General features: G+C 58.9%; 110 protein-coding genes (2 of these 110 only partly in view). 41 read left to right on the top strand and 69 right to left on the bottom strand.

Annotation, left to right across the window (positions count from 1 at the left end):
• Nucleotides 1-43, top strand: partial view of a molybdenum cofactor guanylyltransferase MobA gene (gene mobA, locus C8K66_RS05255; protein ID WP_057003719.1) — the 3' end only. It extends 560 nt beyond the left edge of the window; only the last 43 of its 603 coding nucleotides appear in the window; its start codon lies beyond the left edge, outside the window; the stop codon is at nt 41-43.
• 79 nt (nt 44-122) lie between these two features.
• Nucleotides 123-344, top strand: coding sequence for a YgdI/YgdR family lipoprotein (locus C8K66_RS05250; RefSeq protein WP_017849428.1), 222 nt, complete (start codon nt 123-125; stop codon nt 342-344).
• Between the two features lie 54 nt (nt 345-398).
• On the opposite strand, the gene C8K66_RS05245 is transcribed toward C8K66_RS05250, so the two are convergent.
• The 3 genes from C8K66_RS05245 to C8K66_RS05235 all read right to left on the bottom strand — a co-directional run bounded on the left by C8K66_RS05245 (nt 399) and on the right by C8K66_RS05235 (nt 2,007).
• Nucleotides 399-1,289, bottom strand: a complete 891-nt coding sequence (locus C8K66_RS05245; protein ID WP_046384224.1) for a pseudouridine synthase — start codon at nt 1,287-1,289, stop codon at nt 399-401.
• Nucleotides 1,290-1,360: 71 nt separating this feature from the next.
• A complete protein-coding gene (locus tag C8K66_RS05240; RefSeq protein ID WP_017529348.1) occupies nt 1,361-1,696 on the bottom strand; it encodes a hypothetical protein in 336 nt (111 codons plus the stop codon).
• Between the two features lie 74 nt (nt 1,697-1,770).
• On the bottom strand, nt 1,771-2,007 hold the full coding sequence (locus C8K66_RS05235) for a glutaredoxin family protein (protein ID WP_046384225.1): 237 nt from the start codon (nt 2,005-2,007) through the stop codon (nt 1,771-1,773).
• A 152-nt stretch (nt 2,008-2,159) separates the two neighbouring features.
• Here C8K66_RS05235 and C8K66_RS05230 point away from each other — a divergent pair, with 152 nt between their 5' ends.
• Nucleotides 2,160-3,890, top strand: a complete 1,731-nt coding sequence (locus C8K66_RS05230) for a monovalent cation:proton antiporter-2 (CPA2) family protein (protein WP_026140340.1) — start codon at nt 2,160-2,162, stop codon at nt 3,888-3,890.
• On the opposite strand, the gene C8K66_RS05225 is transcribed toward C8K66_RS05230, so the two are convergent.
• A complete protein-coding gene (locus tag C8K66_RS05225; protein ID WP_026140339.1) occupies nt 3,877-5,085 on the bottom strand; it encodes an ammonium transporter in 1,209 nt (402 codons plus the stop codon). The genes C8K66_RS05230 and C8K66_RS05225 overlap by 14 nt on opposite strands.
• Nucleotides 5,086-5,431: 346 nt before the next feature.
• Between C8K66_RS05225 and C8K66_RS05220 the strand changes: the two genes are divergently transcribed.
• The 8 genes from C8K66_RS05220 (at nt 5,432) to C8K66_RS05185 (ending at nt 14,219) form a co-directional block, all read left to right on the top strand.
• On the top strand, nt 5,432-5,746 hold the full coding sequence (locus C8K66_RS05220; protein WP_017849423.1) for a YqjD family protein: 315 nt from the start codon (nt 5,432-5,434) through the stop codon (nt 5,744-5,746).
• A gap of 4 nt (nt 5,747-5,750) precedes the next feature.
• A complete protein-coding gene (locus C8K66_RS05215; protein WP_017849422.1) occupies nt 5,751-6,140 on the top strand; it encodes a phage holin family protein in 390 nt (129 codons plus the stop codon).
• Nucleotides 6,137-6,478, top strand: a complete 342-nt coding sequence (locus C8K66_RS05210; RefSeq protein ID WP_017849421.1) for a hypothetical protein — start codon at nt 6,137-6,139, stop codon at nt 6,476-6,478. Before C8K66_RS05215 ends, C8K66_RS05210 begins: the two co-directional genes overlap by 4 nt.
• Before the next feature lie 92 nt (nt 6,479-6,570).
• Nucleotides 6,571-7,734 (top strand): EAL domain-containing protein, encoded by a 1,164-nt coding sequence (locus C8K66_RS05205; protein WP_108524405.1) that lies wholly within the window; start codon nt 6,571-6,573, stop codon nt 7,732-7,734.
• A gap of 71 nt (nt 7,735-7,805) precedes the next feature.
• Nucleotides 7,806-9,137 (top strand): deoxyguanosinetriphosphate triphosphohydrolase, encoded by a 1,332-nt coding sequence (locus C8K66_RS05200; protein ID WP_017849419.1) that lies wholly within the window; start codon nt 7,806-7,808, stop codon nt 9,135-9,137.
• A 172-nt stretch (nt 9,138-9,309) separates the two neighbouring features.
• Nucleotides 9,310-9,696, top strand: coding sequence for a response regulator (locus C8K66_RS05195; RefSeq protein ID WP_017849418.1), 387 nt, complete (start codon nt 9,310-9,312; stop codon nt 9,694-9,696).
• Between the two features lie 255 nt (nt 9,697-9,951).
• Complete coding sequence (locus C8K66_RS05190; RefSeq protein WP_017849417.1) at nt 9,952-10,575, top strand: response regulator transcription factor; 624 nt, start codon at nt 9,952-9,954, stop codon at nt 10,573-10,575.
• Nucleotides 10,576-10,583: 8 nt separating this feature from the next.
• Nucleotides 10,584-14,219, top strand: a complete 3,636-nt coding sequence (locus C8K66_RS05185) for a transporter substrate-binding domain-containing protein (RefSeq protein ID WP_082643796.1) — start codon at nt 10,584-10,586, stop codon at nt 14,217-14,219.
• A 39-nt stretch (nt 14,220-14,258) separates the two neighbouring features.
• Here C8K66_RS05185 and C8K66_RS05180 read toward each other — a convergent pair whose 3' ends face one another.
• Both C8K66_RS05180 and C8K66_RS05175 read right to left on the bottom strand, forming a co-directional pair.
• Nucleotides 14,259-14,741: a GAF domain-containing protein gene (locus C8K66_RS05180; RefSeq protein ID WP_017849415.1), complete on the bottom strand. Its 483-nt coding sequence runs from the start codon at nt 14,739-14,741 to the stop codon at nt 14,259-14,261.
• Nucleotides 14,738-15,628, bottom strand: a complete 891-nt coding sequence (locus tag C8K66_RS05175; protein ID WP_026140337.1) for an ATP-binding protein — start codon at nt 15,626-15,628, stop codon at nt 14,738-14,740. Before C8K66_RS05175 ends, C8K66_RS05180 begins: the two co-directional genes overlap by 4 nt.
• A gap of 169 nt (nt 15,629-15,797) precedes the next feature.
• On the opposite strand from C8K66_RS05175, the gene C8K66_RS05170 reads away from it, so the two are divergent.
• Nucleotides 15,798-18,107, top strand: a complete 2,310-nt coding sequence (locus C8K66_RS05170; RefSeq protein ID WP_108524404.1) for a response regulator — start codon at nt 15,798-15,800, stop codon at nt 18,105-18,107.
• Here C8K66_RS05170 and C8K66_RS05165 read toward each other — a convergent pair.
• From C8K66_RS05165 to msrB, 3 genes are all read right to left on the bottom strand, one after another.
• Entirely contained in the window at nt 18,088-18,552 is a 465-nt protein-coding gene (locus tag C8K66_RS05165) for a MarR family winged helix-turn-helix transcriptional regulator (protein ID WP_046384229.1), read from the bottom strand. The genes C8K66_RS05170 and C8K66_RS05165 overlap by 20 nt on opposite strands.
• A complete protein-coding gene (locus tag C8K66_RS05160) occupies nt 18,549-19,034 on the bottom strand; it encodes a glutathione peroxidase (protein ID WP_017849411.1) in 486 nt (161 codons plus the stop codon). Before C8K66_RS05160 ends, C8K66_RS05165 begins: the two co-directional genes overlap by 4 nt.
• Before the next feature lie 127 nt (nt 19,035-19,161).
• Nucleotides 19,162-19,554 carry a peptide-methionine (R)-S-oxide reductase MsrB gene (msrB, locus tag C8K66_RS05155; RefSeq protein ID WP_108524403.1) on the bottom strand — a complete coding sequence of 131 codons (393 nt, stop codon included), beginning with the start codon at nt 19,552-19,554 and terminating at the stop codon, nt 19,162-19,164.
• A gap of 202 nt (nt 19,555-19,756) precedes the next feature.
• Between msrB and C8K66_RS05150 the strand changes: the two genes are divergently transcribed.
• Nucleotides 19,757-20,968 carry a pyridoxal phosphate-dependent aminotransferase gene (locus C8K66_RS05150; protein WP_017849409.1) on the top strand — a complete coding sequence of 404 codons (1,212 nt, stop codon included), beginning with the start codon at nt 19,757-19,759 and terminating at the stop codon, nt 20,966-20,968.
• A 304-nt stretch (nt 20,969-21,272) separates the two neighbouring features.
• Nucleotides 21,273-22,160, top strand: coding sequence for a protease HtpX (htpX, locus tag C8K66_RS05145; protein WP_017849408.1), 888 nt, complete (start codon nt 21,273-21,275; stop codon nt 22,158-22,160).
• A 71-nt stretch (nt 22,161-22,231) separates the two neighbouring features.
• Here the strand turns inward: htpX and C8K66_RS05140 are convergent, their stop codons facing one another.
• On the bottom strand, nt 22,232-22,888 hold the full coding sequence (locus C8K66_RS05140) for a thiopurine S-methyltransferase (RefSeq protein ID WP_108524402.1): 657 nt from the start codon (nt 22,886-22,888) through the stop codon (nt 22,232-22,234).
• 102 nt (nt 22,889-22,990) lie between these two features.
• On the opposite strand from C8K66_RS05140, the gene C8K66_RS05135 reads away from it, so the two are divergent.
• The gene (locus C8K66_RS05135; RefSeq protein WP_026140336.1) at nt 22,991-23,758 is read left to right on the top strand and encodes a class III extradiol ring-cleavage dioxygenase; all 768 of its coding nucleotides are present in this window, start codon (nt 22,991-22,993) and stop codon (nt 23,756-23,758) included.
• A gap of 189 nt (nt 23,759-23,947) precedes the next feature.
• On the opposite strand, the gene C8K66_RS31180 is transcribed toward C8K66_RS05135, so the two are convergent.
• Nucleotides 23,948-24,943, bottom strand: coding sequence for a hypothetical protein (locus C8K66_RS31180; RefSeq protein ID WP_256590904.1), 996 nt, complete (start codon nt 24,941-24,943; stop codon nt 23,948-23,950).
• A gap of 368 nt (nt 24,944-25,311) precedes the next feature.
• Nucleotides 25,312-26,985, bottom strand: coding sequence for a DEAD/DEAH box helicase (locus tag C8K66_RS05125; protein WP_017849506.1), 1,674 nt, complete (start codon nt 26,983-26,985; stop codon nt 25,312-25,314).
• A 423-nt stretch (nt 26,986-27,408) separates the two neighbouring features.
• On the opposite strand from C8K66_RS05125, the gene C8K66_RS05120 reads away from it, so the two are divergent.
• Nucleotides 27,409-28,200, top strand: a complete 792-nt coding sequence (locus C8K66_RS05120; RefSeq protein WP_108524401.1) for a crotonase/enoyl-CoA hydratase family protein — start codon at nt 27,409-27,411, stop codon at nt 28,198-28,200.
• 117 nt (nt 28,201-28,317) lie between these two features.
• On the opposite strand, the gene C8K66_RS05115 is transcribed toward C8K66_RS05120, so the two are convergent.
• Nucleotides 28,318-29,073, bottom strand: coding sequence for a spermidine synthase (locus C8K66_RS05115; RefSeq protein ID WP_017849508.1), 756 nt, complete (start codon nt 29,071-29,073; stop codon nt 28,318-28,320).
• 125 nt (nt 29,074-29,198) lie between these two features.
• Between C8K66_RS05115 and C8K66_RS05110 the strand changes: the two genes are divergently transcribed.
• Nucleotides 29,199-30,545: a class II 3-deoxy-7-phosphoheptulonate synthase gene (locus tag C8K66_RS05110; RefSeq protein ID WP_017849509.1), complete on the top strand. Its 1,347-nt coding sequence runs from the start codon at nt 29,199-29,201 to the stop codon at nt 30,543-30,545.
• A 102-nt stretch (nt 30,546-30,647) separates the two neighbouring features.
• Here the strand turns inward: C8K66_RS05110 and C8K66_RS05105 are convergent, their stop codons facing one another.
• Together C8K66_RS05105 and C8K66_RS05100 are read right to left on the bottom strand one after the other, a co-directional pair.
• Nucleotides 30,648-31,871 carry a winged helix-turn-helix domain-containing protein gene (locus tag C8K66_RS05105; protein WP_108524400.1) on the bottom strand — a complete coding sequence of 408 codons (1,224 nt, stop codon included), beginning with the start codon at nt 31,869-31,871 and terminating at the stop codon, nt 30,648-30,650.
• A gap of 45 nt (nt 31,872-31,916) precedes the next feature.
• On the bottom strand, nt 31,917-32,123 hold the full coding sequence (locus C8K66_RS05100) for a DUF1127 domain-containing protein (RefSeq protein ID WP_164887030.1): 207 nt from the start codon (nt 32,121-32,123) through the stop codon (nt 31,917-31,919).
• 70 nt (nt 32,124-32,193) lie between these two features.
• On the opposite strand from C8K66_RS05100, the gene C8K66_RS05095 reads away from it, so the two are divergent.
• Nucleotides 32,194-33,075: a LysR family transcriptional regulator gene (locus C8K66_RS05095; protein ID WP_032805034.1), complete on the top strand. Its 882-nt coding sequence runs from the start codon at nt 32,194-32,196 to the stop codon at nt 33,073-33,075.
• Here the strand turns inward: C8K66_RS05095 and C8K66_RS05090 are convergent.
• A complete protein-coding gene (locus tag C8K66_RS05090; RefSeq protein ID WP_108524459.1) occupies nt 33,065-33,814 on the bottom strand; it encodes a sulfite exporter TauE/SafE family protein in 750 nt (249 codons plus the stop codon). The genes C8K66_RS05095 and C8K66_RS05090 overlap by 11 nt on opposite strands.
• A gap of 108 nt (nt 33,815-33,922) precedes the next feature.
• Between C8K66_RS05090 and C8K66_RS05085 the strand changes: the two genes are divergently transcribed.
• The 3 genes from C8K66_RS05085 to C8K66_RS05075 all read left to right on the top strand — a co-directional run bounded on the left by C8K66_RS05085 (nt 33,923) and on the right by C8K66_RS05075 (nt 36,002).
• The gene (locus C8K66_RS05085) at nt 33,923-34,873 is read left to right on the top strand and encodes a LysR family transcriptional regulator (protein WP_046384239.1); all 951 of its coding nucleotides are present in this window, start codon (nt 33,923-33,925) and stop codon (nt 34,871-34,873) included.
• Between the two features lie 80 nt (nt 34,874-34,953).
• Complete coding sequence (locus C8K66_RS05080) at nt 34,954-35,406, top strand: MarR family winged helix-turn-helix transcriptional regulator (RefSeq protein WP_026140352.1); 453 nt, start codon at nt 34,954-34,956, stop codon at nt 35,404-35,406.
• A gap of 176 nt (nt 35,407-35,582) precedes the next feature.
• Complete coding sequence (locus tag C8K66_RS05075; RefSeq protein WP_010211852.1) at nt 35,583-36,002, top strand: organic hydroperoxide resistance protein; 420 nt, start codon at nt 35,583-35,585, stop codon at nt 36,000-36,002.
• A 151-nt stretch (nt 36,003-36,153) separates the two neighbouring features.
• Here C8K66_RS05075 and C8K66_RS05070 read toward each other — a convergent pair whose 3' ends face one another.
• Together C8K66_RS05070 and earP are read right to left on the bottom strand one after the other, a co-directional pair.
• Nucleotides 36,154-36,726 carry an elongation factor P gene (locus C8K66_RS05070; protein ID WP_079443153.1) on the bottom strand — a complete coding sequence of 191 codons (573 nt, stop codon included), beginning with the start codon at nt 36,724-36,726 and terminating at the stop codon, nt 36,154-36,156.
• 49 nt (nt 36,727-36,775) lie between these two features.
• On the bottom strand, nt 36,776-37,909 hold the full coding sequence (earP, locus tag C8K66_RS05065; RefSeq protein WP_057003729.1) for an elongation factor P maturation arginine rhamnosyltransferase EarP: 1,134 nt from the start codon (nt 37,907-37,909) through the stop codon (nt 36,776-36,778).
• Between the two features lie 132 nt (nt 37,910-38,041).
• On the opposite strand from earP, the gene C8K66_RS05060 reads away from it, so the two are divergent.
• Together C8K66_RS05060 and C8K66_RS05055 are read left to right on the top strand one after the other, a co-directional pair.
• Nucleotides 38,042-38,410: a hypothetical protein gene (locus tag C8K66_RS05060; protein ID WP_017849518.1), complete on the top strand. Its 369-nt coding sequence runs from the start codon at nt 38,042-38,044 to the stop codon at nt 38,408-38,410.
• 12 nt (nt 38,411-38,422) lie between these two features.
• Entirely contained in the window at nt 38,423-38,911 is a 489-nt protein-coding gene (locus C8K66_RS05055; RefSeq protein WP_046384241.1) for a GreA/GreB family elongation factor, read from the top strand.
• A 6-nt stretch (nt 38,912-38,917) separates the two neighbouring features.
• Here C8K66_RS05055 and cysB read toward each other — a convergent pair whose 3' ends face one another.
• The 5 genes from cysB to C8K66_RS05030 form a co-directional block, all read right to left on the bottom strand.
• Nucleotides 38,918-39,892 carry an HTH-type transcriptional regulator CysB gene (gene cysB, locus C8K66_RS05050; protein WP_017849520.1) on the bottom strand — a complete coding sequence of 325 codons (975 nt, stop codon included), beginning with the start codon at nt 39,890-39,892 and terminating at the stop codon, nt 38,918-38,920.
• Nucleotides 39,893-39,996: 104 nt separating this feature from the next.
• The gene (locus C8K66_RS05045; RefSeq protein ID WP_108524398.1) at nt 39,997-40,497 is read right to left on the bottom strand and encodes a universal stress protein; all 501 of its coding nucleotides are present in this window, start codon (nt 40,495-40,497) and stop codon (nt 39,997-39,999) included.
• Nucleotides 40,498-40,567: 70 nt separating this feature from the next.
• Nucleotides 40,568-41,485: a 5'-nucleotidase gene (locus C8K66_RS05040; RefSeq protein WP_046384243.1), complete on the bottom strand. Its 918-nt coding sequence runs from the start codon at nt 41,483-41,485 to the stop codon at nt 40,568-40,570.
• A gap of 15 nt (nt 41,486-41,500) precedes the next feature.
• Nucleotides 41,501-42,454: a putative 2-dehydropantoate 2-reductase gene (locus C8K66_RS05035; protein WP_046384244.1), complete on the bottom strand. Its 954-nt coding sequence runs from the start codon at nt 42,452-42,454 to the stop codon at nt 41,501-41,503.
• Nucleotides 42,451-42,837 (bottom strand): hypothetical protein, encoded by a 387-nt coding sequence (locus C8K66_RS05030; protein ID WP_017849524.1) that lies wholly within the window; start codon nt 42,835-42,837, stop codon nt 42,451-42,453. The genes C8K66_RS05035 and C8K66_RS05030 overlap by 4 nt, the downstream gene beginning before the upstream one ends.
• Between C8K66_RS05030 and C8K66_RS05025 the strand changes: the two genes are divergently transcribed.
• Nucleotides 42,836-43,270 (top strand): PilZ domain-containing protein, encoded by a 435-nt coding sequence (locus tag C8K66_RS05025; RefSeq protein ID WP_017849525.1) that lies wholly within the window; start codon nt 42,836-42,838, stop codon nt 43,268-43,270. The two genes, C8K66_RS05030 and C8K66_RS05025, sit on opposite strands and share 2 nt — an antisense overlap.
• Nucleotides 43,271-43,401: 131 nt before the next feature.
• Nucleotides 43,402-44,478, top strand: coding sequence for a 3-deoxy-7-phosphoheptulonate synthase (locus C8K66_RS05020; protein ID WP_017849526.1), 1,077 nt, complete (start codon nt 43,402-43,404; stop codon nt 44,476-44,478).
• 70 nt (nt 44,479-44,548) lie between these two features.
• On the opposite strand, the gene C8K66_RS05015 is transcribed toward C8K66_RS05020, so the two are convergent.
• The gene (locus C8K66_RS05015; RefSeq protein WP_003189869.1) at nt 44,549-44,830 is read right to left on the bottom strand and encodes a GNAT family N-acetyltransferase; all 282 of its coding nucleotides are present in this window, start codon (nt 44,828-44,830) and stop codon (nt 44,549-44,551) included.
• A 612-nt stretch (nt 44,831-45,442) separates the two neighbouring features.
• Here C8K66_RS05015 and oprI point away from each other — a divergent pair.
• Nucleotides 45,443-45,694: an outer membrane lipoprotei OprI gene (gene oprI / locus C8K66_RS05010; protein WP_003172710.1), complete on the top strand. Its 252-nt coding sequence runs from the start codon at nt 45,443-45,445 to the stop codon at nt 45,692-45,694.
• 134 nt (nt 45,695-45,828) lie between these two features.
• Here the strand turns inward: oprI and C8K66_RS05005 are convergent, their stop codons facing one another.
• The 3 genes from C8K66_RS05005 to C8K66_RS04995 all read right to left on the bottom strand — a co-directional run bounded on the left by C8K66_RS05005 (nt 45,829) and on the right by C8K66_RS04995 (nt 47,841).
• Nucleotides 45,829-46,797 carry a L,D-transpeptidase family protein gene (locus tag C8K66_RS05005; protein WP_017849528.1) on the bottom strand — a complete coding sequence of 323 codons (969 nt, stop codon included), beginning with the start codon at nt 46,795-46,797 and terminating at the stop codon, nt 45,829-45,831.
• 86 nt (nt 46,798-46,883) lie between these two features.
• Nucleotides 46,884-47,177, bottom strand: coding sequence for a hypothetical protein (locus C8K66_RS05000; RefSeq protein ID WP_017849529.1), 294 nt, complete (start codon nt 47,175-47,177; stop codon nt 46,884-46,886).
• A 58-nt stretch (nt 47,178-47,235) separates the two neighbouring features.
• Complete coding sequence (locus tag C8K66_RS04995) at nt 47,236-47,841, bottom strand: arylesterase (protein WP_026140353.1); 606 nt, start codon at nt 47,839-47,841, stop codon at nt 47,236-47,238.
• 10 nt (nt 47,842-47,851) lie between these two features.
• Here C8K66_RS04995 and C8K66_RS04990 point away from each other — a divergent pair, with 10 nt between their 5' ends.
• Both C8K66_RS04990 and C8K66_RS04985 read left to right on the top strand, forming a co-directional pair.
• Nucleotides 47,852-48,535 (top strand): ABC transporter ATP-binding protein, encoded by a 684-nt coding sequence (locus C8K66_RS04990; protein ID WP_017849531.1) that lies wholly within the window; start codon nt 47,852-47,854, stop codon nt 48,533-48,535.
• Nucleotides 48,535-51,045: an ABC transporter permease gene (locus C8K66_RS04985; RefSeq protein ID WP_057003731.1), complete on the top strand. Its 2,511-nt coding sequence runs from the start codon at nt 48,535-48,537 to the stop codon at nt 51,043-51,045. Before C8K66_RS04990 ends, C8K66_RS04985 begins: the two co-directional genes overlap by 1 nt.
• A 43-nt stretch (nt 51,046-51,088) precedes the next feature.
• Here the strand turns inward: C8K66_RS04985 and greB are convergent, their stop codons facing one another.
• Both greB and C8K66_RS04975 read right to left on the bottom strand, forming a co-directional pair.
• The gene (gene greB / locus C8K66_RS04980) at nt 51,089-51,562 is read right to left on the bottom strand and encodes a transcription elongation factor GreB (RefSeq protein WP_026140354.1); all 474 of its coding nucleotides are present in this window, start codon (nt 51,560-51,562) and stop codon (nt 51,089-51,091) included.
• A gap of 126 nt (nt 51,563-51,688) precedes the next feature.
• Nucleotides 51,689-52,852 (bottom strand): hypothetical protein, encoded by a 1,164-nt coding sequence (locus C8K66_RS04975; protein ID WP_108524397.1) that lies wholly within the window; start codon nt 52,850-52,852, stop codon nt 51,689-51,691.
• Between the two features lie 257 nt (nt 52,853-53,109).
• On the opposite strand from C8K66_RS04975, the gene C8K66_RS04970 reads away from it, so the two are divergent.
• From C8K66_RS04970 to C8K66_RS04960, 3 genes are read left to right on the top strand one after another with little or no spacing between them, the layout of a single operon-like run.
• Complete coding sequence (locus C8K66_RS04970) at nt 53,110-54,036, top strand: ABC transporter ATP-binding protein (protein ID WP_057003733.1); 927 nt, start codon at nt 53,110-53,112, stop codon at nt 54,034-54,036.
• Nucleotides 54,033-54,758 (top strand): ABC-2 transporter permease, encoded by a 726-nt coding sequence (locus tag C8K66_RS04965; protein WP_046384248.1) that lies wholly within the window; start codon nt 54,033-54,035, stop codon nt 54,756-54,758. Before C8K66_RS04970 ends, C8K66_RS04965 begins: the two co-directional genes overlap by 4 nt.
• Nucleotides 54,759-54,773: 15 nt before the next feature.
• Complete coding sequence (locus C8K66_RS04960) at nt 54,774-56,462, top strand: Gldg family protein (RefSeq protein ID WP_057003734.1); 1,689 nt, start codon at nt 54,774-54,776, stop codon at nt 56,460-56,462.
• 4 nt (nt 56,463-56,466) lie between these two features.
• On the opposite strand, the gene C8K66_RS04955 is transcribed toward C8K66_RS04960, so the two are convergent.
• The 3 genes from C8K66_RS04955 to C8K66_RS04945 form a co-directional block, all read right to left on the bottom strand.
• Complete coding sequence (locus tag C8K66_RS04955) at nt 56,467-56,775, bottom strand: hypothetical protein (RefSeq protein ID WP_017848810.1); 309 nt, start codon at nt 56,773-56,775, stop codon at nt 56,467-56,469.
• Between the two features lie 260 nt (nt 56,776-57,035).
• Entirely contained in the window at nt 57,036-57,470 is a 435-nt protein-coding gene (locus tag C8K66_RS04950) for a DoxX family protein (protein ID WP_017848811.1), read from the bottom strand.
• Between the two features lie 103 nt (nt 57,471-57,573).
• On the bottom strand, nt 57,574-59,001 hold the full coding sequence (locus tag C8K66_RS04945) for a transglycosylase SLT domain-containing protein (protein ID WP_057003735.1): 1,428 nt from the start codon (nt 58,999-59,001) through the stop codon (nt 57,574-57,576).
• A gap of 236 nt (nt 59,002-59,237) precedes the next feature.
• Here C8K66_RS04945 and C8K66_RS04940 point away from each other — a divergent pair, with 236 nt between their 5' ends.
• The 3 genes from C8K66_RS04940 (at nt 59,238) to C8K66_RS04930 (ending at nt 62,096) form a co-directional block, all read left to right on the top strand.
• The gene (locus C8K66_RS04940) at nt 59,238-60,044 is read left to right on the top strand and encodes a TatD family hydrolase (RefSeq protein WP_046483457.1); all 807 of its coding nucleotides are present in this window, start codon (nt 59,238-59,240) and stop codon (nt 60,042-60,044) included.
• A 98-nt stretch (nt 60,045-60,142) separates the two neighbouring features.
• Nucleotides 60,143-61,624 carry a methyl-accepting chemotaxis protein gene (locus C8K66_RS04935; protein WP_046483459.1) on the top strand — a complete coding sequence of 494 codons (1,482 nt, stop codon included), beginning with the start codon at nt 60,143-60,145 and terminating at the stop codon, nt 61,622-61,624.
• 109 nt (nt 61,625-61,733) lie between these two features.
• Nucleotides 61,734-62,096, top strand: a complete 363-nt coding sequence (locus tag C8K66_RS04930) for an Mpo1-like protein (protein ID WP_108524396.1) — start codon at nt 61,734-61,736, stop codon at nt 62,094-62,096.
• A 3-nt stretch (nt 62,097-62,099) separates the two neighbouring features.
• On the opposite strand, the gene C8K66_RS04925 is transcribed toward C8K66_RS04930, so the two are convergent.
• From C8K66_RS04925 to C8K66_RS04915, 3 genes are all read right to left on the bottom strand, one after another.
• Nucleotides 62,100-62,897, bottom strand: coding sequence for an acyl-CoA thioesterase II (locus tag C8K66_RS04925; protein ID WP_108524395.1), 798 nt, complete (start codon nt 62,895-62,897; stop codon nt 62,100-62,102).
• A gap of 90 nt (nt 62,898-62,987) precedes the next feature.
• Nucleotides 62,988-63,749: a CHAD domain-containing protein gene (locus C8K66_RS04920; protein WP_108524394.1), complete on the bottom strand. Its 762-nt coding sequence runs from the start codon at nt 63,747-63,749 to the stop codon at nt 62,988-62,990.
• An 82-nt stretch (nt 63,750-63,831) separates the two neighbouring features.
• The gene (locus C8K66_RS04915; RefSeq protein WP_017848818.1) at nt 63,832-64,110 is read right to left on the bottom strand and encodes a hypothetical protein; all 279 of its coding nucleotides are present in this window, start codon (nt 64,108-64,110) and stop codon (nt 63,832-63,834) included.
• 217 nt (nt 64,111-64,327) lie between these two features.
• Here C8K66_RS04915 and C8K66_RS04910 point away from each other — a divergent pair, with 217 nt between their 5' ends.
• The gene (locus C8K66_RS04910) at nt 64,328-65,365 is read left to right on the top strand and encodes a patatin-like phospholipase family protein (RefSeq protein ID WP_017848819.1); all 1,038 of its coding nucleotides are present in this window, start codon (nt 64,328-64,330) and stop codon (nt 65,363-65,365) included.
• 146 nt (nt 65,366-65,511) lie between these two features.
• On the opposite strand, the gene C8K66_RS04905 is transcribed toward C8K66_RS04910, so the two are convergent.
• The 6 genes from C8K66_RS04905 to kdpF all read right to left on the bottom strand — a co-directional run bounded on the left by C8K66_RS04905 (nt 65,512) and on the right by kdpF (nt 73,472).
• Nucleotides 65,512-66,201 carry a response regulator gene (locus C8K66_RS04905; protein ID WP_057003785.1) on the bottom strand — a complete coding sequence of 230 codons (690 nt, stop codon included), beginning with the start codon at nt 66,199-66,201 and terminating at the stop codon, nt 65,512-65,514.
• 37 nt (nt 66,202-66,238) lie between these two features.
• Entirely contained in the window at nt 66,239-68,890 is a 2,652-nt protein-coding gene (locus C8K66_RS04900; RefSeq protein WP_057003736.1) for a sensor histidine kinase KdpD, read from the bottom strand.
• A gap of 106 nt (nt 68,891-68,996) precedes the next feature.
• Nucleotides 68,997-69,542 carry a potassium-transporting ATPase subunit KdpC gene (gene kdpC / locus C8K66_RS04895; RefSeq protein ID WP_057003786.1) on the bottom strand — a complete coding sequence of 182 codons (546 nt, stop codon included), beginning with the start codon at nt 69,540-69,542 and terminating at the stop codon, nt 68,997-68,999.
• Nucleotides 69,543-69,609: 67 nt separating this feature from the next.
• Nucleotides 69,610-71,667: a potassium-transporting ATPase subunit KdpB gene (gene kdpB, locus C8K66_RS04890; RefSeq protein ID WP_177030661.1), complete on the bottom strand. Its 2,058-nt coding sequence runs from the start codon at nt 71,665-71,667 to the stop codon at nt 69,610-69,612.
• 11 nt (nt 71,668-71,678) lie between these two features.
• A complete protein-coding gene (kdpA, locus tag C8K66_RS04885) occupies nt 71,679-73,373 on the bottom strand; it encodes a potassium-transporting ATPase subunit KdpA (RefSeq protein ID WP_057003737.1) in 1,695 nt (564 codons plus the stop codon).
• 9 nt (nt 73,374-73,382) lie between these two features.
• Entirely contained in the window at nt 73,383-73,472 is a 90-nt protein-coding gene (gene kdpF / locus C8K66_RS04880; protein WP_003218754.1) for a K(+)-transporting ATPase subunit F, read from the bottom strand.
• 412 nt (nt 73,473-73,884) lie between these two features.
• On the opposite strand from kdpF, the gene eat reads away from it, so the two are divergent.
• On the top strand, nt 73,885-75,249 hold the full coding sequence (gene eat, locus C8K66_RS04875; RefSeq protein ID WP_057003738.1) for an ethanolamine permease: 1,365 nt from the start codon (nt 73,885-73,887) through the stop codon (nt 75,247-75,249).
• Between the two features lie 109 nt (nt 75,250-75,358).
• Nucleotides 75,359-75,526 carry a DUF2897 family protein gene (locus tag C8K66_RS04870; protein WP_079443146.1) on the top strand — a complete coding sequence of 56 codons (168 nt, stop codon included), beginning with the start codon at nt 75,359-75,361 and terminating at the stop codon, nt 75,524-75,526.
• Between the two features lie 57 nt (nt 75,527-75,583).
• On the opposite strand, the gene C8K66_RS04865 is transcribed toward C8K66_RS04870, so the two are convergent.
• From C8K66_RS04865 to C8K66_RS04855, 3 genes are all read right to left on the bottom strand, one after another.
• Nucleotides 75,584-76,432 carry a DUF1989 domain-containing protein gene (locus C8K66_RS04865; RefSeq protein ID WP_108524392.1) on the bottom strand — a complete coding sequence of 283 codons (849 nt, stop codon included), beginning with the start codon at nt 76,430-76,432 and terminating at the stop codon, nt 75,584-75,586.
• Between the two features lie 15 nt (nt 76,433-76,447).
• Nucleotides 76,448-77,092 carry a GntR family transcriptional regulator gene (locus C8K66_RS04860; protein ID WP_108524391.1) on the bottom strand — a complete coding sequence of 215 codons (645 nt, stop codon included), beginning with the start codon at nt 77,090-77,092 and terminating at the stop codon, nt 76,448-76,450.
• A 178-nt stretch (nt 77,093-77,270) separates the two neighbouring features.
• A complete protein-coding gene (locus tag C8K66_RS04855; RefSeq protein ID WP_102617950.1) occupies nt 77,271-77,603 on the bottom strand; it encodes a ComEA family DNA-binding protein in 333 nt (110 codons plus the stop codon).
• Nucleotides 77,604-77,976: 373 nt separating this feature from the next.
• Between C8K66_RS04855 and C8K66_RS04850 the strand changes: the two genes are divergently transcribed.
• From C8K66_RS04850 to C8K66_RS04840, 3 genes are all read left to right on the top strand, one after another.
• A complete protein-coding gene (locus C8K66_RS04850) occupies nt 77,977-78,465 on the top strand; it encodes an acyltransferase (protein ID WP_108524390.1) in 489 nt (162 codons plus the stop codon).
• Nucleotides 78,466-78,992: 527 nt separating this feature from the next.
• Entirely contained in the window at nt 78,993-79,649 is a 657-nt protein-coding gene (locus tag C8K66_RS04845) for an acetyltransferase (RefSeq protein ID WP_108524389.1), read from the top strand.
• A 15-nt stretch (nt 79,650-79,664) separates the two neighbouring features.
• On the top strand, nt 79,665-80,519 hold the full coding sequence (locus C8K66_RS04840) for a 3-hydroxyacyl-CoA dehydrogenase family protein (protein ID WP_178087543.1): 855 nt from the start codon (nt 79,665-79,667) through the stop codon (nt 80,517-80,519).
• Nucleotides 80,520-80,588: 69 nt separating this feature from the next.
• On the opposite strand, the gene C8K66_RS04835 is transcribed toward C8K66_RS04840, so the two are convergent.
• The 25 genes from C8K66_RS04835 to mtnA form a co-directional block, all read right to left on the bottom strand.
• The gene (locus C8K66_RS04835; RefSeq protein WP_108524457.1) at nt 80,589-82,583 is read right to left on the bottom strand and encodes a nucleoside-diphosphate sugar epimerase/dehydratase; all 1,995 of its coding nucleotides are present in this window, start codon (nt 82,581-82,583) and stop codon (nt 80,589-80,591) included.
• A 72-nt stretch (nt 82,584-82,655) separates the two neighbouring features.
• Nucleotides 82,656-83,834, bottom strand: a complete 1,179-nt coding sequence (locus C8K66_RS04830; RefSeq protein ID WP_108524388.1) for a DegT/DnrJ/EryC1/StrS aminotransferase family protein — start codon at nt 83,832-83,834, stop codon at nt 82,656-82,658.
• 76 nt (nt 83,835-83,910) lie between these two features.
• Nucleotides 83,911-84,513: a sugar transferase gene (locus C8K66_RS04825; RefSeq protein WP_108524387.1), complete on the bottom strand. Its 603-nt coding sequence runs from the start codon at nt 84,511-84,513 to the stop codon at nt 83,911-83,913.
• A gap of 103 nt (nt 84,514-84,616) precedes the next feature.
• Complete coding sequence (locus C8K66_RS04820; RefSeq protein WP_108524386.1) at nt 84,617-85,744, bottom strand: glycosyltransferase family 4 protein; 1,128 nt, start codon at nt 85,742-85,744, stop codon at nt 84,617-84,619.
• 1 nt (nt 85,745) lies between these two features.
• Entirely contained in the window at nt 85,746-87,698 is a 1,953-nt protein-coding gene (gene asnB / locus C8K66_RS04815; protein WP_108524385.1) for an asparagine synthase (glutamine-hydrolyzing), read from the bottom strand.
• Nucleotides 87,699-87,807: 109 nt separating this feature from the next.
• A complete protein-coding gene (locus C8K66_RS04810) occupies nt 87,808-88,785 on the bottom strand; it encodes a glycosyltransferase family 4 protein (RefSeq protein ID WP_256590902.1) in 978 nt (325 codons plus the stop codon).
• A gap of 146 nt (nt 88,786-88,931) precedes the next feature.
• Nucleotides 88,932-90,050 (bottom strand): oligosaccharide repeat unit polymerase, encoded by a 1,119-nt coding sequence (locus tag C8K66_RS04805; RefSeq protein WP_132849939.1) that lies wholly within the window; start codon nt 90,048-90,050, stop codon nt 88,932-88,934.
• Nucleotides 90,051-90,112: 62 nt separating this feature from the next.
• Nucleotides 90,113-91,024: a glycosyltransferase family A protein gene (locus C8K66_RS04800; protein WP_108524382.1), complete on the bottom strand. Its 912-nt coding sequence runs from the start codon at nt 91,022-91,024 to the stop codon at nt 90,113-90,115.
• 25 nt (nt 91,025-91,049) lie between these two features.
• Nucleotides 91,050-92,300 (bottom strand): O-antigen translocase, encoded by a 1,251-nt coding sequence (locus C8K66_RS04795; protein ID WP_108524381.1) that lies wholly within the window; start codon nt 92,298-92,300, stop codon nt 91,050-91,052.
• A gap of 2 nt (nt 92,301-92,302) precedes the next feature.
• On the bottom strand, nt 92,303-93,427 hold the full coding sequence (locus C8K66_RS04790) for a DegT/DnrJ/EryC1/StrS aminotransferase family protein (protein ID WP_108524380.1): 1,125 nt from the start codon (nt 93,425-93,427) through the stop codon (nt 92,303-92,305).
• A 145-nt stretch (nt 93,428-93,572) separates the two neighbouring features.
• Nucleotides 93,573-93,977 carry an FdtA/QdtA family cupin domain-containing protein gene (locus C8K66_RS04785; protein WP_108524379.1) on the bottom strand — a complete coding sequence of 135 codons (405 nt, stop codon included), beginning with the start codon at nt 93,975-93,977 and terminating at the stop codon, nt 93,573-93,575.
• A 47-nt stretch (nt 93,978-94,024) separates the two neighbouring features.
• Nucleotides 94,025-95,050, bottom strand: a complete 1,026-nt coding sequence (locus C8K66_RS04780) for an NAD-dependent epimerase/dehydratase family protein (protein ID WP_108524378.1) — start codon at nt 95,048-95,050, stop codon at nt 94,025-94,027.
• A 64-nt stretch (nt 95,051-95,114) separates the two neighbouring features.
• Nucleotides 95,115-96,392 carry a Vi polysaccharide biosynthesis UDP-N-acetylglucosamine C-6 dehydrogenase TviB gene (gene tviB, locus C8K66_RS04775; protein WP_108524377.1) on the bottom strand — a complete coding sequence of 426 codons (1,278 nt, stop codon included), beginning with the start codon at nt 96,390-96,392 and terminating at the stop codon, nt 95,115-95,117.
• 1,085 nt (nt 96,393-97,477) lie between these two features.
• Nucleotides 97,478-98,800, bottom strand: coding sequence for a GNVR domain-containing protein (locus C8K66_RS04770; RefSeq protein WP_108524376.1), 1,323 nt, complete (start codon nt 98,798-98,800; stop codon nt 97,478-97,480).
• Between the two features lie 426 nt (nt 98,801-99,226).
• Nucleotides 99,227-99,469, bottom strand: coding sequence for a LapA family protein (locus C8K66_RS04765; RefSeq protein WP_108524375.1), 243 nt, complete (start codon nt 99,467-99,469; stop codon nt 99,227-99,229).
• Between the two features lie 24 nt (nt 99,470-99,493).
• Entirely contained in the window at nt 99,494-99,790 is a 297-nt protein-coding gene (gene ihfB, locus C8K66_RS04760) for an integration host factor subunit beta (protein ID WP_017848846.1), read from the bottom strand.
• A 131-nt stretch (nt 99,791-99,921) separates the two neighbouring features.
• The gene (locus tag C8K66_RS04755; protein WP_057003755.1) at nt 99,922-100,206 is read right to left on the bottom strand and encodes a hypothetical protein; all 285 of its coding nucleotides are present in this window, start codon (nt 100,204-100,206) and stop codon (nt 99,922-99,924) included.
• Between the two features lie 162 nt (nt 100,207-100,368).
• Entirely contained in the window at nt 100,369-102,063 is a 1,695-nt protein-coding gene (gene rpsA, locus C8K66_RS04750) for a 30S ribosomal protein S1 (protein WP_003218806.1), read from the bottom strand.
• Nucleotides 102,064-102,182: 119 nt separating this feature from the next.
• On the bottom strand, nt 102,183-102,872 hold the full coding sequence (cmk, locus tag C8K66_RS04745) for a (d)CMP kinase (protein ID WP_017848848.1): 690 nt from the start codon (nt 102,870-102,872) through the stop codon (nt 102,183-102,185).
• Entirely contained in the window at nt 102,869-105,079 is a 2,211-nt protein-coding gene (locus tag C8K66_RS04740; RefSeq protein WP_232591863.1) for a bifunctional prephenate dehydrogenase/3-phosphoshikimate 1-carboxyvinyltransferase, read from the bottom strand. The genes cmk and C8K66_RS04740 overlap by 4 nt, the downstream gene beginning before the upstream one ends.
• Nucleotides 105,080-105,107: 28 nt before the next feature.
• Nucleotides 105,108-106,220, bottom strand: a complete 1,113-nt coding sequence (gene hisC, locus C8K66_RS04735) for a histidinol-phosphate transaminase (protein WP_017848850.1) — start codon at nt 106,218-106,220, stop codon at nt 105,108-105,110.
• Between the two features lie 9 nt (nt 106,221-106,229).
• Nucleotides 106,230-107,324: a prephenate dehydratase gene (pheA, locus tag C8K66_RS04730; RefSeq protein ID WP_017848851.1), complete on the bottom strand. Its 1,095-nt coding sequence runs from the start codon at nt 107,322-107,324 to the stop codon at nt 106,230-106,232.
• Nucleotides 107,324-108,409, bottom strand: coding sequence for a 3-phosphoserine/phosphohydroxythreonine transaminase (gene serC / locus C8K66_RS04725; RefSeq protein ID WP_026140261.1), 1,086 nt, complete (start codon nt 108,407-108,409; stop codon nt 107,324-107,326). Before serC ends, pheA begins: the two co-directional genes overlap by 1 nt.
• A 237-nt stretch (nt 108,410-108,646) precedes the next feature.
• Nucleotides 108,647-111,301, bottom strand: coding sequence for a DNA gyrase subunit A (gene gyrA, locus C8K66_RS04720; protein ID WP_017848853.1), 2,655 nt, complete (start codon nt 111,299-111,301; stop codon nt 108,647-108,649).
• 423 nt (nt 111,302-111,724) lie between these two features.
• Nucleotides 111,725-112,801 carry an S-methyl-5-thioribose-1-phosphate isomerase gene (gene mtnA, locus C8K66_RS04715; protein WP_057003757.1) on the bottom strand — a complete coding sequence of 359 codons (1,077 nt, stop codon included), beginning with the start codon at nt 112,799-112,801 and terminating at the stop codon, nt 111,725-111,727.
• A 109-nt stretch (nt 112,802-112,910) separates the two neighbouring features.
• On the opposite strand from mtnA, the gene C8K66_RS04710 reads away from it, so the two are divergent.
• Nucleotides 112,911-114,073: the 5' portion of a TRZ/ATZ family hydrolase gene (locus tag C8K66_RS04710; protein WP_046384283.1), read on the top strand. Its footprint extends 169 nt past the window's final position; the window shows 1,163 of its 1,332 coding nt (coding positions 1-1,163); it begins with the start codon at nt 112,911-112,913; the stop codon falls past the right edge of the window.

Below are 114,073 nucleotides of genomic sequence, written 5' to 3'. Positions count from 1 at the left end.
CACGCCTGCGCTGTTACACACCAGGCCCGACGTGTCAGAATGAACCCCGCACAAGGAACTTTGTCGACGCGCCACGCGTCACACAGTCAGCAATCAAAAAGAATTTTCTTGGAGACACACTCATGACTCAACGGACCATCGCCGCTTTCATGCTTGCACTGGGCCTCGCTACCCTTGCCGGTTGCGCCTCGCCGACAGTGATCACCCTGAATGACGGTCGCGAAATCCAGGCTGTCGATACCCCGAAATACAATGAAGATACGGGTTTCTACGAATTCGAACAGCTTGACGGCAAGCGCACCCGCATCAACAAGGATCAAGTGCGTACCGTTAAAGACCTGTAAGCCGCAACGCTTGCATACAAGGCCCGCCTCGCGCGGGCCTTGTCGTTTCTGCGGTTACCAGTCGAGCGTGATCTGGCTGCGGAAACTGCGTTCTGCACCCGTGACCGGATCGATAAAACGCACCCCCTGGGCGAGCAGCTTCAAGGGATTGGCGTAGTCGTCCACGGCATCCTTGATCACCTCGGGGTAGAACGGGTCATTGCAAATGCTCGCGCCGAGCGCCGTCATGTGTACACGCAACTGGTGCTTCTTGCCGGTCACAGGGAACAGCCCATAGCGCCATAAGTCGCCGTGGGTTTCGCGCACTTCCACGGCCGTTTCGGTGTTGCTGGCGCCCGGCCCTTCCTGCATGCGAAAGAACGGCTCGCCATCCACCAGACGGCTTTTGTGGACCAGCGGGAAGGTCAGGTTCGGCAAGGCAGGGGCGATAGCCTCGTAGAACTTGTCGATTTGACGCGTGGGAAACAACTGCTGATAGGCCGAGCGGCTTTGCGGGTTGGCCGAGAACAGCACCAGCCCCGCCGTATGCCGGTCGATACGGTGCAGGGGCACCAGGGACGGGTTGTCCAGGCGGCGGATCAGGCGGCGCAACAGGGTTTGCTCGACGTACTCACCCGCCGGGGTGACGGGCAGAAAGTGTGGTTTGTCCGCCACCACCAGGTGTTCGTCGGCGTACAGGATGGTTTCCTGCACCGGGATGACTTTTTCGTTCGGCACTTCGCGGAAGTAGTAGATGCACAGGCCTTCCTTGTAGGCCAGGTCCAGGCGGATCGGGCTACCCTGCAGATCCAGCACCCGGCCACGGGCGATGCGGTCCAGCCACTGCGTGCGGCCGATCGCCGGGAAATGCTCGCACAGGCAGTCGAGCACCGTCGCCCAAGGGCCAGGCGGCAAGTACAGGGTGCTGGCTTGATGCTGGGACGCGGAAAAACCGGAAGTGGACATGCAGATGCTCGAAGCCTGGGAAACAGGCCGGCATTATCCCGCATGGAGCGGGATTGAGCCTAGGGCGGATCTCAGGCCTTGGCCAATTGCGCCCGCAGGATCGGCGAAGCACTGGCGGCCTCGGTAAATTCCTTGAGCCAGCGCAGCACGTCCACCGCTTCCCAACGGCCCGGATCATATAGCGCGTACAGCAAGCCCTGGTAACCCACCACATCCAACTGCTTGTGATAACCGGCGCGTTGGAACAGCGCTTCGATCTCGGCAAAGCAGGTATTGAAATGCACTTTGTTAAACGGCGTCTTGCCTTCCGTGACCAGGCCGTCGAGGCGCAGCTCGTTCACCGCATCGCGCACGACGTCGGCGGACATGCGATTAACGCTGCTTTTCAGTTGTTCAACATTCACCACGGGCGTTCCCTCTATTCAATCGCTGTACAAACATACAGTAACCCAATATTGAGAAAGCTGCCATCGCCCAAGCGCTAGAATAGGAAGGCCACCACCTGCTCCGTGTCGAACGGCCACCCCAGTTCAGCCCCGGTATCCACCCGGCGCAGCACCGGAATCGTTAGGCCATAGGCTTCAAACAAGGCTTCGGAATCGGCGATATCCACCAGCTCAACCAGCAACCCATGTTCGACCAACGGCATGATTTCTGCTTCGGCGAGCTCACACAGATGGCAACCCGAAGTAGTGAACAACTGGCATTCAGGAGGCATGACGACAGGACCTGATCAGGGATAGGCGCCCATTTTAGGCCGACTCTATAGCGCTGGCGAGCCGATAAACCCTGACCCAGATCACCATGCCCTATAACTGATTCAGCGATTCTCGCGGCTTTTTGTCCGCTCGCCCTGCAACGGAGACGTTTGTGTTCGCCAACCTGCTGATCATTCTGGCCTCATCCCTGGTGGTGATTGCGCTGTTTCGCCGGCTGCAATTGCCGCCCGTGCTGGGCTACCTGTGCGTGGGCCTGGCCGTGGGGCCGACCGCCCTCGACTGGGTGAATGACAGCGAAAACCTGCCCGACCTCGCCGAGCTGGGCGTGGTATTCCTGCTGTTTTCCCTTGGCCTGGAGTTCTCCCTGAGCAAGATGTTCGCCCTGCGCCACGTGGTATTTGGCCTGGGCAGCTTGCAAGTGCTGGGCTGCGGGTTGCTGCTGGGAGGCCTGTTGATGGCCTTTGGCGTGTCGCCGAACATCGCCTTGATGCTCGGTGCGGGGCTGGCGTTGTCGTCCACGGCCATTGTCAGCAAAGAGCTGAGCAGCCTCGGGGAAATCTTCAGCAGCCACGGCCAGAACGCGATTGGCGTGCTGCTGTTCCAGGATGTAGTGGCGGTGTTGCTGCTGACCCTGGTGCCGGTGTTCGCCGGTGGCAGCGAGCAGGCCTGGTACTGGGCACTGCCGTTGACGCTGGCCAAGACATTGTTGTTGTTCGTCGGCCTGTTGCTCGCCAGCCGCTGGTTATTGCCGCGTCTGTTCCATGAAGTCGCCGCCTCCCATTCGGCCGAGCTGTTTGTGCTGCTGGCGCTGGTGATCGTGTTGCTGACCGCCTGGCTCACTCACTTGCTGGGCCTCTCCCCGGCGCTTGGTGCGTTCCTGGCCGGCATGCTGCTGGGGGAAAGCCATTACCGGCATCAGATCGAGGCGGATATCCGGCCGTTTCGCGACATTCTGCTGGGGCTGTTTTTCGTCAGCATCGGCATGCTCATCGACCTGCAACTGTTCATCAGCCACAGCCTGCTGATCCTCGGCCTGACCTTCACGCTGATGCTGACCAAGGGCTGCGTGGTCGCGGCGCTGGTCAAACTGCGCGGCAGCGACCGCGAAACCGCCTGGCGCAGCGGCCTGGCCCTGGCCCAGGGCGGCGAGTTCTGTTTTGCGCTGATGGCGCAGATGCAACAGAGCCGGCTGATTCCGGATGAGTTCAACGGCTTGCTGCTGGCCGCCACCTTCTGCTCGATGCTGCTGACCCCGCTTTTGCTGCGCGCGGCACCGGGCATTGCCCTGCGCCTGCACCGTAAACCCAACCAGCAGGTGCAACTCGAAGCCATCACCGCGCTCAACGCCGAGTTACGCGACCATGCGGTGATCTGCGGCTATGGCCGCGTCGGGCAATCCATCGGGCGCTTTCTGCACCACGAAAAACAGGCGTTTATCGCCCTGGATGACAACCCGGAACGGGTGCAGGAAGCCGCCACCGAAGACAACAGCGTGCATTACGGCGACTGCCGCCGTGGCGCCCTGCTCAGCGCGGTCGGCCTGGAGCGGGCGCGGCTGGTGGTGATCGCCGTGGATAACACCGAAGTCGCCCTGCTGGTGCTGAAGGAAGCCCGCCGGATCAACGCCGACGTACCGATCCTGGTACGCACCCGCGACGACAGCCAATTAGCCGAACTGAAAGCCGCGGGCGCCAGCGAAGTGGTGCCCGAGCTGCTGGAGTCGAGCCTGATGCTCGCCTCCCACGCCCTGATCCTGCTGGGCCTGCCGGACCAGCAGGTGCAAGCGCGGGTCGATGAGGTGCGGCATAACCGCTACCGTCTGCTGCACGGCTTCTACCCGCGGGCGGCCCCTGACGAAGAGGCGCCGATCAATCCTGACTGATCGCACCGATCTTGTGGATCGACAGGTCCGCGCCGTAGTACTCCTCTTCCTGGCTCAGGCGCAGCCCGTGTACGCGCTTGATCACGCCATACACCAGCAGGCCGCCGGCAAACGCCACCAGCACACCCAACGCGGTGCCGATCAATTGGCTGATCAGGCTGACCCCGCCCAACCCGCCAAGGGCGGTCTGGCCGAAGATGCCGCAGGCAATGCCACCCCACACGCCACACAGGCCATGCAACGGCCAGACACCCAGCACATCGTCGATCTTCCAGCGATCCTGGGCGGCGATGAAGCACCACACAAACAAGCCACCGGCGACAACCCCCGTGACCAATGCGCCCACCGGATGCATCAGGTCGGAACCGGCACAAATCGCCACCAGCCCGGCCAGCGGGCCGTTGTGCAGGAAGCCGGGGTCATTGCGGCCAATCACCAGCGCCGCAACCGTACCGCCGACCATGGCCATCAGCGAGTTGACCGCCACCAGGCCGCTGACGCCGTTCAGGGTTTGTGCGCTCATCACGTTAAAGCCGAACCAGCCGACAATCAGAATCCAGGAGCCCAGCGCCAGGAACGGGATGCTCGACGGCGCAAACGCGACCAGGCGCCCTTCGCGATAACGCCCGTTGCGCGGCCCGAGCAACAGCACCGCCGCCAACGCCAGCCAGCCGCCCATGGCATGCACCACCACGGAACCGGCGAAGTCATGGAAGCTGGCACCGAAGGTCGCGAGCAACCAGGCCTGCACGCCGAAATTGCCGTTCCACACCATGCCTTCGAAAAACGGGTAGATAAACGCCACGATCAGCGCGGTAGCGCACAGTTGCGGAACAAATCGTGCACGCTCGGCAATGCCCCCGGAAATGATCGCCGGAATCGCCGCGGCAAAGGTCAGCAGGAAGAAGAACTTCACCAGACCATAGCCGTGATCGGCACTGATCACTGCCGCCGGTTGCATGAAGCTCACGCCATAAGAGATCCAATAGCCTATAAAGAAATAGGCCAGGGTGGAGATCGCGAAGTCACTGAGGATTTTCGACAGGGCGTTGACTTGGTTCTTCTGACGCACGGTGCCGACTTCGAGGAAGGCAAAACCGGCGTGCATGGCCAAAACCATGACCGCACCGATCAGAATGAACAGGGTGTTGGAGCTGTGGACGAGGGTGTCCACTGCGCTTTGCAGATTTTCCATGGAGGTTGGCAGGCCTGCGATAAAGGCAAAAAGCACCAAAGCGGTTCAAACCGGCGTTTCGCGCACTAAATTGGTACCACCGGCTCCGCCCCTCTTCTGAGGGCGTGAACCGCTTTAGCGCAGCGATCAGCACAACCGGCCATTCCCGACAGGGTTTTTCCGCGAGTTTCAGTTATATAGGGTAAGGTTTTCACCGGTTTGCGGCCCAACCGCCCAGATTCAGCGCAGACCCAGGGGCCTGCGCACCAAGGCAAAGCAAAAGCTGTACCAGTCATTTGCAATGAACCTTCACCGATACCGGTGACTCGAAACCACACGTACCGATCAGCCACTCACGGAGATAACCATGGCCAGCAAAACAGCACAGACGGCTCAAGAAATACTGATGGCGGATTTTCAAACGCTGGTCAGTGATACTGAAAAGTTGCTGGACGACACCGCCATCCTGGCCGGTGACCAGGCCGACGAGCTGCGCGCCAAGATCCACGACAGCCTGCTCAAGGCCCGTGAAACCCTGCAACTGACCGAAGACTCCCTGCGCGACCGCAGCAAGGCCGCCGTCACCGCGACCGAAGATTATGTGCAGGCCAACCCTTGGCAATCAGTGGGCATTGCCGCTGGCGTGGGCTTCTTGATCGGTCTGTTGGCTACAAGGCGCTAATCCTATGTCTATCGGCGAATCCGGCTCGTCCACGGGCCCAAGTTCAACGTCCCGACGCCTGGGCGCAGCCGTACTGGGCTTGCTGCACAGCCATGTCGAACTGTTCGGCATCGAGCTGCAGGAGCAGAAAGCGCGCACCGTCAGCCTGCTGCTGTTTGCCGGGCTGGCCCTGGTGTTTGCCCTGCTGTTGCTGGTGGGGTTGTCGACATTGGTGATGATTCTGGTGTGGGACACCGGCTACCGCCTGACCGGAATCATCTGCCTCTGCGTGTTCTATACCCTGGCCGCTGCATTCTGCGGTGTGCGCTTGAAGGCGGCGGTGTTCGATGAGTCCACGCCGTTCCACGCCACCCTCGAAGAGCTGGCCAATGACCGGGAGCGCCTGCTGCCATGAGCCTGACTGAAATCCCACCCACCAACTCGCGCCGGGAAATGCGCAAGGCATTGATCCGCCTGCGCATGGAAATGCACCGCCAGGAAATCCGCCACGAGTCCCAGCAACTGATGGCGCCCCTGAATAAGGTGCGCAACATGGGCCAACACTGGCAGGACAGCCTGGGCATCAAGCATGCGCCGCTGTGGGGCGTGGCCGCAGTGACGCTGATCGGCTTCTTTACCGGCAAGGGCGCCAAGGGCGGCAGTCTCAGCAGCCTGACCCGCCTGGTGCGGCTGGGCGCCGGTTTGATCCCACTGATCAAATTAGCCATGCAGGGCGCCTCACGCAAAGGTTGAGGCCTGCTGGCTGCATTCTTGCAAACAGAATCGGCCCGGCCCTCGTCAACGAGGGCCGGGCACTTTGTTGCCAACGTTTTTAAGGAGGCCCCGTGATCGACGGGCAACCGCTCGCCTGCTTCCAACCCTTCATCGACACCGCCACCGGGCGCATCGCCGGCGTCGAGGCTCTCGGCCGCCTGCGCCAGGCTGACGGTCGCCTGCTGTCGGTCGGCCCGTTGTTCGCCGACCCGCGCACCTCAGGCGTGGCCTTGCGGCGCCTGGACCGGCAGATCCGCGACAACGCCTTGAGCCGTCTGCACGAGGCACCGCAGGACTGGTTTCTGAGCCTGAATATCTCACCGCGCTGGATCAATCGCCTGCGCGCCGGCCAGGCCCTGCCCAGTTTGCAACAGGTGCAGGCCCACGGCGTCGATCCACAGCGCATCGTGTTCGAGATCACTGAGCTGGGCGGCGATATCCAGCGCCTGGCCGACGTGGTGGCGCGCTATCGCGAGGCCGGCGCGCGCATCGCCATCGATGACTTCGGCGCCGGCTATTCGCAGCTCGACCGCGTGCTGGCGTTGCAGCCGGACATTCTCAAGCTGGACATGCGCCTGTTTCAGGAGGCCGCCAAAGGGGGCCCCAGCAGTGAAGTGGTGCGGGCACTGGCGCAAATGGCGGAAAAAACCGGCTGCTGGATCATTGCCGAAGGGGTGGAGACCGAGGCGCAGTTGAGTTTTGCGCTGGAATGCGGCTCGCGGTATGTGCAGGGTTATCTGTTTGCCCAGGCGCAACTGGACTGGTTCGCCACCGATGCTTTCGTGCCGCGCTTCGCCCAACTGCGTGGCGCCTACGTGCAGAAAAAACTCGCCGAACGCGGACGCATCATGCAATTGCGCCAACAACTGGCCGAACTGATGAAAATCCTCCAGACCTGGGCCCAGGGCCAGGCGCCGCTGAGCCATTTGCCGCAATTGCCGGATTATCCCTGGCTGCTGCGGTTCTACCAGTGCGACCGGCATGGCACCCAACTGACCCCCAATTTCGAATGGCGCCAGGACGCCTGGCAAGCCGACAGCCGCTACCTCGGCCACAATTGGTCGTGGCGCCCGTATTTTTATCATCTGCTGGCCGAAGGCTGGGACGAGCGCCGCTTGACGCTGTCTTCGACCTACCGCGATGCCACCACCAACCAGTATTGCCTGACCGCCGGACAATTCTTCGATAACGGTCAGCGCTTGCTGTTAATCGATATCGACGCGGTCGGCCTGTAGATTTTCGCTTGCCCCGCCCACCCGGAACCGGGAAGCTGGGCGAGTCATTCACCGCACGGAGAGTACCCGCCTTGGATTGGCCCACCCTGCTGACTCGCGAACGTCTTGGAAAGCCCCTGCACAGCCCGGAAGAATTGGGCCGTAGCCCGTTTCACAAAGACCATGACCGCATCATTTTCTCCGGCGCGTTCCGCCGCCTGGGGCGCAAGACTCAAGTCCACCCGGTGTCGAGCAACGACCATATCCACACCCGTCTGACCCACTCCCTGGAAGTCAGCTGCGTCGGCCGCTCCCTCGGCATGCGCGTGGGCGAAACCCTGCGCAGCGCCCTGCCCGAGTGGTGCGACCCGAGCGACCTGGGCATGGTGGTGCAATCGGCCTGCCTGGCCCACGACATCGGCAACCCGCCCTTCGGACACTCCGGCGAAGACGCCATCCGCCATTGGTTCCAGCAGGCCGCCGGGCGCGGCTGGCTGGACGACATGAGCGTGGCCGAGCGCAATGACTTCCTCAATTTCGAAGGCAACGCCCAGGGCTTCAGGGTGCTGACCCAGCTGGAATACCACCAGTTCGACGGCGGCACGCGGCTGACCTACGCGACCTTGGGCACCTACCTGAAATACCCGTGGACCGCCCGCCATGCCGACTCCCTGGGCTACAAGAAACACAAGTTCGGCTGCTACCAGAGCGAATTGCCGATCCTTGAGCAGATCGCCCACAAGCTCGGCCTGCCGCAACTGGAAGAACAACGCTGGGCGCGCCATCCGCTGGTGTACTTGATGGAGGCCGCGGACGACATCTGCTACGCGCTGATCGACCTGGAAGACGGCTTGGAAATGGACTTGCTGCAATATGCCGAAGTCGAGTCGCTGCTGCTCGACCTGGTCGGCGACGACCTGCCGCAAACCTACCGGCAACTGGGCGCCCAGGATTCACGGCGGCGCAAACTGGCGATCCTGCGCGGCAAAGCCATCGAACACCTGACCAACGCCGCCGCACGCGCTTTCGTCGAACAACAGGACGCCTTGCTCGCCGGCACCTTGCACGGTGATCTGGTCGAGCATATGCACGGCCCCGCCAAACGCTGCGTGCTGGATGCCAAGGACATGGCGCGCAAGAAAATCTTCCAGGACAAGCGCAAGACCCTGCATGAAATCGGCGCCTACACCACCCTGGAAATCCTCCTCAACGCCTTCTGCGGGGCGGCGCTTGAACAGCACGGCGGGCGCACGCCGTCGTTCAAGAACCGGCGCATCCTCGACTTGCTGGGCAACAGTGCCCCCGACCCGGCCTGGTCGCTGCACGCCTCGTTCCTGCGGATGATCGATTTCATCGCCGGCATGACCGACAGCTACGCCACCGAGATGGCGCGGGAAATGACCGGGCGTTCCAGCCCGCAATAGATGACTGATCCAGCTGCCTGTTGCCTGAACAGAATCTACCTACGAAGGGAACAGAGCGGCCTGATCGAATCAGTACAAACACCCGATGAATAATCACGCACGCTCTTAAAGGGCATAGGGCGCCTTCCTACGCCCCGCCCAATCGCCGCTTGACTCACCGTGTGCCCTTCCTATGTTCAAGAATTGCCTTCGCATCCTGTTGGTGGAGGATCACCCCTTTCAGCTCCTGGCAACCCAGTGCCTGCTCAACAGCTTCGGCTTCGAGCACCTGACCCTGGCGGAAAACGCCGAACAGGCGATCCGCTTGATGACCCAGTCCGAACGGCCCTTCGACCTCATGCTGTGCGACCAATGCCTGCCAGATCTGCCCGGGCTTGAGTTAGTCGAAATCGCCGGTCGGCGGGGGTTTATCGCAGGGGCGATCCTGCTGAGCGGCCTGCCCCTGCCCGAACTGGCGAATCTGAAGACTCAAGCCTTACAACGTAACTTGCCGTTACTTGGCTATTTATCAAAACCGTTAAATCGGGACGAACTAATGACGCTGATAAGCCCGCTGTAAATGTAGGAATTTAAACATCTCCACATAGGAAAAACTCACCACAATAACCGCTTAACCGGTGGGCCAAGGCCCGAACCCGCATCGCCGACCGAATTCTGAAACAGACGTCCACAAAGCCTTGATAGATCGTAAGGCAATACCTTTTTTAATGTAGGAATATTCCTGTTCTGTATCTACGCCCCCTCACCTCCATGCTCCCGCCTCGCCTTCTGAGCTAATGTGCCCGCTTTATTTGCACTTGCATGGAATGTGATTATGAACACAGTTTTCATCATTGATGACCATCCTGTTATCAGGCTGGCGATTCGTATGTTGTTGGAACACGAAGGCTATAAAGTCGTCGGCGAAACGGATAACGGTTGTGATGCAATACAAATGGTTCGCGAATGCCTTCCAGACCTGATCATTCTGGATATCAGTATTCCAAAACTTGATGGCCTCGAAGTGCTGTGCCGATTTAACGCAATGAATACTTCGATGAAAACCCTGATTCTGACGGCCCAATGCCCAACCCTGTTCGCCACCCGCTGCATGCGCTCGGGCGCCGATGGCTATGTGTGCAAAGAGGGCGACCTGAGTGAACTGCTGAGTGCCATCCGCGCTGTATTATCCGGCTACAACTACTTCCCCAGCCAGGCATTGAACGCCTGCGGCCCGGACAGTAATTCCCAGGAACTGGAACTGTTCAAGGCAGTGAATGATCGCGAATTAATGGTCTTGCAACTTTTTGCACAAGGTCGCACCAACAAGGAAATTGCCAAAGGTATGTTTCTCAGTAACAAAACCGTCAGCACCTACAAAAAGAGGCTTATGCAAAAACTCAAAGCCAAGTCCTTGGTAGAACTTATCGAGTTGGCAAAACGAAACGCGCTAGTGTGAGAAAGCGGATGCCCAGGCGTATAAAGGACTATCTGATCATATTGAGCGCAGGCGTGTGCTTGAGCACCTCTGTGCTCGCTGCTCAAACGGAACCGGAACACTTCACCTTATTGAGCCGCGCAGGCGCCGTTCAACTGGACACTCAACTGGACAAGACGCAACGCCAGTGGCTGCAGAACAAACGCGAACTGGTGCTCGGCGCGGCAGCTCCCGATTACCCGCCCTTCGACCTCACGGCCAGCGGACGCGACTATGAGGGGCTCACGGCCGATTACGCCGGGCTGTTGGCCAAGGCGCTGGCGCTCCCCGTCCGAGTGCTGCGCTACCCCAACCGGGAAGCCTCCATCCAGGCGCTTGAAGCCGGTGAAATCGACCTGCTGGGCTCGTCCAATGGCTTTGAGGCCACCAACCCGCTGCTCACCCTTTCAGCACCGTATGCCGTGGACCAGCCAGTGCTGGTGACACGCGAGGGCGAAACCCGCAGCCTCAGTGAGGGCCTGGCCGGGCTGCGCCTGAGCCTGGTCTATCACTACCTGCCGCTGGGCGAAGTCGAGAAGCTGTATCCCGAGGCGATCATCCACACCTACCCTTCTTATCAGAACGCCCTGAATGCGGTGGCATTCGACCAGGCGGATGTGTTTCTCGGCGACACCATTTCCACCCATTACATGATCAACAAGGGCTACCTGAAAAATATCCGCATGGCCAACTTCGGCAAGCACGAAGCCTATGGTTTCAGCTTTGCCGTGCGCCAGGACCAGCACACCCTCTTGAGCATCCTCAACGCGGTGCTGGCGGCGGTGCCGACCAATGAGCAGGAGAGCATTGCCAAACGCTGGAGTGCAGGCAGCGACATCCTGCTCACCGCGCAAAAACTGCAGCTGACGCAACGCGAAGAACGCTGGCTGAAGACGCACCCGGTGGTCCGGGTAATCGCCAACGAAACCTTCGCGCCATTGACCTTCTTCGATGCCGACGGCAACTTCCGCGGCATCACCGCCGACCTCCTGGAGCTGATCCGCCTGCGCACCGGGTTGCGCTTCGAGATCCTGCGCGCACGCGATGTCAACGCGATGATCGAGCAAATCGATACCGGCAAAGCCGACCTCATCGGCGCCATCATTCCCAGCACGGAACGGGAAGCTCAACTGAACTTCAGTCGTCCCTATCTGGAAAACTCCTACGTATTGCTCACGCGCAAGGAACCCAACGCCCCATCGAATCTTGAACAGATGGCAGGCAAGCGCCTGGCGATCACCCAAGGCAACCCTCTGGAAAGCCTTCTGCGCAAGGATTTCCCGCACATTCGCCTGGTGGAAACCAGTGATACCTTCAAGGCCTCGGAACTCCTGGCCCAGGGGCATGTGGAAGGCGCGGTGAACTCGTTGGTGGTCGCCAACTATTTCCTGTCCTCCCAAGTGTTTCAGGACAAACTGCAGATCAGCGGCAGCATCGGCACCCTCCCCGCAGTCTTTGCGCTGGCCACGTCACGGGGTGCCACCGAGTTGAGCGCGATCCTCGACAAGGCGCTGCTGAGCATCGCCCCCGATGAGCTCGGGGTGATCAACAGCCGTTGGCGAGGCTACGCCGCCGCCTCCGACAGCTACTGGCGCAACTACCACCACCTGATTGCCCAGATCATCCTCGTCACCGGCCTGCTGCTGCTGATTTCCCTGACCTGGAACGCCTACATGCGCCGGGAGATCAAGCACCGCAAGATGGCCGAACGGGCCCTCAACGACCAGTTCGAATTCATGCGCGCACTGGTCAACGAAACGCCGCACCCGATCTATGTCCGCGACCGCAACGGCCTGTTGCAGACCTGCAACGACAGCTACCTGCAGGTGTTCGACGTCAAGCGCGAAGAGGTCATCGGCAAAAGTGTGATGCAGATGAGCACGGCCCAGGCAACCGAAGCGGCTCAGTATCACGCCGACTATCTGCGCGTGGTCGCCGAGGGCAACCCGCTGATCCTTGATCGCACCCTGCTCATCAATGGCAAAAAACTGACGATCTACCACTGGATACTGCCCTACCGCGACTCCACCGGCGAAGTCCAGGGCATCATCGGCGGCTGGATCGACATCAGCGAACGACGCCAGCTGTTCGATGAGCTGCGCGCCGCCAAGGAACGTGCCGACGAAGCCAACCGTGCCAAGAGCACCTTTCTGGCAACCATGAGCCACGAAATCCGCACCCCGATGAACGCGGTGATCGGCATGCTCGAACTGACCCTCAAGCGCGCCGACCAGGGGCATCTCGACCGCCCGGCGATCGAAGTCGCCTACCACTCGGCCAAGGACCTGCTGGAGCTGATCGGCGATATTCTGGACATCGCGCGGATCGAATCCGGCCGCCTGAGCCTGGCACCGGAGCGTGTGAACCTGCGGGAAGTGATCGAGTCGGTGGTGCGGGTGTTCGACGGCCTGGCACGCCAGAAAACCCTGAGTTTGCTGCTGGAGTTCAAGCCCGAACTCGATGACACCGACGTGCTGATCGACCCGCTGCGCTTCAAGCAGGTGCTGTCCAACCTGGTGAGCAATGCGATCAAGTTCACCGAGCGCGGGCAGGTAAAGATCAAGGTGCAGGTGCAAGCCACCGAATTGGCACAGCAGGTCGAAATGAAGCTGGTGGTCGAAGACACGGGGATCGGCATCAGCCGCGACGACCAGTTGCGCCTGTTCGAACCCTTTGCCCAGGCCGACAATTCCGGGCAATTGGCCCGCAGCGGCGCGGGCCTGGGGCTGGTGATCTGCCGCAGCCTGTGCGCGATGATGGGCGGGCAACTGAGCCTGAGCAGCGTGCCCATGGTCGGCACCCAGGTGCATGTCAGCCTGAAGATGAACTGCCTGCAGCCCATCCAGGCCGCGGATGAACCCCTGCCGGCTGCGCCCGCACCGGCGCCGGTGCTCAACGTGCTGGTGGTGGATGATCATCCGGCGAATCGCCTGCTGATGTGCCAGCAACTGGGTTACCTGGGCCACCAGTTCACCGCAGCCCAACATGGCGCCGCCGGGTTCCAGGCCTGGCGCCAGGCACACTTCGACCTGGTGATCGCCGACTGCAACATGCCCATCATGAATGGCTATGAGTTAAGCCGCTCGATCCGTGAGTATGAGCAGCGGGAGCAACTGACACCCTGCGTGGTCCTGGGGTTTACCGCCAACGCCCAGCCCGAAGAGAAGCTGCGCTGCGCCGAAGCCGGGATGAACGACTGCCTGTTCAAACCGATCAGCCTCACGGCGCTGGAACGGCAACTGGCACAGATCGCGCCGCAGCCGTCCGGCCCGCGACTCGACCTCAGCCACCTGGATGCGCTAACGGGCGGCGATCCGCAACTGACTCGGCGGCTGCTTGAGGAACTGCTGAGCAGCAGTTGTCACGATCGCCAGATATTGGTCACGTTGTGGGCCCAGCAGGCTTCACCGCAGGACATCATCGAGCAGGCCCACAAGATCAAGGGCGCTGCGCGTATCGTCCAGGCCAGTGTACTGGCGGCGCAATGCGAAGCGCTGGAGCAGGCCTGCGCCCGCGGCGATGATCGGGCGGTGATCGAAACCGGTATCAAGACCCTGGAAAAGTGCATGCTGGAACTGGAGCGCCTGCTGCACATGCAACTCAACGGCCTGGGCTCTCCAGGGTAGGCAGGAGCGCGCCGCACGGCCCGCCCCCGCAACGGTCGGTCAGCAGTCGGTCAGGCGCAGGAAAATCGCCGCCAACTGCTCGATACCAACCTGGTCTTGCGCGGTAAACCGGGCCAGCGACGGGCTGTCGAGGTCGAGGACGCCAATCAGTCGGCCATCCTTGACCAGCGGCACCACCAGTTCACTGTTCGACGCGCTGTCACAGGCGATATGCCCCGGGAACGCATGCACATCTTCCACCCGCTGGGTCTGGCGCGACGCGGCCGCTGCACCGCACACGCCACGCCCGAACGGAATGCGTACACACGCGATCTGCCCCTGGAACGGCCCCAACACCAACTCTTCGTGACGGTTGAGGTAGAAACCGGCCCAGTTCAAGTCATCCAACTGATTGAACAAAAACGCAGAGAACTGCGCGCTGTTGGCGATGAAATCGCGCTCATCGGCCAGCAGCGACTCCAACTGCGCACACAACATGGCATAGCCATCCAGACCGCTGCCGGCCTGCTGCAAATCGATCATGGTTGACGCTCCAGCAATTTGAGGCCCACCCAGTAACGGGCGAATTGATACGCGCAACGGCCGTTGCGGTTGCCACGCCCGGTGGCCCAGCGCACGGCGAGGATATCGAGGTCTTCATCACGCTGCCACTGCAGGCCGGCCTTGCGCGCCAGCTCGCCGATCCAGTGTTCCACCACGTTCAGGAAATGTTCCTGGGTGAATGGGTAGAACGACAGCCACAGGCCAAAACGGTCGGACAAGGCGATCTTGTCTTCCACCGCCTCACTCGGGTGCAGCTCGCCATCCACGCGTTTCCAGTTATCGTTGTCGCTCTGGTTTTCCGGCACCAGGTGACGACGGTTGGACGTGGCATACAGCAGCACGTTTTCCGGCGCCTGTTCCAAGGAACCGTCCAGCACGCTCTTGAGCACGCGGTAATCGCCTTCACCGGCCTCGAACGACAGGTCATCGCAGAACAGAATGAAACGCTGCGGCAGCTTGAGCAGTTGTTCGACCACACGCGGCAGGTCGGCGAGGTGATCGCGTTCGATTTCGATCAAGCGCAAACCGGCGCTGGCGTGCTGGGCGAGCAAGGCGCGCACCATCGACGATTTCCCCGTGCCGCGCGAGCCCCACAGCAGCGCATGGTTGGCGGGCAGGCCGTCGAGGAACTGTTGGGTGTTGCGCGCCAATGTTTCACGCTGCTTGTCCACACCGATCAAGTCGGACAGACGCATGTCCAGGCTGACCTCCAGCGGCAGCAGGAAGCCGCTGCGACCCTCACGCTGCCAACGGGCCGCAAGGCATTGGTTCCAGTCGATGGTTTGGCGCGGGGCTGGCAACAAGGGTTCCAGGCGCGCGAGTACGGCATCGGCACGCTCAAGAAAGGCATTCAATCGAGAATCCACGACTATTCCTCTGGCAAGTTCTTGTAAAAGATGGCGTATTGGCAACCCTGCGGCCGAGCGCTCCGGGCTGCACCTCTAAAACTGACGATTCGTGCCGGGCAAGCCTGAACCTGTGGATGTTCAGCTATGCTTGCCGGGCGAAGGGAAACGTGAAGTGGTTCAACACTCGATGGATATCAAGTTCGCCCACCGCTTGTCTTATAAACAAGCCAGATTGACTGTGCTGGTCGGTTTCGTCTTGGGAACCTTGCTCAGCCTGATCCAGATCGGCATTGATTATGCCAGCGAAGACGCATCCATCAACCGTGAAATTCGTTCGCTGATTGAAATCAGCCATAACCCGGCGTCGCGCATCGCCTACAACATCGACGCCGAGCTGGCCCAGGAGCTGACCCTCGGCCTGTTGCACTCCCCCGCCATCATTCAGGCGCGGTTGACCGACAACAACGGCGTGGTACTGGCCGACGTCGGACGGCCGCGCAAAGAAAGCCCCTACCGGCCCGTCAGCGATTTCCTGTTCGGCGCCAACCGCCAGTTTGAAGACCGGCTGTTCCTCAGCCATATGCCCAATGAATCCCTTGGCGTGCTGCGCCTCGACGTAGACACCTACGCCTTTGGCAGCCGCTTCCTGCACCGTGCCGAGGTCACCCTGATCAACGGGTTTGTGCGCAGCCTGCTGCTGACCGGGATCCTGCTGGGCCTGTTCTATGTGATGCTGACCCAACCGCTGGTACGCATCATTCGCGAGCTGAGCACGCGCAGGCAGACACGCCTGGATTGCCCGCCGGGGCACGAGCACGATGAAATCGGCGTGCTGGTCAACATGGCCAACCAGCAATTCGACACCCTGGAAACCGAGATCCAGCAGCGCCGTCACGCCGAGGACCGCCTCACCGAGTACCTGGGGCAACTGGAAAACATCGTCTCGGCGCGCACGCTGGAGCTCAAGGCCAGCAACCAGCGCTTGAGCCAGTCCAACGATGAGTTGGAAGCAGCAAAAATGAACGCGCTGGGCATGGCTCAGGCGCGGGCGGCGTTCCTGGCCAATATGAGTCACGAAATCCGCACGCCGCTCAATGGGTTGCTGGGCATGATCGCGCTGTCGCTGGACAGCCCGCTCAACGCCGAGCAGCGCCAGCAACTGTCGATCGCCCATGATTCCGGCAAGGTGCTGGTGGAACTGCTCAACGATATCCTCGACCTGTCCAAGTTCGACGCGGGCCAGTTGGAGCTGGAGCGCATCCCGTTCGACCTCGGCGCGCTGGTGGAAGACACCGCCAACCTGTTATCGCAGAACGCCGCGCCGAGTGTCGAACTGACGTGCCTGATCGACCCGAAGTTCCCGGCGCAGGTGCTCGGCGACCCGACACGTGTGCGGCAGATCGTCAGTAACCTGCTGTCCAACGCCTTGAAGTTCACGCGCTTCGGCCGCGTGGATGTGCGCCTCAGCGCCCAGGATGGCCGAGTAAAAATCGAAGTGTGCGACACCGGGATCGGCATCGCCCAGGACGCGCAGGTGAAGATCTTCCAGCCGTTCACCCAGGCTGGCGCGGGCATCACCCGCCAGTTTGGCGGCACCGGCCTGGGCCTGGCGCTGACCCATAACCTGTGCGAGGCGATGCACGGTCGGCTGAGCATCAGTTCGGAAGTCGGCTTCGGCAGCCAGTTCTGCGCCGACCTGCCGCTGCCCGCCCATTTGCCTGCGCCCCGGCTCGCGCCGCTGACGGGCGAAGTCATTGCAATCACCAGTGCCGACAGCGGCCTGGCGGAGCTGCTCAGCACCCTGTTACCTCACTGGGGGCTGACAGTGCATTGCTATTCTATCGATGAGGACTTGAACGGAAAAAAACCCGACTTGTTGATCACGGACTGCCCGGAGTGCCTGTTTCGCCTGCGCCCGGCCATCACGGCACCGATCCTGCTGGTGACCGCCTATGGCAATTTCATGCCCAGTGAGGAAGTCGCGGCCCTGGCGCCGTTGCAGCAACAGGCGCGCCCTTTGAGCCGCAACGCGCTGTACCAGATCCTGCAACGTAATCTGCGCAGCGACGCGCACTTGATCCTCGACCCGATCGCACTCGATGCCACGCCCCTGGTCCACCGGGCACGCATCCTGCTGGTGGAGGACAACCCGGTCAATCAACTGGTGGCCAAGGGCATGCTCAGCAAGTTGGGCTGCGAAGTGATCGTCGCCGCCCATGGTGGCGAAGCGCTCAGGTTCCTCGAAGAACAGCACTTCGACATGGTGCTGATGGACTGCAACATGCCGGTGATGGATGGCTACGAGGCCAGTCGGCAGATTCGTCGCAGCGGGCGCTGGCCGGACCTGCCCATTGTCGCCCTGACCGCCAACGCGCTGTCGGAAGAACGCGAGCGTTGCCGGGCGGCGGGGATGAATGACTACCTGGCCAAGCCGTTTCGCCGCGAAGAACTCAATGCGCTGCTGGACCTGTGGGTGCCTAAGACGACAAGTCTCTGATCTGCGCGAGCAATTGGTCCAACCCCTCGCGCAAGGCATCGGCCTGGTTGAGGTCGACACCGCTGTCGCACAGCAAGCGGGTTTTCAATTGATGGGCCTGACCGCGCAACTGCACCCCGGCGTGGCTCAGGCTCAAATGCACTTCGCGTTCATCCTGCGCGCTGCGCTGGCGCCTCACCAACCCAAGCTGCTCCAGACGCTTGAGCAGCGGCGTCAGCGTGCCCGAATCGAGCATCAAGCGCTCGCCCAGGGCCTTGACCGTGGGCTGGGGCGGCGTCGCGTGGTGCCATTCCCACAACACCAGCATCACCACGTATTGCGGGTAGGTCAGGCCCAACTGGTCAAGCATCGGTTTATAGGCGCGGGTCACCGCGCGCGATGCGGCGTAGAGCTTGAAACACAACTGGTTGTCCAGCGCCAGGGACACGGTGGGCAGGTCGGTCATTTGAGCAGGGCTTCGATCTCTTGAGTCAACTCCTGGGGCTTGGTGGTTGGCGCAAAGCGCTTGACCACCTGGCCGTCGCGACCGATGAGGAACTTGGTGAAATTCCACTTGATGCCCTTGGAACCCAGCAGGCCCGGCGCGCGTTTTTTCAACTGCACGAACAGCGGGTGGGCAGCGCCACCATTGACGTCGATCTTCTTGAACAACGGGAAGCTGACGCCGAAATTCAGCTCGCAGAACTCGGCAATCGCGCCTTCGTTGCCCGGTTCCTGCTTGCCGAACTGGTTGCACGGAAACCCCAGCACCACCAGGCCCTGGTCCTTGTACTGCTGCCAGAGTTGCTCCAGGCCCTTGTACTGCGGGGTGAAGCCGCATTTGCTGGCAGTGTTGACCACAAGAATGGCCTTGCCGGCAAAATCGGCCAAGGTCTTTTGCTCACCCTTGATGGTGGTGCAAGGGATGCTCAGCAGGTTGTCGCTCATGGCAATGCCTCGGATCAGGAGAAAGAAGGCAAAACATAGCGAGCAATTCAATTGCGTGCAATTGAATTGATCAAACTGATAGCCCGGTATACATCGCCCCCGCGCAAGACGCAGGGGCGACTCAGGCTCAGCGCGGCACGAGGTCCAGGCACACCGAGTTGATGCAATAGCGCAGGCCGGTCGGCGGCGGGCCATCCGGGAACACATGCCCCAGGTGCGCGTCGCACTTGGCGCAGGTGACTTCGGTGCGGATCATGCCGTGGCTGACATCGCGGATCTCGATCATCGCGCTGTCGGCGATCGGTGCGTAGAAGCTGGGCCAGCCGCAGCCGGAATCGAACTTGGTGGAAGAGTCGAACAGTGGCTCATTGCAGCAGATGCAGTGATACACGCCGTCGGTCTTGGTGGCATTGTACTTGCCGGAAAACGGCCGTTCGGTGCCCTTCAGGCGGCACACGTTGTATTGCTCCGGATCGAGCATCGCTTTCCATTCTTCAATGGTTTTCTGCAGCTTTTCCATCAGTACACCTCGGCAACTGAAAAACCCTGATCTGTGTCTTTTCCAGGGATCAGGCGGCACGTATGATTGCGCCTCTTCAACCCGGCAGTCTGGCACCCGCGTTAGCGGCATTCAAACGTATTTATGGGTGCGACCAACGCAGGATTCTCAGCACGGTAGGCTTCGCACCGTCTGGATCGTTCATTTTCAGGATCACATCGCCATGCAGGTCAGCAAATCGAACAAGCTCGCCAACGTCTGCTACGACATTCGCGGCCCGGTGCTCAAGCACGCCAAGCGCCTGGAAGAGGAAGGCCATCGCATCCTCAAGCTGAACATTGGCAACCCGGCGCCCTTTGGTTTCGAAGCGCCGGACGAAATCCTCCAGGACGTGATCCGCAACCTGCCCACCGCCCAGGGCTACAGCGACTCCAAAGGCCTGTTCAGTGCGCGCAAGGCGGTGATGCAGTATTACCAGCAGAAGCAGGTCGAAGGTGTCGGCATCGAGGACATCTACCTGGGCAACGGCGTGTCCGAACTGATCGTGATGTCGATGCAGGCCTTGCTCAACAATAGCGACGAAGTGCTGGTGCCGGCGCCGGACTACCCGCTGTGGACCGCCGCGGTGACCCTGGCCGGTGGCCGCCCGGTACACTACCTGTGCGACGAAGGCGCCGACTGGTTCCCGGACCTGGCCGACATCAAGGCCAAGATCACCCCGAACACCAAGGCGCTGGTCATCATCAACCCGAACAACCCGACCGGCGCCGTGTACTCGCGGGAAGTGCTGCTGGGCATGCTCGAGCTGGCGCGCCAGCACAACCTGGTGGTGTTCTCCGACGAGATCTACGACAAGATCCTCTACGACGACGCCGTCCACATCTGCACCGCCTCCCTCGCGCCGGACCTGCTGTGCCTGACCTTCAACGGCTTGTCCAAGTCCTACCGCGTGGCGGGTTTCCGCTCCGGCTGGGTCGCCATCTCCGGGCCCAAGCACAACGCCCAGAGCTACATTGAAGGCATCGACATGCTGGCCAATATGCGCCTGTGTGCCAACGTACCGAGCCAGCACGCGATCCAGACTGCGCTGGGCGGCTACCAGAGCATCAACGATCTGCTGCTGCCTCAGGGCCGCCTGTTGGAGCAACGCAACCGCACCTGGGAATTGCTCAACGACATTCCCGGCGTCAGTTGCGTGAAGCCGATGGGCGCGCTGTACGCCTTCCCACGCATCGACCCGAAAGTCTGCCCGATCCTCAACGACGAGAAGTTCGTGCTCGACCTGCTGCTGTCGGAAAAGCTCCTGGTGGTGCAAGGCACCGCGTTCAACTGGCCGTGGCCGGATCACTTCCGCGTGGTGACCTTGCCGCGTGTGGATGACCTGGACATGGCCATCGGTCGCATCGGCAACTTCCTCAAGTCCTATCGCCAGTAACGACTATGACGCTGTACGACCGGGATCTGGTCGTACAGCGAGTATCTGGCAACACTTCTCTGCCCATTGCCCCGCTCCGCACTGCGTTTGCCCCTCTCCCAGCGCGTGCCCCTTATAATCAAAGGGCCGCGAGGCAACAGGAGGCTGATCAAGCGGGGCAATACAGGTGGGAAATTCCCTTCAAGACTCTACATTCAGGCTGTAGGACACAGTTTGAAATAGTCGCTCGGTTGAATCACCCCATGTCGCACCTTATATACCCCGCAGTACGCGACATATTTAGCATGAGGAGAACTCTACAACCATGATGCGCATCCTGCTGTTCTTGGCCACCAACCTGGCGGTCGTGCTGATTGCCAGCATCACCCTGAGCCTTTTCGGCTTCAACGGGTTCATGGCGGCCAACGGGGTTGATCTGAACCTCAATCAGCTGCTGATCTTCTGTGCGGTCTTTGGTTTTGCCGGCTCGCTGTTCTCGCTGTTCATCTCCAAGTGGATGGCGAAGATGAGCACCAGCACCCAGGTCATCACTCAGCCACGCACCCGGCATGAGCAATGGTTGCTGCAGACCGTCGAACAGTTGTCCCGCGAGGCCGGTATCAAGATGCCGGAGGTCGGGATCTTCCCGGCCTATGAAGCCAACGCCTTTGCCACCGGCTGGAACAAGAACGACGCGCTCGTTGCGGTGAGCCAGGGCATGCTGGAGCGCTTCTCCTATGATGAAGTCAAGGCGGTGCTGGCCCACGAGATCGGCCACGTGGCGAACGGTGACATGGTCACCCTGGCGCTGGTCCAGGGCGTGGTGAACACCTTCGTGATGTTCTTCGCGCGAATCATCGGCAACTTCGTCGACAAGGTGATCTTCAAGAACGAAGAAGGCCGCGGCATTGCCTACTACGTGGCAACCATCTTCGCTGAACTGGTGCTGGGCTTCCTGGCCAGCGCGATCGTGATGTGGTTCTCGCGCAAACGGGAATTTCGCGCGGACGAAGCCGGTGCCCGCCTGGCTGGCACCGGGGCGATGATTGCAGCCTTGCAGCACCTGCGCTCCGAACAGGGCCTGCCGGTGCATATGCCGGACAGCCTGACCGCCTTTGGCATCAACGGCGGCATCAAGCAGGGCCTGGCGCGCATGTTCATGAGCCACCCGCCGCTGGAAGAGCGGATTGACGCACTGCGTCGTCGCGGCTGACCGCTTGGCGGCGACACGGAAAGGGGCGATCTGATCGCCCCTTTTTTGTGGGCGCCTTACCCGCCCAGGACTCAGCGCTTCGTGAGTCGATAGACTCGCTCTTCCAGCCGGGTTACGCCGTCCTGAACGAACTTCCAGCTCTCACCCAAAACGTCCTGCTCCTCAAGCACTTCGAGGGCCCAGTGCGCCCCCAGCAGCGCCTTCACCTCATCATCGGTCACCGCAAACGGTGGGCCGGCCTTTTGCGTCTGGTCGTAGTCGAGGGTAATCAGCAACCCCTTGCAACCCGGCCCCAGAAGCGTATTGAGGTGCTCGGTGTAGCGCGCCCGCATCAGCGGCGGCAAGGCGATCAACGCCGCGCGATCATAAAGCGCCGTGCAATCGAGCAGCGCCTGCGCGTCCAGCGCGAAGAAATCACCGCACCACACCTCGATCACATCCGCCTGGTACACCTTGAACACGCCACGTTGGCTGATATGCGGTGTCAGCCCCTGCTCACTGAAGAATGCCTCAACCGCCTGCTCCGACAGCTCTACCCCGAGCACGCGACAGCCTTGACCGGCCAGCCACACCAGATCCAGGCTTTTGCCACACAAGGGCACCAGCACCTTTGCCCCCTGCGCGACCACCAACTGCGGCCAGTGCCGTTGCAGATAGGGGTTGACCTCGGGCAAGTGAAAACCGATCTGATTACGTGCCCAGCGCTCCCGCCAAAACTGAGAATCCATACATCACCCTAAAAATTCGATCAAAAGGCGCTAAAACTTATATTAGATTTAGATCATTGATCTGATTGAAGATGGGGCATGTTAACCCTGAGGGCCCTTCTTATGCTCCCCACTCTGTTTATCTCCCATGGTTCGCCCATGCTCGCCCTGCAACCCGGTGCCAGCGGCCCGGCCCTGCAGCGCCTGGCGGCTGAACTACCACGGCCGAAGGCGATTGTGGTGGTGTCGGCGCACTGGGAAAGCCAGGAATTGCTGGTCAGCGGCAACGCCGCACCGGAAACCTGGCATGACTTCGGCGGCTTTCCGGCCGAGTTGTTTGCCGTGCAATACCCGGCGCCGGGCGACCCGCAATTGGCGCGCGAGATTGTCGAGTTGCTGCACGCCGACGGCTTGAATGCGCGCATCGATGAGCGCCGTCCCTTCGACCACGGCGCCTGGGTGCCGCTGTCGCTGATGTACCCGGCCGCGGATATCCCGGTGGTGCAGGTGTCCTTGCCCAGCCGTATGGGCCCTGCCCTGCAGACCCGGGTCGGACACGCCCTCGCCAGCCTGCGCGAACAAGGCGTGTTGCTGATCGGCTCCGGCAGCATCACCCACAACCTCGGCGAACTGGATTGGCACGCCGGGTCCGAAAGCATCGAGCCGTGGGCGCGGGCGTTTCGTGACTGGATGGTGGACAAGCTTGCCGCCAACGACGAAGCCGCGCTGCACGATTATCGCCGCCAGGCGCCCAACGCCGTGCGCAGCCATCCCAGTGATGAACATTTACTGCCGCTCTACTTTGCGCGGGGTGCCGGCGGCGACTTCAGCGTGGCGCACCAAGGCTTCACCATGGGCGCGCTGGGCATGGACATCTACCGCTTCGGCTGACGCACATCCCGATGCGCGGGCAAACCCAGATTGAGGGCCGCCCACAAAGCGAGCGCGGCCCAAGAAGAAAACCCGGAAATCCTCACCTGCGTGGGCCTTCCGGGTTTTTGCATCGCCAACCTTTTCAAGGGGCGCAACTCCAACAGGCGTAGCGTTGAAACGCTTACTCAGGCTCTATCAACAGCGCCTTCAGGCTTTCTTCGCATAACCTGCGCCCTGAAAAGAGAATTGTATTTCCTTACCTTTACCCGCTTCGCTGATCACCCGCTGCAGTCCCACCATCGAGTTCTTGTACCGGCCATAGAGCCCATCACTCTTGATTTCACCCACCCTGACATTGCCCTTATCGTCTGTAGTAAAGGGGGCGGAGAAACTACCGCGAGTAGGTGCGATCTGCGAACTTCGGTCTATTTTCGCGCCGTAATGTTCGACGAAGCCTCTGTCTCTGCCAGCCAAGGCAAACTTCTGATCGACATAAATATCTTTGACATGCTGCTTGGGGCCCGGCATGTCGGAATCGGTAACGTCCTGAATAAACCCCCTCAACTTATGGGCATCCTCAGGATCTCGTTCTACCGTGAGGTTATATTTATTCCCAAATTTAAAATCTACCAAGGTGCTGTTACTGGCGCCTTTTCCCCCATCAAACTCGGGGCGGCCTTGTGGCGCCTTGAAATGCTCACCGTTTCCAGAAAACACAATCAGCGCCTTGCCATCCCCGCGCGGCTGCATCCCAATATAGCCACGGCCAAGAGGCCGACCTTGCGCATCATTGACGCCAAACTGCATCGCATAATAAATCCCTGCGTCCTTGCTTCCTTTTCGTTGAAGGCCTTCGTCGATACTCATTGGAAACGTAATGTTACTCAACCCAGCGCCAGGCGCGGACAGCGAGTAACTCAGGCCATACAACCCATTAGGCGATGTGGCTACCTTCTTGATTTCCAGTTTCGGATCGCTGACTTTATTAAGCGTTGACGTCGTGGTCGCAGACGCTACAGGCATGGATCGCGTATTTCTTCTTGAACGAGCGGCCGCGGCATCCGAAGCGAGTACGCGCTCGGTCCATGGCAAACCGTGCTCGCGTGCTGGCTCTCGCGCCTGATTAACAGGCGGTTGGCTGGGAGGATAAGTCGCAGGCTCAGGCATTGTTTGTGGAAACAACTGTGAATTATTAATACGCATAACAGCCACAGCTCCTTTCTGGAAAAATCAATCAATAGCCGTCAAGCCCGGCGCCTATCCCTCGACACGGTCACAAGCGAACCTTTCCAACTTGAACAACTGACGAGAGCAGATTGAGAGCGTTTTTTACCCTTGAGCGATGCAACTCAGGTTTATCCGCCCCCCGTCACTTGATAGTAAAAACTTTACGCAAAGCCGGTTGCCAGAAAGGCCGCTCAGAAACTCAGACTTTTCCTAAACCCAATAAGATCAGCAGCTGACCGTTATGGCCGACCACCCCACGACGATCCGCGCCAATTGCCGGGCAAAAAAAATCCCCGAACCAGTCGGGGATTTTTTTAGGTGCGATCAATCAGCCCAGGGGCGGATCAATCTTCGCGGTAGCGACGCAGCTTGAGCTGCTTACCGGCAACGCGTGTGTCTTTCAGCTTGGTCAGCAGTTTTTCCAGACCGTCTTCCGGCAGCTCCACCAGGGAGAAGCTGTCACGGACCTGGATGCGACCGATGGCTTCACGTGCCAGGCCACCCTCGTTGAGGATAGCGCCCAGCAGGTTCTTGGCCGCGATACCATCACGCGCGCCCAGCGCGGTACGGCAGCGAGCACGACCTTCAGCCAATGGCACCGGAGCGCGACGCTCACGATCACCACGCTCAGGACGGTCGCCGGAACGCTCTGGACGATCACCGCGTGGCGCGTTGTTCGGTACCAGTGGGCGTTCTTTCTCGATGGCTGCCAGGGTCAAGGCCTGAGCGTTGGTGGCTTTGCGCAGCAGGGCTGCAGCCAGGGCACGCGGGGTGCAACCGATATCGGCGGTCAGGCGGTCCAGCAGGTCGCCGTGGGTCGATTCAGCGTCAGCCACCAGTGGCGACAGGCTGTTGGTCAGTTTCTTGATGCGTGCATCGAGAACGGCCTGGGCATCCGGCAGGCGGACTTCGGCAACCTTCTGACCGGTCACACGCTCGATCACTTGCAGCATGCGGCGCTCACGCGGCGTCACCAGCAGCAGTGCGCGACCTTCGCGACCCGCACGGCCGGTACGGCCGATACGGTGAACGTAGGACTCTGGATCGTAAGGCATGTCAACGTTGAACACGTGGGTGATACGTGGAACGTCGAGGCCACGAGCAGCTACGTCGGTCGCTACAACGATGTCCAGACGGCCATCCTTGAGGGAGTCGATCACGCGCTCACGTTGGTTCTGGGCGATGTCACCGTTCAGCGCAGCGGCTTTGTAGCCTTTGGCTTCGAGGGCACTGGCCAGGTCCAGGGTCGCTTGCTTGGTACGCACGAACATGATCAGCGCGTCGAAGTCTTCGACTTCCAGCAGGCTCAATACAGCCGAGGTCTTCTGGTCAGCGTGAACCAACAGGTGAGCCTGTTCGATCGCGGTAACGGTCTGAGTCTTGGTCTGGATCTTCACGTGTTGCGGATCGCGCAGGTGGCGTTCGGCAATGGCACGGATCGACTGCGGCAGGGTGGCCGAGAACAGCACGGTCTGACGGGTCGGTGGCAGTGCCTTGAAGATGACTTCCAGGTCATCCATGAAGCCCAGCTTCAACATTTCGTCAGCTTCGTCCAGAACCAGGTGGTTCACGGTCGACAGGACTTTCTCGTCACGACGCAGGTGGTCGCACAGACGACCCGGAGTGGCGACAACGATCTGTGCGCCATTACGGATAGCCTTGAGTTGCGGGCCCATCGGCGCGCCGCCGTAGACGGCCACAACGGTTACGCCTGGCATTTGCTTGGCGTAGGTTTCAAAAGCGGTTGCTACTTGCAGCGCCAACTCACGAGTTGGCGCCAGGATCAGGGCTTGCGGTTCGCGCTTGGCAGGATCGATGCAGTGCAGGATAGGCAGGGCGAACGCGGCGGTTTTACCGGTACCGGTTTGCGCCTGGCCAATCATGTCGTGGCCGGCCATGATGATCGGGATCGATTGCTGCTGAATCGCCGAAGGTTCTTCGTAGCCAGTCGCAATGACGGCAGCAAGAATGTTCGGGTTAAGATTAAAAGCGGCGAAGCCGCCGGTTTCCTGGGTCATGGGTCTGCCTCTAAGTGCATCCGCAAAGACCCATGCTCCAAAGCTGCGCATGCCGTGTTGAGACTCAAGAGTCGCCCTGGCTGCTTTGTCGGCGGGGATTTGCGAAAACGAATGAATGAAAAAGATTCGTCAAGGAAGAGTCCGCTGTGCGGACGTGCAGCCGAAGCTGACTTCGGGGAATTGCGCTACCTAAACGCGGCCCGGTTAAAGGCCGGCGCGCACTATACCGGAAATAGCTGAAAAAGGGAGCTTTTTTTATCGCAAAGCACCGATAAACCGCACTGCGTCACCGCCTTTGCGCAGATGGGCTCCAGGGTCTATTTTTCAAGTGCCCGGCCCTGTTGGCTGAAACGCTTAAACGGTTCACCCGCACACTCGGCCCCTTTGGTCCGAAACCCCTTACTGCACCCGAGGGCACACCCGATGAATCAAGCCAGCAGCAGCCTCGTCAGCCGTGAACTCCTGGGTCATGTCCTGTTGTTGGGCCTGGATCGGGTCGCCAAGCGCAATGCCTTTGACCTGGATCTGCTCAACGCACTGAGCCTGGCCTATGGCGAATTTGATCGAAACGACGATGCGCGGGTGGCCGTGGTGTTCGCCCACGGCGACCACTTCACCGCCGGGCTGGACCTGGCCAACGTCAGCGCAGTGATGGCCGGAGGCTGGCAACCGCCACAGGGGGGCTGCGATCCCTGGGGCGTGTTCGCCGGCCCTCGGGTCGGCAAACCGGTGATCGTCGCCGCTCAGGGCTACTGCCTGACCCTTGGCATCGAGTTGATGCTGGCGGCGGATATCAATCTCTGCGCGAGCAACACTCGCTTCGCGCAGATGGAAGTACAACGTGGGATCTTTCCATTTGGTGGTGCGACGTTGCGCTTTCATCAAATAGCAGGCTGGGGCAACGCCATGCGCTGGCTGCTCACCGGCGATGAGTTCGATGCCCACGAAGCCCTGCGCCTGGGGTTGGTGCAGGAAGTGATGGCCAGCGAAGACCTGCTGCCGCGCGCCATCGAACTGGCCAGCCGCATCGCGCGCCAGGCGCCCCTCGGCGTGCAAGCCACGTTGATGTCGGCCCGCCTGGCGCGCTTGGAGGGCGAAGCTGTCGCGGCCGCCGCGTTACCGCCGCTGGTCGCGCAATTGTTCAACAGTGAAGACGCCAAGGAAGGCGTGCGCGCCATGCTCGAGAAGCGCCCGGGGGAATTCAGGGGAATTTGAGCTGGCCGTGCCGCAGTCATCGCGAACAAGCCCGCGCCCACATCGACCGCATTCCTTCAGGATGTGCTCGGTCAAATGTGGGAGTGGGCTTGCCCGCGATGACGCCCGTTCAGACAACTAGGTTGCCGGCCGAATCGCCTTGATCAATGGCTGCAACGAATAGCCCAATCGCGGTGCCAGCGCTTCGGCGCGGGCCGAGAGCGCCGCAGCGTCCAGCGCCTGATCCAGCTCCGAAGGCACCAGCAGGATCACATTGCCCTCCTTCACCGGCAGCTCCCAATAATGCCGGTGATACAACCCGCGCAGCAGGGCCGCACCCAACGGCTTGCCGTCGTCGGTGGCCCACTGGTTGATCACCAGCCAACCGCCCGGGTTGAGTTTCTTCTGGCAGTTTTCCAGGAAGGTCCAGGCCAGGTGCCCGACGCCGGGGCCGACATCGGTGTACAGGTCGACGAAGATCAAGTCGGCCGTTTCGGCGGTTTCGAGCAGTTCCAGGGCGTCGCCAATGCGGATGTACAGGCGCGGATCGTCGTCCAGCCCCAGGAACTCAATGGCCAGGCGCGGCACCTCGGGGCGCAGCTCGATGGCTTCGACATCCTCCAGCGGCAGGAACTTGAGGCACGCCTGGGTCAGCGTGCCGGCGCCCAGGCCGAGGAACAACGCGCTTTCCGGCTGCTCGTGGCACAACGCACCGATCAGCATCGCACGGGTGTAGTCGTACTCCAGCCAGCTCGGGTCGGCGGTGAACACGCAGCTTTGCTCGATGGCGTCGCCAAACTCGAGAAAACGGTAATCGGCCACTTCGAGCACGCGGATCATGCCGAAGTCATCATGGACCTCGGCCAGCAGGCGCTCGACACGCTCCTCGCTCATCTACAACTCCTAACGGGTTCACCCCAGGGCAAAGGCGCGATTGTCGGCCAACCGGCGGCAACAGGTCACGCACTAATTGCTGATAACATTGGCGCCCGACCGTCAATCACCCTATCGAGTCCACGATGAGCCAACCCTGGAGCCCCGACAGCTGGCGCGCCCTGCCGATCCAGCAACAACCCCAGTACCCGGACGCTGCACACCTGTTACAGGTGGAGCAGAGCCTGGCCAGCTACCCGCCGCTGGTATTTGCCGGGGAGGCCCGCGAGTTGCGCCGCCAGTTTGCCGAGGTGACCCAGGGTCGCGCCTTCCTGCTGCAAGGCGGCGACTGCGCCGAGAGTTTTGCCGAGTTCTCCGCCGCAAAAATCCGCGACACCTTCAAGGTGCTGCTGCAGATGGCTATCGTGATGACCTTCGCCGCCGGCTGCCCGGTGGTGAAAGTCGGGCGCATGGCCGGCCAGTTCGCCAAGCCGCGCTCGTCCAACGATGAAACCATCGATGGCGTCACCTTGCCGGCCTACCGTGGCGATATCGTCAACGGCATCGGCTTCGACGAAAAAAGCCGTGTGCCGGACCCCGACCGCCTGCTGCAGTCCTACCACCAGTCCACCGCCACCCTTAACCTGCTGCGCGCGTTCGCCCAGGGCGGGTTTGCCGACCTGCACCAGGTACACAAGTGGAACCTGGACTTCATCGCCAACTCCGCACTGGCCGAGAAGTACAGCCAGTTGGCGAACCGTATCGACGAAACCCTGGCCTTCATGCGCGCCTGCGGCATGGACAGCTCGCCGCAACTGCGCGAAACCAGCTTCTTCACCGCCCACGAAGCGCTGCTGCTCAACTACGAACAAGCCTTCGTGCGCCGCGACAGCCTGACCAACGACTACTACGACTGCTCAGCCCACATGCTGTGGATCGGCGATCGCACCCGTCAGTTGGACGGCGCCCACGTCGAGTTCCTGCGCGGGGTACACAACCCGATCGGGGTCAAGGTCGGCCCGAGCATGAACCCTGACGACCTGATCCGCCTGATCGACATCCTCAACCCGGACAACGACCCCGGCCGCTTGAACCTGATCGCGCGCATGGGCGCCAACAAGGTCGGCGACCACCTGCCGGCGCTGCTTCGCGCCGTGCAGCGTGAGGGCAAACAGGTGCTGTGGAGCTCCGACCCGATGCACGGCAACACGATCAAGGCCAGCAGCGGCTACAAGACCCGCGACTTTGCGCAGATCCTCGGCGAGGTGAAGGAATTCTTCCAGGTACACGAGGCCGAAGGCACCTATGCCGGCGGGATTCATATCGAGATGACCGGGCAGAACGTCACCGAATGCATCGGCGGCGCGCGGCCGATCACCGAAGATGGCTTGTCGGACCGCTACCACACCCACTGCGACCCGCGGATGAATGCCGATCAGTCGCTGGAGCTGGCGTTCCTGATCGCAGAGACGTTGAAGCAAGTAAAACGGTGACCCCATTCGGTAGGCGCGAGCTTGTTCGCGAAAAACCTGAGAATGCCGCGGGGTGTCGGTTTCCCGCGTCATCGTTAACGTTTCTCGCGAGCAAGCTCGGGCCTACCGTGATGTGAGCATCGCCGCCCTTAATCGGTCGGCACTCGGCCGTGGGCAATTGAGCTGCACCTGTTCGAGCCCCAGCCACTCGGCCATTTGCCGCAAGTTCAGCGCCAGCGCGCACATCCCCTCCTCGTCCAGCCCCGGCGTTTCTTCATGCACCGCATGCACGGCCAGGCGGCCGTGGGCGCGTTCGGCACGCAGGTCGACGCGCGCGGCGATCCGCTCGTTGTGCAGAAACGGCAGCACGTAGTAGCCGTACACCCGCTTGTCCTGCGGCGTGTAAATCTCCAGCCGATAACGGAAATCGAACAGCCGCTCGGTGCGGCTGCGCTCCCAGATCAGCGAATCGAACGGCGACAACAGTGCGCTGGCCGGCACCTTGCGCGGCACTTTCGGCTCCGGCAGGCAGTAGGCCGGCTGCTTCCAGCCCTGCACGCGGCACATCAGCAATTGGCCGTCCTCGACCAGTTCGGCCAAACGGCTGCGAGTGTCGGCGGGGTCCAGGCGGAAGTAATCGCGCAGGTCTTTTTCGCTGCCCACACCCAGCGCAGTCGCACTGTGCAGCAGCAAACCGCGCTGAGCCTCGGCCTCGCTCAACGGGGCCTGGTGCAGCCGGTCGCCGGGAATGACGCGCTCGGGCAAATCGTAGAGCCGCTCGAACCCGCGCCGACCGGCAACCGTGACCAGGCCAGCGGCGAACAGCCATTCCAGCGCGTGCTTTTCATCGCTCCAGTCCCACCACGGGCCGGCGCGCTCGGCGCGGGTCGACAGACTGCCTGCACCCAGGGCGCCCTGTTGTTCGACAGTGTTCAACACGCGCTGGATGATGGCCTGCTGCTCGCGACCAAAACGCGCCATCTGCGCGTAGATCCCCTGCCCTTGTCTTGCCCGCTCCATGCGCCAGCGCATCAAGGGGTACAGCGCCATTGGCAACAACGAGGCCTCATGCCCCCAATACTCGAACAACGAACGCTGTCGGCCCTGGCTCCAGGCCGCCTGCTCAAGCAGTGACGGGGCGTACTGCCCCAGGCGGGAAAACAACGGCAGGTAATGGGAGCGCACCACGGCATTGACCGAATCGATCTGCAGCACGCCCAGGCGGTCGATCAAGCGGTTGAGGTGTGTGGCCTTGATCAACGCAGGCGCCTGGCGCCCGGAAAAGCCCTGGGCGGCCAGTGCCATGCGGCGCGCTTGCTTGAGGGAAAACGACAGGTCGGCGGGCATGAGCATCTCCGTATGAACGTGCCGACCACCCTACTGCATCCTCGGTCATTTTCGCAGTGGGTCTTCCCAGAAATGCCGATGGGCTTCGTGCTCCACATCAGCGCGGCTCAGCCCGATATCCTTGAGCGCCGCATCGCTCAGCGTGGCCACTAACCGACGCTCGTACCGCAATACCTGCCACCGCGCAATCGCTTGGAACAGCCCGGAAAGCGGCCGCTTCGTCCATCCTGCACAACCTGTTTGACCTTTCATCTTCTCGCCCTCCCTTGGGGATGACGCGAGTGTGTGCCGGCAGCTATGATCAATCCAACGAATGTTTCTTATGAAATACATCTCAGGAATTGATCAATTGGCCGCCTACCCAAGCATCGACACCGACGTGCTGCGCACCTTCGTCGCCATCGCCGACCAGGGTGGGTTTACCCGCGCCGGTGAGCAGGTCAACCGCACCCAATCGGCGGTCAGCATGCAGATGAAGCGCCTGGAAGAAGACGTGCTGCAGCGCAAACTGTTCGAGCGCGACGGCCGCCAAGTGCGACTGACGCCGGAGGGCCAGGTGCTGCTGGGGTATGCGCGGCGCATCCTGAAACTGCACAGCGAGGTGTTCAACACCCTGCGAGAACCGCATATGGTCGGGCTGGTACGCATCGGCACCCCGGACGACTATGTGATGCGCTTCCTGCCGGGGATTCTCAAACAGTTTTCCAAGGCCTACCCGCTGATCCAGATCGAGATGCACTGCGAGGCATCCACCGTGCTGATGCAACGGCGGGATCTGGCGTTGACGGTGATCAGCCGCGAACCCGGCAATGATATCGGCGAGCTATTGCGCACCGAGCGCGTGGTGTGGGCCGCGGCGCCGTGTTTCTGCGTGGACGAGCACGACGCCCTGCCACTGGCGATGTCCGGCGCCGATTGCCTTTACACCCAGTGGGCGCGTACCTCACTGGATACCGTCGGGCGCAATTATCGCCTGGCCTACAACAGCACCAACGGGGCGGCGATCCAGGCCGTAGTCAGCGCCGGCCTGGCAGTGATGGTCAGCATGGAAAGCCTGGTGACGGATGACCTGCGCGTGCTCGGCAGTGACGAGGGTTTCCCGCCCTTGCCGTCGATGAATCTGCGCTTGTTACGCAACCCGCTGATGACGTCACCTATCACCGAATGCCTGGCGGAGTACATCATCGACGGCTTCAAACCTTAAACATCAGCATCACGGCGCACACCACCAGGAAACCGCAGAACAAACCGCGCAACAGGCGCTCCGGCAGAGCGTGGGCGACTTTTACACCCCAACTGATGCTGAGCAGGCCACCGACCGCCAGGGGGATGCCGATCATCCAGTCCACTTCGTGGTGCCAGGCGTAAGTGACAAGAGTCACCCCGGTGCTGGGCAGTGCCAAGGCCAGGGACAAGCCTTGGGCCACCACCTGGGTGGTGCCGAACACACTGGTCAGCACCGGCGTGGCGACCACCGCACCACCGACACCGAACAAACCGCCCATAGAGCCGGAGACCGCGCCCAACACCCCGAGCCACGGCCAGGCATGGCGCATCTGCGCCGTCGGCGGCGCATTGCGGGTGAACATGCGCAGCAGGTTGTAGGCCGACAGCGCCAGCAGAAATGCGATAAAGCCGATACGCATCGCGCCGGCGTCCAGGCCCACGGCCCAGATCGAGCCGAGCCAGGCAAAGCTGAAGCCCATTACCCCCAACGGCAGCGCGTGGCGCAGTTCAATGCGATTACGCTGGTGATAACGCCACAGCGCGAGCATCACGTTGGGCACCACCATCACCAGCGCGGTGCCTTGGGCGATCTGCTGATCGAGGCCAAACAGCACGCCGAGCACCGGGATGGCAATCAACCCGCCGCCAATGCCGAACAGGCCGCCCACCGTGCCCAATGCCGCGCCCATAACCAAGTACATCGCTAAATCCAACACCACGCATTACTCCACAATCCCAAGCCTTGCATGCTACGCAGTCCGCTCTGGCGCGGATACGCACAGCAACGCACAATGGCTGTGCCAATCCCGCATAAGCGTCGACCGATGAACCCGCATATCCTCACCGACCAACTCAGCCTGTTTCTCGATGTGCTGGAAACCGGCAGTTTTTCCGCCGCCGCGCGTCGCCATCCGCTGACGCCCTCCGCCGTGGCCCGGCGTATCGACAGCCTGGAAAGCTCGGTGGGCAGCCGCTTGTTCCAGCGCAGCACCCACGCGGTGCTGCCAACACCGGCCGGCCTGGCGTTCGCCGAACGCGCGCGGCGCATCGTCACCGAGTTGCAATTGGCACGGGCGGAAGCGGTGTCCTTGAGCCATGCGCCGGAAGGCTTGATTCGCGTGGACGCACCGGCGGCGTTCGGTCGACGGCATCTGGCGCCGGTGATCGCCGACTTCCTGAACGTCTACCCGGGGCTGGATGTACACCTGCATTTGATCGACAGCTTCGTGGACATGCAGGGCGCGCACCTGGGTAAGGTCGATCTGGTGCTGCGTGCCGGGCATATCGTCGACACCCGGCTGATCGCCACGCCGCTGGCCAGCATCGTGCGAATTGCCTGTGCCAGCCCGGCCTACCTGAAAAACCGTGGCACGCCGACCCATCCGCGAGACCTCAGCGAACACGACGGCCTGGACTGGGATGGCCTGGCGCCGATCTTCGCCTGGCGCTTCGAACTGGACGGGCGTCGCGCCACCTATCGCCCGCAACGCATCCGCATGAGCGCCAACAACGCCGAAGCCCTGCTCTCCGGCGCCCTGGCCGGCCTGGGTATCGCGCACCTGCCCACCTGGCTGGCGAGTGAATACCTGGTCCGCGGCGAACTCTTGCCCCTGTTTTGCGAAAACGGCCTGCCCAGCCCGGAAACCACCGGCATCTATGCGCTGCGCCTGGAACAACAGCCGAACGCACGTAGCCGCTTGTTGCTCGAATACCTGAAATCGCGCTTCAGCCCAGTGCCGCCCTGGGACCTGGCGCTGCAAAGCGGATTGGTCTGACCCCCCGGACAGAATTACCTGGCGCATTAAAGATTTGCCCGCTAGATTCCAGCCCAGATACGCTTTTTTGAGGCAGCACCATGAGCAAAAATCCCGATCCTTGCCAATCCCTGTTGCTGGATAACCAGCTGTGCTTCGCCCTGCACTCCACTTCATTGCTGATGACCAAGGTCTACAAGCCGCTGCTGCAAGCCCTCGGCCTGACCTATCCGCAGTACCTGGCCATGATGGTGCTGTGGGAAGAGGATGGCTTGACTGTCGGCGAAATCAGCAGCCGCCTGCTGACCGATCCCGGCTCCCTGACCCCCCTGCTCAAGCGCCTGGAAGCCGAGGGCCTGCTCAGCCGCACGCGCAGTCGCGAAGACGAGCGAGTGGTGGTGGTGGAACTGACCGACGCTGGCCGTGCCTTGCAAGACAAGGCCAAGGGGATTCCTCAGTGCATCCTCGGCGCCAGCGGCCTGGAGCTGGAGCAACTGCGCAAGCTGCAAGCTGATTTGATTGCGTTGCGGGGCAATCTGCAAGGCGCGGTCTAAACACACCCAAGCCCAATACCTGCGGAGGGGGCAATCCCCTCCCACAAGTGGTTTTGAGGTGCCCTTACGGAAAAATCCTAAAATTTATCTTGCGCACTAAACATTAGCGCTATACATTCATCTCACAACTACTTAGCGCGCAAACATTTAGCGCAAAACACCAAGAGGACAACACCATGCAAACGCTCTATACCGCAGTAGCCACCGCCACCGGCGGCCGTGATGGTCGCGCCGTGTCCAACGACAACATCCTCGACGTCAAACTCTCCACCCCCAAGGAACTGGGCGGTGCCGGCGGTCAGGCCACCAACCCGGAACAACTGTTCGCCGCCGGCTACTCGGCCTGCTTTATCGGCGCACTGAAATTCGTCGCCAGCCAGACCAAACGCAAAATTCCGGATGATGCGTCGATCACTGCCCATGTCGGCATCGGTCAGATCCCGGGTGGCTTCGGTCTGGATATCGACCTGCACATCAGCCTGCCGGGCCTGGCCCAGGACGACGCGCAAAGCCTGGTCGACGCTGCCCACCAAGTCTGCCCGTACTCCAACGCCACCCGCGGCAACGTCGATGTGCGTCTGCACGTCACCGTCTAACCCGCGCGGCTCGCCAACGACACGCCGCCAGCCACGTGCCGGTGTTGCGGCAAGCATCGGATGAGCTGAGGCAATACTTGAAGTGACAGGTAAACGCCCACAAAAAAGCCCGACTCAAGGTCGGGCTTTTTTCGTACCGGTGGGGCCAGAATTACTTCTTGGCGCGACCTTTGTACGAACCGCCTTCACGGGTGTCGATCTCGATCATGTCGTCGATTTCGATGAAATCGGCCACTTGCAGTTCGGTACCGTTAGCCAGCTTGGCAGGCTTCATGACTTTGCCCGAAGTGTCGCCGCGAGCGGAACCTTCGGTGTAGGCAACCTTACGCACGATAGTGGTCGGCAGCTCTACGGAAACCAGGCGGTCTTCGAAGAAGATGGCTTCGCAGACGTCGTCCATACCTTCTTCCACGAACGGCAGAACGGCTTCGATATCTTCAGCGTTCAGCTCGTACATGGTGTAGTCGGTGGTGTCCATGAACGTGTAAGAGTCACCGCTGATGAAAGACAGGGTCGCTTCTTTACGGTCGAGGATCACGTCGTCCAGCTTGTCATCAGCGCTGTAAACGGTTTCGGTCTTGTAACCAGTCAGCAGGTTTTTCAGCTTGGTCTTCATGATCGCGCTGTTACGGCCCGACTTGGTGAACTCAGCTTTCTGAACCAACCAAGGATCGTTGTCGATACGGATTACCATACCGGGTTTCAGTTCTTTACCAGTTTTCATTGCGTATATCCGAAATTTGGATGGGGTTTACAAAAATCAAGGTGGCGTATCATATCCAACTTTCATAAAACTGTACCAGCGCCGTCGCAAGATCCGCCTGCAAGGCCTGTTCCAGACACCATGTTTCGGCGTGTGCAGCCACTTCCGGCCAGTGTTCCAGCAGCATTTTCCACGGCTGGGCCATATCACCCTCGGTGTTCCAGGCCTGCCAAAGCGCTACCACCGCGGCTTTTGCCGCCGGCGAAAGGGCTGCGGTGTACAGCTCCAGAAAGGCGTCGAGCTTGTCCAGGTGGATGTCTTCGTCCTGGCGATAGATGTGCCACAGCAACGGGCGCCCGGCCCATTGGGCCCGCACGAACGAGTCTTCGCCGCGCACGGCGTTGAACTCGCAACACCACAGCAGGCGGTCATATTGCTCCTGGCGCACGAACGGCAGCACCTGCACGGTCAGGGCGTCGCGCTGATGAGTATCGCCCGCCGCCAGCCGGTCCACGCCGAGCCAGCGCTGCACATCGCCGAGGATGCGCCCTTCCGGCACCAGCAGATGAGTGGCGCGCCCGTCCGTCGCCAACACGTCCAGCCAACCGGCAAGCGCGGCATTTTCGTAGGCAAACAGCGACATCAGCCGCGCACCGGTTGCGGGGAATACGCCCAGGCTTTGCAGGAAATGTTTCTGCGCGCCAGCATCCTGCTGAAACGCCTGACGCTGTTGCAGCAACCCCGCCTCACGCAACAGGCCACCGGTGCCGGGCCGGAAGCCGGGAAAGAAGAAGTACTTCTGCACCCCCTTGAACTTCACCGACGGCAGACGATGGCACCCCACCACCCAGTCCTCGGCACTCAGGTAGTCCAGGTTCATCCACAACGGCGCGTGCTCGCGCGCGGCCATCGCGTCCATGTAGTCAGGCGGCAACTGGCAGGCAAACGCGGCGATCACCACATCCGCCGATGGCGTGGCCGACCACTGCGCCGGCCAATGGCGCACGTCGACGCCCTCTTGCCATTGCTGCTCCCGTTGCACATCAATCTCCGGGCACATGCGTTCGAAGGCCCGCAGGTCATCGACCCACAAGCGCACATCACAGGCGTGCTCCACCACCAATTGCCGGGCCAGACGCCAAGTCACGCCAATGTCGCCGTAGTTGTCGACGACGCTGCAAAAAATATCCCAGCGGGCTTTCATTCCGGGCTCCCACGCTCAAAGGCTCGATTGTCCGCATAAATGCCCCGATGCAGAAGGCTTGATCGCGATTATTCTGCACGGTGGCTGTGCGACAATCGCCGCTACGCCGTAAATGCCTGCCAGGAGGCCGCCATGTCTGACCGTCCGCTGTCGTTGTTCAAGCTTTGTCTCGCTATCGCCCTGGGCGTGTGGCTGGGGTTTATCGCGATTGCGCTGACCACCTGGTTGGCGTCGCGCTATCTGTTCCCGCAGAGCCTGGCGCCGGTCGCCCAGGCCGTCGAGCAACTCGGCAAGCCCGCGCCGGTCGCGGTGGAACCGCCGAACCGCCTGTTCGAGCAGTATCAAGAGAACCTGCGCAAGCAGGAACAACGGCAGAGCCTGGATCAGGCGCGCAACAATGCGCGCAACCTGTCCAACCCCAAATGCCAGTTCTGGCTGCAACAGGACCAGAACGCGCCCAATGAAAAGAGCAAGGCGAATGTCCTGCAATTTTGCGAATGATCAAGCCCAACCATGAATAAACACGCCGTCCTCCAGTTGATCCTGGAAAAACTCAGCGTCGACCTCGACATCGCCCAGCGCGCCGCGCAGACCGCCTACGAAACCGCGACCCACGAAGAAAACATCGCCGAAAACAAATACGACACCCTCGGCCTGGAAGCGTCTTACCTGGCGGCCGGGCAGGCCAAGCGGGTGGAAGAAATCAAGCAGTCGCTGGCGCTGTGCCAGAACCTGCAACTGCAGCTGCGTGCATACGATGAGCAACGGGGCATAGAAGTCGGCGCGCTAGTGGGCCTGGAGGACGAAAACGGTCGCCAGCAATGGTTGTTCCTGGCGCCGGATGCTGCGGGTTTGAAAGTCGATGTGGTGGGGCAACCGGTCACCGTCATCACCCCGCGCTCGCCCCTGGGCCACAGCCTGCTGGGCAAGTTCGAAGGCGATGAGGTGGAAATCCTGGTGGCGGGCGCCCGGCAACACTTTACGGTGACCGAGGCCCGCTGAAACCACTCAGTGGACGGGCAGTTCTACGCCGTCGAACAACTCTTCCAGTTCCTGCTTGTTGTGGCACTGGATCGCCTTGGCCATGACTTCGCGCGTCAGGTGCGGGGCGAATTTCTCGATGAAGTCGCACATGAAACCACGCAGGAACGTGCCGCGACGGAAACCGATCTTGGTCACGCTGGACTCGAACAACTCGCTGGCGTCGAGCACGACCAGGTCTTTATCGAGCTGGGTGTCGACCGCCATCTTGGCGACGATCCCCACGCCCAGGCCCAGGCGAACGTAAGTCTTGATCACGTCGGCGTCGGCGGCGGTGAACACCACTTTCGGCGTGAGGCCGCGGTGGCTGAAGGCTTCGTCGAGCTTGGAGCGGCCGGTAAAGCCGAACACATAAGTCACGATCGGGTATTCCGCCAGGGCTTCCAGGGTCAGCTTCGGCAGCTTGGCCAGCGGGTGGCCTTGCGGCACCACCACACAACGGTTCCAGCGATAGCACGGCATCATCACCAGGTCGCCGAACAACTCCAGCGCCTCAGTCGCAATCGCGAAATCGACGGTGCCGTCGGCGGCCATTTCAGCGATCTGCATCGGCGACCCCTGGTGCATGTGCAGGGCCACGTCCGGGTATTGCTTGATGAAATCGCGGATCACCGGCGGCAACGCATACCGCGCCTGGGTGTGGGTGGTCGCGATCGACAGGGTGCCCTTCTTCTCGTTGGAGAATTCCTGGGCGATCTGCTTGATGCTTTCGACTTTGCGCAGGATCTCGCCGGCGGTGGTGATGATGCGCTCACCGGCCGGGGTGACGCGGGTCAGGTGCTTGCCGCTGCGGGCGAACACTTCGACACCCAGCTCGTCTTCGAGCAGGCGGATCTGTTTGCTGATACCCGGTTGCGAGGTGTACAGGCTTTGAGCGGTAGCGGAAACGTTGAGATCGTGGTGCGCCACTTCCCAGATGTAGCGCAGTTGTTGAAGCTTCATATGTATCCCTCAAAGCAGATAGACGCCACGGGTATCAGCGACGGTATATAACTATATTAAAGGTTAGACGGATAAATCTAGAACTTTTTATCTATCACTCCCCCTCACACGTCATCACTGCGTCGACGTTGTAACGATGGCACCAGGTAAACCGGCACCGGAGACAGCTGCAACACCCGTGCGGCAGTGCGCCCAAGGGGTGTGGCCGCGGCCGTTGCGTGGCTATGACTGCCTACGATCAACAAATCCACGGAAAGTTTACGCAACTGGTCGAGAATCACCTCGCACGGGTCACCCTGGATCACCCGCACCGAGTGGATCAGTTGCAAGTCTTGCGCGCCGTCCCCCAGCTCCTCGCGAAAACTCTCAAGGACCCGCTGCTCGATCGTCGCCATCACTGTGCTCACGCCCTGGCTCTGCCATTCGTTCAGGGCCTTTTCATCAAGGTAGCTTTGCAACACCGATTCGGCGAACAGCCCGATGGGTTCGACCACATGAATCACCGACAGCTCAGCCTTGAACGTTCGCGCCAGCGCCAGCGCATGTTGCATCACATAAGGCGCATACAGACCAAGGTCCGTGGCATACAGCATCGAACGGATCATAAAACCTCCTGGACTGCCAGGATGGCGGAGATTGAATGAGCTTAGCAGCGCCTCGGGGATTTCGACTGACTTAGCTCGGCGTCTGGACCTTCACCTCATTACTGATGCCATGGGGCACATGCCCGGTGGCCACCACCTCCCTGGCTTTCTCGCAATGGCCGGCCTGGTCGTCGAAAAAAACGTCGGCGGCGAACGCCTCCAGGAACGCGGATTTCTCCAGGCCGCCGAGGAACAACGACTCGTCCAGGCGGATATCCCACTCGCGCAGGGTACGGATCACCCGCTCGTGGGACGGCGCCGATCGGGCGGTGACCAGGGCAGTGCGGATCGGGCAGGCCGCGTCCGGAAACTCACGCTGCAACAGGTTCAGCGCCGCGAGGAAGCCCTTGAAGGGGCCGCCATGCAACGGCTGGCGCGCCGATTCGCGTTCGCTGGCCTGGAACGCTTCCAGCCCGCCCTGTTGGTAAACGCGCTCCGACTCGTCGGAAAACAACACCGCATCGCCATCGAATGCGATCCGCAGCTCCTCGCTCGATGCACGGCGCGCGCCGCCCGACAGAATCGTCGCCGCGGCGAACCCGGCATCGAGCGCACTGCGCACATCGTCAGCATGGGTCGAAAGAAACAGATGGCAACCAAACGCCGCCAAATAAGGATATGGACTACGCCCTCCTACGAAAGCGGCGCGGGAAATGTCCAACCCGTAATGCTGGATCGAATTGAACACGCGCAGGCCGGTGTCGGCACTGTTGCGCGACACCAGCACCACTTCGACCCGGGCCCGGCCCAGGCTGGCGTTGAGGCTCAGCAGCTTTTTGACCAGCGGGAAGGCATCGCCCGGCTCGAGCGTTTCTTCTTCGTGCTCGATCTGGTATTTGCGGTAGGCCTCCACGCCTTGGGCCAGGTAGACCTTGTGGCTATCGCTCAAGTCGAACAGGGCCCGCGATGAAATCGCCAGCACCAGTTTGTCGCCCAATCCGTTTGCCATGGTGGTTCCCCCCAATCAGCGGTTATGCCGATCAATAAAACTCAAGGCCTGATACAACGCCTGCATGCGCGGCAGCTCGCAGCCGGCGGCCTTGGCGGCGGCGAGTGGGCGAGCGTAGATCGCCGCCAGTTCCAGCGGGCGTTTATGGATATGGTCGTGGTACATGCTAGGCAGGTAGTCGTCCATGCTTTCGGTCATGGTAAACATCTGCTCGGCATAGCTGGCCGGAATCTCATGACCGCAGGCGTGAGCGCCCTTCACCACTTCGGCCATCAGCGCCTGGATCAGTTCGCGGCTGGACTCGTCCGCCATCATCGCCGTGGTGCCACAGCCCAACAGCACGGAGAGACCGTTATAAGGCACGTTCCACACCAGCTTGTGCCAGCGCGCCAGGTGTACGTTGGCCATGGCCTGGGACTCGATGCCGGCCTGATGAAACAACGCGGCGCCTGCTTCGACAATCGCCTTCTGGCGCGCTTCGTCGTTGGCGGCGGTGCCGCTGTGATAACCCAGGTTGACCCGGCCCAACGCCTGATGCTCGACGACGCCGGGGGCGGAACGGTGTACGCCGATATAGCACAGCCCACCGAGCAGATGCAGGGACGCCGGCAAGTGTTCGCGCAGGCTGTCTTCGACGTCGAGGCCATTTTGCAGCAACACCACCTTCGCGTCGGGCGCCGCGACCTGGGCGATGGTCGGGGCCAGGTCGACATTGCCCGTGGATTTGGTGCCTACCAGCAGCCAGTCGCACGGTGGCATGTCGGCGGCGTGGGCGTAGGCCTGCACGGGGTTCAGGTGCAAGGTGCCGTGCACGCTGCTGTTGAGGCGCAGGCCACGCTCACTGACCGCTGCGTATTCGCTGCGCAGCAGGAAATGCACATCGAAGCCGGCGCGCGCCAGCATCAGGCCGTAGAAACCACCGATGGCGCCGGTGCCGATAATGCCAATGCGTGGCGACAATGCGGTCATGGCAAATCCTCTGGAGTGCGGGTAAGCGCTTGATGAATAGCGTCGGTAAGCTCGGAAGGTGTAAGACGTGTCTGTATCTGCCCGAAGAATTGACCCTCGCACACCACGAACAGCGCCGGCAAATGAAAGACCTGATAACGTTCCACCGCGCCGCCGTTGTGCCCGGCATCCACCCAGCACAACCGATCCACCGGCAACTGCCAGCCCGGTAGCTGCTGATGCGCCCAACGGCAACCGGAACAGCCCACGCTGGTAAACAGCACGAGCGAAATGCCTGGTAATCCCAGCAGTTGCTGGTCAATATCCAGGTCGGTCAATGCCTGCTCCTTCACTATACTGCTGCCACCGCCGTCGACTGGACGGTGCTCGGAGTCCGTGTACATGGGTCGTTTTTTACCTCATCCTGATGATGTCGCTGCCCTGTTGATCCAACGTCCCTCTCCCCCCATTCCCCGCCAACGCCTGCACACTATCGGCCTGGGCGGCATCGCCTGCAATTGCCCGCGTGCCTGGCGCCAGGGTACAGCGGTTGACCTGCATATCCCGTCCCTGGGCGCCGGGGCCCGCTACCCGGGCTATGTGGCATGGTGCCGCAAGGTAGAAGACGGCTATCGCGTCGGCATCTCGTTTACCGATGAACATGCGTTGTTCGGCGCACGCATGGGTGAGCAAGCATGCCGGATAGAGCGCTACTGCCGCCAGCACGAAGACGCCGAGTCGACGCCCGAGCAGTTCGAAACCATGGCCCGCGAGTGGGTGGCGCGGCATGCCGGTGAATTCTCCCATGAGGCGTTTGTAGCGCCGGCACTGGATTAAAGCGGGCTTTGCCCATTGTCGCGGGCCCGTGTTACGCGCTAAGGTTCCTCCCCCCTGCATTCAAATCATGCTGTGCTCCGCCGCACGGGGATGGCTGGCGGCCGGCACCCGTGACCCTGACGAGTAACACGATGGCTGATTTACCGATCAACGACCTGAACGTCGAATCCAACGAGACCCTGATCACGCCCGATCAGCTCAAGCGCGAAATCCCCCTGAGCGACGCTGCCCTGCAGACCGTCACCAAGGGTCGCGAAGTCATTCGTGACATTCTCGACGGCACCGACCACCGCCTCTTCGTGGTAATCGGGCCATGCTCGATCCACGACCTCAAGGCTGCCCACGAATACGCCGAGCGCCTCAAGGCGCTGGCCGAAGAAGTGTCCGACACCTTGTATCTGGTCATGCGCGTCTATTTCGAGAAACCGCGTACCACCGTCGGCTGGAAGGGCCTGATCAACGACCCGTACCTGGACGACTCGTTCAAGATCCAGGACGGCTTGCACATCGGTCGCAAGTTGCTGCTGGACCTGGCCGAAATGGGCCTGCCCACCGCCACCGAAGCCCTCGACCCGATCTCCCCGCAGTACCTGCAGGACCTGATCAGCTGGTCGGCCATCGGCGCGCGCACCACCGAATCGCAAACCCACCGCGAAATGGCGTCCGGCCTGTCTTCGGCCGTGGGCTTCAAGAACGGCACCGACGGCGGCCTGACCGTGGCGATCAACGCGCTGCAGTCGGTCTCCAGCCCTCATCGCTTCCTGGGTATCAACCAGGAAGGCGGCGTCTCCATCGTCACCACCAAAGGCAACGCCTACGGTCACGTGGTATTGCGCGGCGGCAACGGCAAGCCCAACTATGATTCGGTCAGCGTTGCCCTGTGCGAACAGGCGCTGAACAAGGCCAAGATCAAGCCGAACATCATGGTCGATTGCAGCCACGCCAACTCCAACAAGGACCCGGCCCTGCAACCGCTGGTGATGGAAAACGTCGCCAACCAGATCCTGGAAGGCAACCAGTCGATCATCGGCCTGATGGTCGAAAGCCACCTGAACTGGGGCTGCCAGGCTATCCCCAAAGACCTGGCCGACTTGCAGTACGGCGTGTCGATCACCGATGCCTGCATCGACTGGGCGACCACCGAGAACACCCTGCGCAGCATGCACGCCAAGCTCAAGGACGTGTTGCCCCTGCGCAAGCGCAGCTGAGTCTGATCCTGATCAGCGCACACAAAAACGCCGGGCTAAGCCCGGCGTTTTTCATGTTGCAGTTCATGCCTTACAGCTTGGCCGCATGGCGCTGGTGGCGCTCCATGTAGCGCTCGACGTAAGAGCACGACGGGATCACCGTGTAGCCGGCCTCTTCGGCGAACTTCAAGGCTTCCTCGGTCAATGCAGCCGCGATACCGCGACCTCGCAGTGCGTTGGGCACGAAGGTCCGATAGATGTCCAAGGTCTGCTTCCCGAGGTCCATATAGGTCAGGTAGGCACGATGACCGTCCACATTGGTCTCGAACTGATGACCAGCCTGGTCATGGTGGATGGACAACGCCTCGCTCATCACTACTCCTCGCGGGTCTTGGATTCTGACCCCTACCTTACCGATGTTTTTCCGGCGAAGGAACATCTACGCCACCCCGTGCCGGTTTCGACGACGAGAAAACCGTGAGCGCTCACAACCAGCACGTAGAGAATAGTAGGCGGCAATCCTGAAATTGCTCAAGACGCACTCGTCATCCCTGGGGCTGGCGGATATAGAAAGGGCCTCGATCAATCGGTGACCGAAAGCCTGAACATTGCCGGCAGTTGAAGCTTGAGACGAACAGGCGCTGTTAAAGTCACCTCTACATGCGCAAAAGATACAGGGTTTGGCAAAGTCAACCTGTACAAAAGTGTTAGCTTCAGTATATAAATTTTCATCTACTTACAAGGCTTGACACATGCTGGCCGGCCCTTTCAGGGCGCATCCATTCTTCAGCAGACTGCTAAAAATTGAACGCTTTTTATACAATTTCCCAAAAGATTAGCCAAAATAGATTCAGCACAGAAATTTTTTTTTGCTTCTTGCGCTACGTCAGTTTACTTACTACAAGTAATGAGTAGTATGTACGCCGGCTATTAGCTCACTCTGAGATAGTAGCTATCTTATAGAAAGTCCTTGAAGGGGAACACGATGAACAACGTTCTGAAATTCTCTGCTCTGGCTCTGGCCGCAGTTCTGGCTACCGGTTGCAGCAGCGTCTCCAAAGAAACCGAAGCTCGTCTGACTGCAACTGAAGACGCAGCAGCTCGCTCCCAGGCTCGTGCAGACGAAGCCTACCGTAAAGCTGATGAAGCTCTGGCTGCTGCTCAAAAAGCACAACAGACTGCTGACGAAGCTAACGAGCGCGCTCTGCGCATGCTTGAAAAAGCTAGCCGCAAGTAATAGTCCTTCGGGGTTGTTACCAAGCCGGTCCATTCTTGGACCGGCTTTTTATTGCTTGCGATTCGGTCCCGGATCACGGGCAATAAAAAGCCCGCCGCAGCCCAAGGCCGTGGCGGGCGATTGATCGAACCGGCTTATTGCAACGGATCGAGCGGCGCGTTCGAAACCATCGACGCCGCAGCCGGCACACCGATTTCAGTCGGCAGGCCATCTTCCGCCGCGACCACGTCGCGCACCTGATCCCAGTTCACCCGCAGGTGATTGGCCAGGTCTTCACGCTTGAGCAGCGCGTTGATCACCGCGGTGTGCTTGTCGACCACCGACGGCGTGCCATCGTCGTTCAGCGGCGTATGCGCTTCGAGGTAGACCTTGCCGCCACTGCTGCCGAACTTGTAGGCATCGTTGATGATACGCACCGGAGTACCCACCGGTACCATGCCGGCCATTTCCAGCACGTTATTGTTGAACATGCGGAAGCAGCCGTGGCTGGTACGCGTGCCGATACCGAACTTCATGTTGGAGCCGTGGATCAGGTAGCCCGGCGTGCCCAGGGTGAACTTGAACGGCCCCAGCGGGTTGTCCGGGCCGGCCGGTACCACGTTGGGCAACGGATCGCCGTTGGCGGCGTGCTCGGCCTTGATCGAAGCGGGCGGCGTCCAGGTCGGGTTCGGCGTTTTCGCGACAATGCTGGTATGGGCGATCGGCGAGCCCCAGCCTTCACGACCAATCCCCAGCGGGAAGGTGTAGACGACGTTCTGGCCCTTGGGGAAATAGTAGAGCCGGTATTCGGCAAGGTTGATCACGATGCCTTCGCGGGGGCCCGGCGGCAGGATGAACCGCGTCGGCAGGACGATCTCGGTGCCCGCCCCCGGCAACCAGGCATCGACGCCCGGGTTGGCGGCGACCATCTCCGAGTAGCCCAGGTCGTAGGTGGTGCCCAGGTCGGCAAACGTATCTTCGTACTTGGCCTTGATCACTTGGACCTGGCCGACGATGTCTTCGCCTGGGGGTGGCAAGGGCAACTGCAAGGCCGCCGCGGAACCCGCCGCACACAGGGCGGCAAGAGACAGGCAGCAGGTGACGGCGGAAAGGCGCGACAACATCCGGAAAATCCTTCGCAGAACAACGTGTAGGTAAAAAGCGATTGTATACGCGATGCGGGCTTCAAGCTGCAAGCTCGTAGCGCCCCTCACCACTCGAAGCGCAGCTCCGGCCAGATCGGCGGCGTGCCACGCTTTTGCGACTCCAAGATGGCACGGCACAGGGGGCACAGGCGCTGGTCCTGGAAGATCGAGCGATCCACCGCCGACCAGCGTGGCTGAGCCGGCAACAACGTGCCGCAGAGCGTGCGATCGATCGTGCCGCCCAGCTCCAATTGACGCGTGACCAGATGCACCCGGACTTCCTGGCAGGCGAACAGATCCAGCTGCTCGTCCGGCTCGATCAGTTGGTAATTAAACAGGGACCAGGCAGGACGCGACATCGAGGGCTCCAAATCGGGGGGGCGCCACCTTAGCCGAAAGCCTGCCGGTAGAAAAGCGTCATAACAGCGGTTTTAGCGTCGGCCAGACATTTTCCAGCAACTTACCCTGGGCGCCGACCGCCGGGTGCAGTTGATCGGCCTGCATCAGCTCGGGATGACCGCCCACGCCGTCGAGGAAAAACGGTACCAACGGCACGCTCTTCTCCTTGGCCAGGGCCGCGTAGACCCCGGCAAATGCCGTGGTGTATTTCGGACCGTAGTTAGGCGGCAACTGCATGCCCAGCAGCAGGACCTTGGCGCCGACCGCCTGGGACTGCTCGATCATCGACGCAAGATTTTGTTTCAATTGCGCGGGCGGCTGTCCACGCAGGCCGTCATTGCCGCCCAGCTCGATAATCACCAGGTTGGGCTTATGCTCCGCAAGCGCCGCCGGCAGCCGCGCGAGGCCTCCGGCGCTGGTGTCGCCGCTGATGGACGCGTTGACCACTTTATCGTCGAAACCTTCGTGTTTGAGCCGCTGTCCCAACAAGGCTACCCACCCTTTGCTGGTATCCAGTCCGAAACCGGCACTGATACTATCGCCAACGATCAGGACTGTACCCGCCGCTGCGTTCTGGGCCATGCACATCAAGGCCAGGCCAGCACTCAAAAACCACATTCGCATCGGATTCTCCATGGGCGCAAGCATTCTCATCGCGCGAAACCTTAGCAAAGTGGTTCCCAGCGCGGAAGGTGAACTGACTATCCTGCACGAACTGAGCCTGGAACTGAACAAGGGCGATAGCCTGGCTATCGTCGGTGCCTCCGGCTCCGGCAAGTCCACCCTCCTCGGTCTGCTGGCCGGCCTCGACCTGCCCAGCAGCGGCGAAGTCATCCTCGCCGGCCAAGCCTTGAGCAGCCTCGACGAAGACCAGCGCGCGCGCATCCGCGCCGAACACGTGGGCTTCGTCTTCCAGTCATTCCAACTGCTCGACAGCCTCAACGCCCTGGAGAACGTCATGCTGCCGCTGGAGCTGGACGGCCGCAAAGACGCCCGCGAGCGCGCCAGGTACCTGCTCGAACGGGTCGGCCTGGGCCAACGCCTGACCCACTCGCCACGCCAACTCTCCGGGGGTGAGCAGCAACGGGTGGCGATCGCCCGCGCCTTTGCCGCCGAACCGGACGTGCTGTTTGCCGACGAACCCACCGGCAACCTCGACAGCCATACCGGCGAGCGCATCAGCGACCTGCTGTTCGAACTGAATAAAGAAAGCGGCACGACCCTGGTCCTGGTCACTCACGACGAGCGCCTGGCGCACCGTTGCCGACGCCTGATCCGCCTTGAAGCCGGCCTGCTGGTCGCGCCCCTGGAGCCTTGATGGCACGCTTGCCGCTGTTGCGCCTGTTCAGCCTTGCCCTGCGCCAATTGCTGCGCGATGCCCGCGCCGGCGAATTGCGCGTGTTGTTCTTCGCCCTGCTGGTGGCCGTGGCCTCCAGCACCGCCATCGGCTACTTCGGCGCACGCCTTAATGGCGCCATGCTGTTGCGCGCCACCGAGTTCCTCGGCGCCGACCTAGTGCTCGAGGGCAGCTCACCCGCGCGCCCCGAGCAAATCAGGTCCGGGATCGAACTGGGCCTGGATCACGCACGCGTCGTCGAGTTTTCCAGCGTTATCGCCACCGATAACGGCATCCAGCTGTCCAGCATCAAGGCGGTCAACGAGCAGTACCCGCTGCGCGGCGAACTGAAGAGCGCAGCCGCGCCATTCGCTGACGAAACCGCAGGCGGCGGCCCGAAACCCGGCGAAGCCTGGGTGGAGGCACGGCTGCTCACCGCACTCGACCTGAAAGTGGGTGACAGCATCGACGTGGGCATGAAGTCCCTGCGCCTGGCGCGTGTGCTGACCTATGAACCGGACCGCGCCGGCAATTTCTACAGCCTCACGCCACGGGTGATGATCAACCTGGCCGACCTGGGCGCCACCGGCGTCGTCCAGCCCGGCAGCCGCGTCAGTTACCGCGAGCTGTGGCGCGCAGCCCCCTCAAGTACGGCACTGCAAACCTATCGTGACCTGATCAAGCCGGGTCTCGCGGCCAACCAGCGCCTGCAAGACTCGCGGGATGGCAACCAGCAGATCGGCGGCGCCCTGGGCAAGGCCGAGCGCTACCTGAACATGGCCAGCCTGGTGGCGGTGTTGCTGGCCGGTGTGGCGGTGGCGTTGTCCGCCAACCGTTTCGCCAGCCGACGTTTTGATGCCAGCGCGCTGTTGCGCTGCCTGGGTTTATCGCGGCGTGAAACCATGCTGTTGTTCAGCCTGCAACTGAGCGTACTCGGCCTGTTGGCGAGCCTGGCCGGCGCCCTGCTGGGCTGGCTGGCGCAATTTGGCCTGTTCTATTTCCTCCACGACCTGCTGCCGGCGGACGTACCGCCCGGCGGGCTGCTGCCGGCCATTGCCGGGATCGGCACCGGGCTGGTGGCCCTCGCCGGTTTCGCCCTGCCACCGTTGGCGGCACTGGGCCGCGTCCCACCGCTGCGCGTGTTGCGGCGCGACCTGCTGCCCATCCCGTCCAGCACCTGGATGGTCTACGGCGCGGCGCTGCTTGCCCTGGGCCTGATCATGTGGCGCCTGAGCCTCGACCTGGTGCTGACCTTCGCCCTGCTCGGCGGGGGCGTGGTTGCGGCGTTGATCCTCGGTGGCCTGCTCCTGCTGCTGTTGCAGAGCCTGCGCCGCCTGCTGGCCCGGGCGTCCCTGCCGTGGCGCCTGGGCCTGGGCCAGTTGCTGCGTTATCCGTTGGCGGCGGCAGGCCAGTCGCTGGCGTTCGGCTTGATCCTGCTGTCCATGGGCTTGATCGCCCTGCTGCGCGGCGAATTGCTCGACACCTGGCAAAACCAGCTGCCCAAGGACGCCCCCAACTACTTCGCGCTGAACATCCTGCCCGCCGACAAGGACGCCTTTGGCGCTCGCCTGCTCGAACTGCAGGCACAATCGGCGCCGCTGTATCCGGTGGTGCCCGGCCGGCTGATCAGCGTCAACGGCGAGCCCGTGCAGGCGATCGTCAGCAAGGACTCCAGCGGCGACCGCGCGATCCAGCGCGACCTGAGCCTGACCTGGGCCGCCGACCTGCCGCCGGGCAATGCCCTGACTGCGGGTACCTGGTGGTCACAGCAACCGGGCGATGAAATACCGGGGGTGTCGGTGGAAGCCAAGGTTGCCGAAAGCCTGAAACTCAAGCTCAACGACCACCTGGTGTTCACCGTGGCGGGCGAAACCCGTGAAGCGCGGGTCACCAGCCTGCGCACCATCAATTGGGATAACTTCCAGCCCAACTTCTTCATGATTTTCCAGCCTGGCACCTTGAAAGACCTGCCGGCCACCTACCTGACCAGCTTTTATCTGGCCCCCGGCCATGACCGGCAGATCGTCGACCTGTCCCGGGCCTTCCCGGCGGTCACGATCCTGCAAGTCGAGGCCCTGCTGGAACAGTTGCGCAGCATCCTCGCCCAAGTAACGCTGGCCGTGGAGTATGTGCTGCTGTTCGTGCTGGCGGCAGGGATGGCGGTGCTGTTCTCCGGCCTGCAGGCCACCCTGGACGAGCGCATTCGCCAAGGTGCGCTGCTGCGTGCGCTGGGCGCCGAGCGCAAGCTGCTGGTGAAGGCCCGACGCATCGAGTTCGGCCTGCTCGGCGCCGTCAGCGGTTTGCTCGCGGCGCTGGGCACCGAGCTGGTGACCTGGGTGCTGTACCGCTATGCCTTCGACCTGGCCTGGCACCCACACCCGTGGTTGTTGTTGCTGCCGGTGATCGGTGGCGTGCTGATCGGCGCTGCCGGGGTGTTCGGGACGCGCCGCGCGCTGAATGCCACGCCATTGGCGGTATTGCGCGAAGGCTGAGACGACAATGGCCCGCGCGTCACAGACCGCGGGCCACCATTGTCTATTTCACATACTCGATAGCGGTGATCCACCAGCACACCTCGCCGTTCGGCGTCTGCACGATGGCCTCATCGTCGACTTGCTTGCGCAGCAGCGCCCGCGCCATCGGCGAGTCGATGGAGATGTAGTCCATGCGTTCGTAGATCTCGTCATAGCCGACGATGCGAAAACGCTTGGTTTCGCCCTGCTCGTTTTCGATATCGACCCAGGCACCGAAAAATACCCGCCCTTCCTGTTCGGGCATGTACTCCACCACGCGCATGTCTTCCAGACGCTTGCGCAGGTAGCGCACCCGTCGGTCAATCTCACGCAGCAGCTTCTTGTTGTACTGGTAGTCCGCGTTCTCGCTGCGATCCCCCAGGGAAGCGGCCCAAGTCACTTTGCGCGTGGTGTCCGGACGCTTTTCGCGCCACAGGTAATCCAACTCCTTCTTCAGCGCCTCATGACCTTCTTTGGTAATCAGCTTGGTACTCAAACGTGTGCATCCCCAGGCAATGTCCATTGATTCCAATACGCCGCGGCATGCAGGCCCCGGCGTCGACGAACAGAGGGTGATGATAAATGAACCGGGGAAAGTAGCCAGACCCTCTGACGCCTCGCATCACAGCTGGATTGCGCCCGGCTCGCTGCTGGCTTGAACCAGCTCATTCCTGGCCAGGCCGTCCAACGCCTGGTCGAGTTCAAAGAGAATGGCATGCACATTCTGGCGCAACCCTGGTAACTGCACGAGCAGCGCCGCCAACGTCTCGCCTTTCTGACGCGCCCGCAGCTCTTGCGCCTCGACTTGAATGGCCCGCTCTTCGAGGACGCGGGTGCGCTCATCCATTTGACGCTGCCCTTGCTGCTGCATGACCACGGCATTTGCCAACTGCGCTTCACGCCCCTCCAACGCCTGCGCCTGCAACTGCACGGCGCCCTCCTCCTGCACCATGCGACGGGTCAGTTCCTGGCGCTTTTGCTCAAGCTCCGCCAGCCCTCGCTGCAGTTCAACCTGGCGCTGTTCGAGTGCTTCTTCGCGCTTTTGCATCGCAAGTTTTTGCTGGGTCAGTTCCTGGGCGACACGCGCGAGGTTGGTCAAGGTGCTGTCCACCTCGAACAGTGAATTGTGTTCTGCCTGTTCGTTGGACGCCGGCGGCGCACTGGGTGCAACCGCGACGACCGGCGCAGCATTTGGCGCCACGACCGCGGGCACCTGCCGCTGAGGTTCAGCCAGCCCCTCGATCACCACGGGCAAGACCGTTTCAGGCGCCTTGGTGACTTTGGGAGCCGAGACCAATTTGGAAGAAAAACGAATGGACGGGACAATCAGCGTGGGACTTTCAATCGCCTCTGACGCAGGGGCCGATGTGCCCAAGGTAATCACCTTCATCACCAAGGCTTTCTTGATGTTCATTGAATGATGATCTTCGGGCCTGGCGGGCGGCAACTTGCAGCCTTTCAAGTCGACAAAGTGATAGGGAATCTGGCCGTCGCCGACGCTACCCGACTTGGTACCGGACGCGGCCAGGGTCAGTATTTGTTTAAACACCCGCATCGCAACTTGCAGATCCTCTTGGGCATCCACCCCACCCAAGAAGTAGCGTTCAACTTTCCTACGCAATGCTGCGACATATACCCGGGAACTACCCGGCTCTATTTCTTCATCCAGGCTGTACACAAGAAAGTTCGACGCGATCTGGGGAACAGCAAAACCACAGAGCAGAGCACCGTTGACCGGCGCATCCTCACCAGAGCGTTCAAGAACTAGGGTACGTAGAAGCATCATAGTAATCAGGCCTCATGACAACAAGCAAAGCGTATATAAACATCAGATAAACATCCGACCATCAACATGCATTTATCACTCAACGATTGTTTCAGCGAGGTAACAGACTGAACGTAGGACTTCTCTTATTAAGATACTTCAGCGTTTCCAAGCGCTGTACATTGAACGTACCATTTTTAAACCCGAGCCCTATATCACTCAACAAAGGCGCTTGCCTCTTCATTCTTCTTGCCTCACCAACCGAACAGAAAAGCATAATGATCGAGATAAGCAACCTCACAAAATACTTGAACAAAAAGAGTGTAATCAGCGATGTCTCATTTTCTGCCAAACGCCAAGAGTGCCTTGGTTTATTTGGATTGGAGGGGGCAGGTAAAACGACACTTTTAAAAATGATCGCCGGCGCCATCCAACCCTCCTCGGGGCAAGTGCGGATTCTGGGGCTGGATACACATACACACGGCTATCACGCACGCAAGGCAATAGGCTATCAACCCGAATCCGGAGTCAGTCACCCGACCCTGTCGGTCAAGAACCTGCTCAGTTTCATCGCCACTCTTCGGGGATTCCAAGGCGCGGAGCGACGCAGGCGGGTGGATCACGCGGCCAGCCGACTCGAACTCTGGCCAGTCCTCGATTACCCGATCAACACCCTTCCCCCTGGCCTGAAACGCAAAGTCGCGTTTGCCCAGGCCCTGCTGCACGACCCCGACGTGCTGTTACTGGACGAACCCAGCGAAGGGTTGGCGCCCCATCAGCAAGGCAAGATCAGCAGGCTTATCCAGTCGTTGGCCGACGAGATGACGATCATCGTTGCCTCACGCGATTGCGAAGCACTGGCCGGCGTCTGCACCCGCGCCCTGGTCATTGGCGGCGGGCGCCTGTTGGCGGACACCCCGATGCCCGAGCTGCAGCGCAGTTCCCGGCACTTTCGCGCAGTCACCCTGGCGGCGGAGTCAGCCCTGGATTTACTGGCACTTGCCGTACTGCCCGGCGTGGCAGGTATCGAAGAAGACCGGCACGGCCCGGGCACGGTAACCGTTCTCGCCATGCCGGGACACTCCATCTACCCCGCCATCTGCGCATTGATTGCCAACCGACGCTGGGAAATACACTCACTGAATCTGGAGCCAGGCCGCCTGAACGATGTCGTTCACCACCTGAGCCAGGAGGCATCCCATTGAACCTGCTGCCATCTGTTTTCAAACGCCAGCTTGCCAGCTATCTATCGGCACCTGCCACCTACCTGAGCGTTGCGCTGTTCCTGTTGCTGTCGACCTTGCTGGGGTTGCACACCAGCCAACTGCTGGAGCGCAGCAGCAGCGATTTGCAGGGCTTTTTTCAATGGCACCCTTGGTTGTACCTGTTACTGATCCCTGCACTGTCGACTCAACTTTGGGCGGACGAGAATGAGACAGGCTTTGGCGATTTCATGAAAACACTGCCTGTGCGGCCCGCCGAACTGGTTATTGGGAAGTTCCTCGCCGCCTGGGTCGTGGCGGGCCTGGCATTATTACTGACATTCCCCATCGTGACGGTGGTCAACTTGTTGGGCAGTGCGGACAACCGGGTCATCGCATCCCAATTCCTGGCCAGTTGGTTATTGAGCGGGAGCTATCTCTCAGTGGGTGTTTTTATTTGCGCACTGACCCGCCAGCGCCTGGCCATTTTCATATTGACGCTGAGCCTGCTGTTATTGGCCAGCGGCGTGTCTTCGATATTGGATGCACTGGAGCGTCAAGCCCCCATCTGGATCATCGACAGTTTGACATCTCTCAGCCCACTCCTGCGTTTTGGCCTGATTGATCACGGGACACTTACCTTTCAGGACGGCGCGTATTTCATCAGCATGATCATTGCTTTTCTTGCTGCGACGACCGTTATCCTCAACTACAAGAACAGCTGAGAAGGAACACTCTCGATGCGATATCCATTGCGCACCGGCATGACACTTAGCGTCATACTGCTGCTGTTCCTCGCATTCAACCTGGTATGGGTAGTCAAACTTCCTGATTTACGCCAGGACTTTTCCCAACAACAGACCAATACATTGTCACCCGCGGTATTGCACTTACTCACCACACTGGAAAGCCCACTGGACTTCTATTATTTCAACTCAAGCATACCGGCCAAAAAAAGCATCCTGAAACACTATGCCAAACGCGTTGAAGAAAAGCTCAGGGCGTTTGAACACGCAGCAAACGGCAGGATCAATCTGCACATTATCGATCCCACTCCCTTTTCAGAGGATGCCTACAAAGCAGGACTGTATGGCCTGCGCGATCAACCGGGGTTCTTCGGTCTTATCGGCGCTCGGGAGGGACAAACCGCCCAACGCATCGAGTCGTTCAACCCGGAGAACGAGCCGCTGCTGGAGTATGAAATCAGCCACTTGATCACCCAGTTGCTGCACCCCGAGCCCGCGATCGTCGGGCTGTTATCAGGGTTACCGGCCGGCGCATCCATCGAGCCGCTGGTACTGGAGTTGCACCGACATTTCGATCTCCTGGAGCTGGAGCCGACGGCCGATCATGTGCCCTCGCGGATTAAAACCCTGATGCTGGTACATCCACGCGGGCTGCCGGAAAAAACACTGTATGCGATCGACCAGTTCGTCCTGGGCGGCGGCAAACTGCTGATGTTTATCGACCCCCTCGACAAAGGCGGCTCAAAGACAACGTCCTCCGCCACCCGGCTAGACGGCTTGCTCGCCGGCTGGGGGGTCAGCATGCCGAGCAACAAAGTGCTGGTCGACCCCACCTATGCCCCGTCGGAACATCAACCGGCCACATTCACCCTGCCACGCCAAGCAATGAATACCCGCGATGTCAGCAGCTGGAAGCTGGGCACAGTGACCGTGTCGAACAGCGGCGCCTTGTTCTCCCTGGATAAAAGCCGCGCCATCTTCACGCCGCTGTTGCGCAGTTCCAGACAGTCGTTACTGATCGATTCAGACGCCGTGGGCAGTGCGTTACCCACGCGTGGCGAGCCTCACGTGATCGCTGCCCGCCTCGAAGGGCCAGCCTATTCGGCGTTTGCCGACGGATTTGGCGGGCGGCCGCCGGGGTTGCAGAAGGCGGCGCAGATCCATGTGGTCGTGGTTGCAGATACGGATATGTTGAGCGAGCCTCCCGGCGAATCCGCGCGAAATGCCAACAAACTGTTTGTCATGAACGCACTGGATAACCTGGCCGCGCCGCAGGCCCTGGCGGATATTCGCCCGCGCGCGGTGGCCGGCCATTCATTGAAGCTGCTGGCGAAGCGGCGCGAGGCTGCCGAACGCGCCTATCGGGATCAGGCTGCCGAGCTGGAACGGCGCCTGGCACGAACGGAAAAGGAATGGCAGCGCCTTAACCCCGACGTCACGGCCCTGGGCACGGAGTCGGTCGATACCAGTACCCAGTTGCAAGCGCTCAACAAGGAACGCCTGCGTCTACCGATGGAACTGCATACGCTGAAAAACACGCTTTACGCGCCAGTGCAGCGCCTGGAACGCAACGTAAAACTGCTGGTGATTGTGCCGTTGCCGGCACTGCTGTGCCTGATTGCCTGGGGGCTGTTTCGGCGGCGGCGTCGTCGCTGGCCGGTGCCGCCGTCGGCGTTTTATTGAGGGCTCAGCGCCGCGCGATCAAGCCTTGCCGGGCAATGCGCGTCAGTTGGCGGATCACCTCAGCCGCGTCACTGGCGCTGGGCGCCTGGATCACCGCGAGGTCAAAGCTGTTGCTGGCAAAGCGTGCCAGGGAATCGCCATCTTCGACAAATTGGATCAGGAACGCCGAGGGCCGCCCGCCCCGACGCGGCCAGCCGTCCAGGTAACGCAACAGCGTCGGCTGGTGCTTGCCGCCCAGGAGAATTCTCGGATTGCGTTGAGTCAGCTCCGCAGTGATCGGAGCCAGGCGTATGAGGGGGCGTGGTGCATTCATCGTGTCGTGTCTCTGCCTCAAAAGTCTGCGGGCAGGTGAGAGGCAACACCGAACCAGCGCTTTAGCGGTATTTCGAAGCCGGCGTCTGCAATGAGAACTGGCTTCTGTCGGGCTGCATCGAGTCCCAGTGGCGCCCCGCAATTAGCTGTTTAAATCGGCGCATAACCAACATCCTAGAGAAGCCGATGGGGCGGTGTCAAGAATCCCGCGCAACGAAAAGGCCCGCACATGGCGGGCCTTCTCCAGCGGTTACAGACCGATCAGTGGGTGATGGCGCGGTCGGCGGACAGTTTGCCGGCACCTTCGAACAGGACGGCCAGGGAGCCGCCGAGCAAGGCCAGGGCGAACTCATAACCATTGTTCGCCATGAACAGACCGTTATGGATATGCACCGAGAAGATCGCCACCAGCGACAGGATCGTCAGGCCCAAGGCCGCAGGGCGTGCCAGCAGGCCGATGATCAAGGCCAGGCCGGCGAAGAACTCGGTACCGCCCGACAACAAGGCCATCAGGGTGCCCGGCGCCAGGCCGATGCTTTCCATCCACTGCGCGGTGCCCGCCAGGCCGTAGCCGCCAAACCAGCCAAAGAGTTTTTGCGAACCGTGGGCAGCGAAGATGATGCCGACGACAATGCGCAGAATGGTCAAGCCATAGCCGGCGCGGGTGGACAGGATGCTTTTGATCAGTGGGCTCATGGGGATAATCCTTTTCAGAATAGGGGTTGGTTGGCCGCTATATTAATCAGTTTAGGGAATGATAAAAGCCGAAAAAATGCCTGATTAATATCTATAAAATCGATCACTTGCGCGAAGCGATTTTCGGCTCCAACGCCGACGGCTCCAGGGAGTCCCGCTCCCGATCAAACGCCAGGTAGTACTTGTTGACGCTATTCACATAGCTCACGCCGCTCATCCCCACCTGCTCCATGGCAATGCGCTCCACCTGGAAGAACCACTGATTGGGGTTCAACCCACGCCGCTTGGCTTCGGTACGCATGCCTTGCACGCGTTCCGGCCCCATGTTGTAGGCCGCCAGCACGAACGCCATGCGCTCACGCTCGTTGAGCTTGGGGCTGGCGAAAAACTTGCGGCGGATCATCGACAGATAACGTGCGCCCGCCTGCACGTTGCTGTCGAGATTTTCGATATTGTTCACGCCCACCCGCTGCGCCGCCGAAGGCGTGATCTGCATCAGGCCGGTGGGGCCACCGCTGCTGCGCGCGCTTGGGTCGAGGGCGGACTCCTTGAAGGCCAGCGCGGCGAGGTTCAACCAATCCATGCCTTGCTCGCGCGCATGTTTTTGCAGGATCGGGCGCAGTTTCTCCAGGCGCTGGCGGTCGATGCGGGCCAGCGGGTTGCGCACTTGGTAAAGGCGTCGATAAATGCGCTGAAACGCCACGTCCTGGTCGGACGGCGTGCGGTAGGTCTTGAGGAAGCGATCAATACTCGCCCGCAGCATCGCGGCGTCCTGCCGCACGAACCAATACTCTTCGCCCGGCTCATTGATCACCACCTGCTTGTCGAAGCGCAGCTTGGGCAGGATCTTCGACCAGCGTTCGGCGATGGGCTTCTCGACGATGGTCAGGTGAAAGATGCCGGCCTGGACCATCTCCAGCACGTCCTCCACCGCCAGGCTCGGGTCGACCCACTCCACCTTGATCGGCGGCTGCTTGTGCAGGGCCAGTTTCTGGTTGACCTGGTTGATCGCATCCGCCGCCGCGCTGCCGGTGGTCAGCGCCAATGTGCGCCCGGACAACTGCTCCAGCCGGGTGAACCGGCGCTCGCCCTTGACCCCCACCAGCCATAACGGCACGCCGCTGGCAATCGGGTCGCTCGCACTGATCTTGTGCGTGGCCTTCACTTCCAGCAATTCCCCGGGGGCTACCAGATCGCCTTCACCCCGCGCCAGCGCGCCGAGCAGTTGGTCCTTGGCCTTGGGGATGATCTTCAGATTGATTTCCTGGCCATCGCGGGCTTGGTCGTTGAGGTACTGCTCGAACGCACGCAGGCGATGGTATTCGACACCAATGGCCTGGCCCTGGATTTCGCCGGAACTGTTGCGGCTCTGGTTGACCAGTACGCGCAGGGTACGACTGGAGCGAATCTCGGCCAGGTCGCGCACCTTGCTCGGTTTGGTCACTTCCAGCGGCCCGTCCAGCCGCGCGACCGCCGCCATGGGCAGCGATAACGTCAGGCACAACATAAGCAACGCCGAGGGTCGGATCATCCGCTCTCCGGAAAGAATACTGGCCAGCACCTTCGCGAAAAACGAGGGGCTGGAGGTCAGAAACAGAGCGCTTTATGCGCTGACAAGGCACGCAACGGCGGCACCAGGGTAGGCGATAGACCCACCACAATGTCACTTGCGACGTTCAAAGACAGCTATAACTCGTTGTAGTTCTAGGTTTTTCTTATAAATCTACAGCTCTGATATGCTTTCCGGCCGCAGGCGGAGATAGCACCATGCAACTCATTGATATCGGCGTCAACCTGACAAACCCAAGTTTCGACGAGAAGCACCAGGCCGTTCTCGAGCGTGCGTATGCTGCCGGCGTGCAACAATTGGTGCTCACCGGCACCAGTGTCGACGGCAGCGAACAGGCCCTGCAATTGTGCGAAAAGCTGGATGAAAGCGGCCAGCGACTGTTCTGCACCGCTGGCATCCACCCCCACTCCGCCAGCGACTGGAACGGCGACAGCGCCCAACGCCTACGTGGTTTGCTCAACGACAGCCGCGTGCGCGCGGTGGGCGAATGCGGGCTGGATTTCAACCGCGACTTCTCACCGCGCCCGCAGCAGGAAAAAGTCCTCGAAGAACACCTGGCCCTGGCCGTCGAGCTGAAACTGCCGGTGTTTCTCCACGAACGCGACGCCAACCAGCGCCTGCTGGAGATCCTCAAGGATTACCGCGATCACTTGTCCGCCGCCGTGGTGCATTGTTTCACGGGCGAGCAGCAGGCGCTGTTCAGCTACCTCGACCTCGACTTGCACATCGGCATCACCGGCTGGATCTGCGACGAACGCCGTGGGACGCACCTGCATCCGCTGGTCAGAGAAATTCCTCGGGGCCGCCTGATGCTGGAAAGCGATGCGCCTTACCTGCTGCCGCGCACCCTACGGCCCAAACCGAAAAACGGCCGTAACGAACCGGCCTACCTGCCGGAGGTGCTGCGCGAAGTCGCCCTGCACCGCAACGAAAGCCTGGAAGACCTGGCCCAGCACAGCACCGCCTGCGCGCGTATTTTTTTTGGCCTACCCGCTGTGGTTTGATGTGGCGTATTGACCCATATCAAAGTGGTATTTTTTCAGTAGCGGCACAATAATGGCACCTTGCCAATGCTGTTTCCGCTATCAGAGAAAAACCTTCTATGGGTGCCTGGCTTAGCAATATCTCGCTGAAATACAAATTCTGGGCCGTCAACGCGGTCGCCTTTATCACCACGCTGCTGTTGGTGCTATACGCTGTGCATCTCGAACAGCAGTCGCGCAGCCAGGCGTCCCAGGCCTCGGCACAAGCCCAGGCGCGCGTGCTCAGCGCCTGGCCGGCCGACAAGGCGCTGCCCAAGGGCGAGGCGTGGCTGACGTTTGCCCGTGGCCAAGTCCCACAGTTGGCTGATCAAGATCTGTCAGACCTGAGCAGTGCCAGCGGCTGGGTCGAACTCAATCACCTGCCCTTATTCGGCGAAAACCCGTTGATGGGCGCTGAAGTGGTCGCCCGCGCCGACGGGCAACAGGTCGCCGTGCTCGCTTACGCGCCAAGCCTGAGCCAGGTGTTCAGTGAGCGCTTCGCCAACTACGCGGTGGCGGTGCTGATCCTGATGCTGGCGATGCTCTGCGCGTCGCAGTTGCTGATCCGCTTCCTGCTCAGCCAGCTCAACACCCTCAAGGACGTAATGCTGCACGTCGAGAAAACCGGCGACTTGTCGGCGCGCGTCCCGCTGGCCTGCAAAGATGAAGTCGGGCAGATGGCCAGCGCGTTCAATGCCATGCAAGCCGGCTACCAGCGAGTGGTCAACACCGTGGCCAGCACCGCCAAGCAACTGGATGAGGGCGCGGCGCGCCTGGCCAGCAGCATGAACGAGGTGCAGCACGGCATGCTCGGCCAGCAAAGCGAAACCGACCAGGCCGCCACCGCCATCAACGAGATGACGGCCACCGTCCACCACATCGCCCAGCACGCCGGCGCCACCCGCGATTTGTCCCAGACCGCCGACACCCTCGCCGGCAGCGGCCGCGAAGTGGTGGATCGGGTACAACGCTCAATCGCCGGGCTGTCCAGCGGCGTACAACAGACCGCCGAGATGATCCAGAAACTCGCCGAAGACAGCCAGAAAATCAACGGCGTGGTCAGCGTGATCCACAGCATCGCCGAACAGACCAACCTGCTCGCGCTCAACGCCGCCATCGAAGCCGCCCGCGCCGGGGAGATGGGCCGCGGTTTCGCCGTGGTCGCCGACGAAGTGCGCAACCTGGCCAAACGCGTGCAAACCTCCACCGACGAAATCACGCTCATGGTCTCGGCGCTGCAAGCCGGCACCCGCGATGCGGTGGACTTCATGCAAGAAAGCTCGTTCAAGGCCGATGACTGCGTGCAACAGGCCCAGGAAGCCGGCGCGGCACTGGCCGAAATCACCGGCGCCGTGGCGCAGATGCGCGAAAGCAACACCCAGATCGCCGTCGCCGCCGAACAGCAGAGCCATGTCGCCGAAGAGATGAACCGCGCCGTGGTGAGTATTCGTGATGTGACCGAGAACACCGTGCAGCAGACCGTGGATTCGGCCACCACCAGCAATCAGCTCGCCACATTGGCCGGGGAGTTGAGCAAGGCGATTGGCCAGTTGAAGCTATAAGCAATACAAGGCGAGGCTATGGCCCCCATAGCCAGCCTTGATTCGCCGCGCCAGCCGACCCGACCTAAACTCTGTTCAAGTTGTTTCAACGGACAGAGGATTCATCATCATGGGCAAACGTCATCCCAATCTCCCCGCCTGGCAATGGCGTCAGTACCCGCAAAACCACCAGCACCCGACCAACCTGGCGTTGCACATGATCGCGGTGCCGCTGTTTATCATCGGGTTTCTGTTGGTCGTTTCCGGGGTGTTCAGCCTGAGCCTGGCCAGTTTGGCCGTGGGCGTTGTCGGCATCCTCGCCGGCCTTGCCTTGCAGCGGCATGGCCACAGCCTGGAAGCCCAGGCCGGTGAACCGTTCAGCAACCGCAAAGACGCGGTCCAACGCCTGTTGGTCGAGCAGTTCGTGAGCTTCCCGCGCTTTGTGCTCAGCGGTGGCTGGTGGCGCGCCTGGCGTCAGCGCCACCGGCACTGAAGGTCAGGCGAAGACCACCACGGTCTGGCGGCTGATGGCGATCAACTCTCCGCTCGGGCTCCACAGCGCCGCAGCGGCATGGCCGTAGCCGTCACGGGCGTGTTCGATGTTGACGTAGTACTGGCACCAGTCAAGTGTGGTGAGGTCTTGCAGCGGCTGGATAAACTCGATGGTCCAGGTCAGGGTACTGCCCGGCGCGGGCTTGCGCAGGTGCGGCAGCAACGCCGGCGGCCAGGCATCCACCAGGGCGAGGATGTGCGACTCGGTCAGCGGCTCTTCCTTCACATCGCCGCGCAAGCGCACCCAACCGCCCATGTCGCGGGAGGTATTGCCGGTAAACGGCAGGCCGCCGACACTCCAGCGCATCGCCAGGTGCCGCATGAATTCCGGGGTGACGCCCTGGATATACGGCAGCTCCTGGCATTCATCCCAATGCTTGAAGGTCGGCGGCGGCTCGCTCGCCACCACGACTTGCGACTCACGGGACGCGCCGAAACTGGCCTGGACCAGCGTCGCCACTTCACCGTTCTGCATCACCCGGCCAAGCAATTGGCTGACCGCCTTGCCTTCGCGCAGCACTTCGACGTGATAACTGGCGGGCACATCCGCGGCGACCGGGCCGACAAAAGTGATTGCCAACGAGCGTAACGGCCGGTCGGCAGGGACCTGGGCGCGTAGCGCTTCATATTGCAAAGCGGCCACCAGGCCACCAAAGGTCGCGCGACCCTGCGCCCATTCGGCGGGGATGGTGACCTCCAGCGGGTGGTTACGGGCGGCGTCGAGCAAATCACTGAAGCGCATGGCGACCTCACATCAAAAAGACTGGAGCAGCGATCTTAACCAGCGCAACCACCAGGTACAGCGCCTATTCCGGCCAAAAACCGGACCGGCTCAGAAACAATCCGCGCAGAGTTTGTCCAGCACCCGATCCGCCTCGCCTTCGGCCTGGGCCATGGTGCGACGCCAAATCGTCACACAGGGCTGCAGATCGGCTTGATGCTCGGCCTGGAGCAGCCACTGCCAGCAATCATGCCAATCGCCCAGGGCGCCTTGGGCTTGCTTGAGGCGCGACATCGCCTTGACCGGCAGCTTGTCCAGCTCGGGGTAGGCTTCGGCGGCGTAGCGCACGCGCTTGATCAACAAGCGCAGACGGTGGCGATCGTGGCTGGGGTCCTGCAGGGCGTCATCGAGGTTGTGCCATTGCTTGGCCAGGCGTTTCTCGATACGCGTGCGCAGGCCCCTGAGCAGTTTCTGGTGTTGCGAGGCACGGATAAACCGCGGGAATGCATCGAGGATCTGCAGCAGGTGCGCCAGCTCCGGGCCCTCGGCGACGTGGCGATAGGCCTCGGGTTGCAGGCGCAGACGATGGTCGGCGGCGGCATGGTGACCGTGCTGGTGCAGATGCGCGGCCAGCACTTCACGATCGCGCAACGGGGTGGTCAATTGGCCGACGGTGCTGGCGGCCAGTTCGAGTTGTTCGACCCCCGGCAAGCCGCGCAAGGGTCGCAACAGGCTACGCAGGCGCCGCACGGTGGTGCGTAAATCATGCAGGGCTTCATCGTCGGTGACGGCGGCGAGCCGAGCCTGGCAGCTCAGTAACCCTACTTCCAGGCCGATGACCTGAGCGACTAACTGATCTACCAAGGCTGACATGTTTTCCTCCACTGACGACGAATAATCCCTGCATCACTCAAACCGCTGACGCAGCCTGGTTGCACTCGACAGCTGCGACGAATCAGCGGCCGGCGCGCGACTCACGAATATAGAAACGCGCCTTCTCGGCCTTGTTGGCGCAGCCTTCGAACGCTTCGAATTGCTGCTGGGTCTTGGCGCCGGTCAGCAGGGACAAGGCCTTGGAGTAACTCACGGTGCCGGCAAAGCCTTCGGCCTTGGCCAGGTCCAGCTCTTTCCACGCGGCGTCCAATTGGCTGCCGCAGCTGTCGCGATAGGCAGTTTTCCCGGCGCAACCGGCCAGGGCCAACATGATCACAGGCACACACATCCAGGCTTTCATCGATGACACCTCAAAATAAAGAAAAACGGTCGTACCGTGTAGACGTTGCCTACAAAGAAAAGTGCCTTGTCCGCCACCCGAAATCAAAAGCGCCGATTGCCAGAGCATACCCGAGCCTAGCCGCTATTCTGGAAAAATATTGCGCGGTGGCGCGAAGATTGAAGCCGCCCCCGTATTGGGTGCATTGTGGGCGCCTGCTTAACGAAGGACATCGACCATGAAGAAGCGTGTTGCCTTGGTGCTGGGCTCCGGTGGGGCCAGGGGCTATGCCCATATCGGTGTGATCGAGGAAATCGAACGGCGCGGCTACGACATCGCCTGTATCGCCGGCTGCTCCATGGGCGCGGTGGTGGGCGGAATCTATGCTGCCGGCAAACTCGACGAGTATCGCAACTGGATCGAAAGCCTGGATTACCTCGACGTACTGCGCCTGGTCGATGTGAGCTTCCGCCTGGGAGCGATTCGCGGCGAGAAGGTCTTCGGGCAGATCCGCAAGATCGTCGGCGAGATCAATATCGAAGAGCTGCGCATCCCCTACACCGCCGTGGCCACCGACCTCACCAACCAGCAGGAAATCTGGTTCCAGGAAGGTTGCCTGCACCAGGCCATGCGCGCATCGGCGGCGATTCCGAGCCTGTTCACCCCGGTGATGCAGGGCAACCGCATGCTGGTGGACGGCGGCCTGCTCAACCCGCTGCCGATCGTGCCGGTGGTGTCGAGCCATTGCGACTTGATCATTGCGGTCAACCTCAACGCGACCAACCAGAAACACTACCACTTGCCGGTGATCCAGCGGCCGCCGGCATTCAAGAGCCGCTTCAACAGCCTGGCGAAGTCGCTGGGTTCGCACTTGCCGTTTCGCCGCAAGCAGGCCGAGCAGTTGATGAAGCTCGAACAGGAAGCCTTGCAGGCCCAAGCGGCCGAGATCAACCCGTGGCTGGAGTCGGCCGAACCGGAATCCCAGCAGCCCGCCGCCGCCCCGGAAAAAGCCGGGGCGCCGAAGTCGGCGACCGGTTCGTTCATCATCGACAACGTCGGCCCGGCATCATTGCTGGACCTGATCAACCAGAGCTTCGAGGTGATGCAGACATCGCTGGCGCAATACAAGATCGCCGGCTACCCGCCGGATGTGCTGATCAACGTGCCGAAGCGGGTGTGCCGGTTTTTCGAGTTCTACAAGGCGCCGGAACTGATCGCCTTGGGGCGCGAGATCGCCAGTGATACGTTGGATCGGTATGAGAGTGAGCAGCACTGAGATTGGCGGTGTGGCTGGGGGCCTCATCGGGGGCAAGTCGAATCGTCGCACCGCCCCTCCCACATTTTGATTTGTGAACGCCTTCAACCTGTGGGAGGGGGCTTGCCCCCGATGAGGCCCTGACAGCCAACGAAAATCCACCAGGCCTAAGCCCCCAGCAACCGATACCCCACCCCCGCCTCGGTCACGATAAACCGCGGCTGAGTCGGATCATCCGCCAGCTTCTGGCGCAGGTGGCCCACCACGATGCGCAGGTAGTGGCTGTCCTCGGTATGGGTCGGCCCCCAGATGTCCTTGAGCAGTTGTTGCTGGGTAATCACCCGCCCCGGATGTCGCGCCAGTTGCGCCAGCACCGCGTATTCCTTGCGGGTCAGCGCCACTTCGGCGCCGTCCAGCAATACGCGGCGGAAGGCCAGGTCCACCGTCAGCGGGCCAAAACACAACGCCGCTTCCTGGGCTTCACCCGCTGGGGCCTGGCGCAACAAGGCGCGCACGCGGGCCAGAAACTCCTGGATGCCAAAGGGTTTGGTGACGTAATCGTTCGCGCCCCCATCCAGCGCCTCGACCTTTTGCACTTCGCCGGCGCGCACCGACAACACCAGCACCGGCACCGTCGACCACTCACGAAACTCGCGCAGCACCTGCTGGCCGTCCATGTCCGGCAAGCCGAGGTCGAGTACCAGCAAATCCGGCTTGCTCAAGGCGGCCTGGGCCAGGCCCTCGTTGCCAGTGCCGGCCTCGATCACTTTGTAGCCCTGGGAGGCCAGGCTGATGCGCAGGAATTTGCGGATCTGCGGTTCGTCGTCAATGACCAAAATCGTCGCGGTCTGGCTCATGGTGTCCAATCAAAATCCATTGAAAAAAGAGAGTAGCTCACGCCTCGCGTTCCAGGCCAGGCTGTGCGGGTAAAGGCAGGAACAGCGTGATGCAGGTACCCCGCCCGCCAATCCCATCGGCGACGCTGATATGCCCGCCATGGGCGCCGACCATGCCCTGGCAGATCGCCAGGCCCAGACCGGTGCCCTGCCCGCCGCGATCGCCACGGGCAGCGGTGTAGAACATATCGAAAATCTTCGCGCGCTCGTCTTCGGGAATCCCGGGGCCCTCATCCGCCACGGCGAAGAATAGCTGGTTATCCGACACCCCGGCGCTGACGTGCAAATGGCCCTGGGCCGGCGAGAATCGAGCGGCGTTTTCCAGCACGTTGACCAGCGCCTGCTCGATCAACGCGGCATGCACATACAGCAACGGCAATTCAGACGGCACATCGATCCTCACCTGCAACGGCGCCAGCACCGCGCGCAAACGGCCGAGGGCGCTGCCGACGATATCACCGGGCGAGACCCAATCGCGCGCCAGCTTCAACGCGCCGTGGCCCAGGCGGGTCATGTCCAACAGGTTCTGGATATAGCGGTCGAGGCGCTCAGCTTCATCGCGGGTGCCTTCGAGCAACTCGCGGCGATCCTCCAGCGGGATGGCTTCGCCGAGTGCCAGCAGGCTGTCGATACTGCCGCGCATGGACGTCAACGGCGTGCGTAAATCGTGGGACACCGAGGCGAGCAAGGCACTGCGCAGTTGCTCGGTCTCGCCGTGCAGGCGCGCGGATTCCAGCTCCTGCGCCAATTGCGCGCGGGCCAACGCCTGGGCCAGCGGCTGGCTCAAGGCGATCAGCAAGCGACGCCGCTGGCCGCTCAGTTCCATACCGGGTTTTGCACTGACACCGAGCAACCCCAGCGGGCCCTCTTCGCTCGACAGCGGCCACCACCACCATCCCCCGAACGGCAACGTGCCGGTGCCCTTGCCCGCCGGCTGATCATGCTGCCAGGCCCAGTCGGCGGCGGCGCGTTCGGCTTCGGTGAAGGTCAGCGGCCCGCCGGTCTCGACTTTCCAGCCGCCCTGGCCGTCGCGGTTGACCAGGCACAGATCCAGGTCGCTCCAGCCTTCCAGGTGATGCGCCGCCGCGCTGATCACCGCCTGGCGATCGGTGGCGGCGGTGAGTTTGCGCGACAGGTCGAGCAGTTCGCTGGTTTCTTCCTGGGTATCGCGCAACGCCTGCAACTGCCGGCGCTGGCGCGCCGCGAGGTTGCCGGTCAGCGCCGCCATCAGCAGGAAGAACAACAGAGTCAGCACGTCTTCTTCACGCTGGATGGCGAAGGAGAATTTCGGCGGAATAAACAGGAAGTCATACGTCAGGAACGACAGCGCCGCGCACATCAGGGACGGCCCCAGGCTGCTGCGCACCGCCACCAGCAATACCGCCGCGAGAAACACCAGCGAGATATTCGGCAACGGCAACACACTGGCGACCGCCCAGGCCAGGGCCGCCGCGATCACCGTCGCGACCACCGCCAGCGCATAGTCGAACCACACCAGCCCGCGCACATCCGGCAGGCGCGGCGGTGCAGGTACGTCGTCGCTGTCGAGGATGTTGATTTCCAGACCGCGCGCATTGCGCATCAGGCGCTCGGCCACGCCACCGCCGAACAGCCGACGTCGCCAGTTCATCCGCGACTGCCCGACCAGCACCAGGCTGGCGCGGCGCTCGGCGGCATGCTGGATCAGCGTCTTGGTCACCTCACCCGCACGCAGCAGCACCACGTCACCGCCGAGGCGTTCGGCCAGTTGCTGGGCATTTTGCAGACGCAGGCGTGCTTGCTCATCGCGTGCGCGGCCGTTATCGATATGCACCAGGGTCCAGGGCAGATGGCGACGCTGCGCCACGCGGCTGGCATGGCGCACCAGGCGTTCGGCTTGTGCATCGCCGTCGACGCCGACCAGCAAGCGCCCACGCACGGCCGGCGCGGCCTGGCCGAGTTGGCGGTAACCCTGGGCCAGGTCGTCGTCGACGTGAGCGGCGGCGGTTTGCATCGCCAGCTCGCGCAGGGCCATCAGGTTGGTCTGGGTGAAAAACGCGTCGATGGCCGCGCGGGCCTGTTCCGGCACATACACCTTGCCGTCGCGCAGGCGCTCCAGCAACTCGCGGGACGGCAGGTCGATCAGCAGCAGCTCATCGGCCTCCTGCAAGACCCAATCGGGCAGGGTTTCGCGCACCTGCACGCCGGTAATGCCACGCACCTGATCGTTGAGGCTTTCCAGGTGCTGGACGTTGACCGTGGTGAACACGTTGATGCCGGCGGCGAGCAGTTCCTGAATATCCTGCCAGCGCTTTTCATGGCGGCTGCCGGGCGCGTTGCTGTGGGCCAGTTCGTCCACCAGCACCAGTTGCGGCTTGGCGGCGAGCAGGCCGTCCAGGTCCATTTCCTCGAGCATCACGCCCCGGTATTCACTGCGCAGCAACGGTTGCTGCGGCAGGCCGCTGAGCAACGCTTCGGTCTCGGCGCGGCCGTGGGTTTCGACCACGCCAGCGAGCAACCTGACGCCCTGGCGCAACTGCGTGTGGGCGGCCTGGAGCATGGCGTAGGTCTTGCCCACACCCGGCGCGGCGCCCAGGAAGACTTTGAGCCGGCCACGGCCGTCCCGGGGCAGATCGGCTAACAGGGCATCGGCGCGGCCGGAGTCGCTCATGCGCGGGGGTTCCTTCAGGGGTTTATAGGGTGTCTTTCAGGGCGCTATCGCGGGCAAGCCCTCTCTCACATTTGGAACGCATTGCCCGCGATAGCGGCGCTCCTGTTTACAATTTTTCCAGGGCCATGTTCAGCGCCAGCACATTCACCACCGGCGGGCCCACCAGTGGGCTTTCGATGTGTTCATCCAGCAAGCGTTGCAGGGTGGCCACCGGCATGTTCCGCGCGGCGGCTACCCGCGCCAGTTGATAGGCAATCGCCTGCGGAGGCAAGTGTGGATCAAGACCGCTGCCGGAGGTAGTCAGCGAGGCTAACGGCACCGGCCCTTGCGCGGGCACGAACTGTTTATTCGCGTCATCGAACACGCGCGTGGCCAGTGCCGGGTTGCTTGGCCCCAGGTTGCTCGCGCTGCTGGACACGGTCGCGAACGCGCCTGCCGAAGGACGCGGGTGGAACCAGCTGTCGCCGGTAAAGTCCTGAGCGATCAGGCTGGAGCCGCGCACCTTGCCGCTGGCGTCGCGCACCAGGCTGCCGTTGGCCTGGTCCGGGAAGGCAACCTGGGCGACGCCGGTCACCACCAACGGGTAGGCGACGCCGGTGATCAGGGTCATGAGGACCAGCAGGCTCAGGGCCGGGCGGATGATATTGGACATTTCAAATTCCTCGATTCGGTCAGTGCAACCTGTGGCCACCGCTTTGCCGGTGCCCACAGGCATCGGGTCAAACCAGGTGCAGCGCGGTCAGCAACATGTCGATCGCCTTGATGCCCACGAACGGCACCACAATCCCGCCCAGGCCGTAGATCAACAGGTTGCGCCGCAGCAACGCCGCCGCGCTCGCCGCCTGCACCCGCACACCGCGCAGCGCCAGGGGAATCAGCACGACGATGATCAGCGCGTTGAACACGATGGCCGAGAGGATCGCGCTCTGCGGGCTCTGCAGGTGCATCACGTTGAGCACGCCCAGTTGCGGGTAGATCGAGGCGAACAGCGCCGGCAGGATCGCGAAGTACTTGGCCACGTCGTTAGCGATGGAAAAGGTGGTCAGCGCGCCGCGGGTCACCAGCAATTCCTTGCCGATCTGCACCACGTCCAGCAGCTTGGTCGGGTCGCTGTCGAGGTCGACCATGTTGGCCGCTTCGCGGGCAGCCTGGGTGCCGTCGTTCATCGCCATGCCGACGTCCGCCTGGGCCAGCGCCGGGGCGTCGTTGGCGCCGTCGCCGCACATCGCCACCAGTCGGCCGTCGTTCTGTTCGTGGCGGATCCGTGCGAGTTTTTTCTCCGGGGTAGCTTCGGCCAACACGTCGTCCACGCCGGCTTCCGCGGCAATCGCGGCCGCTGTCAGCGGGTTGTCGCCGGTGACCATCACGGTGCGGATCCCCAGCTTGCGCAGCTCGGCAAACCGTTCGCGGATGCCGGGCTTGACCACGTCCTTCAGATGGATCGCACCGAGCAACTTGCCATCGGCGCACACCAGCAACGGCGTGCCACCACTCTGGGCGATCTTGTCGACTTCCCGCGACAGGGCCGGTTGCAGGTCGCCGCGAGGCTGACCGATAAACGCCAGCAGCGAGTCCACGGCGCCTTTGCGGAACACGCGGCCCTGATAGTCGACGCCGGACAAACGGGTTTCGGCGGTGAACGGCACAGCAGTCAGTTCCGCCAGGGACGGCTCGGCCTGTGGGTGCAGGGCACGCAGGTATTCAACGATGGATTTACCTTCTGCCGTGTCATCCGCCAGGGACGCCAGCAGCGCGCCCTCGGCCAGTTCCCGGCCGCTCACGCCCGGCGCCGCCACCACTGCCGCGCAGCGACGGTTGCCAAAGGTGATGGTGCCGGTCTTGTCCAGCAACAACACATGCACGTCCCCCGCCGCTTCCACGGCGCGACCGGACTTGGCGATCACGTTGAGGCGCACCAGGCGGTCCATACCGGCGATACCGATGGCCGAGAGCAAGCCGCCGATGGTGGTCGGAATCAGCGTCACCAGCAGGGCGACCAGGAACACCAGGGGCAAGCTGCCATTGGCGAAGTGGGCGAACGGCTGCAGGGTCACGACCACCAGCAGGAAGATCAGGGTCAGGCCGATCAGCAGGATATCCAGCGCCACTTCGTTGGGGGTTTTCTGGCGTTTGGCGCCTTCCACCAGCGCGATCATGCGGTCCAGCGTGGACTCGCCGGGGTTGGCGGTGATGCGGATCAGCAGCCAGTCCGAGACCAGGCGCGTGTTGCCGGTGACGGCCGAGCGATCGCCGCCGGATTCGCGGATCACCGGTGCGGATTCGCCGGTGATCGCCGCTTCGTTGACCGCGGCGATGCCTTCGATGACCTCGCCGTCGCCGGGGATCATTTCCCCGGCGGCGACGCGCACCACATCACCTTTGCGCAGGCCGGTGGCGGGCACGACCTTGAAGCTGCCATCGGCCTCCTTGCGCCGAGCGCTGAGGCCTTCGCTGCCGGCCTTGAGGCTGTCGGCGCGGGCCTTGCCACGCCCTTCGGCCAAGGCTTCGGCGAAGTTGGCGAACAGCACGGTGAACCACAGCCACACGGCGATTTGCGCGGCGACGAAGGTCGGCACGGCGGTGTCGGGCACCAGGCACAGCACGGTGGTGAGAATGGCGGTCAGTTCGACCACCAGCATCACCGGCGAGCGTTGCAGTTGCCGTGGGTCGAGCTTGACGAACGCCTGGACCAGCGCCGGGCGCCACAGCGCGGAGATCGCGGTTTTGGCGGGTTCGTGGGTTTTGACCGGGCTCGCGTTTTTTGCAGGCATATTCATTTTCATATCCTTCAGAAGCCCATGCTCAGGTGTTCAGCAATAGGGCCCAGTGCCAGTGTCGGCAGGAAGGTCAGGCCGCCCACCAGCAAAATGGTCACGGTCAACAGGGTCACGAACAGCGGACCATGGGTGGGGAAGCTGTTCTGGCCAATCGGTGCGGTCTTCTTCATCGCCAGGCTGCCGGCCAGGGCCAGTACCGGGAGGATGTAGCCGAAGCGACCGATCAACATGCCCAGGCCCAGCATCAAGTTGTGGAACGGCGTGTTGGCACTGAAGCCGCCGAACGCCGAACCGTTGTTGGCACTGGCCGAGGTGTAGGCATAGAGCAACTGGCTGAACCCGTGGGGGCCAGGGTTGCTGATCGCACCGGCCGGGCCGGGCAGGCTGGAAGCTATGGCACCGAGCACCAGCACGCCGATCGGCATCACCATCAGGGTCACGACCAGCAATTGCACTTCCTTGGCCTGCAGCTTCTTGCCCAGGTATTCCGGAGTGCGGCCGATCATCAGGCCGGCGAGGAACACCGCGATCAGCACGTTGAGCAACATGCCGTACATACCGGCGCCGACGCCGCCGAAGATCACTTCGCCAACCATCATGTTGACCAGTGCCACCATCCCGCTGAGGGGGCTGAGGCTGTCGTGCATGCCGTTGACCGAACCGTTGGACGCCGCGGTGGTGGTCACCGACCACAACACGGTACCAGTGGTGCCGAAGCGCGCTTCTTTACCTTCCAGCGGCGCGGTCTGCTCAACCGCCGGGTTGTTCAAGGTCGGGTTGGGCTGGTACTCGGCCCACAGCGAGGTTGCACCGCCGATCAGGAACAGGGCCAGCATGCAAGCGAGGATCGCCCGGCTCTGACGCAGATCCTTCACGTAATGGCCGAAGGTAAACACCAGCGCCACCGGGATCAGGATGATCGCCGACAACTCGAACAGGTTGGCCCAGGCCGTCGGGTTTTCAAACGGATGCGCCGAGTTCACGCCAAAGAAACCGCCGCCGTTGGTGCCCAGTTGCTTGATCGCAATCTGGCTGGCCGCCGGGCCCAAAGGGATCACCTGGTCGACACCCTGCAGGGTCACGGCATCAACATAATGCGCGAAGGTTTGCGGCACGCCCTGCCACACCAGGAACAACGCCATCACCAGGCACAACGGCAACAGGCCGTAGAGCGTGGCGCGGGTCATGTCGACCCAGAAGTTGCCCAGGGTCTGGGTGGATTTGCGACCGATCCCACGGCACAGCGCGACCAGGACTGCCAGACCGGTGGCCGCACTGACGAAGTTCTGCACGGTGAGGCCGGCCATCTGGCTGAGGTAGCTGAGGGACGCTTCACCGCTGTAGGACTGCCAGTTGGTGTTGGTCATGAAGCTGACCGCGGTGTTGAAGGCCAGGGTCCATTCCTGGCCCGGCAATTTCTGCGGGTTCAGTGGGAGGTAGTCCTGGAACAACAGGATCGAGAACAGCAACACAAACCCGGCGAGGTTGAACGCCAGCAACGCCAACATGTATTTCTGCCAGCTCTGTTCCTGTTGCGCGTCCACGCCCGAGAGGCGATAGCACGCGCGCTCCACGGGCCCGAGCAGCGGCGTGAGCCAAGTGCGCCGGCCTTCCATCACGTTGTAATAGAACCGCCCCAGGAACGGGGCCGGCACCAATACCACGGCGAAGAAGGCGATGATCAGCCAATAGTCATAACTGTGCATAGCCTGCTCCTAGTTCCGATCCGCGCGTAACAGCGCAACCAGCAGATAAATGAACAGCGCCACGGCCAATAGCAGTGACACCCCGTCCAGAACGCTCATGGAAGTCTCTCCGTTTTGCGGCGAGTGCCGCGTGTGGGGCAATTGTCGGCAGGAGTGGTGTAAAGGAACGAGAGCGAGGGGCTGGGTGAGGCGTAAAGATGGCGTAAAGAGTGGGTTTATGCGGGGTTTACACCGGGGGTTTCGGTGCCTGGGCGGGCGCTATCGGGAGCAAGCGCCCTCCCACAGGTTGATCGGCGCTCGGCATGACAACTCGGTCAAGTGTGGGAGGGAGCTTGCTCCCGATAGCACCGGCACAGTCACCGCCGCACTTATCTGGTGCAGCAACAGGAAAATTCAAACGCCAAACCATCCCCCAAACGACAGTAGCGCAGCTTTACGACAATGATTCTCAGGCTGGCATGGCCGCTGCAACACCTTGAATCATTCCAACCGGTTCAGGGAGCGCAATACGATGAACACACAACTCAAACCCACCTTGGGCACCCTGCATTTGTGGGGCATCGCGGTCGGGCTGGTGATTTCCGGGGAATACTTCGGCTGGAGCTATGGCTGGGGCGTAGCCGGGACCTTGGGCTTCCTGGTGACCTCGTTGATGGTCGCCGCGATGTACACCTGCTTTATCTTCAGTTTCACCGAACTGACCACCGCCATTCCCCACGCAGGTGGGCCCTTTGCCTACAGCCGCCGCGCGTTTGGTGAGAAAGGCGGCCTGATCGCCGGCCTGGCGACCCTGATCGAATTCGTGTTCGCCCCACCCGCCATCGCCTTGGCCATCGGTGCGTATCTGAATGTGCAGTTTCCCGCACTCGATCCGAAACACGCCGCCGTCGGCGCCTACATCGTGTTCATGGGCCTGAACATCCTCGGCGTGAAACTCGCCGCCACCTTCGAACTGGTGGTGTGCGTACTCGCCGTCGCCGAACTGCTGGTGTTCATGGGCGTGGTCGCCCCCGCGTTCAGCTTCAGCAACTTCGCCCTTAATGGCTGGGCCGGCTCCGACACCTTCGGGGCCCCGGCGATTGCCGGAATGTTCGCGGCGATCCCCTTCGCGATCTGGTTCTTCCTCGCCATCGAAGGCGCGGCCATGGCGGCCGAGGAAGCGAAAGATCCCAAGCGCACCATTCCGAAAGCCTACATCAGCGGCATCCTGACCCTGGTGATCCTGGCCATGGGCGTGATGTTCTTCGCCGGCGGCGTGGGCGACTGGCGCACCCTGTCGAACATCAACGACCCGCTGCCCCAGGCGATGAAAACCGTAGTAGGCGAAAGCTCCGGCTGGCTGCACATGCTGGTGTGGATCGGCCTGTTCGGTTTGGTGGCGAGCTTCCACGGCATCATCCTTGGCTACTCGCGCCAATTCTTCGCCCTGGCTCGGGCCGGCTACCTGCCGCCGTTCCTGGCCAAGCTGTCGCGTTTTCATACACCGCACCGGGCAATCATCGCTGGCGGCGTGGTCGGTATTGCCGCCATCTACAGCGACGGTTTGATCAACCTGGGCGGCATGACCCTGACTGCTGCAATGATCACCATGGCCGTATTCGGCGCCATCGTGATGTACATCATGAGCATGCTCAGCCTGTTCAAACTGCGTAAGACCGAACCGCTGCTGGAACGCACCTTCCGCGCTCCGGGCTACCCGATCGTGCCGGGCATCGCGCTGGTGCTGGCGGTGGTGTGCCTGGTGGCCATGGCCTGGTTCAACGCGCTGATCGGCATGATCTTCCTCGGCTTCATGCTGGTCGGCTTCATCTACTTCCAGATGACCGCGCACGACCGCGCCGCGGCACCGGCAGATGCAATGTTGACCGGGCTCTAAGGTTTTGAGGCGGAACAGGCCTACACTGAACTACTCAGAAAGCCTGTAACTCAAAGCAGTTATTACCGTGGGAAAACCTCCCACGGCAATCTGCCTCAAGGAGAGCGTTATGCCGTGGTATGCATGGTTGATTATGGTGGTTGCGATCGGGTCGATCGTCGGCGGGCTGCTGATGCTGCGTGACAGCGCCAACAAAGTGGAACTCACCGACGAACAACGCAAACGCGTGGCCGAGCGCAATGCGCAGGCGGATGCCAAGGATGGGCAGGACCGCTGATCCCATGTGGCGAGGGAGCTTGCTCCCGTCGGGCTGCAAAGCAGCCCCTCTTCTGCCCTACTCCCATTCCGCCTTGGCAATCTGCAAACCGTGCTGCCCTTTATAAGCAGCACGCTCCGGCTGACTCCAGCCGTTCAGCAACTCGGCTTCCAATCGATAAATCTCAACCCCCAGCGCACGACACACCGTCAGCGGGTCCTGTGCATCCGGGCCCCACATCGGCAGCGACAGATCCCCGCCCGGGCAGGTCGACAGCGCACACAACAAATCAATCTCGGCAAAAAACTCCAGGTAATCGCCCTTCTGCGCCGGACAGGCTTTCATGAAATACATGTCGTCGTGATTGAGGCCGGTGCATTGGAAGATGTTCAGCACGTCATGCACGTCGAATTCCGTCAGACCGTGAGGCAACACCGCACGGGTCAGGTTCGAGTGACAGTGATGATGGAAATCTTCACCAGTGAGCATGCGGTTCACATACGGATCGCAGCGCGTACCGAGCAAATCGTGCAGGCGCCCGCCGTGCTCATCAATGCCGTAGCTGGCCAGGCTGTCATCGGTGATGGTCACCAGCGGCCGCAGGAACGGCAGGTTCGACCACAACCGGTCATGAGTGCTGACATGCGCGCCCTGCAACTGACGCGTGCGCGCGGCCCACAGGCGTTCGCGCGGGTCGTTGGCGTTCCACACATTGAAGTCGCCCACCTGCGGCCCCACCGGCGTAGTCACACGGAACACATGCCCGGCCGGCACCTTCCACGCCCTGCCCGTGCGAATCGGCACCTCGAACTGTTCGACCAAGGTGCGTTGATCCTTGCGCGCACGGATACGCTCGTAAAACGCGGTGTCGACCTGCAACGCCGAACCTTTGCTGACCTGGTAAGCGGCTGGATAGTCTTTGTACATGGTGCGAATCCTCGATCAAGGGAAAGTAAACAGGGCCAACGACTGCCGTTCTGAATCATCCAGGTACACGCTCATCGCCTCCCCGGCCGCCGATTTGTCGCCGTGGACCAGCAGGTCGTACAGCTCACGATCACGCTCCAGCCAGGGCGCCTGGAAACGTTGCTCATCGGGTGCCGCGCAAAACACCAGACGCAACTGCGCGACCACCTGGGCGAAAAACTCGTCGAACAACGGGCTGCGCATCAGCCCGACAATCTGCTGATGCACCAACAGGCTGTGGGTCGCAACCGCACGCCAGTCCTCACGCTCCCGGGCCAGCGCGGTGGCCTCGATGGCGTTTTGCATACGCTCGGATTGATCCTGGGTGAACGCACCGCTCTGGGCAATGGCCTGTAATTCGAGCGTGCGGCGGACGACAAATAAATCACGCACCTCTTCGCGCTCCAACCGACGAACCACCACGCCCTTGTTGCGCACGTAGCGCGTCAACCCTTCCTGGCCCAGACGGTGCAATGCCTCACGAATCGTATTACGCGACGCGTTATAGGCCTTGACCAGCTCGGCTTCGACCAATGCCATTCCGGGCAACAGTCGGCCACCGATGATGTCGGCACGCAGCTCCAGGGCGATCTGGTCGGCTAAGGACAAGCTGAGTGTCATCGTTACCTCACGATTGTTGAACAATCCTCCCTGTATGAGTAATCACTTTTCATGCCAACGCCTGCGCGATGTAAAAAGATTCAGCGTGGTAAACATGCACCGTCAAAATCGTGCGTGACGGTTTGTAAGCGCAGATCCCGGATGAAAAAAGGCCGGTCACTGACCGGCCCCTCGATGCTTACTTGATCTCTAACCTGCCACGATTCTTCTCCAGCAACGCCTTGCCGATACCCTTTACTTCCAACAACTCATCCACCGCCATGAACGGACCGTTGCTCTCGCGATAGGCGATGATTGCATTGGCCTTGGCGGCACCGATGCCGAAAAGGTCACGACGCAGGGTTTCGGCGTCGGCGGCGTTGAGGTTGACCTTGGAGGATTGTTCGGATTGGGTCATTTGGGTGGTGATGGGGCTTGGGAGTTCGGGTTTGATCGATGGGGCGGCGGTAGTGGCGGCGGAGAGTGTGGTGAGGAAGGCGAAGATTAGAGAGGTGAGGTAGGTGTTTTGCATTGGTGAGGCTCCATGACATCGGTGAGGTAGAAAAAGCAGCTTTTCCGAAGCTGCTTTTCTACGTTAGGCGATGGTTGGAGACCGTCAAAAACGAGTAGATTACAGGGTATGTATGACGTTTATCACGAACCCAATGGCAGGGGCTCTGTATGATGATCGACACGCATTGCAAGAGGTAAAAGAAGTGTAGGCCCTGATCAGTTATTGACCAATAAAAGTGCCAAATGCAGTGCGAATTGAGGTGTTTTTAGAGACAAGCGGCCGATCCATTGCATGCTGACAGTACCCTCTTGTATAAATATTATAAATAAGGGGAAAATTGGCTCCCTTTCAAAAATGATTGCCTATTTTGATCAACATCAATGGAGAGTAAATGAGCGAACCCACGGATTATTTTGTGCACTCTCACGCCTTGTGCGAGTCGCCAGACATCGGTAAAGGATCTAGGATCTGGGCATTTACACATATCTTACCTGGCGCCAAAATTGGGAGCGACTGCAATGTCTGCGACCACGTTTTCATTGAAAATGATGTAACTATCGGCGATCGCGTCACCATAAAATGCGGCGTACAAGTCTGGGATGGCATCACTATTGGTGATGACGTATTTATTGGCCCGAATGTCACGTTCACCAATGATATCTACCCTAGAAGCAAAGTCTATCCTGAGCGTTTCGATCGTACTGTTGTAGGCAACGGTGCTTCTTTAGGTGCAAACTGCACCATCTTGCCGGGACTGATAATTGGAGAAAATGCCATGATCGGCGCTGGCGCAGTCGTCACTCGGTCCGTTCCAGCCAATGCAACAGTTGTAGGAAATCCTGCAAAAATCATAAGTTCTCAAACCAAAAAGAAAGTTTAAGAAAAAGCTTTTATAAGCGGTAGAAGCTCAAATCTGACCTGACACCCTCGGAAACTTTGGTCGTGGTAATCAGGTCAAACCTGACGCACTCAGTAATCCTATCATTCAACGCCCAAATGTCTAGGGAGCCAACAATACTTTGTTTCTCGGTTGACTATCGGGGATGTAGGTACGTCCTCAAGTTGAAAGAAATCTTCAATGTCCATGTTTACATGTCGTGGCTTGTTAACTCAACAAGATGACCATATCGATCACGGAGATCATCGATCTGATTCACCTCGCTTCGTCCAGGCGTACTCTAGGTCAACCATGGTCGAATAAGGCTGTCAGGACTGCTGGCAAAGCTTGGCGATTTTCACCCTTCGATGCTTTAAAGCCCTCGACGCGGAGCATTGGACTGAAAGCAGTCCCCATACTGGCTTAGCCCCGATGTTGCAACCGGATGAACAGGTGCCTGACACTGCCAGATTTCATCTGTAGAATTGCCACACCCACGAGAAACTTCAGATCGATCATAAGGAACGGAGATGAAAATTTACGCAGTTGTAGGAGCAGGAGGTTTTGGACGTGAGGTTATACCTCTGGTCAGCCAGACACTAGGTACAACATCTCAAGATGATCTCAAAATTATTTTCGTGGATGATAACGCTCAAGAAGACACCATCAATGGCTACCGCGTGGTGGACGTTGAGTTTTTTTTGAATATGGAAGGCGAGAAATTTTTCAACATCACTATCGCCAATAGCAAGGTTAGACAAACGATTTCTGAGCGTCTCATATCAAAGGGGGCGATCCCCTTTACGATTTCAGCACCTAATGCTGTGAACATTAGCCACAACACTATTGGCGAAGGCGCTGTTTTTTGTCCATTCACCACGGTTACCTCAAACGCGAAAATCGGAAAGTTTTTCCATGCGAACATTTACTCTTATGTAGCACATGATTGCGTCATCGGCGACTTTGTTACTTTCGCACCTAACGTTCAATGCAATGGCAGCGTTGTCATTGAAGATCATGCCTATATCGGTACCGGGGCGATGATTCGCCAGGGCACACCGGAAAGACCAATTGTTATTGGTGAAGGTGCAATTGTTGGTATGGGCGCTGTCGTCACTAAAAGCGTAGCCCCATATACTACTGTGTTTGGCAATCCCGCAAAGCCACTTCGTCCCGCTTCACGATAAAGGATTACGAAATACATGAAAGAGATAAAGGTTGCCGTGATCGGCTCCGGAACGATGGGAAAGGGGATCGTTCAAGTACTTTCGCAGAGCGAGGTCACCTCATCGATAGTCTGGATAGGTCGCTCCGACGCGGGTTGCAAGGCAGCATATGAAAGCCTATTGTCGAGTTGGGACCGTATGGTTAACAAGAAAAGATTGTCTGCTGAAGATGCAGCTTTTTTTTCAGAAAAAGTAATTATTTCTAACCATTATGAAGCCATTAAAAATGCTGATTTAATTATCGAGGCCGTGCCTGAAGACATGTCCGTCAAGCATAAAGTATTTCGCGATATAGCTTCATATGCAAATGATTCCTCAGTGATAGCATCGAACACGTCTTCACTGTCTATCACCGAGCTGGCAAGCCTTACAAAAAACCCAGAAAACGTAATAGGCCTGCACTTTTTCAACCCCGCTCCAGTGATGAAGCTTGTGGAAATCATTGTAGGCTTCTCTACCTCGAAAGAGACCGCCTCTTGGGCCTTCGACTTCGCGAAGGCATTGCACAAAGAGCCCGTGTTGGTCAATGAAGCTCCCGGTTTCATCGTCAACCGAATGTTGATTCCAATGATAAATGAAGCAATAGGAATCTTGGCTGAAGGTGTCGCGAGCGCAGAAGAGATCGACAGAGCAATGAAGTTTGGTGCCAACCATCCTATTGGGCCGTTAGCGCTCGCAGATTTGATCGGCAACGACGTCAATCTTTCAATCATGGAGACGCTTCACAATGAGACTGGAGACCCCAAATATAGGGCTCATCCCTTGCTGAGAAAGATGGTACGGGCTAACAAACTTGGAAGAAAATCCGGTTCAGGCTTTTACAACTACTAGGAAACCGGACTGTATAGTCCGGTCACCTATCATATATATTTCAACAACTCGCTACGTGAGCTGTAAGTTCTAAGGTTCCAACCGCCGTTGCTGATAGATCCAGTCTACGATCTCACCATCCGGCGCATAGCCACTTACAGTGTCACGTAGCAGCCGCCGCACACGGGTGTAGTCATCCATCTTGACCGCGTCCAGCAGATCAATCAACTTGGTCTTCAGTACTTCCCACTCAATATGGTCCTCGTTGGCGCTCATGATCATCGGGTGTTGAGTAGCGACCACATTGTCACCGATCAGAAGCTCCTCATATAGCTTCTCTCCAGGTCGAAGCCCCGTGAATTCGATAGCAATATCACCGTGGGGGTTCTTTTCGGAGCGCAAGCTCAGACCTGAAAGGTGAATCATTTTCTCAGCCAACTCGACTATCTTGACCGGTTCGCCCATATCAAGCACAAAGACATCCCCACCCTGTCCCATCGACCCCGCCTGGATCACTAACTGAGCAGCCTCAGGGATGGTCATGAAATAACGGGTAATTTTTGGGTGAGTGACCGTTAATGGACCACCTGATTTAATTTGTTTATGAAATAAAGGAATGACAGAGCCCGACGATCCCAACACATTACCAAAACGGACCATGGTGAAACGCGTCTTGTTGACTCTGGAAACATTAGATTTATCCCCAAACAAAACCGGTGCGAGCTCACGGCTGAGAGCTTGCAGCGTCAACTCGGCCAATCGCTTGGTGCTACCCATCACGTTGGTCGGACGCACCGCTTTGTCAGTGGAAATCAATACGAAGTTTGACACCCCCGTCTGCAACGCCGCTTGCGCCGTATTCAAAGTGCCAATGACGTTATTTAAGATACCTTCCGCAATATTATGCTCCACGATGGGTACGTGCTTATACGCAGCAGCATGGTAGACAGTATCGACGTGCCATGTCTTCATAACATCAAGCAACTGGTCTTGATTTCGAACTGAACCAAGGATTGGTAATATTCGAATAGGAAGCGACTCACGTGCAATACGCTGCTCGAGCTCTGACAAAATACTGTAAAGATTGAACTCACTGTGTTCGAACAATAAAAGAGTCTTGGGGCGAAGAGCCAGGATCTGCCGGCACAGCTCTGAGCCGATGGAGCCGCCGGCTCCTGTGACTAGAACGCTCTGTCCGTTGATACAACGCTCAAGCAGTTCGCCCTGGGCGGGTACCGAGTCGCGCCCCAACAGGTCAGCGATATCCACTTCCTGGATATCGTCTACCTTGACACGTCCGCTGGCCAGATCCATGAAGCCTGGAACACTACGCACATGTAAGGGGTAGCCTTCAAGAAAACCAAGAATTTCCCTGCGCCGCGCTCGATTGGCTGAAGGAATAGCCAAGAGAATTTCCTGGGCACCTGTTGCATCAATCATTCGCTGGATATGCCTAGGCTTATAAACCTGCAATCCGGAAATCGCTCGATCAGAAATACTGTCATCATCGTCGATGAACGCAACTGGCCGCATGACACGCCCCATGCGCAAAGCAGCAACCAACTGATTACCAGCAGCTCCGGCGCCATAAATGGCAACACGGGGCAAACCATCCTCACGGCTGGTAAACGGTACGTGTTGAGCAGCCGCAAACCAGTCCCCCAGAAAATACTGCCGCATTGCCAGACGCAAGCCGCCCAGCATGATGAGGCTCAGCCACCAATAATTGAAAATAATGGACCGGGGAACCACATTCTGATGGTTGCTATACCAGTAAACGACAACACCAAGCACTAATGATGAAAGACTGACTGCTTTAACAATCGCAATGAGCGCGTCATTGCCAAAATACCGCATTACGGCTCTGTACATTCCGAAACGAATGAACAAGGGTACAGCAACTACTGGAGCGCATATGAACAACCACAGGTGTAGTTTGACGGGATTGGTCATTTCATCCATTCCCAGACGAACTACAAAAGCCAGCCATAACGCTGCCCAGACTAAAAAAACGTCCGTGACTACCTGCAGGATGCGTTTCTGTCGACGTGGAAGGCTCAACAAATACGCTCGTATACGATCTATGAATCCCTTGTACACTTTTTTGCTCCCAGCCAAGCTTTTATTTCAAAACAACGCATTGCCATACCGAAGGAGCTATTGAACAGAAGCCTGTTCCATTACATCGCTCAGAACCTTACAAGTTAGCTCGATTTCACTAGCCTTCAAAGTCGGGTGCACCAGAAACATCATACTCGTTTCGCCTAGCTCCCTGGCGTTCGGCAAACGTTGTGACGGCCGCAAGCCGGTATCATCAAAGGCTTTCTCGAGGTAAACCTCCGAACACGACCCGGAAAACGCGGGTACACCGCGGGAGACGATTTCGCTCAGGATGCGATCACGAGACCATCCTTCCTTCAAGCGTTCCTGGCGAACGAATACATAGCATTTATAAGCAGCATGCACATCGCCTTCAGGAAAGTCCGGCACCCTCAACGCAGGCAAGTGACGGGCCGTATCCCATATAGCTTCAAGATTGTTAGTGCGACTGGCTTGCCAGTCCTTCATTCTGCCCAATTGAATGCGACCAATAACCGCCTGAACCTCCATCATCCTCCAGTTGGTGCCGAAACTCTCGTGCAACCAGCGAAAACCAGGCGCGTGAGAACGTTCGTAGACAGCCTCCCAACTCTTTCCGTGGTCTTTGTAGGCCCACATGTGAGACCAAAGTCCCCGGTCATTAGTCGTAACCATTCCTCCTTCACCACCGGTGGTCATGATTTTGTCCTGGCAAAAGGACCACGCCCCGATATGACCGATAGAACCAACAGGTCGCCCCTTGTAGTGAGCACCATGAGCTTGTGCACAGTCTTCGATCACCTTCAAATCGTGCTGTGTGGCAAGTTCCATAATTGGATCCATATCGCACGGCCAACCAGCCAGATGCACACAGATCAAAGCACGGGTACGCGGCGTTAAGACAGCTTCAATAGAACGAACCGTGAAATTCTGGGAATCTCGATCTACATCGGCGAATACCGGTATCGCGCCCGCATTAACAATGCTGGACACCGAAGCCAGGAAAGTTCGAGACGTCACTATCACCTCGTCGCCCTTACCTATTCCCAGCGCTATGAGCGCAAGGTCTAATGCAACGGTTCCATTGGTGAGCGCAACCGCGTATTCGGTACCGGCCCACGCCGCGAATTCAACTTCGAATTGGCGCGTTTCCTGACCAGTCCAATAGTTGACCTTATTTGACAGGATCACATCGCGAACAGCGTTAGCCTCTTCCTCAGTGAAAGAAGGCCAGGGAGAAAATGTTGTACCCAACATAAGCATAATCCTAATTTCTATGTCAAAAATTAAATATAACCATAAAGCCGACTCAAATTAACTTACTCGTAACTGCTTATTCAGGCGCCTTTGAGCCCGTAAACCTTTGCATTGTTGCTTCGCCACTTGCATTAATGCCTTCTCGGACCACAACCTTTTTTAGCGTCAAGAAAATAATTCTAATGTCAAGACAAAAAGTTCTGTTGTCAACATACCAGACGTCCAGCTTAAATTTTTCTTCCCAGCTCACTGAGTTTCTGCCATTTACCTGAGCCCATCCCGTCACACCTGGCCTGACATGATGACGGCGATATTGCTCAACGCTATACAACGGCAGATACTCCATCAGGAGCGGCCTGGGCCCGACGAGGCTCATGTCCCCCTTGAGGACATTGAACAGACCAGGAAGCTCATCCAGACTACTGGAGCGCAGAAAGCTGCCGAACCGAGTCATACGCATTGAATCGGGCAGAGGATTGCCATCGCCGTCAACCGCATCACGCATGGTTCGAAACTTCACCATCGTAAATGGCTTGGCGTTCAACCCCGGCCTGACTTGCCTGAACAGGACTGGCGAACCGAGCTTTCGTTTGACCAAATAGGCGACTACGATCAGGACCGGGGCCAATAAAACCAGACCACATAAGGAGGCTAAAATATCAATTGAACGCTTTAACATTATCCACCTACCACAAAGTATATATGTAACGCTTAAACTGCTCCCTTGATACCGGAGCCTTTATTCGCACGAAACGGCCAAATTTGTAGGGGTTAACCAGCAACTAGATCCCCATACCTTGCAACATCGCCGCGTTGACTTTCTTAACATCATATTTAAGCTCTGCCAACTCACGAGACTTTTTGCCCAGCGTGGAAACAAGCTGCGGATTTTCGACAAAATTCAACATAGCAGCCGTGAGCTCATCGACTTTCTTGACAGGAACCAAGAACCCATTCACACCATCAACCACGGTTTCCCGACACCCGGGAGCATCAGTGGTAATGACAGCCCGCCCCATAGCCATAGCTTCCAGAACAGTCCGAGGTGTGCCCTCACGATAAGATGGCAGAACATACACGCTTGAGCTTGAAATCGCAGGCCTGACGTCCTTCAAACGCCCCAAATACTCAACAGTTCCCTCTGCGATCCAAGCTTCGAGCTCCTCGGGCGCAATGGCGTTGGGGTTCTCATCGATCCACCCCGCAATCTTAAACGTCACATTGGCGTATTTAGACTTCACCGCACGTGCTGCATTGACAAACTCTCTGACACCTTTATCGCCCAGTAGTCGGGCAATCAGGAGAAAACTGACATGTTCTGGAAAGGGGGCAACATTGAAATCGTTCACATCGACACCCGAACCATTCACCACAGTCGATGGTGTATCAGTAGAGATCAAGTGCAACTGCTGAAAAAGTGCTTCGTCGTCGGGGTTCTGGAAGAAAATTCGCGTAGTGGAACTCAAAGCCACTGCATATAAGCGTTGCACGAGAGCCTTAAGCATTCCTCGGCCTCCACCCGCCTGACTGTCCGCTGATTGAAACGCATAACCCAACCCAGTGATCAGCGCAAAACGACGACCCACCCTCATTATCCGCGAGGCCAACAAGCCATAGATAACCGGTTTGACTGTATAGGCCAATACCGAATCAGGCTTGATATCCCGCATCAGCTTACAAAGTGCAACAAGAGTCAGGAGATCGGCGAATGGATTCATCCCCACTCGCCTCAGCGGTATCTCGTGCACCTCCACCCCCCTTTCCTCGAGATGCATACGAACCATGCCGCCAGGAGGCATATCAGGAGCGGCCACATGAACGTCAAGCCCCTTTTCAAGCAACGCATCCAGTAAAGGACCGCGAAAATTGATCAATGAGTCAGCGTAGCTTGCGATTAAAAGAAATTTCATTTTATTGCTCAGCCAGCCACGCTTGAAACATCAGGATATCCCATAGATGGTGCTGCCAGTTTTTCTTGCCACTCAAATGTTCTGCCCACTTTTTCCTGATCGGCTCTGGATAAAAATACCCTTCACGACGCAACCGATCCTCGCTTAAAAGCTCCTCCGCCCAATCTCGTAGTGGCCCTCGAAGCCAACTGTCCAGCGGAATACCAAATCCTTGTTTGGGGCGCTCGATAAGCTCCCTGGGAACATGCCGATACAACACCTCACGCAGCAGCCATTTGCCTTGCCCACCCCGGATTTTTAGCTCCAACGGCATGCGCCAAGCAAGTTCGATAACCCGGTGATCAAGCATAGGCACCCGTGACTCCAAACTAACGGCCATTGATGCACGATCAACCTTAACCAGAATGTCATCGGTCATATAGGTTTGTGTATCCATAGCCATCATCCAATGCTGGAAACTATCGGTAACCGGCCAAGCTTCCTGATTCGTGAAGATCGTTGCAGGCTCGTGTGCTCCAATCACGACACTGGCAGGGTCTTCCCAATGGCTATTGAGCTGATGATAGAATGCCTCGCCATTCGAGAGCCCAAGCACTGAAGCCATTTTATGCGCTTTATCTCCTGGTGTGGCCAAATGAAAACGCTGTGGCAGAACAGGTTTGCTCAATGTGTAAAGCGTGTCCCAGGCCCCAGGTGATAAAGATCGTAGGATCTTGGCCGTAGCAGTGCGAACAAAACCCGGCAAACGATTCATGCGTTCCCAGACCTTGCGGGCGGCGAGATATCGATTGTAACCGCCAAACAGTTCATCTCCTCCATCACCACTCAGCGCGACAGTGACTTGCTGCTTAGCCATTTGGCTTACGAGATATGTCGGGATCTGAGAGCTATCACTGAACGGCTCGCTATACATGGCGCCGATCCGCGGAATCACTGCGAGCGCATCTTGTGGACGAACATAGAGCTCAGAATGTTGCGTTCCAAGATGTTTAGCGACCGCCTTGGCATGAGTCGCCTCGTCATAACCGCCCTCATCGAACCCGATGGTGAAAGTCCGAACCGGCTGGTTACTTTGCGCCTGCATCAATGCTACAACCACGCTACTGTCAACACCGCCGCTCAGAAACGCACCAAGGGGAACGTCAGCCAGCATCTGCTGACCGATGCTTAAACTCAGTTGCGCTTCCAACGCATCGGTAGCCTCAGATGCCGACCCGAGAAATGGATTGTTCAAACCTGCGGTGACTGCATCGTTGACCGACCAGTAAGCCTGGGACTGAGCGCTCTTGGCTGCATTGATATTACTTAAATCAAGTGAGATATAATGTCCCGGGCGTAGCTTGTAGATCCCCTTGTATATGCTATAAGGCGCTGGAATACAGTTATGTCGCAACATGAGTGCTAGCGCATCACGGTCAATGTCCGCCTTGAAATCTGGATAGGCTTTCAAGGCGCTTAACTCAGAGCCGAACAGCAAAAGATCGTCTTGCCAGCCCCAATAAAGCGGCTTCTCACCGACACGATCACGCGCGAGCGTCAGTATTTTCTCGTGCCGATCCCAAAGCGCAAAGGCAAACATGCCTACGAATGAGGTGATCGCTTTTGCAATCCCCCAGCGAACGATGCATTCGAGTAGCACTTCTGTATCCGAATGCCCCCTCCACGCAGGGATTGCTCCCTCAGCCATGAGCTGCTCGCGCAATTGGAGATGATTGTAAATCTCCCCATTGAATACCAAGACATAACGCTGATTGTGAGAGTGCATTGGCTGATGGCCAGCACTGGATAGATCGACGATAGCCAACCGTCGATGCCCAAGCGCCAGGCCGCACTCGTCAATCCAAATCCCCTCATCATCGGGCCCTCGATAAAAAATAGCGTCATTCATCTTAGATATGCGCGAATGAAGCTCGGAGGGCCTAGCTTGATCGAAAAGACCGCTTATTCCACACATATTTACAAGTCCTAAGCTTCAAATCTGAGAAAAATGAGTACAACGCCTAAAAAAGCTCTACTGAAACATAAAACAGCGCGACATAAAGCAGCCCTCGACGCGCTCGGACTCATTTTCGTGCGTGCATAAAAATATCCCTGATCCGCGGGGCCTGTACCTGTAGAGAAAAAGTATTTTCCACCGCACGGAGGCCTTTGCCACCGTAAAACACCCGTAATGCACGATCATTTAGCAACTTATCAAGGCACCGCCGCCAGTCTTCTATGTCCGCCGCGAGCATCCCGCATTCATTACCGTCAACAATATCAACGTTGACGCCGACCGGCGAAGCCACTACCGGTACACCACAGGCCATATACTGAATCAGTTTATAACCGCACTTTCCCTTTTCCCAAAATCCATCGACTAACGGCATGATGCCAATATCCAGTTGCTTGATGAACGCTGTCTCAGAATCTTCACTCCACGGCAAAACTTCAACATTTAACCCATCGAGTTCAGCTATCACACCGGGGCTGGCCCCCATCAAAACCACACGAGCACCGTAATTTTCGCATACAGCCATAAGGGCTGTTTTAATTTTTACTACATACTTTTCAGTTGATGGCGAACCAATCCACCCGATCACCAATTTATCGTGGTGTGGAAGTTCACCACCGTCATATCGCGAATGATCAACCACCGTGGGAATAATCTCGACCTTTAACGCGCCGGCTTTGATTGCGTATTCAGCCAAGTAGGAATTCCCCGCAACCACAACTTCTGCATGGCGCATGACCACATCGATTTTTGAGCCCAGCAACTTTCTGACCAGCAGGCTGCCGGACAAATTATAATTATGAAAAATCGCATCGTCGTAGTCTACGACATAAGGAACTCGGAAAAACTTTAACAGTCTTTCAGCAAAAGCCGGAAAAAAAGGAAAAATTTCTTTTTCAATCCATACAACATCGTAACTACGCACCGTAAAAAGAAATAGAAACCTTGAAAAATAGCACTTTAAAGTTGGCAAAAAAGATCGGCCGCCATGCTTATACAATCTTTCAAGGTAACGATCATCAAAAAGAGTATTCACTTCTACGGTCAAACCCTCCTTCTCGAGAAATGGTAAAAACTGAAGGGCACGGAGCCGACTACTAGCCCCCATACGAGAGTACTTTGACAGTAGTAATATTTTCATTTCAATCGCAAAACCTTAAAGTCATATAAAAATACCAGTTTAGTATCGCAACCTTATCCTTGCGGCGCCAAGCCCAATCTGCTTGCTTGGAGAAAACGACCAGCAAAGAGCGGAAAAAGGATTATCATCAAATACAAATAAGTCGTCAGCGAAAACTGCCAAGCATAAAACATCATGATAAGGGCATACATGTAACAGCTGAGCAGTGCCAAATAATAACCCTTCCGCTTGATCGCCAGCGCTCGAAGAGTAGCGAAAAAAGCGCCCACGACAGCCATCGATGCTAAAACAGCCGGGAGCCCGCCAAACAAGTAGGGCGACGCCGCATAGGTAAGCACATTGAAGTCCTTTTCCGTCAGGCCAAGATCCAGCGGATCGCAAGAATAAAGTCCCAAGGACATCAAGTCTGCAAACTTTCCGAACACTAAGTCTGCGCACCCTAAGTATTCCTTACCCTCTGTCCATTGTGACAAAGCAGTGACTGCATATCCGAGATATAAAAGAATAAAGTCGTAACCTTTATCTCCGCCTGTTTTGCCCGTGCCAATCGCAACAATTATGAACAAAGAAATCAGGATAGCCAGTGCAAACAAAAGACCTTTCAGTTTTATCCAGCCTTCGTTGATGGCGGTGTACCCAACAGCGACAAACAAAAACATCATACTTGTCCGTTCAGCCATACTGAAAGCAGACGTCAAGTAAATCAGCGAAGCGACCAAACACGGAAGAGCTCGTTTTTTCTGCGCATAATAAAGTGCCAGGCACAATGCAAACAACGCAAAATGTTGCGCCCCGTAAGAAGTTTGGTGCTCCCATGTATTGGCAATTCGCAAAGCGAGCAATACACTCCCATACGGGTTGCCTATTCCCACCGAGTAGATTTTATAAAGGGAGAGAAGCAGACCTAAAGAAGACAACGCCCAATAAAGTCTTATTACAATTCGATAAGGCGTATTCGCTGTTACCTTAGGCGAAATAACGTTCATCAGCGTCAATGACACGTAGGCGAGCATGTACGCGATCATAAACGACAATACGCCCAGTAAATATACGCTGTGCCCCCATTCCCATGGTTGATCAAGCGCAATGACATTTGCCAAAAACATCAGCATAGTGACAAACACCATGACAAACACGGGTGACAACAACGATCTTTTGAAAAAATTTGTCACATGATCACCGTATTCCAAGGCGCGGATAAAACTCTACTCATCGATATAAGCCATCAGGAAAATCAAACCAATTTCCGCAAGACTCTACGCCCCATAATCGTGACCGCCTCGGGCACCGCACCTAAGATCTGCATGAACTCTGAGGCTTTCAGCATCGAATAGATCGCTTTGAAATTACCCATCTTGAGCGCAGAAATAATATAATTCGCCAGTGTTCGGGAGATCGCCTTCCGCTTGATATTCGCAGGTGCCAACGCCTCCATTAACGCCTTCACCATCACATATTGCCTGCTTACATTTCTGTAACTATTCGAGTCATGCTGCCGATATCCGACAACACAAGCTTCAGGCAAGTAAATAAAATCAACGTTGCGGACTGGAAATCGAAAAAGCAATTTTACGAATGTAGGATAATCATCGAGCACCAGCGCCGCGTCCCAACCACCGATATCTCGCAGCGCCTGCGACCTGAACACAGTGGATTGCAGTAGCAACGGAGACGGGTAGTTCAGAAACATATTACGAGCCATGCTTGTCGAAGAAGAACTAAAGAACTCTTCTTGAATTTTCCCGTAGACGGGCAACCTCTTCCCTGGCTCGTTTTCATAGAAGGCATACCCTCCCCCGATAACGAACTTCGCGCCTGAATTCTCGATAAGCGCCGCTACGCAACGAGCGATACCAGACGCTTGAGGTATGTCATCAGATGCAACCAAGTAGAAAAATTCGGTTTCGGTCCTGGCCAACCCCATATTCAAGGACGATACCAAGCCTCCGTTCGGCTTTGAGACAAACTCGATTGAATCATCATTCAAACCAGATAAATAATCATTAATGATTTGAACAGAATTATCCGTAGAACCATCATCTATAATCAATATTTTCCGACCAGCCAGCTTAACAGCAGCGGCCGCCTTTATGCATCCAATCACATAATTAGCGTGATTATATGAAGGAATCAAAATAGTGATCATATTAGTTCTCAACCTACAAAAATCATCAAAGGGAATCAAGCCTGCGCGACATACAAACCCCCATAACCACCCAATAGATAGCGTAGTTTAGTGCATATGCCATGGTCACTCCCTGCAATCCAAACGTTTTTGTAAACAGCCAAGTAAGCAACACAAACGTCGCAGCAAAGACTAACTCCGTAACCATGAAAAGTTTAAACATCGCCTTTCCAAGCATCAAGTAAGCCAACACCCAACTCCCGATCTTCAGGGTATCGCCAACCATCTGCCAAGCGAATAAGTCAGTCATTGGCAAAAATGCTGGAGTAAAAAGCAATTTTACAACCAAATCTCGAAACACGTAGATAATCAAAGCGCCAATCGCAGTGAGCGGCAAGATTATCTTATACCCACTTTTAATTTCGGCATGAAGTTCTGCGGAACTTTTTAACTCTGAAAACCTTGGTAAATAATACACACTCAACGTGGTAGTGATCAGCATAAGGTAAGCACCGCTCAGCCTGGTCAAAGCCTCCCAATACCCAGCAGCCTCCCAGCCAAAACTCTGTCCTATATGATTTCGAACCAGAATTTGACTTAATGGAACACAGGCCACAGAGGTCAAAGACATCGCCGTGTATTTTGCTAAGTCACGCGCCACATCCGGATCGATCCTACCCAAAAAGTATCGTATTTTAAACCAAGGGGCTCGACAACAGAGTGCGAACGTAACAAAAAAGCTAATGGACTGATAAACAGCCAAAGCCACTAAAGCACCGTAAATACCCCATATGATCGCCATGTAGGTAGTTACCGCCAACGCAAAGAGACTCCCCGCGATATTCGATATTACATACCGAAGAATCTCCTTTTTACCATTCAACACGGCGAGCAACAGGGTATTCATGACAAACAAAATCAAGGTTGCGGAAAACCAAATGAATACACCACCAAACTTTGCATCGCCCAAAAACAGAACAGATAGCCGTTCATTAAAAACAGCAACGACAATACCGGTAGTTACTGCACCAAGGATAGAAATGCTACCGGCAGTCTGCCAAACAGAATGTTGCCGCTTTTCATCTTCATGATATTCAGCAGTATATTTGGTAACACCAGCGTTAATCGCACCGCTCGCAAACGTTGTAATCATCTGGACCGCATTTTGAAACTGTCCAAGCGCTGCATATCCAGTCGGCCCAACGTAAATCGCCAATATCTTGTTTATGCACAACAACGTAAGCATGCGCACAACCACAGCAATCCCGTTCAGCAAGCTGGTTTTAAGAAATGTCATTCTTACCTTTCGCTCTGAAAGCTATTACACGCCTGGACAACCGATTCAATCTCCGTAACTGTCATGGTCGGGCTGATTGGCAAGCTGATAACTTCCGCATGGATGCGTTCGGTAATCGGAAATTGTTTATTGCTCCACTCCGCATATGCCTGCTGCTTATGCGGAGGAATCGGGTAATGAATCAGGGTCTCAATACCACTTTTGTTCAAATGCTCCTGCAAGGCAACACGATCCTTTACGCGAATAACGAAAAGATGCCAAACGTGTTCCGAAAAATGCGCAACATTAGTTTCGCTACCAAGAGGTAATACCAATGCCTCATTTTTTATACCCGAAACATAAGCAGAAGCGACCGCCCGGCGCCGCTCTGTATCTTCATCCAAATACTGCAACTTCACCCGCAACATAGCTGCTTGCATTTCATCCAGGCGGCTATTAACTCCTTTATACAGGTTATTATACTTGACTTTTGACCCGTAGTTTCCCAGTGCGCGGATAGTGTCAGCGAGTGTTTCGTCATTGGTTGTCACGGCGCCTGCATCCCCCAGCGCCCCCAGGTTCTTACCTGGATAAAAGCTAAATGCAGAGGCGTGCCCCCAACCACCCGCTTTCTTTCCGGCTATATTTGCCCCATGGGATTGAGCAGAGTCCTCCAAAACTAGCAAACCATGCTCATTTGCTACTTCCATTATCTCCCGCATATTACAGATTCTGCCGTAAAGATGAACCGGCAAAATCAATTTTGTTCGATCTGTTATAGCACCTACTATACCTTTCGCATTCAAATTGAACGAAAACTCATCCGGCTCAACCAGCACAGGAACAAGGTTATTCTCTGTAATTGCAAGGATACTCGCAATATATGTATTGGCCGGAACAATGACTTCGTCACCATCAGCTATCCGCCCCAAAACTTTCCAAGCCCTAATAGTAAGTGTAAGAGCGTCCAATCCATTTGCCACGCCAACACAATGATTCTCACCGCAATAGCTGGCGAACTCAGCTTCGAAAGCTGCGACTTCTTTCCCGGATATATACCAGCCAGAATCTATAACTCTGGAGCACGCTTCAATGAGTTCGGACCTGAACTTAGCGTTAATATCTTTCAAACTAAGGAAATTTACCATTTTATATACCCGGTCGACCTTCTAAAAACAATAGATGTAGCACTAAACGATAAAATTGAAATATTCGAGGAGTCTGTTGATCTGAAGACGCGCAATGAACAGACCTTTGGGCCGCCGGCCATTATTTTTCAAAAAAAGGACTACCTCAGCGTTCACGCGCCACAGCCAAAAACTCGTCATAATCACGGATATAATCACTTTCGTCATAGAGAGCACTAGCGAGGACCAAAAGGATGCAGTGCTCGCTAAAATCATGCATTTCTCTCCACATCCCTCCCTCGATCAAAATCCCCTTCGTTGCACAATCGAGCCAAACATCTTCGCGCGTTATTCCATTATCCAGCACCATACGACACTTACCAGCGAGGCATATTGCTACTTGCCGCAGATTTCGATGTGCATGGAACCCTCGGCTAACTCCTTCAGCCGTCCGATAAATATAATAAACACGCTTAATCTCAAAGGGTATGACCTTGCCTTGCTCAATAGAAATAAGACTTCCACGCTCATCACCCAATGTCTGGAAGTTGATCCATTTAATAAGACTCATCGCACATCCCTCTGACACCGTGGCGGCACTGGACTGAAAGCCCATGGTTATTTTAGAAAAGCGATATACCAAGGCATGGTGCTGGCAACGCCTTGCTCAATAAAATACAGGGGTTCATAACCGAGGCTGTTCTTTATTTTTCCGATATCCGCTTGTGAGTGCCGGACATCGCCACCACGGAAGTCTCGATAAATTGGTTCTTTTGTATAAGGAATCCCATTGACTCCCAGCTCTTTTTTTAATGCTAAAAATAGCGAGTTCAGAGTTGTTCGCCCACTGACAGCCACATTATAAACTTGGTTCAACGTGGAGGGATCAATTGCAGTTGCCGCGAGCAAATTCGCCTGCACTGTGTTTTCTATAAAGCAAAAATCCCTGCTGGTTTCACCATCTCCATTGATATATATGTCTTCGTTATTGATCATCGAGGCAGTCCATTTTGGAATGACTGCCGCATAAGCACCATTAGGATCCTGGCGCTTACCGAAAACATTAAAATACCGCAGACCTATCGTGTTAAAGTTGTAACAGCGCGAAAATACTTCGGCGTACAACTCGTTGACGTACTTGGTCACCGCATAAGGAGACATCGGCTTACCGATGACATCTTCTACTTTTGGCAAACCAGGATGATCACCGTAGGTAGAACTGCTAGCTGCGTAGGTAAAACTTTTGACACCGGCATCACGAGCAGCGACCAGCATATTGAGAAAGCCGTCAATATTCGTTTGGTTAGTAGCAATAGGGTCATTCAGCGAACGCGGAACCGAACCCAATGCCGCTTGGTGAAGGACGTAGTCAACCCCATCACATGCATCACGACAGTGCTCCAGATTACGGATGTCACCTTCGATGAACCTGAAACGCTGCCACTGCTCAGTACTTACACTGTCGCGAACCTCGTCCATGTTCCGTTGATGTCCGGTAGCGAAATTGTCCAAGCCGACAACTTTTTGATCAAGTTTCAACAGCGTCTCTAATAAATTAGACCCGATAAAACCTACAACACCTGTGACAAGCCACGTCATAGGTTGAGCTGGGAGCGCCTTCAAAAGTTGTTCGTAACGAGTCATAGAGCTTCCATATCGCTTAAAGTGGTACGTTGCCACACCCTGAGGGTTAGTGCGCCAGCCAATCTTACAGTCGAATATCCGACTGGTCACGCTTCAAAAGGTACTTCAGATCGTAGAGTACGTGCTCCGGCTTCCCAAGCGCACGAATTTTTTCTGCGCCCATCTCCCTGAACTCGTCATGGGCGACAGCTAGGACTATCGCGTCATAAGTTCCAGGGGCCGGAGCGTCCGTGAGAGCAATCTTATATTCGCTCCAGGCTTCTTGGTCATCGACCCAAGGATCACATATATCTACGGCGATATTATATTCTGCCAGCTCATGCACAATATCGACAATTCGAGTATTGCGTAGATCTGGGCAGTTTTCTTTGAACGCAAGCCCCATGATCAATATTTTTGCATTATCAACATGTATGCGTTTTTTGAGCATTTCCTTTACCAGTTGAGAAACCACATAGGCTCCCATGCTGTCATTCAACCTACGTCCCGCGAGGATGATTTCCGGATGATATCCGATTGATTGCGCTTTATGCGTCAAATAATAGGGATCGACACCAATGCAATGTCCACCCACCAGTCCTGGGCGGAAAGGCAAGAAGTTCCACTTGGTGCCCGCAGCCTCCAGTACAGCCTGGGTATCAATCCCCATTTTATTGAAAATAATAGCCAATTCATTAATTAACGCGATATTCAAATCACGCTGGGTATTCTCAATGACCTTTGCCGCTTCAGCGACTTTGATACTACTCGCCTTATGCGTACCTGCCGTAATAATCTGGCTATACAAGGCATCTACAAGATCAGCGACTTCCGGCGTAGAGCCTGACGTGACTTTTTTAATCGTGGTAACACGATGCTCCTTATCTCCTGGGTTAATTCGTTCCGGACTATAGCCTGCAAAAAAATCAACATTAAACCTGAGCCCTGAATATTTTTCCAGGACAGGAACGCAGTCCTCTTCGGTTGCACCGGGATACACAGTTGACTCGTAAATTACCAGGTCGCCCTTCTTCAGTATTTTTCCGATACTTTCAGACGCTTTTATCAGAGGCGTTAAATCAGGCTGCTTATACTGATCGATAGGTGTAGGCACGGTGACGATAAAGACATTACAATCCTTGAGCTCTTCAATGCTGGAGCTATAGGAAATATATTTCGACCCGGCAAGTTCATCATCACTCACTTCCAACGTGGAATCGTGACCGCCCTTCAAAGCATCAATTCGCGACTTATTTATATCAAAACCGACAACACTACGATTTTTGCCGAACTCAATGGCTAGCGGCAGCCCAACATAACCGAGACCTACTACGGCAAGTTTTATATCTTCAAGTAAAAGCATATTTTTTTTCCGTACAATGCTAAAAGGTAGAAATATTTGTCTCGTACTGGATCAGTCCACTGGCGTTAACAAGTAACGGCGGGAGGACAGACCGCCATCCTGCCCCCCCCCCGCCGATTGGTGATTATTCAGTAGGGCTTTACACCACATTGTTAGCATCCTCTGGAACACCAAGCTCTACCCTAAAAAACCGATCCGCCGGGCCGGCCATACCTTTTTCCCCCGAGGAGCAGTCACGCTCTTGAACGCAATGTCGCAGCGCAAAAAGGACAACGGTTGAGAACATTCCGAAATGCCTTTGTCGTTCACGCTTTTGATAAACCGACCTCGACAGCCTTCGAATACAGCCGTGACGACCGACAACACGTCAAGTGAAACCGTGGGTGTCATTTTCATGCAGACGTGAATTCCGTAGGAGTTTTCACAAGCCTGCCACATACGGGGCGCGCAATAAGCCCCATTTCCGTCGCGCAGCTCAGATCAACACAGCGCACCATCAATATCGGGGACAGGAGCTACTGGGCCGAGCGAGCGCTCCAATAAATCTTCAAACTACCTTGCTCAATGCAAATTGCTGCGACGCTCCTTGGCAAGCAACCTCTGATCTGACCAGCCCATATACCCGGCGAAAATTCGCGATTTTCCCCAAGCCCAAGCTGCTCCTCCTCAAACTTCTTTATGGATGATACAGCGCTGAACTCCCAATTCAACCAGCAGCGCCATGATGATCGTCAACTCATACATAGACAGCAAGCCGTCACTGGAGTTGTGCAGCGGCAAAGGAAAAGATGATTTCAAACAGCCAGCACCTCGAAACCAGTCCCCTCATGGCGCCGTCAGATGGGTATGGACAGATGATTTCTATTGAGAGGCGCGGCCTGAGGATCTGGTAGACCTCGCATCCACAATCCAGACCCGAGGCATCGCCCTGAGCTAGCGCCTCGTCCCTGCAGGGAGTTTGGCAGGACAGACAACACCCCAAGCAATGGCTCTATACACGACTATCACACCATCACCGAAATGCGCCTGCCTTGATGCAGAGATCAATATTTATTTAAGAGCCGAGAACAGTGTCGCGGTTCCACTTACAACCGACGATTTTTTTCGGCAGAAAGACGTAATGCCTCATTTCGATTACTGTGGGCTTTCAAAATAAATAAATGTCGAACAACTGCAATCAATACGCCTAATACAAGCCCAAGCATGATACCCAATACAATTATCAGGGTTTTCTTTGGCTTGATCGGTTCAAGAGGCTCCAATGCTTGTTGATCAATAGTGACAAGCTTGAGCTGGCTCATATCAAGATTCAGGTTGCTCAAACGAGCTGCCTCCGCACGTATTGGTTCCACACCACTCAGAAAAATTTCTTCATTCTGGCGGAGCTTAAGCACCTCGATCTGCCTGTTTGCCTGGAGCAATTGCAGCTCCTTGGCGATCTGAGCGACTCTTGACTCCGCGAAGTCATCTGACTTGCGACGCATCAAGGCTGCCCGCTCAGCCTCCAGCGCCTCAACCCCCATGAAATAAAGGGGGACTTGCTGGTTATTGATTTCCGTGTGCATAACGCTGGTAGAGCCTGACCGGTCAGCCCCCCCAAAAGATGACGGGGTAGTCGGCTTGTTGATCCCCAGCGATTTGGCAATCGCTATTGCTTCGTTAAGTTGCGCTACACGGTCAAAGCGGGTGTTTTTCAACTGCGCGCGAAGAGCCTTAAGTTCATCTTGCAACTGCGCACGCTTCAGCGAATCAGCTTCTGAAAGCAGCGCTATTTTTGCTTCTTTTTCGTTTACGTAATTAGCACGCGCTGCACTAAGCTTACCTTTAAGTTCCCCCAGACGGTTCTTTACGATCACTTCCAAATCTGCGGCAATTTGCTGTTGCTCACTTGAAATAGCATAGTCCACCAAGCGATTCAGAATGGTGACACCATCAACTCCTGCGGGATAATTCATTTCAAGCTTAATATAAGAACTCAGCGAATCACTTTTTTTCTCATCAGGCGCTATCAGTTTTATGGAGTTTCGATTGAACGCCTCAAAACTCTGCTCCAAAGTACGACCTGGCCGTTCAAACTCTTTAAATAATCGCTGGTTTGCTCTGAAGAACCCGAGACGGACGTCATATGACTCCAGTGAAGCCCCCACCTTCATCAAGGCCTCCCTGGGCGGAAGATTGTAGATACCTGAGCGGTTCAGTGCGTCGAGTTCATTGACAGCTGCCGGCCGAAGCACACTGGCGACCTGATATTCAGGCGTGGCCAGCAAGGCGTATGCAGAAGCAGCGAGGCCGATCAGTGCTGTCACCGATAGAATAAGCTTCTTTTGTCGCCAGATGGCACGGCAGATGACATCGAGATTAATTTCGTCAGCGGAAGGTAACGGGGGGGCACGAAAACTACTACTCACAACAAAAACCTGCCTTCAAAAAGAAACTGCGGGCTCGTTATGCAGACAAAATTGTGTCTTTTTTATTCTAATTAGATGACCGTCAAAACCCAGCGTCTCTGCCAAATTTTGAGCGCACAAAATGCCTGTTATCGAGAACAGATTTCATTTTGCCATCTCTCTGACATATTACAAGTCTTGACATGAGCGGTAGGCTTTTCCTACAGGTGTAGGGGTAGCCCTGATGCAGCACGTCCAAGGAGAGTGAAAACAGAAAAGATTTTCCGAATCTACGAGCTGAAACCCAATGAATCCGCGGATTTTTTACTTGAGGGCGGCCGCATCATTACAAGGCGGCGCTGAAATTGACGGGCTATTTTAGGGCAGTTTTCTGACGAGCGGTTGTCTCAGCATGCATGCGATTTTTGTGGAACGGGAGAGAGCTCCCTAGGCACGCCCTGCAGGGGTCGACTTATGACGGCGACTGCGCACCAATACGCCCAACAACGGCCCTATCAGCATGCCGACAATCAACGCCACGGTCACGAACACCGACACCGGCATCTGCCCGGTCGCCAGGCCAAGGAACGAGAGAGACACGCCCTGCTGGTTTTCGAGCACAAACGCTATAACCACCAGTGCGACCACCAGCACTGTCAGCAACACCACGGTGCGCTTAATCCCACGCATAATCTTCTCCTACCCTAAAGACACTCAGACGTTTTCTTCTTCGTCTTCGTTCACTCGATCACGCAATTCCTTGCCCGGCTTGAAGTGAGGCACGAACTTGCCGTCCAGGCTGACGGATTGCCCGGTCTTAGGGTTACGGCCTACGCGCGGGGCGCGGTAGTGTAGCGAGAAGCTACCAAACCCTCGGATCTCAATACGATCGCCCGTAGCCAGGCATTGGGACATTTGTTCAAGCATGGTCTTGATGGCCAGCTCCACATCCTTGGATGAGAGCAGCCCTTGATGGGTGACAATTCGTTCGATCAACTCCGACTTCGTCATATTTTTCCCTTCTTTTTCAAGCAGCTAGGAAAAGCGCTTCAAAGGTTTTAGCATGACTTGATGAATTTGAACAGCCCATCCAATAACTTATCTACACGCCAGATCGACTTCACTATCAAGCGCTTACGCGCTCAATTGCAGATCACCAGCATCGTGCGGGTAACGGCGCCTGCCGGGTTCCAGCCGAACAAGTAATCCCCTTCCTCGTCCTTGGCGTCACTGGACCTTGTGACGACCTTGTACCCCTGCATCTTGCACTCTCGAGCCGCGCGCTTCTCGCACTTCTCCCAGTTGGAACCCAAGCCTGAGCAGTCGATCTCGATGCCACTGACGCCATGCCGTGCGTGAGTCTTGGCATTGGTGGCGGCGCAACCTGCAAGCATGGCCATTGCGAACACGAAGATGAGCCTGTTCATTGAAAATCCTTACTGAATCAGCAACACGGGAATAGCTTATCCAAAGACTATAATCAGTTCTGACACCGATCAGCTCTACGTGGTTCTAAGTTGTTGATTCAACAAATTTCAGGCACAAAAAAGGGCGACCGAAGTCGCCCTTTTTCTATGGTCTGACAGAACTCAGTTCTGTTTTTCCATTTGTGCACGCAGCAGGTCGCCCAGAGTGGTAGGACCAGCAGAAGGCTCAGAGGTAGCTGGCTTGTCGCGCAGGCTCTGGATGGCTTCTTTCTCTTCAGCATCGTCTTTCGACTTGATGGAGAGCTGGATTACGCGGCTCTTGCGGTCAACGCTGATGATCTTGGCTTCTACTTCTTCGCCTTCTTTCAGAACGTTGCGCGCGTCTTCAACGCGGTCACGGCTGATTTCGGAGGCTTTCAGAGTCGCTTCGATATCGTCGGCCAGGGTGATGATGGCGCCTTTAGCGTCAACTTCTTTCACGATGCCTTTAACGATTGCGCCTTTGTCGTTCTCTTGAACGTACTCGGAGAACGGATCGCTTTCCAGTTGCTTGATGCCCAGGGAGATGCGCTCGCGCTCTGGGTCAACCGACAGGATAACGGTGTCCAGCTCGTCGCCCTTCTTGAAGCGACGAACAGCTTCTTCGCCCACTTCGTTCCAGGAGATGTCGGACAGGTGAACCAGGCCGTCGATGCCGCCGTCCAGACCAATGAAGATACCGAAATCGGTGATCGACTTGATGGTGCCGGAGATTTTATCGCCCTTGTTGAACTGGCCAGAGAAATCTTCCCATGGGTTAGATTTGCACTGTTTGATGCCCAGGGAGATACGACGACGCTCTTCGTCGATGTCCAGAACCATAACTTCCACTTCGTCGCCGACTTGTACGACTTTCGAAGGGTGGATGTTTTTGTTGGTCCAGTCCATTTCGGAAACGTGTACCAGGCCTTCAACGCCTTCTTCCAGCTCAGCGAAGCAGCCGTAGTCAGTCAGGTTGGTAACACGCGCGGTCACGCGGGTGCTTTCTGGGTAACGGGCTTTGATAGCGACCCATGGATCTTCACCCAGTTGCTTCAGGCCCAGGGAAACACGGTTGCGTTCGCGATCGTATTTCAGAACCTTGACATCGATCTCGTCGCCAACGTTGACGATTTCGGAAGGATGCTTGATACGCTTCCAAGCCATGTCGGTAATGTGCAGCAGGCCATCGACGCCACCCAGATCGACGAATGCGCCGTAATCGGTGAGGTTCTTGACGATACCTTTGACTTGTTGGCCTTCCTGCAGGGATTCCAGCAGAGCTTCACGCTCGGCGGAGTTCTCTGCTTCCAGGACGCTGCGACGGGAAACGACAACGTTGTTGCGTTTCTGATCGAGCTTGATGACCTTGAATTCGAGTTCCTTGCCTTCCAGGTGCGTGGTGTCGCGCACTGGACGGACGTCGACCAAAGAACCTGGCAGGAACGCACGGATGCCGTTAACGTCGACAGTGAAGCCGCCTTTAACCTTACCGTTGATAACGCCCTTGACCACTTCTTCAGCTGCGAAGGCTGCTTCGAGAACAATCCAGCATTCAGCGCGCTTGGCTTTTTCACGGGACAGCTTGGTTTCACCGAAACCGTCTTCAACCGAGTCCAGAGCAACGTGAACTTCGTCACCGACATTGATAGTCAGATCGCCAGCGTCGTTGTAGAACTGCTCAAGCGGGATGAGTGCTTCAGACTTCAGACCAGCGTGAACGGTTACCCAGCGAGCTTGGTAATCGATATCAACGATAACACCGGTGATGATGGAGCCTGCCTGAAGGTTCAGGGTTTTTAGGCTTTCTTCAAAGAGTTCCGCAAAGCTTTCGCTCATTTTAATTCCTGTTGATAAGGGCGAAGAATACGCCCATCTCCACGCCCCAGACGGTGTGGGTTAGTTTCAATTAAAAGAAGCACCGCAGGACTATGACTGGTCCCCTGCAGACTTCTTGGTCACCCGGCGATATCGCGAATAGCGATTTCACTCAAGATGCGTTCCAACACCTGCTCGATGGACAACTCCGTGGAATCCAGCTGTATGGCATCAGCCGCCGGCTTGAGCGGGGCTACTGCGCGCTGGGTATCACGCTCGTCGCGTGCACGGATCTCATCTAGCAGACTCGACAGACTAACACCATCCACTTTGCCCTTCAACTGCAAGTAGCGGCGACGCGCCCGCTCCTCGGCACTGGCGGTCAGGAAAATCTTCAGCGGCGCCTCGGGAAATACCACCGTGCCCATGTCGCGGCCATCGGCTACCAGACCCGGCGGTTCCTGAAACGCCCGCTGGCGCTGCAGCAGCGCATCACGCACGGCCGGCAGCGCGGCAACCTGGGAGGCCCAGGAACCGACTTGTTCGTTACGCAAGTCATCGGTCACATCGTCCCCTTCCAGGATGATGCGCTGGGGATGACCTTCCGTCGCAGCGACGAACTGCACATCAAGGTGCGCCGCCAGCAGCTTCAGGGATTCTTCGTTGGTGAGATCGACGCCGTGGTTGCGCGCGGCAAATGCCAGCAGGCGGTACAGCGCGCCGGAATCCAGCAGGCACCAGCCCAGGCGCTTGGCCAGGATGCCGGCGATCGTGCCTTTGCCCGAGCCGCTTGGCCCGTCGATGGTAATCACCGGTGCTTTGATATTCACAATTGAGCCTCTTGGGCAACACGGATGCCGACTTGGGCACACAGTGTAAGAAAGTTCGGAAAAGACGTAGCAACATTGGCGCAGTCACGGATACGAATCGGCGCCGTTGCCCGCAGCGAAGCCACGCTGAACGCCATGGCGATCCGGTGATCGCCATGGGCATGCACTTCGCCACCGCCCATCAGGCCACCGTCAATGATAATCCCATCGGGGGTGGGTTCACACTTCACGCCAAGGGCGAGCAGACCGTCGGCCATGACCTGGATACGGTCGGACTCCTTGACCCGCAATTCTTGTGCACCACGCAGGACGGTTCGCCCTTCAGCGCAGGCAGCAGCCACAAACAGCACAGGAAATTCATCGATTGCCAACGGCACCAGCGCTTCGGGGATCTCGATCCCTTTCAACGCGGCCGCCCGCACCCGCAGGTCGGCCACCGGTTCGCCGCCCACTTCGCGCGGATTTTCCAGGCGGATATCCGCGCCCATCAGCCGCAGGATATCGATCACCCCGGTGCGCGTCGGATTGATGCCGACATGCTCCAGCAACAGCTCGGAACCTTCCGCGATTGACGCCGCCACCAGGAAAAATGCCGACGAGGAAATATCCCCCGGCACTTCAATATGGGTGGCGACCAGCGCATGGCCCGACTCGACCGTCGCCGTTGCACCCACGACCTCTACCGGATAACCGAAACCGCGCAGCATGCGCTCGGTATGGTCGCGGGTCGGTGCCGGCTCGGTGACGGACGTCTTGCCCTCGGCATACAGGCCCGCCAGCAGCAGGCAGGATTTGACCTGCGCACTGGCCATCGGCAGCACATACGTCAGGCCTTTCAACTTCTGGCCACCACGGATGGTCAGCGGTGGGCGCCCTTCCGGCCCGGTTTCGATCACCGCGCCCATCTTCCGCAGCGGCTCGGCCACGCGGTTCATCGGGCGCTTGGACAACGAAGCATCACCGGTCAGCACGCTGTCGAAGGCCTGTGCGGCGAGCAAGCCGGACAGCAGGCGCATGGACGTGCCGGAGTTACCGAGATAAATCGGCCCCGGCGCCGGCTTCAAACCATGAAGCCCGACACCATGAATGGTCACGCGCCCGTGGTGCGGCCCCTCGATCACCACGCCCATGTCGCGAAACGCCTGCAAGGTCGCCAGGGCATCTTCACCCTCAAGGAAACCTTCGACTTCGGTCACGCCCTCGGCCAACGAACCGAGCATGATCGACCGATGGGAGATCGACTTGTCGCCCGGCACCCGGATACGCCCGCTCAAGCGGCCGCCCGGGTTGGCGAGGAAAGTCAGGTCGTCGGCGTTCACTGCGGTTTCCATGTAGGCCCGGCGTGCCAGGATCTTGCTGAAATGTTCACGCGCCACCCGCGCACGGGTAAACACGCCCAATAATTGGTGGCCATCCCCGGCATCGACCGCGTCGCGCAAGGCGTCAAGGTCGCTGCGGAAGGTGTCCAGGGTGCGCAACACGGCCTCGCGGTTGGCGAGGAAGATGTCGTGCCACATCACCGGGTCGCTGCCGGCGATCCGCGTGAAATCGCGAAAGCCACCGGCGGCATAGCGGAAAATCTCGAGGTTTTCGTTGCGTTTGGCCAACGAATCCACCAATCCGAACGCCAGCAGATGGGGCAGATGACTGGTCGCCGCCAGCACTTCGTCGTGGCGCTCGACCTGCATATGCTCGACATCCGCGCCCAGCTCGCGCCACAGACGGTCGACCACGGCCAAGGCCGCCGGATCGGTTTGCGCCAGCGGCGTCAGAATCACTTTATGCCGACGGAACAACTGCGCATTGGACGCTTCCACCCCGCTCTGCTCGGAACCGGCAATCGGATGGCCCGGCACAAAACGCGCGGGCATCTCGCCAAACGCCTGCTGCGCCGCCCGCACCACATTGCCCTTGGCACTGCCGACGTCGGTGAGGATCGCCTGGCCGAGGTCCATGCCGGCCAGCACCGCCAGCAACTTCTCCATGGCCAGGATCGGCACGGCGAGCTGGATCACATCGGCGCCCTGGCATGCGCGCGCCAGGTCGGTTTCACAGCGATCGACGACACCCAGCTCAACCGCCAACTTGCACGATTGCGGGTCCAGGTCCACGCCGACCACTTCGCCACACAACCCGCTCTCACGCAGGCCCTTGGCGAAGGAACCACCGATCAACCCCAGACCGACCACCACCAGGCGACCGATCATAGGCACAGCAGGTTGCAATGCAGTGACATCAACCACGGGCCAGAACCTTGGCCAGCGCCTCCAGGAAGCGGCTGTTCTCAGCCGGCAGACCGACGGTGATGCGCAGGTGGTTCGGCATGCCGTAGTTGGCCACCGGACGCACGATCACGCCTTCGCGCAGCAAGCCCTGGAACACCGGGGCCGCCACTTGGCCGAGATCGACGCAGATGAAGTTGCCCTTGGACGGAATCCAGCCCAGGCCCAGCTCACGAAAGCCTGCCTGCAACTGCAGCATGCCGCTTTCGTTGATGCGACGCCCTTCTTCCAGGTACTCGGCATCCTGCAACGCTGCGCAGGCCGCCGCCAGGGCAAGGCTGTTGACGTTGAACGGCTGACGCACACGGTTGAGCACATCGGCCACCACCGCCGTCGACAGGCCGTAGCCGACGCGCAGCGACGCCAGGCCATAAGCCTTGGAGAACGTGCGCGAGACCAGCAGGTTCGGGTAGGCCGCGAGGAAATCCAGGCCGTCGGGCAGGTCGCTGCCTTCGGCGTACTCGATGTAGGCCTCGTCCAGCACCACCAGCACATGTTCCGGCACATCCTGTAGGAAGTCGTTCAGTGCCTGTGCATCGAACCAGGTGCCGGTCGGGTTGTTCGGGTTGGCGATAAACACGACGCGGGTCTGTGCATCGATCGCCGCCAGCATGGCCGGCAGGTCGTGACCCCAGTCCTTGGCAGGAATCACCCGCGCATCGGCACCGACGGCCTGGGTGACGATCGGGTAGACCGCAAACGCGTGCTCGCTGAACACGGCGTTCAGGCCGGGCGCCAGATAGGCACGACCGACCAGTTCAAGAATGTCGTTGGAGCCGTTGCCCAGGGTCACCTGATTCAGCTCGACCCCGCACTTCTGCGCCAGCAGGGACTTGAGGGCAAAACCGTTGCCATCCGGATAACGGGTCAGCTCGGCCAGCTCTTCACGAATCGCCGCCAGCACCTTGGGGCTTGGACCCAGAGGGTTCTCGTTACTGGCCAGCTTGACGATCTTCGCCGGGTCCAGGTTCAACTCACGCGCCAGCTCGTCCACAGGCTTGCCTGGAACGTAAGGCGACAGTTGTTGCACGCCCGGCTGCGCCAGGGCGAGGAAGTTGCCACTCATGTTAACGCCTCACAAAACCGCTTTCGGGTAAGAGCCCAGCACCTTGAGTGCCACGGCTTCCTGACTGATTTTCTCGAGCACGCTTTTGACCAGCGGATCGCGGTGATGGCCGATGAAGTCGATAAAAAACACGTAGGTCCATTTACCGCTGCGCGAAGGACGAGTCTCGATGCGCGTCAGGTCAATCCCGTTGTCGTGGAACGGCACCAGCAGTTCATGCAGCGCGCCGGGCTTGTTGCTCATGGAGACGATGATCGAGGTCTTGTCGTCGCCAGTCGGCGGCACTTCCTGGCTGCCGATCATCAAGAAGCGCGTGGAGTTGTCCGGGCGGTCTTCGATTTTTTCGGCCAGGCGCGTCAGGCCGTACAGGCCCGCCGCCATATCGCCGGCAATCGCCGCCGAGTTCCACTCGCCCTTGACCCGCTTGGCCGCTTCGGCGTTGCTGGACACCGCCACGCGCTCGACATTCGGGTAATGGGCATCCAGCCACTTGCGGCACTGGGCCAGGGACTGGGCGTGGGAGTAGATGCGGCTGATGCTGTCGGTCTTGGTGTTTTCACCCACCAGCAAATGGTGGTGGATGCGCAGTTCGACTTCGCCGCAGATCACCATGTCGTGCTCAAGGAAGCTGTCCAGGGTGTGGTTGACCGCGCCTTCGGTGGAGTTTTCCACCGGCACCACGCCAAAATTCACCGCGCCGGCCGCCACTTCACGGAACACTTCGTCGATCGCTGCCATCGGCTTGCTGATCACCGCGTGACCGAAGTGCTTCATCGCTGCCGCCTGGGTGAAGGTGCCTTCAGGGCCGAGGTAAGCCACTTTCAGCGGCTGCTCGAGCGCCAGGCAGGAAGACATGATTTCACGGAACAACCGCGCCATCTCTTCGTTACCCAACGGCCCCTTGTTGCGCTCCATCACGCGCTTGAGCACCTGAGCTTCACGCTCCGGACGGTAGAACACCGGCACTTCGCCTTCCGCCAGGGACGCCATCTTCACCCGCGCCACTTCCTGGGCACAGCGCGCGCGCTCACTGATCAGCTCCAGGACTTTCTCGTCCAGGCTGTCAATGCGTACACGCAGGGCCTTGAGTTCTTGCTCAGACATTAGCCGTGTTCCTTTTCGAACTCTGCCATGTAGGCCACCAACGCGTTGATGGCATTGATATCGACAGCGTTATAGATGGAGGCGCGCATGCCGCCCACCGAACGGTGACCCTTGAGGTTCAGCAGGCCGCGCGCCTCGGCACCGGCCAGGAACGGCTTGTCCAGACGGTCGTCGGCCAGGCGGAACGGTACGTTCATCCACGAGCGGTCGGTCAGGTTGATCGGGTTGCTGTACAAACCGCTGGCGTCGATGAAGTCGTACAGGGTGCGCTTCTTCACTTCGTTGAGCTTGCCCATGGCGGCAACGCCGCCCTGCTCTTTGAGCCACTCGAACACCAGGCCCGAGAGGTACCAGGCAAACGCCGGCGGCGTGTTGTACATCGAGCCGTTGTCGGCCGCGACCTTGTAGTTGAGCATGGTCGGGCACAGCGAGCGGGCGCGACCGAGCAGGTCTTCACGGACGATGTTGACCAGGATGCCGCTCGGGCCGATGTTCTTCTGCGCGCCGGCGTAGATCATGCCGTACTTGGACACATCGATCGGCCGCGAGAGAATGTCCGAAGACATGTCGCACACCAGCGGCACGTCACCCACTTGCGGCACCCAGTCGAATTCCAGGCCGCCAATGGTTTCGTTGGCCACGTAGTGTACGTAGGCCGCGTCCTTCGACAGCTTCCACTCGTTCTGACCTGGAATCGCGAAGTAATCGTAAGGCTTGGCGGTACCGGCGACGTTGACGTTGCCGTAGCGCGCAGCTTCTTCGATGGCTTTCTGCGACCAGATACCGGTGTCGATGTAATCGGCCGTGCCGTCTTCGGGCAGCAGGTTCAGCGGCACTTGGGCGAACTGCTGGCTCGCGCCGCCCTGCAGGAACAGCACCTTGTAGTCGGAGGGAATGTCCAGCAAGTCGCGCAGGTCCTGCTCGGCCTTGGTGGCGATGGACACGAACTCATCACTGCGATGGCTCATTTCCATCACAGAGAGGCCTTTTCCATGCCAATCGAGGAGTTCACCCTGCGCGCGCTGCAGGACTGCTTCAGGAAGCGCCGCGGGACCGGCACAGAAGTTATAGGCTCTCTTGCTCACATCCAATCTCACTCTGATCTGGTGGGGGTGGTGCAATAAATCGAATATTAACTGCTAACGCTGCCTGTAGGAGCGGGCTTGCCCGCGAAAAACGCAAGATCACCGCGTTTATCCAGGATGCACGCGTTATCGTTGACGATTTTCGCGGGCAAGCCCGCTCCTACAGGGGGAGCATTGATATTTCAAAGGTGACAAACAACAAGGGGCGAATCTTCATCCGCCCCCCTGTTTGTCCGCTTATTCCTGCGGTTCTTCTTCGTCTGCGGCAGCGTCGAGGGTCGGCTCGTCGACGCTGTCATCGCCGGTTGCGATCACCTCGCCGTCAAATGCCTCGCCTTCCAGCTCTTCGCCTTCGACTTCCGACGGTTCCTGGACGCGTTCCAAGCCAACCAGCGTTTCGTCGTTGGCCAGCTTGATCAGCGTCACGCCCTGGGTGTTACGGCCCAGGCTCGATACTTCAGCGACACGGGTACGCACCAGGGTGCCCTGGTCGGAAATCAGCATGATCTCCTCGCCATCGAGCACCTGTACCGCGCCGACCAGACGGCCGTTGCGGTCGTTGCTGACCATGGCGATAACGCCCTGGCCGCCACGCTTGTACTCCGGGAACTCGCTGATGGCGGTGCGCTTGCCATAACCACGCGCCGAAGCGGTGAGGATCTGGCTGCCTTCTTCCGGGATCAACATGGAAATCAGCTTCTGCCCTTCCGGCAGGCGCATCCCACGCACACCGCGGGCGGTACGGCCCATGGCACGCACGTCGGATTCTTTGAAGCGCGTCACTTTGCCGCCATCGGAGAACAGCATGACTTCACGCTCGCCATCGGTGATGGCTGCGGAGATCAACACGTCGCCTTCATCCAGCTCCAGGGCGATCAGGCCCACGCTGCGTTGACGGCTGAAGGATTCCAGCGGGGTCTTCTTCACGGTGCCCTTGGCGGTGGCCATGAAGATGAAGTGACCTTCGGTGTATTCATCGACCGGCAGCATGGTGGTGATGTACTCATCACTGTCCAGCGGCAGCAGGTTGACCAGCGGACGCCCACGGGCGGCACGGGAGGCTTCCGGGATTTCGTAGGTTTTCAGCCAGTACACCTTGCCCTTGCTGGAGAACAGCAGCAGCGTGGTGTGGCTGTTGGCGACCAGCAGGTGAGCGATGTAGTCCTCATCCTTGACGCCGGTAGCCGATTTGCCTTTACCGCCACGACGCTGGGCCTGGTACGCAGCCAATGGCTGGGTCTTGGCATAGCCACCGTGGGAGATGGTCACGACGCGCTCTTCTTCCGGGATCATGTCACCCAGGGTCAGGTCGAGACGCGCATCGAGGATTTCGGTGCGGCGCACGTCGCCGTATTCGGCGCGGATCACTTCCAGTTCTTCGCGGATCACTTCCATCAGGCGCACGGCGCTGTTGAGGATGCGGATCAGCTCGCCGATCTGGTTGAGGATCTCCTGGTACTCGGCCAGCAGCTTCTCGTGCTCCAGACCGGTCAGGCGGTGCAGGCGCAGTTCGAGGATGGCCTGGGCCTGTTCCGGCGACAGGAAGTACTTGCCGTCGCGCAGACCGTATTGCGGGTCGAGGGTCTCGGGACGGCAGGAATCGGCGCCGGCGCGTTCAACCATCGCCACCACGGCGCTGGATTCCCACGGCATCTTGATCAGCGCTTCCTTGGCTTCCGACGGGGTCGGCGAAGCCTTGATCAGGGCGATGACCGGGTCGATGTTCGACAGCGCAACCGCCTGGCCTTCCAGGATGTGGCCGCGCTCGCGGGCCTTGCGCAGTTCGAACACGGTGCGGCGGGTCACGACTTCGCGACGGTGACGGACGAAGGCTTCCAGCAGATCCTTGAGGTTCAGGATGCGCGGGCGACCGTCGATCAGGGCCACGACGTTGATACCGAACACGCTTTGCAGCTGGGTCTGGGCGTAGAGGTTGTTGAGGATCACCTCAGGCACTTCGCCACGACGCAGCTCGATCACGACGCGCATACCGTCCTTGTCGGACTCGTCGCGCAGCTCGGTGATGCCTTCGAGCTTCTTCTCCTTGACCAGCTCGGCGATCTTCTCGATCAGACGCGCCTTGTTCAACTGGTAAGGCAGCTCGGTGATGACGATCTGCTGGCGGCCACCGACCTTGTCGATGTCTTCGATGATCGAGCGGGCGCGCATGTAAATGCGGCCACGGCCGGTGCGATAGGCTTCGATGATGCCGGCGCGACCGTTGATGATCGCGGCGGTCGGGAAGTCCGGGCCCGGGATGTATTGCATCAGCTCATCGACGGTCAGCTCGGGGTTGTCGATGAGGGCCAGGCAACCGTCGATGACTTCACCGAGGTTGTGCGGCGGGATGTTGGTGGCCATGCCCACGGCGATACCGCTGGAGCCGTTGACCAGCAGGTTGGGAATACGGGTTGGCATGACCGCCGGGATCATTTCGGTGCCGTCGTAGTTCGGCACCCAGTCCACGGTTTCTTTGTGCAGGTCGGCCAGCAGCTCGTGCGCCAGCTTGGTCATGCGGACTTCGGTGTATCGCATGGCCGCGGCGTTGTCGCCGTCGACCGAACCGAAGTTGCCCTGGCCGTCTACCAGCAGGTAGCGCAGGGAAAACGGCTGGGCCATCCGAACGATGGTGTCGTACACCGCAGTGTCGCCGTGAGGGTGATACTTACCGATCACGTCACCGACAACACGGGCAGATTTCTTGTACGGCTTGTTCCAGTCGTTACCCAGCTCGCTCATCGCGAACAGCACACGCCGGTGCACGGGCTTCAAGCCATCGCGCGCATCAGGCAGTGCCCGACCGACAATTACGCTCATCGCGTAGTCGAGGTAGGACTGTTTCAGCTCGTCTTCGATATTGACCGGGAGGATTTCTTTGGCCAGTTCGCCCATGAGAAGCCTGATTCCTTTTTCGGGTGAAACCTCGTCACATCCATATGGGACGAACGAAGCTCGCCGCTGCCGGCATGGTGCCTGGCAACGACTTACGACAAATCAACGAGTTATGACACGGATCTGCACGTTAAAGGCAGCCCCTCGGGGCGACCCTGGAAACCGCCGGATGTTATCACAATCGCCGCCACGCACCTATCCCCCTGATGGGCATGGAGCATAGTAAGTTGACGGATGACAGGCTTGAGGACGACGAGAGGGGCTTAGAGCCGGGGTGGCGCTGTTTTTGCGCGGCAGATCCGAAGAAACCATGGCCTTTCAAGGCCAATCGGGAGCAAGCCCCCTGCCACACTCAAATTGTGAACACCGTCAAATGTGGGAGGGAGCTTGCTCCCGATGGCAATCTAACAACCACCAAAGCCCTCAATGCAGGCGTTTACGGCACATCAACTTGGCGAGCTTGGCCGTGTCAGGCCGTTCGACAACACCCTTTTCGGTCACGATCACGTCGATCAAGTCGGCCGGGGTCACATCAAACACCGGATTGAAGGCATTCACATCCGCAGCAAAACGCTGCCCGGCGACGTCCAGCAACTCGCCCGCAGCGCGCTCTTCCAGGGCCACGTCATCGCCGGAGGCCATCATCAGGTCCAGGGTCGAACTCGGCGCCACCACCATGAAACGCACGCCATGGTGCATCGCGCAGACCGCCAATTGGTAAGTGCCGATCTTGCCGATCACATCACCGTTGGCCGCAATGCAGTCGGCGCCGACGATCACCCAGGTCACACCTTTGGTCTTGAGGATATGCGCGCCCGCCGAGTCGGCATTGACCGTGACGGGCAGCCCCTCGCCAGCCAATTCCCACGCCGTCAGCCGCGAACCTTGCAACCATGGCCGGGTTTCGTTGACATAGACCTGCTCGACCAGACCCTCCAGGAAGGCCGCGCGGATCACGCCGAGGGCCGTGCCGACGCCTCCCGTGGCCAGGGCGCCTGCGTTGCCATGGGTCAGGATCGCCTGGGCGTTGCCCTGGTGCTTGCGAATCCGCTCGACGCCCAACTGGGCCATGACGACGTTGGCTTCGCGGTCGCTCTCATGGATCGCGATGGCTTCGGCCTCCAGCACCGCCAGCGGATCGGCGTGCTGTTTGAGACGGTCCAGGCGGTCGCGCATGCGTTTGAGGGCCCAGAGCAGGTTTGCGCCGGTCGGGCGGGTATCGGCCAAAAGTGCGTAGTCTTCTTCCCATCCAGCCTGCCAGTCATCGCCCTCGGCGATCCGTTCGCGGGCGGCGAGTACCAGGCCGTAGGCGGCACTGATGCCGATGGCCGCTGCGCCGCGCACGACCATCGAGCGTATGGCCGCGGCCACTTCATCGACCGTGGAGCAGGTCACCCAGCTTTCCCGGGACGGCAAAACACGCTGGTCGAGCAGGTGCAGTGCGCCATCGCGCCAATCGATGGCCTTCACTTTCTCCGCAGCCAACAGTCGATCGCGCATCCCTCACCCCGCACTCATGAACAAAAGCCGCCGATTATAGCGATCCGCCAGCCAGGACGCTCGGGTATACTTCGCCCTTCTTTTATTGCTGCCCGGGAAGAAGCCTGCGATGACCTCCACTGCCGCCCCGCTCGACTTATTGCTACTGCCGACGTGGCTGGTACCTGTCGAACCCGCCGGCGTGGTGCTCAAGGAGCATGGCCTGGGCATCCGCGATGGGCGCATTGCCTTTATCGGCCCGCGGGCCGCGGCGCTGAAACTTTCCGCCAGTGAAGTGCGCGAGCTGCCGGGCATGCTGCTCAGCCCCGGCCTGATCAACGCCCACGGCCACGCGGCGATGACCCTGTTTCGCGGCCTGGCCGATGACCTGCCGCTGATGACCTGGCTGGAAAAACACATCTGGCCCGCCGAGACCAAGTGGGTCGATGAAGCCTTCGTGCGCGACGGCACCGACCTGGCCATCGCCGAACAGCTCAAGGGGGGCATTACTTGCTTCTCGGACATGTACTTCTTTCCCAAGGTCGCCAGTGATTGCGTCCACAACAGCGGGATGCGCGCGCAGATCGCGATTCCGATCCTCGACTTCCCGATTCCCGGCGCCAGCAGCGCCGACGAGGCGATTCGCCAGGGCATCGAGTTGTTCGGCGACCTCAAGCATCACCCGCGCATCAAGATCACCTTCGGCCCCCACGCGCCCTACACCGTGAGCGACGCCAACCTGGAAAAGATCCGGGTGATCGCCGAGGAGCTGGACGCGGCGATCCATATGCATGTGCACGAGAGCGCGTTCGAGGTACAACAGTCTGTCGAGCAGACCGGCGAACGCCCATTGGCGCGCCTCGGCCGGCTTGGCCTGCTGGGCCCGCGCTTTCAGGCTGTTCACATGACCCAAATCAGCGAGGACGACCTGGCTTTGCTGGTAGAAAGCAACACCAGCGTCATCCATTGCCCGGAATCGAACCTGAAACTGGCCAGCGGCTTCTGCCCGGTGGAGCGTCTGTGGCAGGCTGGCGTCAATGTGGCCATCGGTACCGATGGCGCCGCCAGCAACAATGACCTCGACCTGCTGGGCGAAACCCGTACCGCCGCGATGCTGGCCAAGGCCGTCTCCGGTTCGGTGACCGCCCTGGATGCCCACCGTGCCTTGCGCATGGCGACCCTCAACGGCGCCCGCGCCATGGGCCTGGAGGGCGAGATTGGCTCGCTGGAGGTCGGCAAGGCGGCGGATATCGTCGCCTTTGATCTTTCGGGGCTGGCGCAACAACCGATCTA

Source organism: Pseudomonas sp. GV105, assembly GCF_003058185.1.
GTDB lineage: Bacteria > Pseudomonadota > Gammaproteobacteria > Pseudomonadales > Pseudomonadaceae > Aquipseudomonas > Aquipseudomonas veronii.
The sequence above is the reverse complement of the archived record's forward strand: the minus strand, read 5'-3'. Positions and strand labels throughout refer to the sequence as shown.

Bases quoted from the DNA above. Each gene is read 5' to 3' on its own strand.
- C8K66_RS05020 (WP_017849526.1), top strand. From the start codon at position 43,402: ATGGCTGATTTACCGATCAACGACCTGAACGTCGAATCCAACGAGACC.
- C8K66_RS05135 (WP_026140336.1), top strand. From the start codon at position 22,991: ATGCTCCCCACTCTGTTTATCTCCCATGGTTCGCCCATGCTCGCCCTG.
- C8K66_RS04795 (WP_108524381.1), bottom strand. From the start codon at position 92,300: ATGACATTTCTTAAAACCAGCTTGCTGAACGGGATTGCTGTGGTTGTG.
- earP (WP_057003729.1), bottom strand. From the start codon at position 37,909: ATGAAAGCCCGCTGGGATATTTTTTGCAGCGTCGTCGACAACTACGGC.
- C8K66_RS05095 (WP_032805034.1), top strand. From the start codon at position 32,194: ATGAAATACATCTCAGGAATTGATCAATTGGCCGCCTACCCAAGCATC.
- kdpF (WP_003218754.1), bottom strand. From the start codon at position 73,472: ATGAGCGTTCTGGACGGGGTGTCACTGCTATTGGCCGTGGCGCTGTTC.
- C8K66_RS05165 (WP_046384229.1), bottom strand. From the start codon at position 18,552: ATGACCGACCTGCCCACCGTGTCCCTGGCGCTGGACAACCAGTTGTGT.
- C8K66_RS05035 (WP_046384244.1), bottom strand. From the start codon at position 42,454: ATGACCGCATTGTCGCCACGCATTGGCATTATCGGCACCGGCGCCATC.
- C8K66_RS05080 (WP_026140352.1), top strand. From the start codon at position 34,954: ATGAGCAAAAATCCCGATCCTTGCCAATCCCTGTTGCTGGATAACCAG.
- hisC (WP_017848850.1), bottom strand. From the start codon at position 106,220: ATGAGTGGCAACTTCCTCGCCCTGGCGCAGCCGGGCGTGCAACAACTG.
- C8K66_RS05190 (WP_017849417.1), top strand. From the start codon at position 9,952: ATGAACACAGTTTTCATCATTGATGACCATCCTGTTATCAGGCTGGCG.
- C8K66_RS04780 (WP_108524378.1), bottom strand. From the start codon at position 95,050: ATGACTCGTTACGAACAACTTTTGAAGGCGCTCCCAGCTCAACCTATG.
- C8K66_RS05170 (WP_108524404.1), top strand. From the start codon at position 15,798: ATGGATATCAAGTTCGCCCACCGCTTGTCTTATAAACAAGCCAGATTG.
- C8K66_RS04820 (WP_108524386.1), bottom strand. From the start codon at position 85,744: ATGAAATTTCTTTTAATCGCAAGCTACGCTGACTCATTGATCAATTTT.
- C8K66_RS04945 (WP_057003735.1), bottom strand. From the start codon at position 59,001: ATGATCCGACCCTCGGCGTTGCTTATGTTGTGCCTGACGTTATCGCTG.
- C8K66_RS04905 (WP_057003785.1), bottom strand. From the start codon at position 66,201: ATGAGCCAGACCGCGACGATTTTGGTCATTGACGACGAACCGCAGATC.
- C8K66_RS05085 (WP_046384239.1), top strand. From the start codon at position 33,923: ATGAACCCGCATATCCTCACCGACCAACTCAGCCTGTTTCTCGATGTG.
- C8K66_RS05115 (WP_017849508.1), bottom strand. From the start codon at position 29,073: ATGAGCGAGGAGCGTGTCGAGCGCCTGCTGGCCGAGGTCCATGATGAC.
- C8K66_RS05225 (WP_026140339.1), bottom strand. From the start codon at position 5,085: ATGGAAAATCTGCAAAGCGCAGTGGACACCCTCGTCCACAGCTCCAAC.
- C8K66_RS05110 (WP_017849509.1), top strand. From the start codon at position 29,199: ATGAGCCAACCCTGGAGCCCCGACAGCTGGCGCGCCCTGCCGATCCAG.
- cysB (WP_017849520.1), bottom strand. From the start codon at position 39,892: ATGAAGCTTCAACAACTGCGCTACATCTGGGAAGTGGCGCACCACGAT.
- C8K66_RS05075 (WP_010211852.1), top strand. From the start codon at position 35,583: ATGCAAACGCTCTATACCGCAGTAGCCACCGCCACCGGCGGCCGTGAT.
- htpX (WP_017849408.1), top strand. From the start codon at position 21,273: ATGATGCGCATCCTGCTGTTCTTGGCCACCAACCTGGCGGTCGTGCTG.
- C8K66_RS04915 (WP_017848818.1), bottom strand. From the start codon at position 64,110: ATGAAAGCCTGGATGTGTGTGCCTGTGATCATGTTGGCCCTGGCCGGT.
- C8K66_RS04855 (WP_102617950.1), bottom strand. From the start codon at position 77,603: ATGCAAAACACCTACCTCACCTCTCTAATCTTCGCCTTCCTCACCACA.
- C8K66_RS05160 (WP_017849411.1), bottom strand. From the start codon at position 19,034: ATGAGCGACAACCTGCTGAGCATCCCTTGCACCACCATCAAGGGTGAG.
- C8K66_RS05070 (WP_079443153.1), bottom strand. From the start codon at position 36,726: ATGAAAACTGGTAAAGAACTGAAACCCGGTATGGTAATCCGTATCGAC.
- tviB (WP_108524377.1), bottom strand. From the start codon at position 96,392: ATGCTTTTACTTGAAGATATAAAACTTGCCGTAGTAGGTCTCGGTTAT.
- C8K66_RS05210 (WP_017849421.1), top strand. From the start codon at position 6,137: ATGAGCCTGACTGAAATCCCACCCACCAACTCGCGCCGGGAAATGCGC.
- C8K66_RS05140 (WP_108524402.1), bottom strand. From the start codon at position 22,888: ATGGATTCTCAGTTTTGGCGGGAGCGCTGGGCACGTAATCAGATCGGT.
- C8K66_RS04790 (WP_108524380.1), bottom strand. From the start codon at position 93,427: ATGGTAAATTTCCTTAGTTTGAAAGATATTAACGCTAAGTTCAGGTCC.
- rpsA (WP_003218806.1), bottom strand. From the start codon at position 102,063: ATGAGCGAAAGCTTTGCGGAACTCTTTGAAGAAAGCCTAAAAACCCTG.
- C8K66_RS04825 (WP_108524387.1), bottom strand. From the start codon at position 84,513: ATGTTAAAGCGTTCAATTGATATTTTAGCCTCCTTATGTGGTCTGGTT.
- C8K66_RS04950 (WP_017848811.1), bottom strand. From the start codon at position 57,470: ATGAGCCCACTGATCAAAAGCATCCTGTCCACCCGCGCCGGCTATGGC.
- C8K66_RS04785 (WP_108524379.1), bottom strand. From the start codon at position 93,977: ATGAGTCTTATTAAATGGATCAACTTCCAGACATTGGGTGATGAGCGT.
- C8K66_RS05250 (WP_017849428.1), top strand. From the start codon at position 123: ATGACTCAACGGACCATCGCCGCTTTCATGCTTGCACTGGGCCTCGCT.
- C8K66_RS05000 (WP_017849529.1), bottom strand. From the start codon at position 47,177: ATGTCGCGTCCTGCCTGGTCCCTGTTTAATTACCAACTGATCGAGCCG.
- C8K66_RS04960 (WP_057003734.1), top strand. From the start codon at position 54,774: ATGCGATATCCATTGCGCACCGGCATGACACTTAGCGTCATACTGCTG.
- msrB (WP_108524403.1), bottom strand. From the start codon at position 19,554: ATGGAAAAGCTGCAGAAAACCATTGAAGAATGGAAAGCGATGCTCGAT.
- C8K66_RS31180 (WP_256590904.1), bottom strand. From the start codon at position 24,943: ATGCGTATTAATAATTCACAGTTGTTTCCACAAACAATGCCTGAGCCT.
- C8K66_RS04930 (WP_108524396.1), top strand. From the start codon at position 61,734: ATGGGCAAACGTCATCCCAATCTCCCCGCCTGGCAATGGCGTCAGTAC.
- C8K66_RS05015 (WP_003189869.1), bottom strand. From the start codon at position 44,830: ATGAGCGAGGCGTTGTCCATCCACCATGACCAGGCTGGTCATCAGTTC.
- C8K66_RS04845 (WP_108524389.1), top strand. From the start codon at position 78,993: ATGAAAATTTACGCAGTTGTAGGAGCAGGAGGTTTTGGACGTGAGGTT.
- C8K66_RS05055 (WP_046384241.1), top strand. From the start codon at position 38,423: ATGAATAAACACGCCGTCCTCCAGTTGATCCTGGAAAAACTCAGCGTC.
- C8K66_RS04920 (WP_108524394.1), bottom strand. From the start codon at position 63,749: ATGTCAGCCTTGGTAGATCAGTTAGTCGCTCAGGTCATCGGCCTGGAA.
- C8K66_RS05025 (WP_017849525.1), top strand. From the start codon at position 42,836: ATGGGTCGTTTTTTACCTCATCCTGATGATGTCGCTGCCCTGTTGATC.
- C8K66_RS04975 (WP_108524397.1), bottom strand. From the start codon at position 52,852: ATGATGCTTCTACGTACCCTAGTTCTTGAACGCTCTGGTGAGGATGCG.
- C8K66_RS05100 (WP_164887030.1), bottom strand. From the start codon at position 32,123: ATGAAAGGTCAAACAGGTTGTGCAGGATGGACGAAGCGGCCGCTTTCC.
- C8K66_RS05005 (WP_017849528.1), bottom strand. From the start codon at position 46,797: ATGTTGTCGCGCCTTTCCGCCGTCACCTGCTGCCTGTCTCTTGCCGCC.
- C8K66_RS04850 (WP_108524390.1), top strand. From the start codon at position 77,977: ATGAGCGAACCCACGGATTATTTTGTGCACTCTCACGCCTTGTGCGAG.
- C8K66_RS04910 (WP_017848819.1), top strand. From the start codon at position 64,328: ATGAAGAAGCGTGTTGCCTTGGTGCTGGGCTCCGGTGGGGCCAGGGGC.
- C8K66_RS05120 (WP_108524401.1), top strand. From the start codon at position 27,409: ATGAATCAAGCCAGCAGCAGCCTCGTCAGCCGTGAACTCCTGGGTCAT.
- C8K66_RS04990 (WP_017849531.1), top strand. From the start codon at position 47,852: ATGGGCGCAAGCATTCTCATCGCGCGAAACCTTAGCAAAGTGGTTCCC.
- C8K66_RS05125 (WP_017849506.1), bottom strand. From the start codon at position 26,985: ATGACCCAGGAAACCGGCGGCTTCGCCGCTTTTAATCTTAACCCGAAC.
- asnB (WP_108524385.1), bottom strand. From the start codon at position 87,698: ATGTGTGGAATAAGCGGTCTTTTCGATCAAGCTAGGCCCTCCGAGCTT.
- C8K66_RS04840 (WP_178087543.1), top strand. From the start codon at position 79,665: ATGAAAGAGATAAAGGTTGCCGTGATCGGCTCCGGAACGATGGGAAAG.
- C8K66_RS05235 (WP_046384225.1), bottom strand. From the start codon at position 2,007: ATGCCTCCTGAATGCCAGTTGTTCACTACTTCGGGTTGCCATCTGTGT.
- C8K66_RS04860 (WP_108524391.1), bottom strand. From the start codon at position 77,092: ATGACACTCAGCTTGTCCTTAGCCGACCAGATCGCCCTGGAGCTGCGT.
- C8K66_RS05215 (WP_017849422.1), top strand. From the start codon at position 5,751: ATGTCTATCGGCGAATCCGGCTCGTCCACGGGCCCAAGTTCAACGTCC.
- C8K66_RS04755 (WP_057003755.1), bottom strand. From the start codon at position 100,206: ATGAACAGGCTCATCTTCGTGTTCGCAATGGCCATGCTTGCAGGTTGC.
- eat (WP_057003738.1), top strand. From the start codon at position 73,885: ATGAACACACAACTCAAACCCACCTTGGGCACCCTGCATTTGTGGGGC.
- C8K66_RS05030 (WP_017849524.1), bottom strand. From the start codon at position 42,837: ATGTACACGGACTCCGAGCACCGTCCAGTCGACGGCGGTGGCAGCAGT.
- C8K66_RS05045 (WP_108524398.1), bottom strand. From the start codon at position 40,497: ATGATCCGTTCGATGCTGTATGCCACGGACCTTGGTCTGTATGCGCCT.
- C8K66_RS04870 (WP_079443146.1), top strand. From the start codon at position 75,359: ATGCCGTGGTATGCATGGTTGATTATGGTGGTTGCGATCGGGTCGATC.
- kdpC (WP_057003786.1), bottom strand. From the start codon at position 69,542: ATGTCCAATATCATCCGCCCGGCCCTGAGCCTGCTGGTCCTCATGACC.
- C8K66_RS05245 (WP_046384224.1), bottom strand. From the start codon at position 1,289: ATGTCCACTTCCGGTTTTTCCGCGTCCCAGCATCAAGCCAGCACCCTG.
- C8K66_RS04925 (WP_108524395.1), bottom strand. From the start codon at position 62,897: ATGCGCTTCAGTGATTTGCTCGACGCCGCCCGTAACCACCCGCTGGAG.
- C8K66_RS05180 (WP_017849415.1), bottom strand. From the start codon at position 14,741: ATGATCGATTTGCAGCAGGCCGGCAGCGGTCTGGATGGCTATGCCATG.
- C8K66_RS05220 (WP_017849423.1), top strand. From the start codon at position 5,432: ATGGCCAGCAAAACAGCACAGACGGCTCAAGAAATACTGATGGCGGAT.
- C8K66_RS05150 (WP_017849409.1), top strand. From the start codon at position 19,757: ATGCAGGTCAGCAAATCGAACAAGCTCGCCAACGTCTGCTACGACATT.
- kdpB (WP_177030661.1), bottom strand. From the start codon at position 71,667: ATGAATATGCCTGCAAAAAACGCGAGCCCGGTCAAAACCCACGAACCC.
- C8K66_RS04985 (WP_057003731.1), top strand. From the start codon at position 48,535: ATGGCACGCTTGCCGCTGTTGCGCCTGTTCAGCCTTGCCCTGCGCCAA.
- C8K66_RS04800 (WP_108524382.1), bottom strand. From the start codon at position 91,024: ATGATCACTATTTTGATTCCTTCATATAATCACGCTAATTATGTGATT.
- C8K66_RS04970 (WP_057003733.1), top strand. From the start codon at position 53,110: ATGATCGAGATAAGCAACCTCACAAAATACTTGAACAAAAAGAGTGTA.
- C8K66_RS04900 (WP_057003736.1), bottom strand. From the start codon at position 68,890: ATGAGCGACTCCGGCCGCGCCGATGCCCTGTTAGCCGATCTGCCCCGG.
- oprI (WP_003172710.1), top strand. From the start codon at position 45,443: ATGAACAACGTTCTGAAATTCTCTGCTCTGGCTCTGGCCGCAGTTCTG.
- ihfB (WP_017848846.1), bottom strand. From the start codon at position 99,790: ATGACGAAGTCGGAGTTGATCGAACGAATTGTCACCCATCAAGGGCTG.
- C8K66_RS04940 (WP_046483457.1), top strand. From the start codon at position 59,238: ATGCAACTCATTGATATCGGCGTCAACCTGACAAACCCAAGTTTCGAC.
- C8K66_RS05185 (WP_082643796.1), top strand. From the start codon at position 10,584: ATGCCCAGGCGTATAAAGGACTATCTGATCATATTGAGCGCAGGCGTG.
- C8K66_RS05105 (WP_108524400.1), bottom strand. From the start codon at position 31,871: ATGCCCGCCGACCTGTCGTTTTCCCTCAAGCAAGCGCGCCGCATGGCA.
- C8K66_RS04740 (WP_232591863.1), bottom strand. From the start codon at position 105,079: ATGATCGGTCGCCTGGTGGTGGTCGGTCTGGGGTTGATCGGTGGTTCC.
- pheA (WP_017848851.1), bottom strand. From the start codon at position 107,324: ATGTCTGAGCAAGAACTCAAGGCCCTGCGTGTACGCATTGACAGCCTG.
- C8K66_RS04935 (WP_046483459.1), top strand. From the start codon at position 60,143: ATGGGTGCCTGGCTTAGCAATATCTCGCTGAAATACAAATTCTGGGCC.
- mtnA (WP_057003757.1), bottom strand. From the start codon at position 112,801: ATGCGCGATCGACTGTTGGCTGCGGAGAAAGTGAAGGCCATCGATTGG.
- C8K66_RS04955 (WP_017848810.1), bottom strand. From the start codon at position 56,775: ATGAATGCACCACGCCCCCTCATACGCCTGGCTCCGATCACTGCGGAG.
- C8K66_RS05060 (WP_017849518.1), top strand. From the start codon at position 38,042: ATGTCTGACCGTCCGCTGTCGTTGTTCAAGCTTTGTCTCGCTATCGCC.
- C8K66_RS04865 (WP_108524392.1), bottom strand. From the start codon at position 76,432: ATGTACAAAGACTATCCAGCCGCTTACCAGGTCAGCAAAGGTTCGGCG.
- gyrA (WP_017848853.1), bottom strand. From the start codon at position 111,301: ATGGGCGAACTGGCCAAAGAAATCCTCCCGGTCAATATCGAAGACGAG.
- C8K66_RS04995 (WP_026140353.1), bottom strand. From the start codon at position 47,841: ATGCGAATGTGGTTTTTGAGTGCTGGCCTGGCCTTGATGTGCATGGCC.
- C8K66_RS05195 (WP_017849418.1), top strand. From the start codon at position 9,310: ATGTTCAAGAATTGCCTTCGCATCCTGTTGGTGGAGGATCACCCCTTT.
- C8K66_RS05040 (WP_046384243.1), bottom strand. From the start codon at position 41,485: ATGGCAAACGGATTGGGCGACAAACTGGTGCTGGCGATTTCATCGCGG.
- C8K66_RS04765 (WP_108524375.1), bottom strand. From the start codon at position 99,469: ATGCGTGGGATTAAGCGCACCGTGGTGTTGCTGACAGTGCTGGTGGTC.
- C8K66_RS04830 (WP_108524388.1), bottom strand. From the start codon at position 83,834: ATGTTGGGTACAACATTTTCTCCCTGGCCTTCTTTCACTGAGGAAGAG.
- kdpA (WP_057003737.1), bottom strand. From the start codon at position 73,373: ATGCACAGTTATGACTATTGGCTGATCATCGCCTTCTTCGCCGTGGTA.